The organism is Niallia sp. FSL R7-0271 (assembly GCF_038005785.1).
GTDB lineage: Bacteria > Bacillota > Bacilli > Bacillales > Cytobacillaceae > Niallia.
Map to the genome: position 1 here is coordinate 2,550,783 of NZ_JBBOTZ010000001.1, position 115,343 is coordinate 2,666,125.

123 protein-coding genes, 1 tRNA gene, 1 other RNA gene, 1 pseudogene and 1 riboswitch (2 of these 127 cut by a window edge) are annotated in these 115,343 nt (G+C 39.3%); of the genes and pseudogenes, 30 read left to right on the forward strand and 96 right to left on the reverse strand.

The window, feature by feature from the left end; translation table 11 throughout:
- The 4 genes from gndA to MKX82_RS13100 form a co-directional block, all read right to left on the reverse strand.
- Positions 1–183 carry the 5' portion of an NADP-dependent phosphogluconate dehydrogenase gene (gene gndA, locus MKX82_RS13085; protein WP_341077685.1) on the reverse strand. It extends 1,227 nt beyond the left edge of the window, so the window shows 183 of its 1,410 coding nt (coding positions 1–183); its start codon is at positions 181–183; the stop codon falls past the left edge of the window.
- Between the two features lie 161 nt (positions 184–344).
- Positions 345–1,601: a DNA polymerase IV gene (locus MKX82_RS13090; protein ID WP_341077687.1), complete on the reverse strand. Its 1,257-nt coding sequence runs from the start codon at positions 1,599–1,601 to the stop codon at positions 345–347.
- A 23-nt stretch (positions 1,602–1,624) separates the two neighbouring features.
- A complete protein-coding gene (locus MKX82_RS13095) occupies positions 1,625–2,101 on the reverse strand; it encodes a chemotaxis protein CheW (protein ID WP_245399879.1) in 477 nt (158 codons plus the stop codon).
- A gap of 209 nt (positions 2,102–2,310) precedes the next feature.
- Positions 2,311–3,435: a tripeptidase T gene (locus MKX82_RS13100; RefSeq protein WP_233313244.1), complete on the reverse strand. Its 1,125-nt coding sequence runs from the start codon at positions 3,433–3,435 to the stop codon at positions 2,311–2,313.
- A 163-nt stretch (positions 3,436–3,598) separates the two neighbouring features.
- Here MKX82_RS13100 and prli42 point away from each other — a divergent pair, with 163 nt between their 5' ends.
- Complete coding sequence (gene prli42, locus MKX82_RS13105; RefSeq protein ID WP_233313242.1) at positions 3,599–3,691, forward strand: stressosome-associated protein Prli42; 93 nt, start codon at positions 3,599–3,601, stop codon at positions 3,689–3,691.
- 137 nt (positions 3,692–3,828) lie between these two features.
- On the opposite strand, the gene MKX82_RS13110 is transcribed toward prli42, so the two are convergent.
- The 15 genes from MKX82_RS13110 to MKX82_RS13180 form a co-directional block, all read right to left on the reverse strand.
- Positions 3,829–4,350, reverse strand: coding sequence for a L,D-transpeptidase (locus MKX82_RS13110; RefSeq protein ID WP_233313238.1), 522 nt, complete (start codon positions 4,348–4,350; stop codon positions 3,829–3,831).
- Positions 4,351–4,564: 214 nt separating this feature from the next.
- Positions 4,565–5,287, reverse strand: a complete 723-nt coding sequence (locus MKX82_RS13115; protein WP_233313237.1) for an amino acid ABC transporter ATP-binding protein — start codon at positions 5,285–5,287, stop codon at positions 4,565–4,567.
- The gene (locus MKX82_RS13120) at positions 5,280–5,939 is read right to left on the reverse strand and encodes an amino acid ABC transporter permease (protein ID WP_233313235.1); all 660 of its coding nucleotides are present in this window, start codon (positions 5,937–5,939) and stop codon (positions 5,280–5,282) included. Before MKX82_RS13120 ends, MKX82_RS13115 begins: the two co-directional genes overlap by 8 nt.
- 85 nt (positions 5,940–6,024) lie before the next feature.
- Positions 6,025–6,798 (reverse strand): transporter substrate-binding domain-containing protein, encoded by a 774-nt coding sequence (locus tag MKX82_RS13125; protein ID WP_233313234.1) that lies wholly within the window; start codon positions 6,796–6,798, stop codon positions 6,025–6,027.
- Positions 6,799–7,041: 243 nt separating this feature from the next.
- Positions 7,042–7,479: a BrxA/BrxB family bacilliredoxin gene (locus MKX82_RS13130; RefSeq protein ID WP_341077700.1), complete on the reverse strand. Its 438-nt coding sequence runs from the start codon at positions 7,477–7,479 to the stop codon at positions 7,042–7,044.
- Positions 7,480–7,589: 110 nt separating this feature from the next.
- Positions 7,590–8,861 (reverse strand): dihydrolipoamide acetyltransferase family protein, encoded by a 1,272-nt coding sequence (locus MKX82_RS13135; protein WP_341077702.1) that lies wholly within the window; start codon positions 8,859–8,861, stop codon positions 7,590–7,592.
- 26 nt (positions 8,862–8,887) lie between these two features.
- Positions 8,888–9,871 (reverse strand): alpha-ketoacid dehydrogenase subunit beta, encoded by a 984-nt coding sequence (locus tag MKX82_RS13140; RefSeq protein ID WP_341077705.1) that lies wholly within the window; start codon positions 9,869–9,871, stop codon positions 8,888–8,890.
- 14 nt (positions 9,872–9,885) lie between these two features.
- Complete coding sequence (locus tag MKX82_RS13145) at positions 9,886–10,878, reverse strand: thiamine pyrophosphate-dependent dehydrogenase E1 component subunit alpha (RefSeq protein WP_233314714.1); 993 nt, start codon at positions 10,876–10,878, stop codon at positions 9,886–9,888.
- A gap of 53 nt (positions 10,879–10,931) precedes the next feature.
- Positions 10,932–12,353, reverse strand: coding sequence for a dihydrolipoyl dehydrogenase (lpdA, locus tag MKX82_RS13150; protein WP_233313229.1), 1,422 nt, complete (start codon positions 12,351–12,353; stop codon positions 10,932–10,934).
- 21 nt (positions 12,354–12,374) lie between these two features.
- Complete coding sequence (buk, locus tag MKX82_RS13155; RefSeq protein WP_341079541.1) at positions 12,375–13,448, reverse strand: butyrate kinase; 1,074 nt, start codon at positions 13,446–13,448, stop codon at positions 12,375–12,377.
- A 40-nt stretch (positions 13,449–13,488) separates the two neighbouring features.
- Complete coding sequence (locus tag MKX82_RS13160; protein WP_341077709.1) at positions 13,489–15,123, reverse strand: sigma 54-interacting transcriptional regulator; 1,635 nt, start codon at positions 15,121–15,123, stop codon at positions 13,489–13,491.
- Positions 15,124–15,319: 196 nt separating this feature from the next.
- On the reverse strand, positions 15,320–16,045 hold the full coding sequence (locus tag MKX82_RS13165; RefSeq protein WP_341077711.1) for a glycerophosphodiester phosphodiesterase: 726 nt from the start codon (positions 16,043–16,045) through the stop codon (positions 15,320–15,322).
- Between the two features lie 84 nt (positions 16,046–16,129).
- Positions 16,130–16,330 (reverse strand): cold-shock protein, encoded by a 201-nt coding sequence (locus MKX82_RS13170; RefSeq protein ID WP_127737529.1) that lies wholly within the window; start codon positions 16,328–16,330, stop codon positions 16,130–16,132.
- A 616-nt stretch (positions 16,331–16,946) separates the two neighbouring features.
- The gene (locus MKX82_RS13175; RefSeq protein ID WP_233313226.1) at positions 16,947–17,903 is read right to left on the reverse strand and encodes an AEC family transporter; all 957 of its coding nucleotides are present in this window, start codon (positions 17,901–17,903) and stop codon (positions 16,947–16,949) included.
- Between the two features lie 203 nt (positions 17,904–18,106).
- Positions 18,107–19,804, reverse strand: a complete 1,698-nt coding sequence (locus MKX82_RS13180) for an NAD-dependent malic enzyme (RefSeq protein ID WP_233313225.1) — start codon at positions 19,802–19,804, stop codon at positions 18,107–18,109.
- A 240-nt stretch (positions 19,805–20,044) separates the two neighbouring features.
- Between MKX82_RS13180 and MKX82_RS13185 the strand changes: the two genes are divergently transcribed.
- Both MKX82_RS13185 and MKX82_RS13190 read left to right on the forward strand, forming a co-directional pair.
- Positions 20,045–20,365 carry a winged helix-turn-helix transcriptional regulator gene (locus MKX82_RS13185; protein ID WP_233313224.1) on the forward strand — a complete coding sequence of 107 codons (321 nt, stop codon included), beginning with the start codon at positions 20,045–20,047 and terminating at the stop codon, positions 20,363–20,365.
- A 183-nt stretch (positions 20,366–20,548) separates the two neighbouring features.
- Complete coding sequence (locus MKX82_RS13190) at positions 20,549–21,034, forward strand: hypothetical protein (RefSeq protein ID WP_341077720.1); 486 nt, start codon at positions 20,549–20,551, stop codon at positions 21,032–21,034.
- Positions 21,035–21,149: 115 nt separating this feature from the next.
- Here the strand turns inward: MKX82_RS13190 and spo0A are convergent, their stop codons facing one another.
- On the reverse strand, positions 21,150–21,947 hold the full coding sequence (gene spo0A, locus MKX82_RS13195) for a sporulation transcription factor Spo0A (RefSeq protein WP_233313221.1): 798 nt from the start codon (positions 21,945–21,947) through the stop codon (positions 21,150–21,152).
- 419 nt (positions 21,948–22,366) lie between these two features.
- Here spo0A and MKX82_RS13200 point away from each other — a divergent pair, with 419 nt between their 5' ends.
- Complete coding sequence (locus tag MKX82_RS13200) at positions 22,367–23,284, forward strand: 1,4-dihydroxy-2-naphthoate polyprenyltransferase (protein WP_237941688.1); 918 nt, start codon at positions 22,367–22,369, stop codon at positions 23,282–23,284.
- 35 nt (positions 23,285–23,319) lie between these two features.
- Here the strand turns inward: MKX82_RS13200 and spoIVB are convergent, their stop codons facing one another.
- From spoIVB to spoIIIAA, 20 genes are all read right to left on the reverse strand, one after another.
- Positions 23,320–24,606, reverse strand: a complete 1,287-nt coding sequence (spoIVB, locus tag MKX82_RS13205; protein WP_445738845.1) for a SpoIVB peptidase — start codon at positions 24,604–24,606, stop codon at positions 23,320–23,322.
- 216 nt (positions 24,607–24,822) lie between these two features.
- The gene (recN, locus tag MKX82_RS13210; protein WP_341077728.1) at positions 24,823–26,511 is read right to left on the reverse strand and encodes a DNA repair protein RecN; all 1,689 of its coding nucleotides are present in this window, start codon (positions 26,509–26,511) and stop codon (positions 24,823–24,825) included.
- A gap of 15 nt (positions 26,512–26,526) precedes the next feature.
- A complete protein-coding gene (gene ahrC, locus MKX82_RS13215; RefSeq protein WP_233313215.1) occupies positions 26,527–26,976 on the reverse strand; it encodes a transcriptional regulator AhrC/ArgR in 450 nt (149 codons plus the stop codon).
- Positions 26,977–27,232: 256 nt separating this feature from the next.
- Positions 27,233–28,054, reverse strand: a complete 822-nt coding sequence (locus MKX82_RS13220; protein WP_233313212.1) for a TlyA family RNA methyltransferase — start codon at positions 28,052–28,054, stop codon at positions 27,233–27,235.
- A gap of 7 nt (positions 28,055–28,061) precedes the next feature.
- Entirely contained in the window at positions 28,062–29,954 is a 1,893-nt protein-coding gene (dxs, locus tag MKX82_RS13225; RefSeq protein WP_233313211.1) for a 1-deoxy-D-xylulose-5-phosphate synthase, read from the reverse strand.
- Positions 29,955–30,371: 417 nt separating this feature from the next.
- Positions 30,372–31,259: a polyprenyl synthetase family protein gene (locus MKX82_RS13230; RefSeq protein WP_233313210.1), complete on the reverse strand. Its 888-nt coding sequence runs from the start codon at positions 31,257–31,259 to the stop codon at positions 30,372–30,374.
- Positions 31,260–31,263: 4 nt separating this feature from the next.
- Complete coding sequence (gene xseB / locus MKX82_RS13235; RefSeq protein WP_233313209.1) at positions 31,264–31,497, reverse strand: exodeoxyribonuclease VII small subunit; 234 nt, start codon at positions 31,495–31,497, stop codon at positions 31,264–31,266.
- A gap of 6 nt (positions 31,498–31,503) precedes the next feature.
- A complete protein-coding gene (xseA, locus tag MKX82_RS13240) occupies positions 31,504–32,850 on the reverse strand; it encodes an exodeoxyribonuclease VII large subunit (protein ID WP_341079544.1) in 1,347 nt (448 codons plus the stop codon).
- 113 nt (positions 32,851–32,963) lie between these two features.
- Positions 32,964–33,353, reverse strand: coding sequence for a transcription antitermination factor NusB (gene nusB, locus MKX82_RS13245; protein WP_233313206.1), 390 nt, complete (start codon positions 33,351–33,353; stop codon positions 32,964–32,966).
- A 280-nt stretch (positions 33,354–33,633) separates the two neighbouring features.
- Complete coding sequence (locus MKX82_RS13250) at positions 33,634–34,041, reverse strand: Asp23/Gls24 family envelope stress response protein (protein ID WP_233313205.1); 408 nt, start codon at positions 34,039–34,041, stop codon at positions 33,634–33,636.
- Between the two features lie 14 nt (positions 34,042–34,055).
- A complete protein-coding gene (gene accC, locus MKX82_RS13255; protein WP_233313204.1) occupies positions 34,056–35,414 on the reverse strand; it encodes an acetyl-CoA carboxylase biotin carboxylase subunit in 1,359 nt (452 codons plus the stop codon).
- 18 nt (positions 35,415–35,432) lie between these two features.
- Positions 35,433–35,906, reverse strand: coding sequence for an acetyl-CoA carboxylase biotin carboxyl carrier protein (accB, locus tag MKX82_RS13260; RefSeq protein WP_341077732.1), 474 nt, complete (start codon positions 35,904–35,906; stop codon positions 35,433–35,435).
- 241 nt (positions 35,907–36,147) lie between these two features.
- The gene (locus tag MKX82_RS13265; RefSeq protein WP_233313201.1) at positions 36,148–36,723 is read right to left on the reverse strand and encodes a SpoIIIAH-like family protein; all 576 of its coding nucleotides are present in this window, start codon (positions 36,721–36,723) and stop codon (positions 36,148–36,150) included.
- 13 nt (positions 36,724–36,736) lie between these two features.
- The gene (gene spoIIIAG, locus MKX82_RS13270) at positions 36,737–37,411 is read right to left on the reverse strand and encodes a stage III sporulation protein AG (protein ID WP_233313200.1); all 675 of its coding nucleotides are present in this window, start codon (positions 37,409–37,411) and stop codon (positions 36,737–36,739) included.
- Positions 37,412–37,418: 7 nt separating this feature from the next.
- Positions 37,419–38,045: a stage III sporulation protein AF gene (gene spoIIIAF / locus MKX82_RS13275; RefSeq protein WP_311315886.1), complete on the reverse strand. Its 627-nt coding sequence runs from the start codon at positions 38,043–38,045 to the stop codon at positions 37,419–37,421.
- 9 nt (positions 38,046–38,054) lie between these two features.
- Positions 38,055–39,272: a stage III sporulation protein AE gene (gene spoIIIAE, locus MKX82_RS13280; protein ID WP_341077737.1), complete on the reverse strand. Its 1,218-nt coding sequence runs from the start codon at positions 39,270–39,272 to the stop codon at positions 38,055–38,057.
- 28 nt (positions 39,273–39,300) lie between these two features.
- Positions 39,301–39,693 (reverse strand): stage III sporulation protein AD, encoded by a 393-nt coding sequence (gene spoIIIAD / locus MKX82_RS13285; protein ID WP_233314711.1) that lies wholly within the window; start codon positions 39,691–39,693, stop codon positions 39,301–39,303.
- Between the two features lie 11 nt (positions 39,694–39,704).
- Entirely contained in the window at positions 39,705–39,911 is a 207-nt protein-coding gene (gene spoIIIAC, locus MKX82_RS13290; protein ID WP_127737492.1) for a stage III sporulation protein AC, read from the reverse strand.
- A gap of 18 nt (positions 39,912–39,929) precedes the next feature.
- Complete coding sequence (gene spoIIIAB, locus MKX82_RS13295) at positions 39,930–40,445, reverse strand: stage III sporulation protein SpoIIIAB (RefSeq protein WP_233313198.1); 516 nt, start codon at positions 40,443–40,445, stop codon at positions 39,930–39,932.
- Between the two features lie 3 nt (positions 40,446–40,448).
- Complete coding sequence (spoIIIAA, locus tag MKX82_RS13300) at positions 40,449–41,375, reverse strand: stage III sporulation protein AA (protein ID WP_445738830.1); 927 nt, start codon at positions 41,373–41,375, stop codon at positions 40,449–40,451.
- Between the two features lie 190 nt (positions 41,376–41,565).
- Between spoIIIAA and MKX82_RS13305 the strand changes: the two genes are divergently transcribed.
- A complete protein-coding gene (locus MKX82_RS13305) occupies positions 41,566–42,939 on the forward strand; it encodes an alkaline phosphatase (RefSeq protein ID WP_251644995.1) in 1,374 nt (457 codons plus the stop codon).
- Positions 42,940–43,047: 108 nt separating this feature from the next.
- A pseudogene (locus MKX82_RS13310) lies at positions 43,048–43,446 on the forward strand (M23 family metallopeptidase); the annotation flags it as partial.
- Between the two features lie 239 nt (positions 43,447–43,685).
- On the opposite strand, the gene ssrS reads toward MKX82_RS13310, so the two are convergent.
- The 4 genes from ssrS to MKX82_RS13335 all read right to left on the reverse strand — a co-directional run bounded on the left by ssrS (position 43,686) and on the right by MKX82_RS13335 (position 46,252).
- Positions 43,686–43,878: non-coding RNA, 6S RNA (gene ssrS / locus MKX82_RS13320), on the reverse strand.
- A 57-nt stretch (positions 43,879–43,935) separates the two neighbouring features.
- Positions 43,936–44,493 carry an elongation factor P gene (gene efp, locus MKX82_RS13325; protein ID WP_233313196.1) on the reverse strand — a complete coding sequence of 186 codons (558 nt, stop codon included), beginning with the start codon at positions 44,491–44,493 and terminating at the stop codon, positions 43,936–43,938.
- A 21-nt stretch (positions 44,494–44,514) separates the two neighbouring features.
- Entirely contained in the window at positions 44,515–45,576 is a 1,062-nt protein-coding gene (locus tag MKX82_RS13330) for a M24 family metallopeptidase (protein WP_233313195.1), read from the reverse strand.
- A gap of 127 nt (positions 45,577–45,703) precedes the next feature.
- Positions 45,704–46,252 carry a YqhR family membrane protein gene (locus MKX82_RS13335; protein ID WP_233313194.1) on the reverse strand — a complete coding sequence of 183 codons (549 nt, stop codon included), beginning with the start codon at positions 46,250–46,252 and terminating at the stop codon, positions 45,704–45,706.
- 206 nt (positions 46,253–46,458) lie between these two features.
- On the opposite strand from MKX82_RS13335, the gene MKX82_RS13340 reads away from it, so the two are divergent.
- Together MKX82_RS13340 and MKX82_RS13345 are read left to right on the forward strand one after the other, a co-directional pair.
- On the forward strand, positions 46,459–47,397 hold the full coding sequence (locus MKX82_RS13340; RefSeq protein WP_233313193.1) for a DUF1385 domain-containing protein: 939 nt from the start codon (positions 46,459–46,461) through the stop codon (positions 47,395–47,397).
- Between the two features lie 171 nt (positions 47,398–47,568).
- Positions 47,569–47,943: an SA1362 family protein gene (locus MKX82_RS13345; RefSeq protein ID WP_233313192.1), complete on the forward strand. Its 375-nt coding sequence runs from the start codon at positions 47,569–47,571 to the stop codon at positions 47,941–47,943.
- Between the two features lie 110 nt (positions 47,944–48,053).
- Here MKX82_RS13345 and MKX82_RS13350 read toward each other — a convergent pair whose 3' ends face one another.
- A complete protein-coding gene (locus MKX82_RS13350; protein ID WP_233313190.1) occupies positions 48,054–48,938 on the reverse strand; it encodes a patatin-like phospholipase family protein in 885 nt (294 codons plus the stop codon).
- Between the two features lie 202 nt (positions 48,939–49,140).
- Here MKX82_RS13350 and MKX82_RS13355 point away from each other — a divergent pair, with 202 nt between their 5' ends.
- Complete coding sequence (locus tag MKX82_RS13355) at positions 49,141–49,365, forward strand: spore coat protein (RefSeq protein ID WP_341077750.1); 225 nt, start codon at positions 49,141–49,143, stop codon at positions 49,363–49,365.
- Positions 49,366–49,407: 42 nt separating this feature from the next.
- Here MKX82_RS13355 and splB read toward each other — a convergent pair whose 3' ends face one another.
- Complete coding sequence (gene splB / locus MKX82_RS13360; protein WP_341077752.1) at positions 49,408–50,433, reverse strand: spore photoproduct lyase; 1,026 nt, start codon at positions 50,431–50,433, stop codon at positions 49,408–49,410.
- Positions 50,434–50,552: 119 nt separating this feature from the next.
- Positions 50,553–51,389: a lipoate--protein ligase family protein gene (locus MKX82_RS13365; RefSeq protein ID WP_233313185.1), complete on the reverse strand. Its 837-nt coding sequence runs from the start codon at positions 51,387–51,389 to the stop codon at positions 50,553–50,555.
- Positions 51,390–51,580: 191 nt separating this feature from the next.
- On the opposite strand from MKX82_RS13365, the gene MKX82_RS13370 reads away from it, so the two are divergent.
- The gene (locus MKX82_RS13370) at positions 51,581–51,961 is read left to right on the forward strand and encodes a rhodanese-like domain-containing protein (RefSeq protein WP_233313184.1); all 381 of its coding nucleotides are present in this window, start codon (positions 51,581–51,583) and stop codon (positions 51,959–51,961) included.
- An 84-nt stretch (positions 51,962–52,045) separates the two neighbouring features.
- Here the strand turns inward: MKX82_RS13370 and gcvPB are convergent, their stop codons facing one another.
- From gcvPB to gcvT, 3 genes are read right to left on the reverse strand one after another with little or no spacing between them, the layout of a single operon-like run.
- The gene (gene gcvPB / locus MKX82_RS13375) at positions 52,046–53,500 is read right to left on the reverse strand and encodes an aminomethyl-transferring glycine dehydrogenase subunit GcvPB (protein WP_245399880.1); all 1,455 of its coding nucleotides are present in this window, start codon (positions 53,498–53,500) and stop codon (positions 52,046–52,048) included.
- Positions 53,493–54,839, reverse strand: coding sequence for an aminomethyl-transferring glycine dehydrogenase subunit GcvPA (gcvPA, locus tag MKX82_RS13380; protein ID WP_341077756.1), 1,347 nt, complete (start codon positions 54,837–54,839; stop codon positions 53,493–53,495). Before gcvPA ends, gcvPB begins: the two co-directional genes overlap by 8 nt.
- A gap of 20 nt (positions 54,840–54,859) precedes the next feature.
- Entirely contained in the window at positions 54,860–55,957 is a 1,098-nt protein-coding gene (gene gcvT, locus MKX82_RS13385; protein ID WP_237941695.1) for a glycine cleavage system aminomethyltransferase GcvT, read from the reverse strand.
- A 276-nt stretch (positions 55,958–56,233) separates the two neighbouring features.
- Positions 56,234–56,324: riboswitch (glycine riboswitch) on the reverse strand.
- A gap of 371 nt (positions 56,325–56,695) precedes the next feature.
- Between gcvT and MKX82_RS13390 the strand changes: the two genes are divergently transcribed.
- Both MKX82_RS13390 and MKX82_RS13395 read left to right on the forward strand, forming a co-directional pair.
- Complete coding sequence (locus tag MKX82_RS13390; protein ID WP_341077759.1) at positions 56,696–58,405, forward strand: DEAD/DEAH box helicase; 1,710 nt, start codon at positions 56,696–56,698, stop codon at positions 58,403–58,405.
- A complete protein-coding gene (locus MKX82_RS13395) occupies positions 58,374–59,171 on the forward strand; it encodes a YqhG family protein (protein WP_341077761.1) in 798 nt (265 codons plus the stop codon). Before MKX82_RS13390 ends, MKX82_RS13395 begins: the two co-directional genes overlap by 32 nt.
- Positions 59,172–59,218: 47 nt before the next feature.
- Here the strand turns inward: MKX82_RS13395 and MKX82_RS13400 are convergent, their stop codons facing one another.
- From MKX82_RS13400 to comGA, 8 genes are read right to left on the reverse strand one after another with little or no spacing between them, the layout of a single operon-like run.
- Complete coding sequence (locus MKX82_RS13400; protein WP_233313179.1) at positions 59,219–59,398, reverse strand: YqzE family protein; 180 nt, start codon at positions 59,396–59,398, stop codon at positions 59,219–59,221.
- A 59-nt stretch (positions 59,399–59,457) separates the two neighbouring features.
- Positions 59,458–59,838, reverse strand: a complete 381-nt coding sequence (gene comGG, locus MKX82_RS13405; RefSeq protein ID WP_233313178.1) for a competence type IV pilus minor pilin ComGG — start codon at positions 59,836–59,838, stop codon at positions 59,458–59,460.
- Positions 59,835–60,284 carry a competence type IV pilus minor pilin ComGF gene (gene comGF, locus MKX82_RS13410; protein ID WP_341077765.1) on the reverse strand — a complete coding sequence of 150 codons (450 nt, stop codon included), beginning with the start codon at positions 60,282–60,284 and terminating at the stop codon, positions 59,835–59,837. Before comGF ends, comGG begins: the two co-directional genes overlap by 4 nt.
- Positions 60,271–60,591, reverse strand: coding sequence for a hypothetical protein (locus MKX82_RS13415; protein WP_233313176.1), 321 nt, complete (start codon positions 60,589–60,591; stop codon positions 60,271–60,273). Before MKX82_RS13415 ends, comGF begins: the two co-directional genes overlap by 14 nt.
- Positions 60,575–61,018, reverse strand: coding sequence for a competence type IV pilus minor pilin ComGD (gene comGD, locus MKX82_RS13420; protein WP_341077769.1), 444 nt, complete (start codon positions 61,016–61,018; stop codon positions 60,575–60,577). Before comGD ends, MKX82_RS13415 begins: the two co-directional genes overlap by 17 nt.
- Complete coding sequence (gene comGC, locus MKX82_RS13425) at positions 61,015–61,317, reverse strand: competence type IV pilus major pilin ComGC (protein ID WP_233313173.1); 303 nt, start codon at positions 61,315–61,317, stop codon at positions 61,015–61,017. Before comGC ends, comGD begins: the two co-directional genes overlap by 4 nt.
- Before the next feature lie 11 nt (positions 61,318–61,328).
- Positions 61,329–62,381 carry a competence type IV pilus assembly protein ComGB gene (gene comGB / locus MKX82_RS13430; protein WP_233313171.1) on the reverse strand — a complete coding sequence of 351 codons (1,053 nt, stop codon included), beginning with the start codon at positions 62,379–62,381 and terminating at the stop codon, positions 61,329–61,331.
- Positions 62,356–63,417: a competence type IV pilus ATPase ComGA gene (gene comGA / locus MKX82_RS13435; protein ID WP_233313169.1), complete on the reverse strand. Its 1,062-nt coding sequence runs from the start codon at positions 63,415–63,417 to the stop codon at positions 62,356–62,358. Before comGA ends, comGB begins: the two co-directional genes overlap by 26 nt.
- A 153-nt stretch (positions 63,418–63,570) precedes the next feature.
- Here comGA and MKX82_RS13440 point away from each other — a divergent pair, with 153 nt between their 5' ends.
- The 4 genes from MKX82_RS13440 to MKX82_RS13455 all read left to right on the forward strand — a co-directional run bounded on the left by MKX82_RS13440 (position 63,571) and on the right by MKX82_RS13455 (position 65,014).
- Entirely contained in the window at positions 63,571–63,705 is a 135-nt protein-coding gene (locus MKX82_RS13440) for a hypothetical protein (protein ID WP_282581400.1), read from the forward strand.
- 137 nt (positions 63,706–63,842) lie between these two features.
- A complete protein-coding gene (locus MKX82_RS13445) occupies positions 63,843–63,938 on the forward strand; it encodes a YjcZ family sporulation protein (protein WP_233313168.1) in 96 nt (31 codons plus the stop codon).
- 58 nt (positions 63,939–63,996) lie between these two features.
- Positions 63,997–64,068 (forward strand) — tRNA-Gln (locus MKX82_RS13450).
- 226 nt (positions 64,069–64,294) lie between these two features.
- Entirely contained in the window at positions 64,295–65,014 is a 720-nt protein-coding gene (locus MKX82_RS13455; protein ID WP_233313166.1) for a helix-turn-helix transcriptional regulator, read from the forward strand.
- Positions 65,015–65,048: 34 nt separating this feature from the next.
- Here the strand turns inward: MKX82_RS13455 and MKX82_RS13460 are convergent, their stop codons facing one another.
- The 6 genes from MKX82_RS13460 to MKX82_RS13485 all read right to left on the reverse strand — a co-directional run bounded on the left by MKX82_RS13460 (position 65,049) and on the right by MKX82_RS13485 (position 69,843).
- Entirely contained in the window at positions 65,049–65,684 is a 636-nt protein-coding gene (locus tag MKX82_RS13460) for an MBL fold metallo-hydrolase (RefSeq protein ID WP_233314706.1), read from the reverse strand.
- A gap of 28 nt (positions 65,685–65,712) precedes the next feature.
- Positions 65,713–66,027 (reverse strand): MTH1187 family thiamine-binding protein, encoded by a 315-nt coding sequence (locus MKX82_RS13465; RefSeq protein ID WP_233313165.1) that lies wholly within the window; start codon positions 66,025–66,027, stop codon positions 65,713–65,715.
- 80 nt (positions 66,028–66,107) lie between these two features.
- Complete coding sequence (locus MKX82_RS13470; RefSeq protein ID WP_341077777.1) at positions 66,108–67,220, reverse strand: TolB family protein; 1,113 nt, start codon at positions 67,218–67,220, stop codon at positions 66,108–66,110.
- 108 nt (positions 67,221–67,328) lie between these two features.
- Complete coding sequence (locus MKX82_RS13475; RefSeq protein WP_341077779.1) at positions 67,329–68,516, reverse strand: M14 family metallopeptidase; 1,188 nt, start codon at positions 68,514–68,516, stop codon at positions 67,329–67,331.
- 147 nt (positions 68,517–68,663) lie between these two features.
- Complete coding sequence (locus MKX82_RS13480) at positions 68,664–69,623, reverse strand: ROK family glucokinase (RefSeq protein ID WP_237941702.1); 960 nt, start codon at positions 69,621–69,623, stop codon at positions 68,664–68,666.
- 16 nt (positions 69,624–69,639) lie between these two features.
- A complete protein-coding gene (locus MKX82_RS13485; RefSeq protein ID WP_233313160.1) occupies positions 69,640–69,843 on the reverse strand; it encodes a YqgQ family protein in 204 nt (67 codons plus the stop codon).
- A gap of 241 nt (positions 69,844–70,084) precedes the next feature.
- Between MKX82_RS13485 and MKX82_RS13490 the strand changes: the two genes are divergently transcribed.
- Entirely contained in the window at positions 70,085–70,957 is an 873-nt protein-coding gene (locus MKX82_RS13490) for a hypothetical protein (RefSeq protein WP_233313159.1), read from the forward strand.
- 69 nt (positions 70,958–71,026) lie between these two features.
- Here the strand turns inward: MKX82_RS13490 and MKX82_RS13495 are convergent, their stop codons facing one another.
- The 7 genes from MKX82_RS13495 to MKX82_RS13525 all read right to left on the reverse strand — a co-directional run bounded on the left by MKX82_RS13495 (position 71,027) and on the right by MKX82_RS13525 (position 76,689).
- Positions 71,027–71,221, reverse strand: a complete 195-nt coding sequence (locus MKX82_RS13495; protein WP_233313158.1) for a hypothetical protein — start codon at positions 71,219–71,221, stop codon at positions 71,027–71,029.
- Positions 71,222–71,282: 61 nt separating this feature from the next.
- Complete coding sequence (locus tag MKX82_RS13500) at positions 71,283–72,059, reverse strand: DUF92 domain-containing protein (protein ID WP_233313157.1); 777 nt, start codon at positions 72,057–72,059, stop codon at positions 71,283–71,285.
- Positions 72,043–72,621: a 5-formyltetrahydrofolate cyclo-ligase gene (locus tag MKX82_RS13505; protein WP_233313156.1), complete on the reverse strand. Its 579-nt coding sequence runs from the start codon at positions 72,619–72,621 to the stop codon at positions 72,043–72,045. Before MKX82_RS13505 ends, MKX82_RS13500 begins: the two co-directional genes overlap by 17 nt.
- 94 nt (positions 72,622–72,715) lie before the next feature.
- A complete protein-coding gene (gene rpmG, locus MKX82_RS13510) occupies positions 72,716–72,865 on the reverse strand; it encodes a 50S ribosomal protein L33 (protein ID WP_101175018.1) in 150 nt (49 codons plus the stop codon).
- 68 nt (positions 72,866–72,933) lie between these two features.
- On the reverse strand, positions 72,934–73,560 hold the full coding sequence (locus tag MKX82_RS13515) for a hypothetical protein (RefSeq protein WP_233313155.1): 627 nt from the start codon (positions 73,558–73,560) through the stop codon (positions 72,934–72,936).
- Between the two features lie 28 nt (positions 73,561–73,588).
- The gene (locus MKX82_RS13520; protein ID WP_233313154.1) at positions 73,589–75,997 is read right to left on the reverse strand and encodes a glycosyltransferase; all 2,409 of its coding nucleotides are present in this window, start codon (positions 75,995–75,997) and stop codon (positions 73,589–73,591) included.
- A complete protein-coding gene (locus tag MKX82_RS13525; protein WP_233313153.1) occupies positions 75,994–76,689 on the reverse strand; it encodes a DUF4912 domain-containing protein in 696 nt (231 codons plus the stop codon). The genes MKX82_RS13520 and MKX82_RS13525 overlap by 4 nt, the downstream gene beginning before the upstream one ends.
- A gap of 413 nt (positions 76,690–77,102) precedes the next feature.
- Between MKX82_RS13525 and MKX82_RS13530 the strand changes: the two genes are divergently transcribed.
- Positions 77,103–77,489 carry a hypothetical protein gene (locus MKX82_RS13530; RefSeq protein ID WP_237941705.1) on the forward strand — a complete coding sequence of 129 codons (387 nt, stop codon included), beginning with the start codon at positions 77,103–77,105 and terminating at the stop codon, positions 77,487–77,489.
- Positions 77,482–77,985, forward strand: coding sequence for a hypothetical protein (locus MKX82_RS13535; protein ID WP_341077791.1), 504 nt, complete (start codon positions 77,482–77,484; stop codon positions 77,983–77,985). Before MKX82_RS13530 ends, MKX82_RS13535 begins: the two co-directional genes overlap by 8 nt.
- A 43-nt stretch (positions 77,986–78,028) precedes the next feature.
- Here the strand turns inward: MKX82_RS13535 and MKX82_RS13540 are convergent, their stop codons facing one another.
- The 4 genes from MKX82_RS13540 to MKX82_RS13555 all read right to left on the reverse strand — a co-directional run bounded on the left by MKX82_RS13540 (position 78,029) and on the right by MKX82_RS13555 (position 84,512).
- Positions 78,029–80,110, reverse strand: a complete 2,082-nt coding sequence (locus MKX82_RS13540) for a peptidoglycan D,D-transpeptidase FtsI family protein (protein ID WP_251644967.1) — start codon at positions 80,108–80,110, stop codon at positions 78,029–78,031.
- A gap of 183 nt (positions 80,111–80,293) precedes the next feature.
- The gene (locus tag MKX82_RS13545) at positions 80,294–82,381 is read right to left on the reverse strand and encodes a peptidoglycan D,D-transpeptidase FtsI family protein (protein WP_233313149.1); all 2,088 of its coding nucleotides are present in this window, start codon (positions 82,379–82,381) and stop codon (positions 80,294–80,296) included.
- 142 nt (positions 82,382–82,523) lie between these two features.
- The gene (locus MKX82_RS13550; RefSeq protein ID WP_233313148.1) at positions 82,524–83,759 is read right to left on the reverse strand and encodes an MFS transporter; all 1,236 of its coding nucleotides are present in this window, start codon (positions 83,757–83,759) and stop codon (positions 82,524–82,526) included.
- A gap of 144 nt (positions 83,760–83,903) precedes the next feature.
- Positions 83,904–84,512, reverse strand: a complete 609-nt coding sequence (locus MKX82_RS13555) for a superoxide dismutase (protein WP_233313147.1) — start codon at positions 84,510–84,512, stop codon at positions 83,904–83,906.
- Between the two features lie 427 nt (positions 84,513–84,939).
- Here MKX82_RS13555 and MKX82_RS13560 point away from each other — a divergent pair, with 427 nt between their 5' ends.
- Positions 84,940–85,635, forward strand: coding sequence for a Crp/Fnr family transcriptional regulator (locus MKX82_RS13560; RefSeq protein WP_237941707.1), 696 nt, complete (start codon positions 84,940–84,942; stop codon positions 85,633–85,635).
- A 10-nt stretch (positions 85,636–85,645) separates the two neighbouring features.
- Here MKX82_RS13560 and MKX82_RS13565 read toward each other — a convergent pair whose 3' ends face one another.
- Positions 85,646–86,128 carry a DUF456 domain-containing protein gene (locus MKX82_RS13565; protein ID WP_237941708.1) on the reverse strand — a complete coding sequence of 161 codons (483 nt, stop codon included), beginning with the start codon at positions 86,126–86,128 and terminating at the stop codon, positions 85,646–85,648.
- 133 nt (positions 86,129–86,261) lie between these two features.
- Here MKX82_RS13565 and MKX82_RS13570 point away from each other — a divergent pair, with 133 nt between their 5' ends.
- The 3 genes from MKX82_RS13570 (at position 86,262) to ispG (ending at position 88,942) form a co-directional block, all read left to right on the forward strand.
- Positions 86,262–87,038, forward strand: a complete 777-nt coding sequence (locus tag MKX82_RS13570) for a DUF1189 domain-containing protein (RefSeq protein ID WP_233313144.1) — start codon at positions 86,262–86,264, stop codon at positions 87,036–87,038.
- Between the two features lie 287 nt (positions 87,039–87,325).
- A complete protein-coding gene (locus MKX82_RS13575; RefSeq protein WP_233313143.1) occupies positions 87,326–87,652 on the forward strand; it encodes a hypothetical protein in 327 nt (108 codons plus the stop codon).
- Between the two features lie 153 nt (positions 87,653–87,805).
- Positions 87,806–88,942 carry a flavodoxin-dependent (E)-4-hydroxy-3-methylbut-2-enyl-diphosphate synthase gene (gene ispG / locus MKX82_RS13580; protein ID WP_233313142.1) on the forward strand — a complete coding sequence of 379 codons (1,137 nt, stop codon included), beginning with the start codon at positions 87,806–87,808 and terminating at the stop codon, positions 88,940–88,942.
- Between the two features lie 105 nt (positions 88,943–89,047).
- On the opposite strand, the gene MKX82_RS13585 is transcribed toward ispG, so the two are convergent.
- From MKX82_RS13585 to MKX82_RS13595, 3 genes are all read right to left on the reverse strand, one after another.
- Complete coding sequence (locus tag MKX82_RS13585; RefSeq protein ID WP_445738831.1) at positions 89,048–90,445, reverse strand: glycoside hydrolase family 1 protein; 1,398 nt, start codon at positions 90,443–90,445, stop codon at positions 89,048–89,050.
- 58 nt (positions 90,446–90,503) lie between these two features.
- Positions 90,504–92,387, reverse strand: coding sequence for a beta-glucoside-specific PTS transporter subunit IIABC (locus MKX82_RS13590; protein ID WP_341077804.1), 1,884 nt, complete (start codon positions 92,385–92,387; stop codon positions 90,504–90,506).
- A 375-nt stretch (positions 92,388–92,762) separates the two neighbouring features.
- A complete protein-coding gene (locus MKX82_RS13595) occupies positions 92,763–93,164 on the reverse strand; it encodes a DUF308 domain-containing protein (protein WP_341077806.1) in 402 nt (133 codons plus the stop codon).
- A gap of 190 nt (positions 93,165–93,354) precedes the next feature.
- On the opposite strand from MKX82_RS13595, the gene MKX82_RS13600 reads away from it, so the two are divergent.
- On the forward strand, positions 93,355–93,930 hold the full coding sequence (locus MKX82_RS13600) for a 5' nucleotidase, NT5C type (protein ID WP_233313139.1): 576 nt from the start codon (positions 93,355–93,357) through the stop codon (positions 93,928–93,930).
- A 35-nt stretch (positions 93,931–93,965) separates the two neighbouring features.
- Here the strand turns inward: MKX82_RS13600 and MKX82_RS13605 are convergent, their stop codons facing one another.
- Positions 93,966–94,379: a Fur family transcriptional regulator gene (locus MKX82_RS13605; RefSeq protein WP_233313138.1), complete on the reverse strand. Its 414-nt coding sequence runs from the start codon at positions 94,377–94,379 to the stop codon at positions 93,966–93,968.
- Positions 94,380–94,587: 208 nt separating this feature from the next.
- On the opposite strand from MKX82_RS13605, the gene MKX82_RS13610 reads away from it, so the two are divergent.
- The 4 genes from MKX82_RS13610 (at position 94,588) to MKX82_RS13625 (ending at position 97,178) form a co-directional block, all read left to right on the forward strand.
- Entirely contained in the window at positions 94,588–94,845 is a 258-nt protein-coding gene (locus MKX82_RS13610; protein ID WP_233313137.1) for a DUF2624 domain-containing protein, read from the forward strand.
- A 160-nt stretch (positions 94,846–95,005) separates the two neighbouring features.
- Positions 95,006–95,872 carry a permease gene (locus MKX82_RS13615; RefSeq protein WP_341077811.1) on the forward strand — a complete coding sequence of 289 codons (867 nt, stop codon included), beginning with the start codon at positions 95,006–95,008 and terminating at the stop codon, positions 95,870–95,872.
- A gap of 12 nt (positions 95,873–95,884) precedes the next feature.
- Positions 95,885–96,733, forward strand: a complete 849-nt coding sequence (locus tag MKX82_RS13620; protein ID WP_233313135.1) for a TIGR03943 family putative permease subunit — start codon at positions 95,885–95,887, stop codon at positions 96,731–96,733.
- 112 nt (positions 96,734–96,845) lie between these two features.
- The gene (locus tag MKX82_RS13625) at positions 96,846–97,178 is read left to right on the forward strand and encodes a hypothetical protein (protein ID WP_233313134.1); all 333 of its coding nucleotides are present in this window, start codon (positions 96,846–96,848) and stop codon (positions 97,176–97,178) included.
- Between the two features lie 56 nt (positions 97,179–97,234).
- Here MKX82_RS13625 and MKX82_RS13630 read toward each other — a convergent pair whose 3' ends face one another.
- Complete coding sequence (locus MKX82_RS13630; protein WP_233313133.1) at positions 97,235–98,128, reverse strand: deoxyribonuclease IV; 894 nt, start codon at positions 98,126–98,128, stop codon at positions 97,235–97,237.
- Positions 98,129–98,154: 26 nt separating this feature from the next.
- Positions 98,155–99,465 (reverse strand): DEAD/DEAH box helicase, encoded by a 1,311-nt coding sequence (locus tag MKX82_RS13635; RefSeq protein ID WP_233313132.1) that lies wholly within the window; start codon positions 99,463–99,465, stop codon positions 98,155–98,157.
- Between the two features lie 319 nt (positions 99,466–99,784).
- Here MKX82_RS13635 and MKX82_RS13640 point away from each other — a divergent pair, with 319 nt between their 5' ends.
- Both MKX82_RS13640 and MKX82_RS13645 read left to right on the forward strand, forming a co-directional pair.
- On the forward strand, positions 99,785–100,360 hold the full coding sequence (locus MKX82_RS13640) for a YqfQ family protein (protein ID WP_233313131.1): 576 nt from the start codon (positions 99,785–99,787) through the stop codon (positions 100,358–100,360).
- Positions 100,361–100,589: 229 nt separating this feature from the next.
- Positions 100,590–101,534, forward strand: a complete 945-nt coding sequence (locus MKX82_RS13645) for a 4-hydroxy-3-methylbut-2-enyl diphosphate reductase (RefSeq protein WP_233313130.1) — start codon at positions 100,590–100,592, stop codon at positions 101,532–101,534.
- 41 nt (positions 101,535–101,575) lie between these two features.
- Here MKX82_RS13645 and MKX82_RS13650 read toward each other — a convergent pair whose 3' ends face one another.
- From MKX82_RS13650 to MKX82_RS13715, 14 genes are all read right to left on the reverse strand, one after another.
- A complete protein-coding gene (locus tag MKX82_RS13650; RefSeq protein WP_251644959.1) occupies positions 101,576–102,691 on the reverse strand; it encodes a Nif3-like dinuclear metal center hexameric protein in 1,116 nt (371 codons plus the stop codon).
- Complete coding sequence (locus MKX82_RS13655) at positions 102,678–103,397, reverse strand: tRNA (adenine(22)-N(1))-methyltransferase (protein WP_233313128.1); 720 nt, start codon at positions 103,395–103,397, stop codon at positions 102,678–102,680. The genes MKX82_RS13650 and MKX82_RS13655 overlap by 14 nt, the downstream gene beginning before the upstream one ends.
- 144 nt (positions 103,398–103,541) lie before the next feature.
- Complete coding sequence (locus MKX82_RS13660; protein WP_233313127.1) at positions 103,542–104,075, reverse strand: hypothetical protein; 534 nt, start codon at positions 104,073–104,075, stop codon at positions 103,542–103,544.
- A gap of 111 nt (positions 104,076–104,186) precedes the next feature.
- The gene (rpoD, locus tag MKX82_RS13665) at positions 104,187–105,311 is read right to left on the reverse strand and encodes an RNA polymerase sigma factor RpoD (protein ID WP_127737424.1); all 1,125 of its coding nucleotides are present in this window, start codon (positions 105,309–105,311) and stop codon (positions 104,187–104,189) included.
- A gap of 37 nt (positions 105,312–105,348) precedes the next feature.
- On the reverse strand, positions 105,349–107,157 hold the full coding sequence (gene dnaG / locus MKX82_RS13670) for a DNA primase (protein ID WP_341077825.1): 1,809 nt from the start codon (positions 107,155–107,157) through the stop codon (positions 105,349–105,351).
- Positions 107,158–107,216: 59 nt separating this feature from the next.
- Positions 107,217–107,672, reverse strand: a complete 456-nt coding sequence (locus MKX82_RS13675) for a YaiI/YqxD family protein (protein WP_233313125.1) — start codon at positions 107,670–107,672, stop codon at positions 107,217–107,219.
- A 320-nt stretch (positions 107,673–107,992) separates the two neighbouring features.
- Positions 107,993–108,820, reverse strand: a complete 828-nt coding sequence (locus MKX82_RS13680; RefSeq protein WP_233313124.1) for a pyruvate, water dikinase regulatory protein — start codon at positions 108,818–108,820, stop codon at positions 107,993–107,995.
- A gap of 14 nt (positions 108,821–108,834) precedes the next feature.
- Complete coding sequence (locus tag MKX82_RS13685; RefSeq protein ID WP_233314704.1) at positions 108,835–109,455, reverse strand: helix-turn-helix transcriptional regulator; 621 nt, start codon at positions 109,453–109,455, stop codon at positions 108,835–108,837.
- 92 nt (positions 109,456–109,547) lie between these two features.
- Positions 109,548–111,614, reverse strand: coding sequence for a glycine--tRNA ligase subunit beta (gene glyS, locus MKX82_RS13690; RefSeq protein ID WP_341077828.1), 2,067 nt, complete (start codon positions 111,612–111,614; stop codon positions 109,548–109,550).
- Between the two features lie 5 nt (positions 111,615–111,619).
- Complete coding sequence (gene glyQ, locus MKX82_RS13695) at positions 111,620–112,498, reverse strand: glycine--tRNA ligase subunit alpha (protein ID WP_233313122.1); 879 nt, start codon at positions 112,496–112,498, stop codon at positions 111,620–111,622.
- A 373-nt stretch (positions 112,499–112,871) separates the two neighbouring features.
- A complete protein-coding gene (gene recO, locus MKX82_RS13700) occupies positions 112,872–113,630 on the reverse strand; it encodes a DNA repair protein RecO (protein ID WP_233314703.1) in 759 nt (252 codons plus the stop codon).
- A 31-nt stretch (positions 113,631–113,661) separates the two neighbouring features.
- Positions 113,662–113,805 carry a YqzL family protein gene (locus tag MKX82_RS13705; RefSeq protein ID WP_233313121.1) on the reverse strand — a complete coding sequence of 48 codons (144 nt, stop codon included), beginning with the start codon at positions 113,803–113,805 and terminating at the stop codon, positions 113,662–113,664.
- 131 nt (positions 113,806–113,936) lie between these two features.
- Entirely contained in the window at positions 113,937–114,857 is a 921-nt protein-coding gene (gene era, locus MKX82_RS13710) for a GTPase Era (RefSeq protein WP_237941717.1), read from the reverse strand.
- A gap of 410 nt (positions 114,858–115,267) precedes the next feature.
- Positions 115,268–115,343, reverse strand: partial view of a diacylglycerol kinase family protein gene (locus MKX82_RS13715; protein ID WP_233313119.1) — the end only. The gene runs 326 nt beyond the window's last position; the window shows 76 of its 402 coding nt (coding positions 327–402); its start codon lies beyond the right edge, outside the window — the gene reads right to left on this strand; the stop codon is at positions 115,268–115,270.

A 115,343-nucleotide genomic window follows, 5' to 3' on the forward strand; every position in this document is an offset into this window, starting at 1 on the left:
AACAAATTCCTCCATTGTGTATGTGCCAACAATGTTTTTACCTTCTGTTTCTTGCAGCATTTCTTCCGTTTTTTCTTTTGAACGGTTGAATACTGAAACAGTGTAGCCCCTGCTTTCGATGTTCATAGCAAGGTTTTTACCCATGACTGCTAAACCAATAACCCCAAATTGCTGTTTTGTCATCTTTTAACGTCCCTTCTAAACTATGTATCCTTAGCTTTATAGTAGAATTCACTTTACTTTAGCAAGATTCTACTATTTATACAACTATTCTAGCTCATTCCAAACAAACTTTCATCGAAATTCTGAAAAAAATTTTCTTAAAAAGTAAATTACTTATAAAACTACTTTCCTTGGAGGAAATCTTTGTTAAAACTTGTTTGTGTTCCTACATTTTCATCAGCCTTTGAAACTGCATTTTCTGAGGCCGGTTCAATAATTTTCGAACCGTATTTTGCCTTTAACTGTTCAATAGTTTTCCATAAAGGCTCTTTTTCTGCTTCTTTTTCAAACGAGAATAAATCAAGTTGTTTGGCAACATAGCTATTCTCTACTAAATCAGTTGCAGTTATGCCAAGCAGTCTGACCGCATTGCCGTCCCAGGCTTGAAGAAACAGTTCCTTTGCGATGTAGATTAAGTCACTTTCCGCTTTCACCGGGTTATTAAGCTTTCTGCTTTTTGAAAAGTTCTTCCTATTTCCATACCGGATTGTAACACTTAACCCCTTTGCATGGACTTTCTTGCGCTTCATTCGGGTTGCAACCTTATGGGCCAATTCTGTAATTACTGCAAATAGTTCCTGCTGATTTGCTGTATCCTTCGGCAATGTGGATGAATTGCCGATGCTCTTGAACTCTTTAGCAGCTTCAGGATCAACTTGTCTGTTATCCATTCCATTCGCTCTGTCCTTTAAACGGAGACCGTTTATCCCAAGCACTGCCTTCAGCTGGATTGAATCAGCATGCGCCAAATCCTTTATTGTCGTTATGCCCTGCTTCCTCAGCTTTTCACCTGTTTTTGTGCCAATGCCATGCATTTCCTCGACTTCAAGAGGCCATAAGACGTTTGGCACATCCCTTTTTCTCAGAACAGTAATGCCCATTGGCTTCTTAAAATCGGAAGCGGTTTTCGCGAGAAATTTGTTTGGAGCAATTCCAATACTGCATGGCAAATCCAGGCGGTCGTGTATCCTTTTTTGAATAGACTCCGCAATTTCAAGGGGAGTTCCAAACTCATAGCTTTCTGTTATATCAAGATAGCCTTCATCAATGGATACAGGTTCTACTAAATCGGTGAATTCCCGCAAAATGTCAAACATAGCAGCAGAAGCTGTGCGATACCTGTCAAACTGGGGTTTCATGATAATCAGCTCAGGACACAATCTTTTCGCTTCCCAAAGGGGCATCGTCGTCTTTAGACCGAACTTTCGGGCCTCATAACTGCATGTAATAATAATCCCTTTTCGTTCCTCCACATTGCCTGCAATGGCAAGCGGTTTTCCTTTTAATGAAGGCTCGTATGCCATTTCTACTGATGCATAAAAACTATTCATATCGACATGCAGAATGACTCTGCCCTTTTTCGGATAGAATTCCTTCATTAAAATCACCCATCCTATCTTTACTACACAGGCTGTTTGTTCATATAATCCTTAATTTCTTTGATGCCATCAAGGGAATCAAGCAGAATATGCGGCTCAATCACCATAACGAGGCGATTGTCTTCCAGATTCAAGACACCTGTGAAATAGCTTGTCTTTTGATAGGCAGACAAGCCTGCTTGTTTAATCATCTCTGCTTTTACATCTATTATTTCCTTGGCTGCATGAACTAAGACAGCAAATGACAGTTCTTCTGTTTTAATAACAATCAGCCTGTTGTGCTCATTAGACTGCGTTGCCTTATTATACAATACATTTTGCAGATCAATAACGGGAATAAGCTCATCCCGCACCTTCGTAATTCCAAGCACATAAGAAGGCAGCTGAGCTATATTTGTTATATTTTCCTCTTTTTCGATGGATATAACGTGCTTAATGGAAATAGAGTATTCTCCTGAACCAACTTGAAATATTACCGCTTTATCTAAATCCTGTATCATTTATACTTCTCTCGCTTTCTATTAATTTTTTATGTAAATGGATGTTATTTGAAAGTCACTCTAGTATTATTATACTAATTTTATCTTATATCCTCTACCAAAACGACTAAATCTAGCTGTTTTTATCCGTTAATTGACATTATTTCAGTATATCACTCCTGTTATTTCTCCATAATAAAAAGCTTTCCCTTTTAGGGGAAAGCTTTTTATTATTTTGCTGCTGCAACTTCCTCAATAATTGCCACAACCATCTCTGCCAATTTATTCAGTTCTTCGATTGGCATTCTCTCATTTGTTGTATGTATCTCCTCATAACCGACTGCAAGGTTAACTGTTGGAATACCAAACCCACAAATTACATTTGCATCGCTGCCGCCGCCGCTTTGCTGCAATTCACAGCTTCTGCCGATTTTTGCTGCTGCTTTGCGCGCCACTTCCACAACATGGTCTCCTTCGCCAAACTTGAAACCTGGGTACATTACTTCGACATCAACAATCGCTTGACCGCCCATGTCTTTAGCAGCTGTTTCAAATGCACTCTTCATCTTTTCTACTTGAGCTTCCATTTTTTCAGCTATTAACGAACGCGCTTCTGCAAGGATATCCACATGGTCACAAACGATATTCGTTTGCTGGCCGCCTTCGAAACGTCCGATATTTGCTGTTGTCTCACTGTCAATTCTGCCTAAAGGCATATTGGAAATAGCTCTTGATGCAATCGTAATCGCAGAAATGCCTTTTTCAGGTGCAACACCAGCATGAGCTGTTTTGCCAAGGATGGTCGCTTTAATTTTTGCTTGTGTAGGTGCAGCGACAACAATATTGCCGACTTTTCCATCACTATCAAGTGCATAGCCGTATTTAGCTTTTAAAAGGGACGGATCTAGCGCTTTAGCTCCAACCAATCCAGACTCCTCACCGACTGTGATGACAAATTGAATAGTGCCATGCGGGATAGACTGCTCTTTCAAGACAGTGATAACTTCAAGCATAACTGCAAGACCTGCCTTATCATCAGCACCTAAAATAGTTGTGCCGTCAGTTACGACATAGCCATCTTTAATGGAAGGCTTAATGCCGACACCTGGAACTACAGTATCCATATGAGAAGTAAAGTAAATTGGATCTGCTCCCTCTGCATTTCCTGGCAGTGTACAAATCAAATTTCCGGCACCATGGCCAGTTACAGCTGTTGTGTCATCTTCAAATACATCTAAGCCAAGTGCTTCAAATTTGCTTTTCAGCAATGCACAAATCTCTTTTTCATATTTTGTTTCGGAATCTACTTGCACAAGCTCCAAAAACTGATTTAATAAACGTTCGTTATTTATCATATTTCGTTCCTCCAAATAATTACTCACTTTATTAGTATACACCTAAATCAGCAAATGTTTGAATATATTCGCTTTGATTCATGGAAATTTCTTTATAGTTGTTACTTTATGCTTTTCCTAGTAAAATAGAAGGACAAGAATAAGCAGATAAATGGAGGAATTTATGAACAAAAAATTTCAAAAGATCGTCGTGTATTTGATGATTTTTATCATGTTGCTTTCTACTCTAATGATTGGATTGAGCATGCTGTTCTAAATAAAAAATGGCCTGTTATTAAGTGCTGCACCCCAAAAGTTAGAGTTGAAATCTAACTTTTGAGGTGTTTTTTTATGGCTAAATATAGTGGGAATTTCAAACTGAATATTTTTCAAGAGTATTTGAAAAGTGCTTCTTTACATATTTATGCCTTTATCAATTGCTCCATATTCAACAGCTAACGATTCAGCATCCTTACTGGAATCTGTAATCAGCACCTTTGTACCTAAAGGAACAGATTGAAAGATTGACTCAATTGCCTCATTTTGCATACGCACACAGCCTTGTGACACATAATGGCCAATGGAGGCTGGATTGTTCGTGCCATGAATTCCGTATGTTCTTCCTTCTGTGCCTTCTGCATCAAACCCAATCCATCTTGTGCCTAACGGGTTTTTCGGATCTCCGCCCATAATATCCTTCTTGCGGTAATAAGGATTTATTGCCTTTACAGTCACAGTAAACAGCCCTTCAGGTGTGAGTTCATCCTTTTTTCCTGTCGCCACACTAATAAGTGTCTGCACCCTGTTATCATCCACTAATGCCATTTGATTCGTGCTTTTATTTATAATAACGAACGGGTCGCCCGGCATTGGATTATCGCCAAGCGGCCAAATCGGAGACACAGCCAGCAGCAGACCTGCCAGTAATTTCAGCATCCACACACATCCTTTTTAGTCTAGTATGTGTGAACACTGTATTTTTATACTATAGTTTATTAATAGCTAAATGATAACTAGAATTTATTTGATTCCCCATAACTAGGCCGAGTTAGCGGCTATTACATAGATAGCAAGTCTTTGGGAAAGATTATCATGTCTAATAACCAGTAAAATAAAAAAAGCTGCCTTTTATCAAGACAGCTTTTTACTATTACAGCATTTTTTCTAAAAACTCTTTCGCTCTTGCACTTTTCGGATTTGAAAAGAACTCTGCAGGCGGCGCATCCTCAACGATTGAGCCTTGATCCAAGAACAATACTCTGCTTGCAGCTTCTCTAGCAAAGCCCATTTCGTGTGTAACAATCAGCATCGTAATCCCTGTATTCGCCAATGATTTCATAACTTCAAGTACTTCCTTAACCATTTCCGGATCTAAAGCTGAAGTAGGTTCATCGAACAAAATAACCTCTGGATTCATAGCAAGTGCTCTGGCAATTGCTACCCTTTGCTTTTGTCCGCCAGAAAGACGATTCGGATATTCATTAGCCTTTTCAGCCAAGCCGACTTTCTGCAGCAACTCTTTCCCTTGCTTTTCAGCCTCAGATTTGCTCATACCTTTAACTTTAATTGGTGCATAAGTGACATTTTGCAGGACAGTCTTATGCGGGAAAAGATGAAAGTGCTGGAATACCATTCCGACATTTTCTCTCATTTTTTTAATGTTAGCCTTCTTAGCTGTAACTTCCACATTATCAATGAAAATTTTGCCTTCAGTCGGCACTTCTAATAAATTCAGGCAGCGCAGGAAAGTGGATTTACCAGAACCAGATGGCCCGATAATTGTCACTACCTCACCTTTTTTTATTTCTGTTGAGATTCCTTTCAAAACTTGTAAGGAACCGAATGATTTATGCAATTGTTGAACATTAATCACTTCTTCTCATTCTCCTTTCAAGAACCTTCGCAAGCAATGTCAGCACCATTACCATTACATAATAAATTACCCCTGCAAGCAATAATGGTTCGAAATAGGAAAATTTGTCTCCACCCATTATATAAGCCCTTCTCATTATGTCCGTAACACCAATAACTGTAACGATTGCTGATTCCTTCGTTAAAGAAACCGCTTCGTTTATAAGTGCTGGAAAAATGTTTTTCAGTGCTTGTGGAAGAATTAAATCGAACATTGCTTGTCTGTTGCTAACTCCAAGAGCAAGCGCTGCTTCCTTTTGGCCTTTATCCACAGCCAGAATTCCTGCGCGGATAATCTCAGAAATATAGGCAGCTGAGTTTAACCCGAATGACATGATTGCCGCTGCAGCTGGTTCAATTTGCACACCTGTAATTTGCGGTGTGCCGTAATAGATAATCATTAACTGAAGAACAAGCGGCGTTCCTCTGAAAATAGACGTATACGCATCTGCAATCCAGCTCAATACTGGGAATTTGCTAATTTTTAAGATCGATAGGACAATCCCTAATACAAAGCCTAATATTCCTGCAACAAATACGATTTTTAATGTAACGATAATTCCTTTTAATAGAAAAGGAAGGGATGGAATAAACTGTTGAAAATCCAATTCCATACAATGACTCAATCCTTTCAAAAAATAAGAAAACGTTAAAGAGAGTCTCTTTAAACGTTTTTCTTATTTAAGCTATTTATTTATGTTAGTTATCAAACCATTTAACAATTAACTTATCCAACTCGCCGTTTTCTTTCATTTTATTCAATTCTTCATTAAACTTCGCTGTTAAATCACTGTCTTTTGGAAACGCGATTGCAGAACCAGCATCGTCATTTGCTTCTGTTGCAGTAAAGGAGCTTAAAGTATCATCCTTTTTCAAATACCCTTGTGCTACTACATCTTCAATGATTGCTGCATCAAATCTGCCTGCTTTAATTTCTTCCACCAACTGTGGAATACGGTCACGGTTTTCGACTTTCACATCAACTTTTTTTGCGATCTCATTTGCAGCATCTTCTTGAATGGATGCAAGCTGTACGCCGATTGTTTTGCCTTTCAAATCTTCCACGCTGTTAATATTGCTGTCTTTTTTTGTAATAACTAAATCTTGAGCAGTATAGTAAATATCACTGAAATCAACATTTTCTTTTCTTTCAGGTGTAGGTGACATACCTGACATAACTAAGTCCACTTGGCCTGCTTGGATTGCTGGAATCAAACCGCTGAAATCAAAGTCTTTCACTTTAATTGTATAGCCCAGTTTTTCACCAAGTGCATTCGCTAAATCAATATCGAATCCGATAATATCTTCACTTTTTGCTGAATCAATGTATTCAAACGGTGGATAGTCAGCTGATGTTCCCATAATAAGTTCTTTTTTATCAGAAGAACTTCCGCTGTTGCTGTCATCTGTGCTTGTACCACAACCTGCTAGAATTGCTATCATTAACAGCATAAGTGCCATTAGTTTTTTCATAAAGTTTTCCCCCTATAATCAATATGATGTATTTTGCGCGATGTTTTTTCGTTCTCATGAGAGTTATATTCATACAACTATATGCATTTTAACACAAACTAATAATTATTCAATACACTTTATACAAATTCATTTAAAAAAATAATTTTCCAAAAGGATGAATTGAACTACTTTTCTGAAAAAACTTTATAATAAAAGACAGAGGATAATTTCCTCTGCCTATCTTTTACTTATTTTGAAAGTTTATACTTCCTCACAATATTCTTCAAATGCATTTTGCAGTTTCCCGACAACTTCCATTGGATCATGGCCTTCGATTTCATGACGTTCTACCATCTTCACAATTTGCCCGTCTTTTAATAAGGCAAAGGATGGTGAGGATGGTGCATATCCTGTAAAGTATGATCTTGCTTTTTCTGTTGCTTCTTTATCCTGTCCAGCGAAAACCGTTACGAGATGATCCGGCTTCTTCTTATAATGTAGGGAATATCCTGCAGCTGGACGGGCAATACCTCCTGCACATCCGCACACAGAATTGACCATCACTAATGTAGTTCCTTCTTTAGCAAAAGCCTCATCTACTGCCTCAGGTGTAGTAAGCTCTGTATAGCCAGCTTCTTCCATGTCCTGGCGTGCTTGGCGAACAACATCGTTCATGAATAAATTAAAATCGATATTCATTATTTTGCCCCTCCGATTTATTTGATTAAGACATTATGTCCAGTATTTACTTATCTATCTTATTATTATCAATTGACCCGCAACTTTCAATTAATATGTTTTATCTTCTATTAATAGATTGGCGTATTGTCTTTTGTTGTATTTTCTAATCTTTCTTTCAAACGCTGCATAAATCTTCCACATACCAAACCATCAAGCACACGATGGTCAAGAGACATGCACAAATTAACCATATCGCTAATTGCAATCATGCCATCCTTAATAACAGGACGCTTAACAATCGACTCAACCTGCAGGATTGCCGCTTGCGGGTGATTAATAATACCCATTGACTGAACTGAACCAAAGGAACCTGTGTTATTCACAGTAAAGGTTCCTCCCTCCATTTCATGAAGCTGCAATGTACCGTTTCTTGCTTTTGCAGCAAGTTCCGTAATTTCTCTTGCAATTCCTTTAAGGGATTTCTCATCGGCATTTTTGATAACTGGTACAAATAGTGCATCTTCTGTTGCGACAGCTATAGAAATATTTACATCTTTTTTGCGAATGATTTTATCGCCAGCCCATGTTGAGTTAATTTCCGGGAATTCCTTTAATGTTTGCGCAACTGCTTTAACGAAGAAGGCAAAATACGTAAGGTTATAGCCTTCTGCTTTTTTAAAGGAGTCTTTGACCTCGTTTCGGTATTGAACAAGCTTTGTTGCATCGACCTCGATCATTGTCCAAGCATGAGGAATATCTTGCTTGCTCTTCTTCATATTAGCGGCAATCGCCTTGCGCACACCTGTTACTGGAATCTCGATATCACCAGGAACTGCTTGAGCATCAACAACTTGAGGAGCTGGAGCTGTTTGCTGTACAGCTACGTGTACTTGCTGCTCTTTTTGCACGTCGATTTTTTCTGGTGCAGCAACAGGCTGCTGTATCGATTGGCCACTGTTAATAGCAGCTAAGACATCTTTCCTTGTAATTCGGCCGCCTAATCCACTGCCTGTTATCTGGCTTAGATCAATTCCTGCTTCTTGGGACAGGCGCAGTACTGCAGGTGAATATCTTGCTTTGCCTGCTGCAGGCTTTTCTGTTGTATTGCTTGATGCTGTTTCTTTGACAGCAGGAGCTGCTGCTGTCACTTCTTCTGCTCCTTCTACATCAATGATGCAGATGACTTCACCGACTTGCAGTGTATCTCCTTCTCCTGCAATCAGTTCTTTAACACTGCCTGAAAAAGACGAAGGTATTTCTGCGTTGACTTTATCTGTCATTACCTCAGCCAATGGATCATATTTGTTGACAGTATCTCCAACAGAAACGAGCCATTTGCTGATTGTTCCTTCTGTTACGCTCTCTCCAAGCTTTGGCATGGTAATCTTTTCACTGGACATGTTATCCCTCCTTATCACTCAAATCATTAAAATTCTGCGAGCTTACGCATAGCATTTTCAACTTTTTCCGGGCTGACAATGAAGTGTTTTTCCATCGTCGGTGCATATGGCATAGCAGGAATATCTGGTCCAGCGAGCCTCATGATTGGTGCATCCAAGTCAAAAAGGCAGTTCTCTGCAATAATTGCCACAACCTCACTGATGATGCTGCCTTCTTTGTTGTCTTCTGTTATTAACAGAACCTTCCCTGTTTTAGAAGCTGCCTCAATAATTGCTTCTTGGTCAAGAGGATAAACAGTACGCAAATCCAATACATGTGCAGATATTCCGTCTTGCGCAAGCTTTTCTGCTGCCTGCAGTGCGAAATGTACACATAGTCCGTATGTAATGACTGTAATATCTTCTCCTTCTCTTTTTACATCTGCCTTTCCGATTGGCAGTACATAATCATCCTCAGGCACTTCCCCTTTAATCAGGCGGTATGCACGCTTATGTTCAAAGAAAAGAACAGGATCTGGATCACGAACAGCTGCTTTTAGCAATCCCTTCACATCATACGGTGTGGAAGGCATAACAATTTTCAATCCAGGCGTATTGGCAAACATTGCTTCCACTGATTGCGAATGATAAAGAGCGCCATGAATTCCTCCGCCGTATGGTGCGCGAATAACAATTGGACAAGTCCAGTCATTGTTAGAGCGGTAACGAATCTTTGCTGCCTCTGAAACAATTTGGTTTACAGCAGGCATGATGAAATCAGCAAACTGCATTTCCGCAATCGGCTTCATACCGTACATCGCGGCACCGATACCGACTCCCGCAATCGCAGATTCTGCAAGTGGTGCATCGATGACTCTTTCTTCACCGAATTGTTCATATAAGCCGGTTGTCGCCTTAAATACGCCACCTTTCACACCGACATCTTCTCCTAGGATAAATACCTTTTCATCTCTTTCCATCTCTTCTCTGATGGCCATAGTAACTGCATCAATATATGAAATAACTGCCATTATTTCTTTCCCCCTTAATTCCCGTACACATAATTCATTGAGTCTTCTGGTTTTGCATATGGAGCCTTTTCTGCATATTCAGTTGCTTCATTGATAATTTCCATAATATCAGCATTCAGCTCTTGGTCCATTTCTTCTGTCAGGACACCAACTTCTGTTAAATAATTTTTAAATGTGATAACAGGGTCCTTCGCCTTCGCTTCTGCTACTTCCTCGCGGCCTCTGTAAGTTCTGTCATCATCGTCAGAAGAGTGAGGAGTTAAACGATAAGAGACTGTCTCAATAAGAGTCGGTCCTTCCCCTCTTCTTGCTCTGTCAACTGCTTCTTTAGTGACACGATATACCTCAATTGGATCATTGCCGTCCACTGTATATCCTGGCATGCCATAACCGATGGCTCTGTCTGACACATTTTCGCAAGCTAATTGCTTTTCGATTGGAACAGAGATAGCATATTTGTTATTTTCACAAACGAAAATGACTGGGAGTTTATGTACTCCAGCAAAGTTCGCACCTTCATGGAAATCTCCCTGGTTGGAGGAACCTTCTCCAAAGCTGACATATGTTACAAAGTCTTTCTTCTCAATTTTACCAGCCAAGGCAATGCCCACAGCATGTGGAACTTGTGTAGTTACAGGTGAAGAACCAGTTACGATGCGGTTCTTTTTCTGTCCGAAATGTCCTGGCATTTGTCTGCCGCCTGAGTTAGGATCTTCTGCTTTAGCAAACCCTTGCAGCATAATTTCTCTTGGCGTTTGTCCGAATGCAAGCACAACACCTAAGTCTCTGTAATACGGCAATGAATAATCTTTAGCTCGGTCAAAGGCGAATGCCGTACCTACTTGCGCTGCCTCCTGGCCTTGGCAAGACACAACGAAAGGAATTTTTCCAGAGCGGTTTAAAAGCCACATCCTTTCATCGATACGTCGTGCTAATAGCATATATCTATACATTTCAAGTACTTGCTCATCTGTTAATCCTGCATTTAAATGGCGCTTTTCTACCATTTGATTACCTCCTACATTTCCTTGTCTCACTTTTTTATCTCCAGCTATTTGCGTCATCCGTGTATCTCCTTTCCATCAACTGCTAATGCAGCCTCTCCGATTGCTTCAGATAATGTCGGATGAGGGTGTATCGTTGCTCCTATTTCCCATGGAGCGGCATCCAGTGTGGCAGCTAGCGCTGCTTCTGAAATCATGTCAGTAGCATGAGGTCCGATAATATGAACACCTAATATATCATCTGTTTGCCTGTCAGCAATTATTTTGACAAAGCCTTCCGGTTCTCCGTATACTAGTGCTTTTCCGACTGCCTGGAAGGAGAATTTCCCTTTTTTAATTGTAAAGCCTGCATTTATTGCTTCTTCTTCTGTATATCCAATACTCGCTATTTCTGGACTAGTATAGATACATTTTGCGATTTTTTTGTAATCTAGTCGCTCTGGCTGCAATCCTGCAATATGCTCGACAGCCTTTATCCCTTCATGGGAAGCAACATGGGCCAGCTGAAGTCCTCCAATAACATCGCCAATCGCATAAATATGAGCTTCCTTCGTCTGGAAATTCTCATTTACCTGTATGGTATTATTGTCGAAGATGATTTCTGTATTTTCCAAACCCAATCCTTCCACATTGCCGATTCTGCCGACTGAAACAAGCAGCTTTTCGCCTGAAAAGAACACCTTTTCACCCTTTATTTCTGCTTGAACAGTGACATGCTCATTTTTCTCCAGCGTTTCAGGCAATACTTTAGCACCTATGACAACCTTGACACCTTTTTTCTCCAGCTGCTTCTTCAGTTCAAGGCGAATATCTTTATCCTCTGTTGGCACAATTGTGTCGCTGTATTCTATTAAGGTCACATCTACATCAAAATCAGCAAGCATGGAAGCCCATTCTACACCGATGACACCGCCGCCGACAATAAGGATTGATTTTGGAAGTTTATCCATTTTTAATGCTTCTTCTGAGCTGATAATCAACTCTCCGTCAATCTCGAGTCCGGGCAATGTATTAGGTCTTGAACCAGTAGAGACAATCACGTTTTTAGGAAGTAGCATCTCGTTTTCTTCTCCGTTATTCATCTCAACAGAGATAGTCCCTGGAATGGGAGAGAATATAGATGGACCGAGAATTCTTCCTTTCCCTTCATATACGTCGATTTTCCCTTTCTTCATCAAATACTCGACACCTTTATGCAGCTGGGTGACAATACTATTTTTTCTTGCTTGAACCTTTCCAAAATCAAAGCTCACATCATTCACAAGCACACCGAAGTCCTCGCTTCTTTTAGCCGTTGAATAAACCTCTGCACTTCTCAGTAAGGCTTTGCTTGGGATACAGCCATTATGGAGGCATGTACCGCCGAGTTTGCCTTTTTCGACTATGGCTGTTTTTAAACCTAATTGGGAAGCGCGGATTGCCGCAACATAACCGCCTGTCCCGCCTCCTAAAATAACTAAATCATATTCGTTAGCCACTATATTCACTCTCCTAAAAAATCACTTTATGTTATATGCTTTTGCTTGCTCTTCCCCGCGAAGAACACGTAAACATCCATTTGCTAATGATTGCATATCATTTTCACCCGGGTATGTGAACACATCTGCTATCCATTTAGTCCGTTCGACAATTTCGTCCACAAGCATCGTGCTGTAAGCCATAACCCCTGTCAAGATGATTGCATCAATTCTGCCGGCAAGAACAGTACTTGCACTGCCAATCTCTTTTGCAATCTGATAAGAAAGTGCATCGAAAATGAGCTTATCCTGCGTGCTGCCTTCCTTGATACCGGCTTCTAATTGACGGAGTTCCTTTTTGTGCAAATAGCTGTTTATACCTGCGTGGTACAGCAGCTGCTCTTTCATTTCCTTATAGCTGTATTTGCCGGAATAGCAGAGGTCGACCAAATCACCATGTGGAAGACTTCCAGCTCTTTCAGGGCTGAAGGGCCCTTCTCCGTTCAGACCATTATTAACATCAATGACTTTTCCGCACCTATGTGCTCCGACCGTAATTCCGTCTCCTAAATGGGCTATTATAAAATTACAATCCTCATAGGACCTGCCAAGCTCCATCGCAGCCCTTCTGCCGCTTGCTTTATGATTTAATGCATGAAAGACACTTTTTCTGGAAATAAGGGGATATCCTGATATTCGGGCAATGTCTTCAAGTTCATCAACCACAACTGGATCAGTGATAAAAGCAGGGATATTTAATCCCGCGGCAATCTCCGCTGCTATTAATCCGCCAAGATTGGAAGGATGCTCTCCTCTTTCGCCTGCCTTAAGATCTGCTATCATCGCACTGTCCACCATATATGTTCCGCCTTCAATCGGCTTTAACAAGCCGCCTATTCCGGCAATTGCGTCAAGCCTGGAAAGATTAAATCCTTCAGATAGAAGAAAATCCAGAACCTTCTTCGTCCTTGCAGGCGCCTGGGCAGCGATGTTAGGATAATCTGCTGTATCCTCCTGCATGATAGATTGCTCAAAGATTGGCACTTCATTTTCATATAGGGAAATAACTGTTGATTCGGATTTAGGGTTTATGACTAATATTCGATGTTTTTCCATCATCTTTGATAATCCTCCCTGTCCAGACAGTTTTTATTTGTTAGTTTAAATGATATTTTTCCAATTTATAATATAAATTCCGGACAGATAAGCCTAGCTTCTTCGCTGTTAACGTCTTGTTTCCATCAAGTTTTGCCAATGTACGCTCGATAATAACTTTTTCATATTCCTCAACAAGCTCAGAAAGCGGTTTATCTTCTGGTTCTAGAAGGATTGCATTCTGACTGTTGTCAGCAGTGCTGCTTGAAAAAGCGAGATCAGCTTCTTTAAGGATTGTTTTCTGTCTATCTATTTTTGCAAGTGAATGAAAAACAACAGCCCGCATTTCTCTGAAATGATGTTCAAACGGGAAGCTTTGCAATGCTTCTATTGCAGTCTTGTCAACAGAAGCAACACAGCTGCCATACTCCTTATTGGCTAGTTGTATCCATTCCTTCACCAGTGGAGCTATATCCTCTTTCCTTTCTTTAAGGGAAGGGAGATGAATGCTCGTCTGCAGCAGTTCATAATATAGTTCCTGCAGAAACAAACCTTTCATCATTGCCGTTTCCACATTAACAGAAGCGGAGAGAACTAAACGGTATCCGGCAGTTTCATCTTGATTGGAACAGATGAGATGCAGCTTTTTTTGCTGCTCCATAGAAAGATCTGTAATATTTTCCATATACACCGTACCTGAAGGCTGCAGGGAAGTATCTTCACTTCTAAGCATTTCCAAAAACGCTGAAACTTTTTCCTGCTCTTGCAAACAATCAATAGCAGTAAATGCTTGATATCTTCTCTTCCCCTCATTATGGATGGCATTTGCAAACATTTTCTTGCCAGTACCGGCAAGACCACGCAAAAACACGATATAATCCATATCAGCTGCTATTTTCCCCTGCTGCACAGCCATCTTCATCCGCGGGGACTCTGCTGTAAAGTCTTCAAACCGGCTTTGTGCTTCTAATGTACGAATAATTTTTCTAGATTGCTCAAGCTTCTTCCTTAGTTCCGCCTGCTCTATATCATAATCAATAAACAGAATACAGCCCTTCCATATCCCATCGATCAAGTTAGGAATACATCTAATATTTCCTTCTATTGAAGGTCCTGCCACTTTTTGCACAACAGTCCTTCTAGTCTCCATCGTCTTTTTGCTCACATTACTGAGCTGTTCCTTCCATTCCGCTTCAGCAGAACTGTCTTTTTTTAATAAATACTGAAACTTCTCATATGCAGGATTTTGCAAGATAACTAACAGATTTTCATCCATAATCACAAATGCTTGTGATGCGTTTTGCAGTACTGCCTGCATTCCCTGTTGTATGTATTCATCAACACGCCAATCCTCTTCCAATGCCCTATCCTGCTGAATTATCGCAGCTGCTCCAAGTAATTCTCCATCCTTGTTTAAAAGGGGAAAACGGGACACATGCACGGAAATATGTTCAGACAGACGGAATAACTTTCTGATTTCTGCCTTTTTCGTCTGGAGCACTCTCATCAGCTCTGCTTTAGGAAAGACATCAAGAATATGCGCATCCTTCGCTAACGGCCTTTTGTTCTGATGTGCAGCAAGCGTGCTTGCCTGCTGGTTGTAATAAACAATTCTTCCTTGTTTATCAATGAGCACGACCGCTTCTTTTAAGTCCTGAAAGATCGATTGTTCTGTTGATTGATAGGATAAATCCATTTGCAAAAACCTCACTTTTTGCATAATCATAAAATATTAACCGTGCAATTTATTTCATATCTATACTATAAACATATTTGCAATTCCATGCAAATTTTTTCTCGATTTTTATGTATTCTGATAATTTATTCAATTTAAACGCTTACATTTTTTACATAAAAAAGGTACCTGCATTAGTAGCAGGAACCGCACAGTCCTATTTAGAGGATGCCTGAAGAATTTGCATAGCTTGAACTGGTTCATCCGTAATAATAGCGGACGCTCCGGCTTGGATAAACTCTGTCATTTTCATTGCATCATTAACGGTATAAGGCCTAACACTTATGCCAAACCTTTCAGCCTGCTCCACCATTGGAATGGTGATCCTTTTGTAATTAGGATGAATTCCTTTAGCCTTGATTGCTGTTGCATAAATCCATGGCTGATATATTCTATCTGAAAGCAGTGCGGCTGTTTCTATTTCTGGGGCAATTCGGTGGCTGAGCACCATGCTGTAATGATTAAAGGAAGAAAAGATAATCCGGTCACCTAATCCAAACTCAGAAATAAGATTAATTGTTTTTTCTTCCATGCCATCATATGGGACATTATTGTTTTTAAACTCAATATTGCATAATAAGGAGTTGCCCTGCATCCATTCAAACAGCTCTTTTAATGAAGGTATCTTTTCGTTAACACCAGTAAATTTATAAGAAGCTTGTAATTTCCTTAACTCACTAAAAGTATGTTCTGCAACAAATCCAGTTCCATTTGTCGTGCGGTCCACTGTTTCATCATGAATGATGACTAATTCGCCATCCTTCGTCATTTGCACATCCAGCTCAATTCCGTTCGCTGAAGCCTTCTCTGCTTCCGTGAAAGCTATCATCGTATTTTCAGGAAAACGGGCAGAATAACCTCTGTGAGCAAATATCAATGTCATATACACACACTCCTAAACTAGAAATTGTGTTGATAGTAAAACAGACCCTAACGAAAGTTAGAGTCTGTTTTTGTTGAAAGTTAATTAAGCTTTAGTAACGTTAGCAGCTTGTGGTCCGCGTTGTCCTTCTTCTATGTCAAAAGAAACTTCTTGGCCCTCATCCAAAGTTTTGAAACCTTCAGATTGAATAGCACTGAAATGTACGAATACATCTTGTCCTTCTGAAGTTTCGATGAAACCAAATCCTTTTTCAGCGTTGAACCATTTTACTTTACCTGTAGCCATTTTTGTTTCCTCCTATGTGCTTCACACACTATGTATTACTATCCTTGCTCTTCATAAAAAATAAAGAATGTTCTATCCTAACTATTTACTTCGAACAAAAATAAGTCTCCTTTATAGTAACAGGTTAAACATGGGAAAGCAAATTTTTACAACAAAGTTTACAAAAAGAATGAAAAATTTATGATTTCTTTATACTTTTCGACTGATTGTCATTTTCGTAATCCTTCTAAAAAATAACCTTGCAACGATAAAGATGAGCCAATACAAAATATAACCCATCTAAACACGAATAATAATATTCCATCTAACTTAAACTTAGAAACAATAAAGCTTGGTATTATTCAATACGGCTTTAAAATTAGTTCGTTTCATTGCGCTCTCGGCCACTTTGCTTTCCGCGGGGAGAAAGATGAGCCTCCTCGTCCTCGCCTGCTGGGTCTCATCCTTCCCTCTATTTCCCGCAGGAGTCGAGTGACCTCCGCTCGATTCCACTAAGATTTTTAATTATTGTATATAATCGAAACAAAAAAACCAAACTATTAATCAATAAATGATAAAAATAGTTTGGTTTTGATTCGTATTTTACATACTTGTGTCCCAGCCTGTTAAAATGATCTTACATCAACCAAGACAGGAAGATTGGTAATGTAATTAAGGAAAGGATGGCACTGAGGACAAAGGAGGACGCTGTTTCAGCTTCCAATGTCTCAAACCTTGTTGCAATCATCGCAGCTACTGCTGAGCCTGGGAAAGCAACCAATAAGATTGCATTTGTCATATCTGTTTTAGATAATCCCATCATTAGAGCAATCAATACCATTGCCAACGGATGAATAATCGCTTTTATGAAGGCAATGCTGATAGCAGTTTTACTGAATTTAATATTGCGGATACCAATTGTTACCCCAATAGCAAATAAAGCTGCACCAGAAGTGATAGAACCAATTTCATCTAAGCTGTCTGCTAGTATATCTGGTGAATGGAAGCCGCAAAGTATTAAAACGACACCAAGCAACGGCACGCATGCAAGCGGTTCAGACAATCCATGCAGAATAGATGAAACAGTCACTTTCCATAAGCTTTGTCCCTTTTCCTTCGCATTGGTGCTTGACTGGCCAATAGTTCCGATAATACTAGCCAATGGATCAAGAAGTGCATTAACTACTACACCAGTTATCGCAATAGGGATTGCAACTGCATCCGCCCCAAATATACTTCCTAATACTGGTATACCCATAAATGCAAATGATGGCTGCGTAGAATTTAATGCAAACATAGATGCTGGAGTTGTTGATGTTTTAAATACAAAACGTGAAATCAGTAAAAGAACTACATAGAAACCGATAATACCTATGAACATTGTGACAAAGAAAGGCCATTTATCGATAAGTGTTTGTTTAGAAGTTGTTGTAATTCCGACAAATAAATGTGCTGGCAACGCAAACTTTGTAACAAGTGTGTTCAAGCCTTTAGATGAAGCAGCATCGAACTTTTTAAAATACCCTGCCAAATAACCTAAAATAATGACAAAGAAAATTGGTATTAATATAATAAATATTTGACCTATACCCATAATTTAAATCCCCCAAATGTTATCCAAAGCGTATCAATACGCTCAAAAATTGTGCTACTAAACTCTACTTAACCTATTTATTAAGTAGGTTTTAATTCTTAAAAAAATAAGTGAGACTGCTCTTTAGGGTAAATCCGGCTTTTAATCCGTATTACTAAGATTAAAAGCCTCCCTCTTTAAAGCCTTATTTCTTTCAACAATACTTACATTGCTTCAATATCTTTATATACTGGATACCACATAGCATCCTTCACAGCTTCCTCCACATTTGCAGGAATATCTTGTGCAACTCCATCTTCAATGGCTGCTTTAGCAACAGCAACTGCTACTTCATAGGAAACTTCACGAAGCTGAGAAACACTTGGCAGCAATGAAGCTCCATCTTTGCTAGTATCACAAAGCTTTGCAACTGCATCTGCAGATGCAATGAACATGCTGTCTGTAATTAATTTAGCTTTTACTACAATCGAACCAAGACCAAGGCCTGGGAATACAAAGGCATTGTTTGATTGACCAATTTCATAGCTAATTCCTTTATATTCAACAGGCTCAAATGGGCTTCCAGTAGCGATTAACGCTTTTCCGTCTGTCCATTCAATCAGGTCTGAAGGAACTGCTTCGGCTAGATGCGTTGGGTTTGACATCGGCATGATGATTGGACGCTCAACATGTTTTGCCATTTCTTTAATGATTGCTTCTGTGAAAGCACCTGCAACACCTGAAGTACCAATCAAAATGGTCGGCTTCACTTGTTTAACTGTCTCCATTAATGAAATAATGCCATTTTCTTTTTCCCAGCCTGCAACTTCTGCTTCTGAACGTACATATGGTTTTTGGAAGCTCAAAATACCGTCCATGCCATCTGTCAACAGACCTCTGTGATCAACAGCCCAGAATCTTGCACATGCTTCTTCTTCTGTCAAACCTTCAAGAACCATCGCATCTTTCATTTGGTCTGCGTTACCAATACCGGCAGCTCCTGGTCCAAACACTAATACACGTTGATCCTTTAATGATTCATTTTTGATTTTTAATCCTGAAAGAATACCTGCTAACGTTACTGCTCCAGTACCTTGGATGTCATCATTGAATGTTAAAACTTTATCTTTATACTTCTCAATAATATGGCGTGCGTTCACATTACCGAAATCCTCCCAGTGCAGCAATGCATTCGGGAACATGTCAAGTGCTTTTTCAATATAAGCATCAATGAACTGATTATACTTTTCACCACGAATTCTTTCATGGCGGTTACCGATATATAATGGATCGTTAATTAGCTTTTCATTGTTTGTACCTGCATCAAGCACTACTGGCAATACACGTTTTGGGTGGATACCTGCAGCTGCTGTATATACAGCCAGTTTTCCAATTGCGATATTGATTCCGCCGACACCCCAGTCACCAATACCTAAAATGCTCTCAGAGTCTGTTGCAACGATTAAATCAATATCGTCTGCTGAAGCACCAGTATTCGCAAGTGCTTCCTCAATTCCATCTAAATCATTAACAGACAGGTAAACACCACCTGGACGGTGATATTCGTGGCTGTATTCTTGGATGGATTGACCAACAGTCGGTGTGTAAACAATCGGCAGCATTTCGCTCAAATGATCTGTTAACAATCTGTAATATAAAACCACGTTGCGGTTGAACAAATCATTTAATGAATTGTTTTTCTCCAGATTACTTGATTTGGAAGCAAATTGCTCATATGCTCTTTTTACTTGCTCTTCAAGCGTCAAGACCGCTGGAGGCAAGATACCGTTAAGGCCAAGCTCCTCTCTTTCTTTTTCTGTAAAGGCAACGCCTTTATTTAGCAATGGATTTGCAAGGACATCCTTACCTTTTAATGTTGTATGAATCGAACCGTCTTTTTCTAAGAAAATAACTTTGCTCATCTTCTATTCCTTCTTCCTTTAACTTGGTTACTAAAAGTTAACTGGTTAATTTACGTTACAGATTCTACTCCCCTATTTTTTCTTCGTCAACGGTCACTGCCACACAATTGTCACAAAACCATTTATTGAAAACGTTTTATATGATATTATGTAAGTAAGGCTGATTTTTTTAATTATTTAACTATGTTATTTATAATATATTGGTTATCATTAATAACTAAAAAAATGAGGATGAAGGAAATGAGCGAAGAAAAGACTCCGCGCAACTTAAGCGAAAAGGTGGAGAAGCTGTATCAATTCATCAGCAAAAAGTGGACTGGACTTATTATTCACGCATTAATGGATGAACCGAAGCGATTTAGTGAAATTCACAGCTTTATTCCAGATCTCAGCAAACGCATGCTGAATGAAAGAATTAAGGATCTTGAGCATCACGGCATCGTCATACGCAATGTTATTACAGAGAGACCGATACGAACGGAATATTCTTTGACAAAAAAAGGCCATGAACTAGGCAAAGCATTGGATGCAGTGGAATTATGGGCTAAAAAATGGATGTGAACAGAGACCGGGTTTTCAACACGGTCTCTTTTTTTACTTTTTTTATTTACATAAAGATATTCGGCTGATTTTTTTACAAATTTACTTGCACGAAAAGAACATATGCAGATTTTGAAACAATTCTGAATCATAACCCGTATATAACTTATACTCATTAAATGGTCTGGAGGAAATAAAGATAATATGCAGATTAGAATTGCTGTTTTTTTTGTCTTAAGCTTATTTTTGTTGGCAGGATGTTCACTTGAAGTAAGGCGTTCAGAAGAATTTAACATTACAGATGATGAAGAAAAAAGCAATGCTGATGAAATAAAGGAAATGGATTATATTGACACGACCCATAAAACAATCGATGGCTTGATTGATGAATTAATTGCGTTAAAAAGGAATAATGAAGAAAGTATCCTGTCTAGTGACTTAGAATCTTTGCCAACAATCTATAAGGAAAAAGAAGATTTGCTGACAGATAAACAAAGATTCCAATACAGCAGTACTATGCTCGCAATGGACGGTGCACTAGAAGAGGTCGAAACCATCCATTCATTAACGCAAGAAAGCCTACATACGAAAGATACTAAAAAGCAGGAAGAACTGCTTAACATGCTCGATCAAACCATTTATAATCTTGAGGCAATTATTGAAATATTAGAAAATGAGCGGAATTATTAGAACAAGAAGTATTCTTGTGTCTTACTTGACTATTTTATTTCAGAAAAAAGCACTTCCCATTAATAAATAGGAAGTGCTTTTCTTCATTTACCTATTAGATTAGTGACAATCTTTATTAGGAAGCCTTATGCTCCAATCTCAGCTTATCTGCCACAATCGCGATAAATTCTGAGTTCGTTGGTTTTGCTTTGGACATGCTGACAGTGTAGCCGAACAGGGTGGAGATGGAATCGATGTTGCCTCTGCTCCACGCCACTTCAATCGCATGACGAATTGCCCGCTCTACACGGCTCGCAGTGGTATTATATTTTTTAGCAATATCAGGGTAAAGAACTTTTGTAATCGAGCCTAATAATTCAATATCATTATACACCATTGAAATAGCTTCCCTTAAATAAAGATAGCCTTTAATATGGGCAGGAACACCGATTTCATGGATGATGCTCGTGATGCTTGCATCAAGATTTCTTGGTTTTTGTTCTTGCTGCTGTGATCTGTAAGATGTTGAGGATGTTTGTTTGCGGACAAAACCGTTTGATTTGCCGCTCACCTGGCGGATATGGCTAGCTAAATAATCCATATCGAATGGCTTTAAAATAAAGTAAGATGCTCCAAGGTCAACAGCTTTTTTTGTGACATCCTCTTGACCAAAGGCTGTCAGCATAATGACATTTGGCATGGATGGAATACTCAATTGCTTCATTCTATCGAGAACGGCCAAACCATCTAAATGAGGCATGATTATATCCAATACCATAACATCAGGCTGTATATCCTCCAGAAGATCCAAACACTCCTGACCGTTATGGGCTACACCGACGACTTCCATATCTTCCTGGGAATTTATGTATTCCTCCAGCAATCCAACAAGTTCTCTATTGTCATCAACAACACATACTTGTATTTTCTTCAATGATAGTTTCCTCCTCAATATCCAATATCTCTCTATTTCTACTTTTATTCTAAATGACAATTTCGACAAAGTAACTAAAAATCCTTTGATTTTATAAAAAAATATAGAAAAACTCGTTTTTTCTCATGAATTCTCTTATTTTCGACCAATTTCGCCATTCAACTGCTTTCTGTGCGTGTTTGTCGAATAATCTTTATGTATTTATTATACAACCTTTATTAGGTGAGAATAAAGCTTTTAATGGTTATTAAAGCTGATAATTTTACCCCATTAAAAAAATAAGTATTTTATAACTAAAAAAATATGGCGATTTTATGAATACGCTCTTGTTGCTGACGGGAAATTTAAGTTATTATAAAAGATGGACTTTCGCATATCGTATTATTTTTTAGAATGGTTTTACAGAAAGGATTTTTTTTATGGAAAATGTTGCAAAGAACGATCAGCCTACACATAAAGTATTGTGGCAGCTGACAAGACCACACACGTTAACTGCTTCTTTTGTTCCTGTATTTATCGGAACAGTTTTAGCATTACAATATGAACAGATTCATCCAGGTTTATTTTTGGCGATGCTGTTTGCTTGTTTGTTTATTCAAATAGCTACGAATTTGTTCAATGAATATTATGATTTCATTCGCGGATTGGATACTGCCGATTCTGTTGGGATTGGCGGTGCTATTGTCAGACACGGGATGAAGCCGAAAACAGTTATGAACTTGGCAGTCGGCCTTTATGCTGTTTCGCTCCTTTTAGGTGTTTATATTTGTATGAGCACAAGCTGGTGGATTGCTCTTGTCGGCCTGCTTGGTATGGCAATTGGTTACCTATATACAGGAGGACCGCTTCCTATTGCCTACACTCCATTTGGTGAATTGTTTTCTGGCATTTGCATGGGAACGATTTTCATCCTTATTTCTTTCTATATTCAAACAGGTTTTGTTAATGAACAAAGCATTTTGATTTCTGTGCCAATCGCGATTTTAATCGGCTGCATTAACCTGTCTAACAATATAAGAGATATTGAAGAGGATACTCTCGGGGGCAGAAAAACAATTGCGATTTTAATGGGATTTGAAAGAGCTGTCCAGCTCCTTGCTGCATTATTTGCCATATCGTATATATGGGTTATCGGAATCATCCTATTTGGTGTAAGCAGTCCATGGCTCTTAATTGTATTCTTAAGTATTGCTAAACCAATCCAAGCAATCAAGGGCTTTAAAGGCAGCCGCAGTGAAACACCACTTGCGATGAAATCAACAGCCCAAACAAATACATTCTTCGGATTGTTCCTAGGAATTGGTTTGCTGCTTGAATTTATCTTTTCAAACCTATAAAAAAAAGCGCACCTAATTGGTGCGCTTCTTTTCATTTAGGAAGCCTTCTGCTTGTTTTCCTCATAAATGTCAATTCCAGCTTCATTCAGCATCCATTCAATATGAACACCATATCCACTAGTCGGGTCATTAACAAAAACATGGGTAACTGCTCCGATAAGCTTACCGTCCTGAATGATAGGGCTGCCGCTCATTCCTTGCACAATTCCTCCTGTTTTCTTCAGAAGCTCCTTGTCTGTTACCTTAATAACCATCCCTTTTGTTGCTGGGAATTTCTGCGGCACAGAGCTGACCACTTCTATATCAAACAATTTCACTTCGTCATTATCAACAACAGTAAGAATTTGAGCCGGTCCTTCTTTCACTTGGTCGGATAAGGTAATCGGCATTGCTTTATCCATCACTCCATTGGAGATACCTCTATTTAGTTCACCAAAAATTCCGAATGGGCTGTTTGTTGTAATATTACCAATTACTTCTTTATCAGAAGAAAATCTCGCCAGCTTTTCACCTGGATTGCCATTTTCCCCTTTTTCTATGCTTGTAACAGTCGATCGCAAAATTTCTCCGTCATCAACAACTATTGGCTTTTTCGTATCCATATCAGAAATGACATGGCCTAAAGCTCCATATTTTTTTGATTGCGGATGATAGAACGTCATCGTTCCAATTCCAGCTGCTGAATCTCTAATATATAACCCCAATTTATATGTGCTTGATCCTTTTTCTTTTAAAGGAACCAATTTTGTTTTGATTTTTTCTTTTTCTCTCATTATTGTTAAGTTAAGCGGATCTCCAGTTTCGCCTGCACTTTGGACAAATGGTGCTACGTCCGCCATTTTTTCGATTTGTTTGCCATTGATTTCTGTAATCATATCTCCAACTTTTATGCCAGCCTTTTCACCAGGGGAAGCTTTGCCATTTTCCGTGTTCACCTGATGATGGCCGACGATTAATACGCCAACTGTATTTAATTTTACCCCGATGGATTGTCCGCCTGGGATAACTTTAAAGTCTTTTAAAACATTCACATCAACTTTTTTTATCGGAAAGCCTGCCAGCTCTAAAACCATTTCGTTTTTACCATTCTCTTCACCATGCAGCGAATACTTCCCTTCATCTTGACTTAAGGCAACCACTGAATTGTCCTCTGTCATCATGCTTGATGCAGGTATCGATGAACTGTTTATCACTGTATTTTGGCCTTCAAAGATAGTGACGCTATTTGGGATATGAAGATATTGTTGAAAGGGTTTATTGAAACTTAAAGATATTAATGAAACAAGGAGAATTCCACCAATTATTTTTCTAAGGAAATCCATTTTCAAATCATTCACTCTCCTCGCTTCTTGTCACCAAACTTGTGGCTTATATATAAGTTTGCCTGCATGGCGGTCATTTATTACTGTAAAAACTATAAAAAACCTGCACACTTTGGTTAGTAATAGTAATTTTGTAAAACTTGAATAGCTAAAAGCATACTCAAAAGTTCCTTAGTAAAAATAGAAAACCCCTGTTAAACAGAGGTTTTCCTTGTTCTATCCATTATTCTTGACCTTTTGGGCTAATTTTAACAGCTCTTTTGCATGTTTTTTTGTCAAATCGGTAATTTCTGTTCCGGATATCATTCGGGCAATTTCTTTTACTTTATCTTGTTTTGCCAATGGAGTGACAGTCGTCGAAGTTCTTCCATCATGAATGGCTTTAGCAATATAAAGATGGGTATCTGCCATGGCGGCCACTTGCGGCATATGGGATATGCAAAGCACCTGTGAACCTGCTGCAACTTTGGATATCTTTTCAGCAATCGCTTGTGCAACTCTACCGCTGACACCTGTATCCACTTCGTCAAAGATAATCGACGTCACGCCTTGATGCTTAGAAAAAATACTCTTTAATGCAAGCATCATTCTCGACAATTCACCGCCTGAAACAATTTTAGACAATGGCTTAAGCGGCTCGCCCGGATTTGTTGAAATATAAAACTCCACATCATCCATACCAGATTTAGTTACATTATCATCATCCGCATTAATTCTGACTTCAAACACTGTCTTTTCCATATACAGCTGTTTCAGTTCTTGATGAATGTCTTCTGTCAATCGGAGTGCAGCTTTTTTGCGAAGAGAACTAAGCTCATTTGCTTCTACTAACAAATCCTTTTTGATGCTTAATAATTCTTTTTCAAGCATATCAATATGTGTTTCTTTATTTTGGAGTGTTTCGAGCTCCTCTTCAATTTTAGCGGCATATTCCAATATTTCGTCAACGGATTTTCCATATTTACGTTTTAGTGAATTTATCTCATTCAGTCTGGATTCTATACTATTGAGCCGTTCAGGGTCATATTCAAGATAATCAAGACTGTTTCGAAGCCTGCTTGCAACATCCTCCAGTATGTAAAAACTGTTAGATACAGAATCTGCAATCTCTTTATACTCTGGATCAAGGCTTGCTGCTTCTTCCATATGCCCCATCACTTCACCAAGCCAGTCTAACCCCTTTTGTTCTCCCTTTAAGGCAGTATAGCTTGTTTGAATGCTTTCGAAGATTCTCTCAAAATTGCCGAGCTTTTTTCTTTCCTCCAGCAATTCTTCATCTTCATTCTTTTGCAGATTGGCATTAATAATTTCCTGATGCTGAAAGGTTAATAAATCCAAACGATGAGCCATCTGCTGTTCATTTTCAGTCAAGTTCATAAGCTTTTTTTGTGTTTGAGTATACGAACGGTATAATGCTTCATATTCCTTTAGCACAGGGGCGAGTTCTGTATGAGCATACGTATCCAGAAGCATGAGATGTTTCGTTTCATCCATCAATTCCTGATGCTCATGCTGGCCATGGATATCGATAAGGCTTGAGCCGATTTCCCTCAATGTGGATATCGTTATAAGCTTTCCGTTTATTCGGCAAATACTTTTGCCTGAAACGGAGATATCTCTTCTCAAGATAATGGTTCCTTCCTCGATATCTATTCCGAACTCTTCCATTTTCTGAAAGCAAGGATGGCCATTTTCAATATAAAAAAGCCCTTCTATTTCTGCCTTTTCTTCCCCATGGCGAACAAATTCAGCAGAACCCCTGCCGCCTACAAGCAAATTTATCGCATCAATAATAATGGATTTCCCAGCACCTGTTTCCCCTGTTAGAACGGTCAATCCTTTTTGAAAGGAGACGGATAAGGATTCTATTATGGCAAAATTTTTAATTGATAATTCATTAAGCAAAATATGTCACCTCTTTTACAACATATCAAGAAAGCGGTCTGTAATCGTTTGTCCGTCTTCTGCAGTACGGCAAATAATAAGACATGTGTCATCTCCACAAATGGTCCCTAAAATCTCATCCCAATCAAGGTTATCGATCAGCGCACCGATTGCTTGTGCATTGCCAGGAAGTGATTTCAATACGAGCAAATTTCCTGCAGAATCAATTTTTACGAATGCATCCATTAGCGTTCTTTTTAGTTTCTGCAGCGGATTAAAGCGCTGGTCTGCCGGCAAGCTGTATTTGTAGCGGCCGTCCTGCAACGGCACCTTTACAAGATGAAGCTCCTTAATATCTCTTGAAACAGTTGCTTGTGTCACATTATACCCAGCATTCTTCAGCTCATCTACAAGATCATCCTGTGTTTCTATTTCATTATTGGCAATAATATCTCTTATTTTTATATGCCTTTGGCCTTTATTCATATCTATCATTCCTTTATGGACAATTTGTCCACTTTTTTTAGAGTTGTGATTTAAAAAGTTTTTAGTTAAGTACATTTTTTTGTCTGCATTATGCAGACTTTAAAGTCTATACTCCTATATTTCGCCATCGTTTGACAAAAACCTTCTTAATCCTTGTATTCTCATTGTATCTTTATTCTATAATTTGTATGTATTCTTTTGCAATCCAAAAAGGAATAAGTGTGAACTTATTCCTTTCAGAAGAGTCCCTATTAACTTACTGCTTTGCTTTTTTCAGTTCCTCATGTGCAGAATCTACGACTTCTTTTATGTGGATTTGTGCATCTGTTCCGTCTTGATTTTCAGACCAATATAAATGGAGAAGGAATTCAATGTTCCCATCTCCGCCTGTTATCGGTGAAAAGGACAGGTTTTTGATTTGATAGCCTTCCTTCTTCGAAAACTCAATAATCGTTTCGAGTACATCCATATGAACCTTTTTATCGCGGACAATTCCCTTTTTGCCGACTTGCTCTCTGCCTGCCTCAAACTGCGGCTTAACTAATGCAATAATATCACTGCCAGAAACCAGCAAGGTTTTCAACACAGGAAGAATCAGCTTTAAAGAAATGAAAGAAACATCGATGGATGCAAAATTCGGCATTTCTCCTTCTAAATCTGCAGGAGTAACATAACGGAAGTTAGTGCGCTCCATTACAACTACTCTTTCATCTTGTCTAAGCTTCCAGGCAAGCTGGTTATAGCCCACATCAAGTGCATAGGACATTTTCGCACCATTTTGTAAGGCGCAATCTGTAAAACCACCTGTTGACGCGCCTATATCGAGCAAAACTTTGTCTTGAGCTGTTAAATCAAAGACTTCCAGTGCTTTTTCCAGCTTCAAGCCGCCGCGGCTCACATATTTCAGCGTTTTTCCTTTGACAGTAAGCTTGGATTCTGCCGGGATTTTTTCGCCCGGCTTATCCAGTCTCTCCTCATCACAATACACAATTCCTGCCATGATGGCTCTCTTTGCTTTTTCTCTCGTTTCAAATAATCCTTGCTCGACTAATAAAACATCAATGCGTTCTTTCTTCATCTATTATCTAAGCCCTTTTTTGTTTTTTTCTCGCAATCGAGTTAATTCTTTTAACCGCTTCTTCTGTTGTTAAGTGAATTTCTGCCAACAAGGAATCAACATCTCCATGCTCTATAAATTGATCAGGAATTCCCATTCTGTCAATAACAGTAGACCCAAAGCCAGCTCCTTGTGCATATTCAAGAACATAGCTGCCAAAACCGCCTTGCAATACTGCTTCTTCTATTGTTAATATTGGCATTTGGAGTTTGAACAATTCATTTAGCATCTGCTCATCCAATGGCTTGATAAATCTTGCATTAATGACTTTAACAGATGTTCCTTGCTTTTCAAGAATTTCAGCAGCTTTCATCGCCATTCCGATTGTTGTACCGAATGTCAAAATAGCTGCATCTGTGCCTTCTCTCAGCACTTCCCAAGTTCCAATTGGAATTGACTGTAATGTTTCGTCCATCGGAACACCAAGCCCGTTGCCTCGAGGGAATCTCATTGCAATCGGTCCATCATTGTAGCTAAGCGCTGTATGAACCATATGCTGACCTTCGTTCTCGTCTTTCGGCATCATTATTACTAAATTCGGCATATGGCGAAGGAAGGAAATGTCATACACACCTTGATGTGTCTCTCCGTCTGCACCTACAAGTCCTGAGCGGTCAATACCAATAAAGACGTTCAGATTTTGTCTGCATACATCGTGAAGCATCTGGTCATATGCTCTTTGCAGAAAAGTAGAATAAATCGCCAAAAACGGCTTCATGTTTTGGGTTGCAAGCCCTGCTGCAAGTGTAACTGCATGCTGTTCTGCAATTCCCACATCCAGCATTCTGTCCGGAAACTCTTGCGCAAAGGCTTCAAGTTTAGACCCAACAGGCATGGCAGGCGTAATGGCGACAATTCTTTCATCTTGTCTAGCAAGCTTAAGCACCGTATCACTGACAAGTTTGCTCCATGCTGGGGCAGTATTGGCAGGCTTCACTAGAGCACCTGTCTCAATTTTATATGGACCTGTTCCATGCCATGTGCCGACCTTATCCTTCTCAGCAGGTGAAAAGCCTTTGCCTTTTTTCGTCAATACATGCAAAAGGACCGGGCCTTCCGTTTTCTTTGCATAATTCAAATGTTCCATTAAATCTTCATAGTTATGGCCGTCGACCGGACCTAGGTATGTGAAGCCAAGCTCTTCAAAGAACACACCAGAAACAAGCAGATATTTTAGACTGTCTTTAATTCTTTCTGCTGTCGCTGCCAGCTTCCCGCCAACTGCGGGGATTTTTTTCATGAGCATTTCCAGTTCATCTTTCGCCCATTGATATTTACCGGCTGTCCGCAGTCTTCCAAGCACATGATGCAATGCTCCAACATTTGGTGCAATGCTCATTTCATTGTCGTTAAGAATCACAATCATATTAGTTTTCTCATCGCCAATATGGTTTAAAGCTTCTAACGCCATTCCGCCTGTTAAAGCACCATCACCAATGATTGGCACAACATAAGAGTCTTCCTTCTTCAAATCACGAGCAACTGCCATACCCATTGCCGCTGATAAAGAGGTAGAGCTGTGACCAGTTTCCCAAACATCATGCTCGCTTTCATTCATTTTTGGAAATCCTGATAACCCTTTATATTGTCTGAGCGTATCAAAATCCTTCGCTCTGCCTGTCAAGATTTTATGCACATATGCTTGATGTCCTACATCCCAAATAAACTTGTCTTTCGGGCTATCAAAACATTTATGCAATGCGATTGTCAACTCGACTACACCTAAATTCGGACCGAGATGTCCGCCCTTATCCGACAGTTTATTTATTAAAAAATGACGAACCTCTTCACTCAACTTCTCAAGTTCTTCGATCGATAGGTCTTTGAGAAAGGCTGGATTCTTTATTGACGATAAATCCATCGTTAACAACTCTCTTTCCTTCAATTTAAACCTTATATAAAAAACCGTGTTTATTTCCTTTTTTATAAATAAATTAAAATTATGTATGCTTTATTATCATCTAACCTTTATTATTAGCTATACATATTAAATATGTATTATACCATTCAAACATCCTTAATAGGAAGTAATTCTATATAGTTCTTACTAAGTGGTAAATATATATTAAAAAAGAAAACTTAAATCCGAACACCTTTTTCACATAAAAAGTACCATTCATGTTTATTTTAACATAAAGCTCCTAAAAATAACCGCTAACACAAAGTGATAACGGTCGTATTTACGTATATTCTTTACGTAGCAGGGTTAACTTGTCCTTAAAAAAAGAAGTGTCTTCTCCCAAATATACCCTAATTCAATTATTAGTTAAACATGTTTTTAGCTGTTACGATTACCGACTAAATCTGTCATTTCCTCCAACAGTTTAGTTTCCAGCGATAAACCGGCGAGCTTTTCCTTAGCGGCAGCAATATGATAAGCGAGCTCTTTTTTTGCCCCGTCCATTGTCAGGAGAGCGGGATATGTACTCTTATGATTATCTTCATCACTTCCAAGAGGCTTGCCGATCAGTTCTTCATCGCCCTCTACATCTAAAATATCATCTCTGATTTGGAAGGCTAGACCTAAGTGATAAGCAAAAGCTGTTAAAAGCTCAATCTGCTCGCTTTTTGCGTCTGCAAGATGAGCGCCGACTAAGACACTTGCCTCGAGCATTTTGCCTGTTTTATGGACATGGATATATTCAAGATCTTGTTTAGAAAGCTGTTTTCCTTCCCCTTCAATATCGCCGACTTGACCGCCGACCATACCTTCAGCACCTGCAGCCTTCGCAATAATTTCCAGCACTTTAATTTTTTTATCTGCGTCAGTGTCTTTCATGCTTGTTACAAGCTGAAAGCTGTATGTAAGCAAGGCGTCTCCTGCAAGAATGGCAATAGCTTCACCATAGACTTTATGGTTAGTAGGAATACCTCTTCGCAAATCATCATCATCCATGCTTGGCAGATCATCATGAATCAATGAATATGTATGTATCATTTCAATTGCCGCAGCGGGTATAAGTCCAGATTCGGGATCTTTCCCAAAAGCCGCCATTGTGGCGAAAGTGAGCAACGGGCGGATGCGCTTGCCGCCGGCAGAAAGAGAATAGTGCATGGAATCTAGAATAACTTCCGGGGCTGCCAGTTGTGAAACGCTGTCTTTTAATTGCTGTTCAACTAGTTTTTTATATTTTTCTGTAAAAGCTGCTAAAGAAAGTCCGGACAAGCGCTTATTCCTCCTCGCCTATGGAAAATGCTTCTTTTTGTCCATTATCGAGGACAACTTCTGCAAGCTGTTCTTCCACATTTTTTAGTTTATCATGACAAAACTTCGATAGTTCCATCCCTCTTTTGTAAGTATTGATTGCTTCCTCAAGAGGCACATCGCCTTCCTCAAGCTTTTCCACAATCTTTTCTAGCTCTTCCATCGCTTCTTCAAAGGATAAGCCGGTTATTTTAGACATATTTATTCACTCCTTAATAGATGTCACTTGAGCTTTTACTGTTCCATCCGAAAGCCGCAGTTCTATTTTTTCATTTTCGGTTACTTGTTTTATGCTGGAAATTAATTTCCCTTCAGCTGAATAAGCAAGATTATAGCCTCTTTCCATGATTTTCAATGGACTCAATGCATCCATTTTGCCAATGATGGAATGAAACATCTGTGCTTTGTTCTGGTATATTAAACTCATATTTCGAACAAGGTTTTTTTCTAGGCTGATTCGGTCCTTTTCTGCAAGACTCAGCAGCTCTTGTGGATGACGTCTGAGAAGGCGGCGTGCCAGAACTTCCTGCTTCTCTTCATTTGATGCAAGCAGCTTTTTAATATTGCGCTGCAATAATTCATTTTGCCTATCCAATTGTTCCATCTTTTGGTCAAGGAGTAACTTTGGATAACGAAAGGCATATGATTTTTCCATCTTTCCGAGTCTGTGCTTTTCCTTGTCGACCCTTTCTTTCATTCCGCGAATGAGCCTTGCCTTACGGGTCAGCACTCTTTCCATAAGCTCTTCCATATGCGGTGCTGCCATTTCGGCTGCTCCAGTTGGCGTTGGAGCTCTCAAATCTGCAACAAAGTCAGCGATCGTGAAGTCTGTTTCATGCCCTACAGCAGATATAATCGGAACTTTCGATGCAAATATAGCATTAGCAACAGCTTCTTCATTAAATGCCCAAAGCTCCTCAATCGAACCGCCGCCTCTTCCGACAATCAATACATCAATGGATGGGCCCGTTAGATTGTTAGCTTTTTCAATTGCTTTTACAATAGAAGGTGCTGCTGCCTCTCCTTGAACTAGTGCAGGAAAAATGATGATTTTAGCGATTGGATAACGCCTTTTGATGGTGATGAGTATATCTCTGATGGCTGCACCTGTAGGAGAAGTGATAATCCCGATTGTATCAGGATATTTTGGGATTGCTTGTTTATATGTAGGAGAAAACAGTCCACTTGCCTCCAATTTTTTCTTTAGCTGTTCATATGCCAAATACAAGTCGCCGACACCGTCTGGCCTCATTTCTTGCACATACATTTGGTATTGACCGCTTTGCTCATATACGGTAACAGATGCCTTTACAAGTACCTTCATGCCGTTTTCAGGCTTGAATTTCATGCCTTGTGCGTTTCTTGAAAACATAACGGCAAGAATTCTTGCTTTATCATCCTTTAATGTAAAGTACATATGCCCGCTGCTATGCTGTTTAAAATTGGATATTTCTCCTTTGACATGGACATGTTGCAAATGGGGATCTGCATCAAATTTTCTTTTTATGTATTTTGTTAATGCTTGTATTGTTAAATATCTATTTTCCATTATATAACGCTCCTATACAGGATAAAAGGGAATGGCAGAAGAAGTCCTGCTTTTCCCTTTCGAATGACGAGTAAGCCCTATTTGGCATGCACTCTTTTATTCCCTTTAGTCAAGCCTTACAAACTGTTTTTAATTTTAGAAAGGATGCCATTAACAAACTTGCTTGATTTATCATCACCATATGCTTTTGCAATTTCTACCGCTTCATCAATTACTACATTTTGCGGCACTTCCTCTGTATTGTAAACAAGTTCATAAACAGCTATGCGAAGCAGATTTCTGTCGACATTGGCAATTCTTTCAATCGTCCAGTTTTCCAAGTGCTTCTTAATATGCTCGTCAATAGATAACTGGTTGTCCAGCACACCATTCACCAGTGCAGACAAATAGGCATCCGGCTTTTCTCCGTCTAATGCATGGATGATTGCCTCATTTTTGTCTATATCGCTCAGGTCAATTTGAAATAATGCTTGAAGCGCCTTTTCTCTTGCCGTTCTTCTTTTCATTTCCTTTATGCTCCTTTAAACACTTGCATGTAATTTGCATGCTTGTCATGTTTTTCTCTAAAAAATCCTGTCATGGACTCTTATTTTTATACTATTTGATCTCATTCATGCTATTTTTGCAAACATTGCTAAAAAGATAATAGCATATATAGCTTGAAACTGCTATTCACGAATGAATCAGACAAAGAAAAAAGCTGCCATGGATAGCTACTTCTCTACACATAGTTTGGAACGCTAAATGTATAGAAAGTTAAGCATATCCTAATAGCAGCTTATTTTTTTACATCTCTTGCTGTGTTTCTGTATCTTGCTTAGCATTCTCAAACTGAACGCCAACCACATGTATATTTATTTCTTCAGCCACTAACGCCGTCATATTGATCAGTGTTTGGCGAATATTATCTTGTATTTGCTGTGCCACTTGCGGGATGGAAACGCCAAAATTCATGACACAATAAACATCCACCTTGATACCTTCATCTGCAAGTTCTACCTTAACTCCTTTGTTGTGCAGCTTTTTCCCAAGCTTTTCTACAACACCAGAGGCAAAGTTTCCTCTCATTTGGGCTACGCCCTCCACTTCAGATGCGGCAATTCCAGCGATTACTTCTATGACTTCAGGGGCAATTTCAACTTTTCCTAAGCCGTTAAATTCCTGGTTCATATCTAAAATAGTTGATTCGCTCATATTGGTTCCTCCCTTTAATCTTCAGATTTCATCAAATCATACATCTCTAAAAATTTTGTGTTGAAGTTTCCTTCCACAAATTTTTCATGATTAAGGAGTTTCAAGTGAAATGGGATTGTCGTATGAACACCCTCAATGACGAATTCACTAAGAGCACGCTTCATACGTGATATTGCTTCTTCTCTTGTTGCGCCATATGTAATAACTTTAGCAATCATGCTGTCATAATACGGCGGGATCGTATAACCAGGATACGCTGCTGAATCAACACGAACACCTAAACCGCCCGGCGGAAGGTACATATTGATTTTCCCGGCAGAAGGCATAAAGTTCTTAGCTGGATTTTCAGCATTGATGCGGCATTCGATTGCCCATCCGTTAAATTCTACATCCTTTTGCGTAATAGCCAATGGTTTTCCAGATGCTACTAGTATTTGCTCTTTTATCAAATCAATACCTGTGACCATTTCTGTAACCGGATGTTCCACTTGAATACGTGTATTCATTTCCATGAAATAGAATTGTTCGTTTTGATAATCATAAATGAACTCAACTGTACCTGCACCAGAATATTGTACTGCCTCTGCCGCTTTAACTGCTGCAGCTCCCATTTTATTGCGAATTTCTTCTGTCAAAACAGGAGAAGGCGTCTCTTCCAGCAACTTTTGCAGTCTTCTTTGGATAGAGCAGTCTCTTTCACCTAAGTGAATAACATGGCCATAGTTATCAGCAAGTACCTGCAGCTCTACATGGCGGAAGTCTTCAATAAACTTCTCCAAGTATACACCAGCATTACCGAAAGCTGTCAAAGCTTCCTGCTGAGTAATGTTGATTCCACTAATCAGCTCTTCTTTTGTTCTGGCAACACGGATACCTTTACCCCCGCCGCCTGCAGTTGCTTTAATAATAACAGGATAGCCGATTTTCTCTGCTAAGCTGATACCATCTTCTAAATCTTTAATGATACCTTGTGAGCCTGGTACAATCGGCACACCAGCTTCACGCATTGTTTCTCTGGCAATGTCTTTTGTTCCCATCTTATTGATCGCCTCTGGACTTGGTCCAACGAAGGTGATATTGCAGTCACGGCAAAGCTCCGCAAAGTCAGCATTTTCTGCCAAAAATCCGTAGCCTGGATGGATGGCATCACTGCCAGTCAGCATTGCTGCACTGATGATGTTTGTAAAGTTTAGATAGCTTTCCTTTGAAGAAGTCGGCCCAATGCAGATAGCTTCGTCTGCAAGCTGGACATGAAGCGCTTCTCTGTCTGCTTCTGAGTAGACTGCTACTGTTTCAATATTCATTTCACGGCACGCTCTAATAATGCGAACCGCAATTTCTCCTCTGTTTGCGATTAACAGTTTCTTAATCATATGTTAAACCCTCTCTTCTTACAGTGCCTTCACTAAGAATAAAGGTTCACCATATTCTACTAGCTCGCCGTCTTTAACAAGAATCTCGACAATTTCCCCTTCAACCTCAGCCGTGATTTCATTGAATAGCTTCATTGCTTCCACAATACATACTACTGTATCTTTTGACACTTTATCTCCAACTGAAACATATGCAGCAGCATCTGGTGTTGCTGATTGATAAAATGTCCCTACCATCGGAGAAGTTACCTTATGTAGGTTCTCTGCTGCTACATCTGCTTGCTTAGCTTCTGGAGCAGCTTGCACAGCTTGAGGCTGAACTGCTTGAACTTGAGGTACTGGTGCTGGTGCACTTACAGCTGATACTGCTTGCACTTCAGGGCGATTTTTTTTGATTTCTACCTTTGCTCCTTCGTTCTCATATACAAAGTCGCTGATGTTTGAATCATTGATTAGGTTGATTAAATCCTTAATTTCTTCTATTTTCAACATGCTATTCTTGCACTCCTTTAATTACATTTCTTTATGACTAGCTACTAATATCATACGATAAGACCTTCTAATAGTTCAACCACTTCTATCATTCAGTATCATTTTTCTTGCAGTTTTTTATTCCTTCTGCTGAATTATCATACCATTTTCTGCTGAAAATAACTATTCACAGCATATTTTCTGTTTTGACATAAAAAGAGCAAAAAGGAAAAGTCGCCTTTTCCTTTTTGCCGGCAATTTCTTATTTTGGATCGAATGTAACTGCTACAAATGCGTTCGGCTGATTTAAGTTTTCTCTTACTAACTGAACAATATCATTTGCAGCTTCTGCAGAAAGCTCTTCTGCTTTTACAGTGACATTAACTTTGCCGTCAACAGTGCGGACAAGTACATCCTCATAATTTTCTGCTTTAATCAGTGTTTCCACCATTTTTTCATTATCGGAAAGTGTTCTTATTTCATCAATTTTGTCTTGAGCTGCACTTTTCTCTTCTGCTGTTTTTGCCTCTGAAATTGTCTCTGTCAGCTGTTCTTCTTCCTTGCTGCGCTGTTCATCAAGTTGCAGGCGCATTTCTTCAAACACTTCATCTGAAGCGACTGTAGATACAGAGCTGCCATCCTCTGCTCCTTTTGTTTCTGCACTTTGCTCAGCATTTTCAGTTCCAGCTGCATTTTCCTTGGCTGTATCTTCTGTTTGCTTACTTTCTGTAGCAGCAAATTCATTTGTCTGTTCTGGTGATGTTGTGTAGTACACAGTCAATACAACCACTAAGCTTAACATTGTCAATAACCATACAGTTTGTTTTTTCAATAACATTTATGAATCCCCCTTAGTTTTGTTTTGCTTGAACAGATACCCGATGGCTTGGGACATCTAAAGCCCTTGTTACAGCCTCGACTATCATGCTTTTTACTTTTATATTTTCAGCTCCTTTTGCGATGACGAGAACACCTCTAATAGTCGGCTTCTTTGTTTCCACCACAATCGGAACTTGTTTATCTCCATTTGGTACAGTAACGAGCGTCTCTTCTGAAGAGTTTTCCTCCACAGTTCGTTTCCCGCCCTGCGGGTCTTCCTCTTCAGTTGTTTGACTTGAAGTTGTCTGATTTTTCTCATATACCTTTTTCTCAGAGCCATCAATGTTCACATAAACAACGGCGTCTTTCACGCCAGCCATTGAATTGACTGCCTCTTTGATCTTTTCTGTATATAGTTTCTCGTAATCAGTAATATCAGATGAACCGCTTGATTTCTGTCCGAAAACTTCTTCAGCCTGCTCGGACGTGTTTTCCGCATTCTGGCTGAATGCAGATACATCGGAGTTGTCGTTTTTAAAGAACATATTGCTTAAAAGCATGATTCCCGCTCCAAACAGGACGACTATTATCAAGTATTGAGCCTTGTTTTGCTTCTTGTTGTTATTGCCAGACATCAGCTTTTTCAAAAAGGTGATCGGGCCTTGCGTCTTGTCCTTTTCGTGGTCATTTTCATTGTCTTTTCCCATATCTGCACTATTCCCCTCCTTTAGCTAGGATGTCAATGCTATCTTGTGGTACATCCCATTTTCCCGATAGAAATGAAACAATATCTGCATTATCTACTTGTTCCTTGTCACTGCTTGCAAGAAGGGGTTGCTGTGTGTCAATAGATACTGGGCTGACTGCTTCCACTGCCCCCTGATTGTTTTCGTCTGCCTCTTTCAAGACGAGGACAAGTTTGTCTAAATTCTCTGGAAAGCTTTGCTCTGTTTGGTCATTCAGCGATAGTTTAATCGAATCGATTTCGACACCGTAATCTGCTATCAACTCCTTGTTGGCATCCTCCTTCAGTTGGACAGCCATTTTTTCTAATGTATATTCATCAAGTGATGCTTGTATTTCTTTTTTTTGCGATTCTATCGAATTTTCTATATTTTTTTCTTCTGGAAGATTGATAGTAGCTGCTTTGAGCACTTGTTCAAAGTCACCGGAAACAAGCTTGAACACAGGTGTTAAGATAACCGTGATCAACAGCAGACCGCAAACGAGCTTCGCATATTTCTGAAATGTTGAATTCGGCAGCAGCATATCGATGACTGTTGCAAGCAGTACAAAAAGAATTATATTGGTGACCCATTCTGTTATATAACTGATATTCACTCACCTACCTTATTTCATCATCATCGTCACATTGCTTGCAGCGATAATGACTGTAAGACTTAAAAAGAACATGAAGGAAACGATCGCCAAGGCAGCAAATACATACAGAACACTTTTGCTGATAATATCTAGACAGTTGATGACAGGACCTCCGCCAAGTGGCTGAAGAAGCGCTGCGGCAAATTTATAAATGATGGAAATCACTAGAATTTTCAATGCAGGAAAAGCAACGATTAACAGCAGAATGGCAACACCTGCAATCCCAACTGTGTTTTTAAGCAAAAGGGATGCGCTAATAACTGTATCTGCTGTGTCTGTGAACATTCTGCCGATGACTGGAATGAAATTGCCTGCCACAAATTTCGCTGTTCGCAATGTAACCCCGTCCGTAACAGCAGTTGATATCCCTTGAACAGATATAACACCTAAGAATATTGTTAGGAATAACCCAAGAATTCCGATAGAGATATTGCGCAACAAATTACCTAGCTGTGTGACTTTATACTGCTCTGACAAACTGCTGACAATATGCAGCAAGGTAGCTAAAAACAGCAAGGGCAGCACAATATAGGAGATCAGCATACCGCTTGTATTCATAAGAAACAGAATTACCGGATGAAAAAACGCCGCTGAAATTACTCCTCCAGATGCTGCCATCAATCCCAGCAGGAGCGGAACCAAAGCAAGGATAAAGCTTGTCATCGTGCCAATCGCCTCATTGGCATATGTTATAGCTACATGAAAGCTGTTCAATGCTAGTATGATAATCACCATAAATACAATCGCATAAGCAACCTTGCTGATGGAGCTCTTTTCAAATGAATTTTGGAGCATTTGCAACAGCATGCTGAAAACAGTTAATAGAATAAGAGAACCAAGGAGCTTGCCATTCACGACAACTTCATGAAAAATAAACTTAACTAATCCAGAGAAAAACATGCTGTAATCAAAATCTTTTTCTCCTTTAAGAAAATCATATAGACTCCCTTTCTGAATCTCTGGCAAATACCCTCCATACTCGGATGTGATACTTTCCCAGAAACCTTTTAATTCGGATAAGTCCAAGCTATCTATTTGAGTTTGAACGACCTCTTCCGCGCTTAATGCTGCATTTTGCTCAGTTGATTCTTCTTCTGTAGCTTCTTGAGGTGCTGCTTGTACAACTGGATTAAATACAAAAAAGAATGTGAATAGGAATAGTAGCGCAACTTTTAGTTTCGTTTTCATCAGTCCACCTCGAGATTAAAGCGTCTTACTAATTAGGAATCATATTAATAATTGTTTCTACAAGAACAGTTAAAATCGGCACGGCCATGGCGAGAATCAATATTTTTCCGGCAAGTTCTATCTTAGAGGCAATCGCACCTTGACCAGCATCCTTTGTTATTTGCACGGCAAATTCAGCAATATAGGCGATGCCGATTATTTTTAAAATCGTTTCCACATAAACGGTATTCACCTTTGCGTTCAAGGCAATTCTTTCTACCATTTCAATGATGGATGCGATTTGATCCACAAGAAACAGAAAAATCACACAGCCGACAAATACAACTAACAAAAAGGCGATATTAGGTTTTTGCTCTTTTATAATTAGGGCTAAGAATGTCGAGATTAAGGCTACTCCGACTATTTGAAGTATTTCAATGATCGTATCCCCCTTTATCCCTGGAATAAGAATACCGATTTAATTTTTTGAAATAAGTCATCTACGATGTTGGCAACCATGAATAAAATATAGATAAAGCCAAATAATGTAACCCATTGTGCATACTCTTTCTTACCTACCTGGTCCAGTATCGTGTGCAAAAAGGCGACTACGATGCCGACACCTGCAATCTTGAAGATAATATCCACCTCTAAACCCATGTATGTCTCCTCCTAAACCTACATCAATAAAATGACAATTAATAACCCTGAGAGCACGCCTAAGCTTTTTATCATCTTTTCATATTTCAGTTGAATATCTCTTGCCTCTTGTTCTTCTCTGTCGATATGCGTTAATGTGAGCAGGATTTGTTTTTGCTGTGAGATTCTGTCATGTCTGCCCAGTGTTTCACCGAATTGCTTCATGATTTCCAGTTCAGGCTTTTTCATCGCTGTTCTTTTCCAAATATCATCAAGACAGGTTGTCCAAGCATCCTTTACTGTTGTATCTTCCGTCATCAGCTTTTCGGAAAAGCTCGCAAAGAAATGACTTAAAGGCTGCTGAAGCTGCTCAGATAACCGGCGTGCTGCTTCATGTAACGGTGTATGGCCGTACATAATTTCTGCCTCCAATGACTGCAATGCCGATTTAAGCTGTCTTAGCTGCTTTGGCCGCTCGCTAAATGTCTTGGCTAGTTCCATGCCGCCAAAGCTTGTGGAGGCAAGAATAATAATTGCTCCAACTATTTTCATCATCTATTACATCACCTTCATTTCCTGCACAAGAGCCCTACCTTGTCCATCCTTTATTGCACTGACCGTCCCTGGACCGTTTGCTCTGCTCAGCTCAATATATCGTTCAAAAATTCCTGTTTCGATAATCGGCTTTAATGTTGGTCTGTTTTTAATTTCATCAAATGAAGTTCCATGTGTTGACATCATCAGCTGGATACCTGCATTCACCGCTTCCAGAATCGCCTCTCCATCCTCTTTGCGCCCAACCTCGTCAACGATTAGCACATCAGGGCTCATCGAGCGAATCATCATCATCATTCCTTCCGCCTTTGGGCAGGAATCAAGCACATCTAGTCTCGTCCCGAAGGTCATCTGCGGGATTCCATCCATGCACCCGGCGATTTCCGATCTCTCGTCGACAATCCCGACCTTTAGCGGTCCGATACCAGCCTTGCTGTTCCCTGTTGAAATGATTCTGGCAATATCGCGTAATACTGTTGTTTTTCCAGTTTGCGGGGGTCCGATAATCATCGTATGCAGCCAACGAGAGCCGTTATATAAAAACGGAGCAAAAGGCTCAGCCGCACCGATTTTTTCCTTTGCGATCCGAATATTAAAGGAAGCGACATCCCGAATCGCCTTGACTGCACTGTCTTCGAGGATAACCTTGCCTGCAAGCCCAACGCGATGACCGCCTTCTATAGTGATATAACCTCTCTTAAGCTCTTCTTCTAGTGTATAAACCGAATAATGGCTTAGTTTATGGAGAAGCTGGAGGGCATCCTCACGCGTCATATCCATATCAATAAACCGTACGCCGTCATGGAAGGAAACCTCCAAAGGCCTTCCAATACGGATTCTGATTTCTTCTAGTTGCTCTCGTTCAGCAGGAGTAAGTGTGAGTATAGAATCGGCAATTTTTTTAGGCAAAAATGAAGAGAGTGTTTTCACAGCGCTTTTCTCCTTTATAAAGGTTGTCCATCAATCCTAAATCATTAAAACGGATGGCTTACTATGCCACTTACTAGAATGTATGAAAACAAAAACCATAATATGCCTGCCTATTCTTTTAACTGGCGACTAAAATGAAGATTGATTCCAAAAGATATAAGAAACAATTCTTATAAAAGGGGACTAAACGATGAAAAACACAATAATTCGCTGCATTTGTATCGTGATTGCCATATGTACCATTTCCGGGAGCGTTGCTTGTTCAGCAGAGCCAGCAAACGGCGGCCCTAAAAATGTGATTCTTCTGATTGGAGACGGAATGGGAATGGGTCAAATGGAGATTGCCAGTGTTTTTGAGCATGGGAAAAGTGGCGGTTTGTTTTTACAATCCCTGCCATACACAGCTTTAGTTAAAACATATTCTGCCAACAATAATGTGACCGATTCTGCTGCAGGAGGAACAGCAATCGCCATTGGCAAAAAAACAAACAACGGAATGATCGGTCTCACCCCAGACGGTAAAGAACACCCAAGCATACTGGATGTTTTTAAGGAAAATGGGAGCAAGACAGGAATTGTTACGACTAATAGTGTGACAGATGCAACTCCTGCCAGCTTTACAGCTAGTGTTAAAGACAGGTGGGCAGATCAAGAGGAAATTGCCAAACAACAGTTAAAAAATCAGATTGACGTAATTATGGGCGGCGGTTCTATGTATTTTGGAAAAGACGAAGCGCTCGTAAGAAAATATAAAGACCTCGGATATTCTATTGCCACTACGAATGAGGAGCTTGCCAAAATGAAAGGAAGTAAGCTATTAGGTCTATTTGCCAGCAAACATCTCTCCTATAAACAAGATCGGGAAGAACTAAAAAGCAAAGAACCTACTTTATCAGAAATGACGAACAAGACGCTAGAAACTCTCGCAAAGGGAGATAAAGGCTTTTTTGCAGTAATTGAAGGTGCAAGAATTGACCATGCCGCTCACTCCGCCGATTTAACTGGCATTTGGAAGGAAACGGTTGAATTTGATGAAGCTGTTAAATATTGTGTGGAGTGGGCGCAAAAAAGAAACGATACATTAGTACTTGTCGCTGCAGATCACGAAACGATGGGTTTATCGTTGACAGAGCCGTTAGACATAAAAGGGTTGAAGAACATTTCTATAAGTCCTGAATTAATGGCCCAAAAATTACAAAAAGACGAAAAAACGGGCACCTACACGAAAGAAAGCATTCTTTTTGTATTCCAAACATATGCACACATCACGCTAACAGAGGAACAATTAGCTGACTTTAATAAAAAAATTAAAAAGGACAATGGCAAACTCTACCCTGAACAAAAGGTCGGCAGAGAAATCGGGAGAATGATCGCCTCTCATTTTCACGCCGGCTTAATGGATAGACCAACGCAGCAGCTCAGCAGCACAACAGGCGGTCATACAGGCAATATGATTGCTTTGTTCGCAGTTGGCAAAGGTGCAGAGGAATTTCATGGTGTGATTGAAAATACAGATATTCCAAAGATTATAGCCAAATTAAAAGGCTATGATTTTGTTAAGTAAATAAGGAAAAAGGCAGAGCTTCTTTAGTTGCTCTGCCTTTTTCCTTGAAAATGGACAATACTTGTCCAAACTTTTACTTTCTGTTTTGAATATCCTATCATGGAGGTGATATCCATGTTTAGGCGGCCAACATCCGTTACCAATGTGAGCAATCCTTTTCGCTACTCTGGATCAAACAAGCATTTCGGGGTAGACTTTGCGAAATCCGGGACAAATCCAATTGCAGCTGCTGCTGACGGAACTGTTTCCCGCTCTTATGTTTCTTCAAGCTATGGGGAGTGCATTATGATTGTCCATCAGCTCGGCGGGCAAATTTGGGAAACTGTTTATGCACATTTGCGCGCAGGTTCCAGAAGAGTATCTGTCGGTGAGCGAGTGAAAGCTGGACAAACAATTGGCATTATGGGCAGTACAGGGCAATCTACTGGGCAACATCTGCATTTTGAACTTCACAAAGGCAGATGGAACAGTGCCAAGTCCAATGCTGTCAATCCCCTTCCTTACTTGGAGGAAAACCAGCAAACAACTACCGCTCCTGCCACGCCTGCTAAATCTTATACTGTTGTTGCCGGTGATACGCTTTCTGAAATCAGCCAGAAGTATGGCGTGTCTGTCGGAGCCATTGCAGAGGCCAACAATATCGGAAACATCAATCAAATCTATGTAGGTCAAAAGCTTGTCATTCCAAGTAATTCTTAATTTTGTCCCTGCAGATACAAAAAAAAGAAGAGAACAAAGTTCTCTTCTTTTTTGCCGCATTTGCCGCTTAGGTGTATGGAGTTTCAAAACCTGCTCCACCAGGTGGGTGTTCGCAAAAGATTTCTTCATATGTCCTTTAGGAACATGTCATAAAGGCATGCTGATCCTTCTTTAATATAGAACTCCCTAATTAACGATAAAGGTTGAAACTTCATACGATAACGTACAACGCAGCGTTTATATTTATATAATACAGCATCCCATCCTGAAACGCAAATGGTAAAAACCGTAAACTAATTACGCGCGGGAAACATAGCTCGCTTCAGCTGTATTGATAATCAATCTGTCGCCTTGGTTAATAAAGAAAGGAACTTGCACAGAAAGACCTGTTTCTAAGATTGCAGGCTTTGTACCGCCAGAAGCTGTGTCCCCTTTAATGCCAGGCTCTGTTTCTGTTACTTCAAGCTCAACTGTATTTGGAAGCTCTACGCCAAGTGTTTCGCTTTGGTACATCATGATATGAACTTCCATGTTTTCTTTCAAGAACTTTAATTCATATTCAATCGCATCAGCAGATAGCTCGATTTGATCATATGATTCTTGGTCCATGAATACATGCTGATCGCCGCTTGCATACAAGTATTGCATTTTACGGTTGTCGATTTGTGCTTTTCCAACCTTTTCGCCAGCTCTGAATGTTTTTTCTTGAACTGCTCCTGTACGTAAGTTCTTTAATTTAGAACGCACGAATGCAGCGCCTTTTCCTGGTTTAACATGTTGGAAATCCAAGACACGCCAAATTCCGTTATCCACTTCAATTGTTAAACCTGTTTTAAAATCGTTTACTGAAATCATAAAAGATCCTCCTGTTAAGTCCTATAAAATAATCAATTCTTTTGGTGAATGGGTTAAAGCTTCATTATGATCATCTGTTATGATGGTATCATCCTCTATGCGAACCCCACCCAGACCTGGAATATAGATGCCTGGTTCAACTGTTACAACCATGCCGGGCTCAAGGACTGTTTCCGATTTATAGGATAGTCCAGGACCTTCATGGACCTCTAAACCGATTCCATGACCTGTAGAGTGGCCAAAATATTCACCATACCCATGTGCACTTATGTAATCACGAGTCAGCGCATCTGCCTGAATGCCAGTAAGACCCGGCTTGATTCCTTCCATTCCTTTAAGCTGAGCTTGGAGGACAATATCATATATTTCCTTTAGCTTATCGTCTGGTTTGCCAACAGCAATTGTTCTCGTAATATCAGAAACATACCCTTTATAATATGCTCCGAAATCCATTGTCACAAAATCACCGGCTTCAATCACTTTTTCTGATGCCACACCGTGAGGCAATGCAGATCTTGTTCCAGAAGCGACAATTGTATCAAAGGATGATGATACTGCACCTGCTTTTCTCATAAAAAACTCTAATTCATTCGAAACTTCCAATTCTGTTTTCCCAACCGTAATAAATTTAAGGATATGGGCAAAAGCGGCATCTGCAATCTCCGCTGCTTCCTTTAATATCTTAATCTCTTCACTACTCTTAATCAAGCGTAACTTTTCTACAATGCCTGAAACTGGTACAAGTTCTCCTTTAAACGTTGTTTCATACAGCCTGTATTCTGTAAAAGTCATATAGTCCTGTTCAAAAGCTAATTTTTTTATACCAAGCTTTTCTGCTTGTTCTGCCACTTCCTTTTGAATTGGGCCTGTATGTTTAACAATGTCAAAACCAACACATTGGCTGGCTGCTTGTTCTGTATAACGGAAGTCTGTAATGAACTTAGCTTCTTCCCCGCTGATTAACACAACACCTGCTGAGCCTGTAAAGTTAGAGATGTAACGGCGGTTAAAATTGCTTGCTATTACAATTCCGTCAACACCTGCAGCTGCCAAAGCTTCTCGTAATTTTTTTAATTTCTCCATTAAGGTTCTCTCCCCGATTACTAGTTTCGTTTTTTTCCGAATGTGCAAACTCATTGATAAATAATTTAAAAATTTTGACTGCTATAAAAAAAAGAATGCTCATGTAGAACATTCTATCATATATTAATTATCCTTCACTACCCGAAATGTTCGCCTCACTCTTCTTTTCTTTTTGTTTTTTTGTCCGTATTTCGCTTTCCTCATAAGAAATCGTATAACCGACAAATACCCCCCACAGCATGTACAGACAAACTGACGTAATAATGGTATTCAGACTGAGCTGCAAAAATGGCTTTATACTCGGAAAAATAGGATTTAAGATAATAAAGACCACACCAAAAACCATTATGCCAAATCCTAAACCTATATAGAAGGACTTGAATCTTCTCAGCAAAAGATAATAGCCGAAAGCAGCCATTAAAGAAAAAAATCCGATAGCACAAATGCTGATAATGGTTCCAAGCCAGCTAGTCTTCCAGCTTCCTAATGCCCATGGCTCCAAGATGACATTCGGCCTTATTTCTGTCATATGAAAATAATAAGCGATGAATCCGATGAACGCCCAAAAAATTCCGCCAAATAATCCTGTCCAGACAACAAGGCTGATGAAATGCATGGATGGCTCCTTTGAAATTCCGCTGATATTTTCCGCTTCTCTTTCATTTTCATTATTCATTTCCTATGCCTCCTGCAAAAGATTCTTCCATACCTTCCTTTTTGCAAATGCTCCTAATTCATCAGGCTAGTTGTTTCTCTAAATTTTTAGTAATATGTAATTAGGGGTTTTACAGTGATTTGAGACAACCTCTCACATCCAACAGAGAAAACAATTACGCATTTGCTTTTCCACCCTAATTTAACCTGAGGTTGGTGTAAATATTCATGTCAAATAAGCAAAAACCAGTATTCGGAGGACAGGCAGTTGTAGAAGGTGTTATGTTTGGCGGAAAACATCATTATGTGACTGCTATAAGACGTAAAGATCAATCGATTGATTACTTCCATTTGCCGAGAAAACATAATCCGAAGCTGGCTAAATTAAAAAAAATCCCCTTTATCAGAGGGATTGTAGCCATCATTGAATCAAGCGGAAATGGTACAAAGCATTTAAATTTCTCCACAGATCGCTATGACGTAGACCCTGCCGACGATAATGTAATTGAAGAAAAGGAACCTTCTAAAATGACAATGATTTTAGGGGTAGCAGCAATCGGTATACTTTCCTTTCTGTTCGGCAAATTTATCTTCACGTTAGTTCCTGCCTTTTTGGCTGAGTTTTTCAAGCCTGTTATAAGCGGACATGTTGCTCAAATTTTGCTTGAAAGCTTCATTAAACTGCTGCTTTTGCTTGGCTATATTTACTTTGTTTCCTTAACCCCTCTTATAAAGCGGGTCTTTCAATACCACGGTGCGGAGCATAAAGTGATCAATGCTTTTGAAAATGGCAAAGAAATAACCGTAGAAAATGTTCAAGCTCAATCAAGGCTCCATTATCGATGCGGCAGCAGCTTTATTTTGTTTACCGTATTTGTTGGTCTTTTTCTATATTTGCTGTTCCCGACAGATTCATTTGTTGAACGGATAGTAAGCAGAATTGCTTTAATTCCTGTCGTGCTTGGAATTTCATTTGAGGTGCTGCAATTTACAAATAAATTGAGAAATATCCCGGTTTTAAAATACTTAGGATTGCCAGGTCTTTGGCTGCAGCTTTTGACAACAAAAGAGCCGACAGACGATCAAGTAGAAGTAGCCATTTATTCCTTTAAGGAATTAAAGCGCAGAGAAGAAGAAACAGAAAATACAATTTTAGTTAGCAGCTGATTAATATTCTTATATTTAGGGGATATTGCATATTATAGGACACCAAAAAAAATTATTTTGTACAGCGCTTCACCAAAGCAACAATTTTCGTAGCTGTGAATAAACTTTTTTTAATACGAGTTTAAAAGTTGTAAAAAATGCTCATCATGCTTTTAGGGAGGTGGCTTTTTCTTGAAGAATCGAATTCCTTTTTTTGTTATTGGAATCGTCTGCTTACTTGCTTTAATAGGTTTGGTATCGTCTGTTGTTTCCAATCCTGTTGGGTTTATGCAAAACATACTCTCTTTAGTTGTTGTTGGACTTCTCATCTGGTTTATCGTGCGACGTTTTTCCAAAGCTAGCCCTGAAAGAAAAGAGCAGAAGGCTTTTGTCAAAGCAGCAAAAAGATCGAAAAAAAGACAACATACAAAAGGGAAAACCTTGCCAAAGCAAGGCGTCCAAGCAAAACCTGCATCCTTCAAAGGCAAGAAGAGAAGCGCGAGCAGTGCACACTTGACTGTCATTGAAGGAAAAAAAAGCAAAAAGAAAAATCGGGCAACTTTTTGACCTGTTTTTAAAGAAGGCAAATTCCCTGCCTCCTTTTTGCCATTTATAAATATTTTTGTTTTATGTAAAAAAAGTCGAACTTATCCTAAAGGCAGGTTCGACTTTTTTTATTAATAAGTCCATGAGCGTAGGAATTTATTGGCATAGTCTCGGCCCATCTGAATTATTTCAACTTGTTTTTCTTTCGTTAAGGTGAATTCAGTAGACATCACTCCTTCAGAGGGAATGAATATGATATTCTTTTCATGCTTGCGCGAAATATACCTGGAATCATGGGCATCCTTCATTGTCTCAAACATCGCACCAAACAAATGAAAAGCGTTTTTTATCATATGTTTTGGATGCTCTGACTGTTTATGACTTAGCTTTAGCCCAATAACCGGTCTGATTTTTTTTACATTTTCTTTATCAAAAAGCCACATCGGAAAATTGCTGAGAACGCCACCATCTACAATAATGCTTTTATTTTGTTTTGTTCCAAGGGTTGCTGGTTCAAAAAAGAAAGGAAGACTGCAGCTCATTCTAATGGCCTTTGCAACAGAGAAACTGCCTGGATCAATTCCATACTTAGGCAAGTCATCTGGAAGAACAACCATCACACCATTTGTAATATCAGATGCAATCACCCGCAGTGAGTTTGGAGGCAAATCTGCAAATGTCCTAATCCCTTTATAAGCAAGCTTCTCCTCCAGCCACCTTTCTAATGCATTGCCTTTATATAAGCCAAGTCGCCAATAAAGAAACAGCCATTTCGCAAATGGAAATGGAACGAGAAGCTTGCGTTCATCCAGAAGTGTGGACAAGTCGAGTTCTTCCAGCATTTTCGCAATGTCTTTACTCGTATACTTCGCAGCAACAAACGCGGCAATAATAGAACCAGCACTTGTCCCTGCCACTCTAACAAACTCAAATCCCTTTTCTTCCAGCACTTCACATGCCCCGATCAAGGCAAGACCCTTTATGCCACCGCCTGAAAACACTCCATCTATGTGCATAATGCCTTCTCCCCTTTTATTGCAGCATTGTTACACTTTAATATCGAAAACAGAAAAATAGTACAGCAGGCAAGCCATTTATTTACGTAAATCCACAATTCCCTATTGATTTATTTACATGCTGGGACATTAATCCAATCTTTTATAGGTAGCTGCACATAAAATAAAAGCGTATAGATAAAAAAAATGGAGGTATTTCATCATGAAGCATCACGATGTTCGCAGACCTTATGGATTTGGCAGACCTGGATTTGGTTATGGAAGACCTGGATTTGGTTATGGAAGACCTGGATTTGGAGGAGCAGGATTTGGTCTTGGTGTTTTAGGCGGACTTGCGACAGGAGCTCTGCTTGGCCCTGCCCTTTATGGAGGATACGGTTATCCTTATGGCGGCTTCGGCTACCCTTACGGAGGATATTATTATTAATATAATGACAAATGCGCATAACTCTTGTTATGCGCATCATCTTTATGTGAAGTAAGCAACTTCTGCTTCAGGAAAGAACTGAGATACATAGCCTCTGATTGTATCCTCCATATCTTTTGCTTCATCGTTTTGATAAACATACTTTCCTATGCCGTATCTGCCCCATTTATATTTTCTTTTTTCCTCATCCATCTCAAGCTTAGTTTTCGGGTATCTTTTTGCAATGACTCTTTTAGCTGGCTTTGTGAAGCGATGCTGAATAAGCTCGAATGTCAGATTAGAGAGATTGACGCCCTGCAGACTTTCGGACAACCTTTCAAACAGCTCGTAATAGCCTTCCTTCCAATCTTCATGCAAATAAATAGGCGCGACAATAAAGCCAAGTGGATAGCCTGCATTAGCTACCTTTCTGGCAGCCTCTAGCCGTTCATCAAAGGTAGAAGTCCCAGGCTCGAAATTTTTTATTACATAACGGGAATTCACACTGAACCGGAATCTTGTTCTGCCGTTATGCTCTGCATCAAGCAAATGGTCGACATGGTGATATTTTGTTACGAAACGCAGACGGCCTCTGTCTTGCTGTCCGAAATATTCAATTGTTTTTTTCAAAGAATGCGTTAAATGATCAAGTCCTACAATATCTGATGTACATGCAGCCTCAAATCTTGTAATTTGGTCGCCTCGTTCGTCCATGTATTGTTGCGCTTGATCAAATATTTCCTCCAGATTGACATATGTCCGTATATACGGTTTGCTTCCAAGCGTCGTCTGCAAATAACAATAATGACAATGCCCCATACAGCCAGTCGCAAGCGGAATGGCATATTCTGCTGATGGTTTTGACGTATCAAACTTTAATGTTTTCCTGATGCCTACAACAAGAGTAGATTTAGCATTTCTGTACTGCTGAAGCTCTGTTTCACCTGGAATGCCTCTCACCTGGTTATGCGAGGTTGTTTCTCTTATTTCAAGACCCATCTTTTCAAATTTTTCCTTTAGTTCTCTTCCTAACTGGTATTCTAATGCTTTCGGTTCTATATAAACTAATTGGGGAACAAACGGCTTCATAGTAAAATTTCGCCCTTTCGTAATTTATTATGGCTATATGTTTAATGTTTGCCAAAACAAAAAAAAGAGGACAGGGAATTATCCCCATCCTCAATCGATATAAGCCGTTTAGCTTGTTTTTATCTTTTAAAGTTCCATTCATTGTTTTCATATCTTTCTTTAGCGAGCTTTTCTACATAGTCCAGCTGCTGTTGGTTAAGCTCATATTCCTGCAAGTCAATATTGAGACCTCGCTCAAATCCTTCTTTAAATGCTTTTTTTGCCATCTCAATTGTAATTTTCTTGTCTGTCAAATTATTGATTGCTACTGCCTTTTCCTTAAAAGCCGCCTGCATCCTCTCTTTAATTCGTTCACTCGAATATTTAAACAGACGGAACAGCTTGTCTTCATCAAGATCAAGCAAAATAGAGCCATGCTGTAAGATTACGCCTTTTTGTCTAGTTTGAGCACTGCCTGCAACCTTTCTGCCTTCCACTACAAGCTCATACCAGCTTGGCGCATCAAAGCATACGGCAGAGCGCGGATTCTTTAGTGAAGCTTTTTGCTCTTCTGTTTTCGGAACGGAAAAATACGCATCAAGGCCGAGAAGCTGGAAGCCTTGCAGAATACCTTCTGAAATAACCCGATATGCTTCTGTTACTGTTTTCGGCATATCCGGATGCTCCTCAGACACAATAACACTATATGTTAACTCATGCTCATGAAGCACGCCTCTTCCCCCTGTAGGCCTTCTCACAAACCCTAAGTTCAATTCCTTTACAGCGTCCATGTCAATTTCTTTTTCTACTCTTTGAAAATAGCCGATAGATAATGTTGCCGGATTCCATCCATAAAAGCGAATAACAGGAGGAAAATCTCCAGCAGAATGCCAATCTAGCAGCGCCTCATCTAATGCCATGTTAAAAGAAGGGGAACAGTTGCCAGAATCAATAAATCTCCATGTTTCTTTCATCATAAGTAAACCCTCTTTTACGTTAAAATATGTATTATGCACGTGATTAAGTCTATCAAAAACATCAATAGTTGAAAAGAAACAAGCTGTAAAAAAACTTGCCAGCATTCCCTGTAAACTATTGCTTTACTACAATAAGGTTTCACTTATATAATAGAAGTAGAGCAACATGTATTCGAAAGGAGAAATGAGAATTGCAAGCAGTATATACTCTTTTAATTGCGATAGCAATTTTTGCTATCTATTCTATAATCGTATACCTCTATCAACGCAAGATAGTTAAAACGATTTCAGAAGAGGAGTTCCGCCAAGGGTACAGAAAAGCCCAGCTGATTGATGTCAGAGAACCAAATGAATTTAATGCTGGACACGTACTTGGGGCAAGAAACATTCCTCTATCTCAATTAAAGATGAGAAAAGGGGAAATTCGTTCGGACAAGCCTGTTTACTTATATTGCCAAAACGGGATGAGAAGCGGAAGAGCCGCTCAATTTTTACACCGTAAAGGCTACAGACAGCTTACACAGCTGCAAGGCGGCTTTAAAAAATGGTCTGGAAAAGTAAAAACAAAATGAAGAAAGGACACTTTTTAGTGTCCTTTTTTATGTACATAAATTCCCCCCATTGCTTCTATGACAACGGGGGGAATCCTACTTTATTTATTTTTGATAGCGAAGAACTGGCTTTCTCGCAGCAAGCGTCTCATCAAGACGTCCGATTACTGTGGTATGCGGTGCTTCCTGAACAACCTCTGGTGTCTCTTCTGCTTCTTTAGCAATTTGAATCATTGCATCAATGAATTGATCCAATGTTTCCTTTGATTCTGTCTCTGTTGGCTCAATCATAATACATTCCTCTACATTAAGCGGGAAATAAATTGTCGGCGGATGGTAGCCGAAATCAAGCAGTCTTTTCGCAATATCCAATGTACGAACACCGAGTTTCTTTTGACGGCGCCCGCTTAATACAAACTCATGCTTACAGTGTTTGTCAAATGGCAGATCATAAAATTCCGCTAATCTTCTCATCATATAGTTCGCATTAAGAACTGCGTTTTCCGTAACTGCTTTTAAGCCGTCTGGTCCCATGGAGCGGATATATGTGTATGCACGGACATTAATTCCGAAGTTCCCGTAAAAAGGCTTAACCCTTCCAATAGATAATGGACGATCATAGTCAAATACATATTCCTCTCCAACCTTTTGAATGACTGGCTTTGGAAGAAATGGAATCAAATCAGACTTTACTCCAACTGGACCTGAACCTGGACCGCCGCCGCCATGAGGTCCTGTAAATGTTTTGTGAAGATTTAAATGAACAACATCAAATCCCATATCGCCAGGTCTTGCTTTAGAAAGAACAGCATTCAAGTTTGCCCCGTCATAGTATAATTTGCCGCCTGCGTCATGGACAATTTGGGCCATTTCGAGAATATTTTCTTCAAATAGCCCTAGTGTGTTTGGATTTGTCAGCATAAGTGCTGCTGTATCCTCACCGACCACTCTCCGCAAATCCTCCAAATCAACAAGACCATTTTCATCCGATTTTACTGTGATTGTTTCCAAGCCGGCAACTGTCGCAGATGCAGGATTTGTTCCGTGTGCAGAATCTGGGACGATTACCTTTGTGCGAGATGTATCTCCATTTGCTTCATGGTATGCACGAATCATCATTAATCCTGTCCATTCTCCATGAGCACCTGCCGCAGGCTGAAGTGTCACTTCATCCATACCTGTAATCTCCATTAAATGCTCCTTGAGATCATACATCAGCTCCAGTGCACCTTGAACAGAGCTTTCATCCTGCAATGGATGGATATGAGCAAATCCGCTGAACCTTGCTACATTTTCATTGATTTTCGGATTATACTTCATCGTGCATGAACCTAGTGGATAGAATCCGGAATCAAGCCCATGATTTCGTTTAGAAAGAGCGGTGTAATGACGCATAATATCCAGCTCTGAAACCTCTGGAAGTTCTGGCGGTGCCGTGCGAATATACTCTGCTGGAATCAGCTCGTTTACGTCTAGTTCTGGGATATCCATTTCTGGCAGGCTGTAACCGATTCGCCCGGGTGTGCTGTTTTCAAAAATGAGGGGTTGATGTTTATCCATGATAATCCTCCAATTCCTTGACAAATTCGTTGATTTCTTCTTTTGTACGCAGCTCTGTTACAGCAACCAGCATGCAATGATCCATTCCCTCATAGTCCCTGCCGAGGTCATAGCCGCCAATTATATCTTTTTTCAGCAATGCTCTGTTAATAGCAGCAACCGGAGACTTGCAATCTACTACAAATTCATTAAAAGAAGGTCCCTCAAAGCGAATCTCAAAGCCAGCTGCCTTCAATTTCATCTTTGCATAATGAGCTTTTTGAATGTTGGCCAATGCCATCTCCTTAACCCCAAGTTTTCCAAGTGCAGTCATTGCCACAGACGCAGCTAAAGCATTCAGCGCCTGGTTGGAGCATATATTGGACGTCGCTTTATCACGGCGAATATGCTGCTCACGAGCCTGAAGTGTCAAAACAAAACCGACAGCTCCGTTCTCATCAACCGTTTGTCCGACAAGTCTTCCTGGCACCTTTCTCATCAATTTAGAAGTAACAGCGAAATATCCACAGTGCGGTCCGCCGAATGCTTGTGGGATTCCAAAAGGCTGGGCATCACCAACGACGATGTCTGCCTTAAACGCTCCAGGTGGTGTTAATGCTCCAAGAGCTAGCGGATTGCTTGATACAACAAACATTGCTTTATTGGCATGGATGACTTCTTCGAGCTCCTTCAAAGGCTCGATTCTGCCAAAGAAGTTAGGATATTGAATCATAACTGCTGCTACATCATCACCCATATGAGTTTTCAGCACTTCCACATCTGTAATTCCATCCTTATGCGGCACTTCAACCACTTCAATATACTGGCCTTTTGCATAAGTTTTTACGACTTCTTTTGCTTCAGGATGAACACAGCTTGACAGGAGAATTTTCTTTCTTTTTGTTGCACCGGCGCTGAGCATTCCAGCTTCTGCAAGTGAAGTTGCACCATCATACATGGAGGAATTGGCAACATCCATGCCTGTCAACTCACAAATCATTGTCTGGAACTCAAAGATTGCCTGTAATTCCCCTTGGGAAATTTCTGGCTGATACGGCGTATATGCTGTGTAAAATTCCGATCTTGAAATAACATGATCGACAATAACAGGAGCATAATGATCGTAAACTCCTGCACCTAAAAAGGAGACATATGACTTGCTGTCTGCATTTTTTGAAGCCAGCTTGCTTAGTTCCTTTAATAGTGCAGATTCGCTTTTCGCATTTTTAATATTGTATTCCCCTTTAAACCGTACACTTTCAGGGATATCAGAAAACAGCTCATCAACAGAATCTGCCCCAATTGCTTTAAGCATGGCATTTCTGTCTTCTTCAGTCATTGGCAAATAGCGGTGTTTCATTCTTATTCCTCCTGTCATTGTCACTTGTTCCTTTTATAAAATGGAGTAGCTGTCACTTGTGCTTTTACAAGCTTCCCTCTTATTTCCACTTCCACTTCCTTACCGACTTCTGCATAATTGCTGGAAATCAGTGCAAGACCGATGTTTTTCTTTAATGTCGGTGATTGTGTTCCTGTTGTTACTTCACCGATAGCAGCACCGTTTGCATAGACTTTATAGCCATGTCGTGGAATCCCTCTATCTATCATTTCAATCCCAACAAGCTTTCTTTGCAATCCAGATTCTTTCTGTTCTTTCAAGGCAGCTTTGCCGATAAAGTCAGCTTCTTTATTCAGCTTTACGGCAAATCCAATCCCTGCTTCCAATGGAGAAATATCCTTGCTAAGCTCCTGGCCGTATAAAGCTAAAGTCGCTTCAAAGCGAAGCGTATCTCTTGAACCTAGACCGCATGGAATAACACCGGAATCCTTCCCAGCATCTAAAATCTCTCTCCACAGATGGGCAGCATCCTCTTTGTTGCAGTATAGTTCAAAACCATCCTCGCCTGTATAGCCTGTTCTTGACAACAGTACCTCCTTGCCGCTGACAGTTGTATGCTGAAATTGAAAATAACCGAGTTCAGCTATATTAGCGCTGCTGATTTTCTTAAGCGTCTCTTCTGCCAACGGGCCTTGCAGAGCCAATTGAGCATAATCGCTTGATAGATTTGACAGCTCTACTTCTCCCTCTACATGGCTTGCAAGCCATGCGAAGTCCTTATCGATATTGGATGCATTAACCACGAGCAAATAGTGGTTTTCGCCAAGCTTGTATGTGAGAAGATCATCGACTGTTCCGCCGTTTTCATAGCACATCGCTGAATATTGCGCTTTGCCGATTTGGATTTTAGAGACATCGTTTGTCAGCATTTTTTGCAGATAATCTAAGCTGTTTTTACCTTTTACCTCAATCTCTCCCATATGAGAAACATCGAATAATCCAGCTTTTGTGCGAACTGCTTCATGCTCTTCTTTAATACTGGAAAACTGAACAGGCAAATCCCATCCGCCGAAATCAATCGTTTTGCCTCCATACTCCTTGTACAGTTCATACAAAGGGGTCTGTTTTAATTCATTCATCCTCTCATCCCCATTCCACTATTTATCTTCCTATTGCATGATAAGATCCACTGCTTAACCGGATTTTACGTTTATCCTATCTTAGGGGGGACTGTAAAAGCACGCAAAAAAGGACAGAACCTCCCCTAATATCCTTTTGGATAAAGAAAGGTCTCTGTCCTTGCACCTGAAAGTTTACCGAAATGAATCGGGTGTCCCCTTTGGTGGCTGTCAAAAAGTAGATTTACTTTTTAGCTGATTCCAATATTTCTGAAATCTCAGCACTCTCCAGAGCTGCGTCAAAATAGAGTTCTTTTGCCTGAGAGATTCACAAGGATTTGCTTGCTCCTTCGGCGCTACATAATGTAGTCTCTCCCCTATTTATCATCCGCTATGTATATATAAAATTTAAATAATAAAACTTCTAAGGTTTTATTGGTTTTTTTAGCAATGCTCTCCTGTTCAAATGGATAGATTGCCTCAATATGGCCATACTAATAGATAACTATGAAAAATTCTTAAAAATCGTTCTTTTGAGTAAAGACGATTATTTTTATATAATAACGCTAAATTCGTTCATGTTTTACCGACAAAATATCCAAAAATACGACAAAACAGAAAACTTTTTACACCACTATCCTAACATTTACAATCATATCAAGGCAATAACTTTTTTATGATTTTTGAATATTTTTTGATAATTCAAGATGTTCTATATCGTTCATACGTACCAGTAAATAACAGAAAGGATGGCAGCATATGACAATTAACATCAACTTCGACCAAACCTGGAAGGAAGAATTGCTGAAAAAAATGAATGATGATGGTCCATGGTCTAATTGGGAGCTGTTCCAATTAGCTTTGGAAGTAGAACAGCATACAATCATTCCTGAATTTGAAGGCTTGCAGGCACCAAAGCATTTGTCTGATTTGACACCGTTGCCCCATCAGTTGGAGGTTGCCAAAAAAGTAATCGAGGATATGAACGGGAAAGCAATCCTGGCTGATGAGGTCGGGTTAGGAAAAACCATTGAGGCTGGGCTTATTCTAAAGGAATATATGATTCGAGGGTTAGTAAAAAAAGTGCTGATACTTGTTCCTGCCTCCCTTGTCACACAATGGTCAATTGAGTTAAACAGCAAATTTTTCATTCCGGCTGTGTCGCAAAGGAAAAGCTATGTTTGGGAACAGTGTGATATTGTCGTTTCTTCTATTGATACAGCTAAAAGAGAACCACATAGAAGTATCATCAACAATTTGGACTATGACCTTGTCATCATTGATGAGGCTCATAAATTAAAAAACAATAAAACAAAAAACTATGAATTTGTCCAAAATCTTAAAAAGAAATTCTGTTTATTACTGACAGCAACCCCTATTCAAAACAGGGTGAGTGAAATTTTCAATCTTGTTTCCTTATTGAAGCCTGGACATTTAGGCAGTGAAACCGCCTTTTACGAAAAATATAAAAAGGATTCACGCTCTGTTAATGATGATGAGCATTTAAAAGAACTTGTTAATAAGGTAATGATTCGAAATCGCAGGAGCGATACGGGAATTGAGTGGACAAAACGGGTTGTTGAAGCCGTTACGATTGATTTTACAGAGGAAGAAAGAGAACTTTATAACACTATCGAATCTCTCAAAGGCTATGAGGCTGACGATGAGAAAGCGGGCACAAGAAGTCCATTCTCGATGATAACATTACAGAGAGAAGCCTGCAGCAGCAGAGAAGCTGTGTATTATACATTGCAGAACATGATGAAAAAAACCGAAAATCCCACTCAGGAGTTTCAAGATAAAATCCAGCTGCTCGGCAGCAAAATCATGGCAATCACGAAAAACTCCAAGGCAGAAAAAGCGCTCGAGCTCATAAAAAATGTCGATGATAAGGTGATTATCTTTACAGAATACAGAGCAACTCAGTTATATCTTCAATGGTACTTAAAGCAGCATGGCATCACTTCCGTTCCTTTTAGAGGCGGATTTAAAAGAGGGAAAAAGGACTGGATGCGTGACTTGTTCCAAAACCATGCTCAAGTGTTGATTGCCACTGAAGCAGGCGGAGAAGGCATTAACTTGCAATTTTGCAACCATATCATCAATTTTGATCTTCCTTGGAATCCAATGAGACTTGAACAGCGGATTGGCCGGATTCATAGACTCGGTCAGAAAAAGGATGTGATGATTTACAACTTTGCTATAAGAGATACTGTTGAAGACCATATTCTTAAATTATTGTATGAAAAAATTCATCTTTTTGAAAAAGTTATCGGCGATTTGGACGATATTCTCACAAAACTGGACTTTGGCAATATGGAAGAATATATGGATGATATATTCACCAATTCAAATTCAGAGGGAGAGATGCGCATTAAGATGGATAACCTCACAAGTATGATAGAATTTGCGCAAAATCTAAAGGATGGTGACAACTATGAAGCAGCAAGAAATTCATCAATTTCTTAAACAGTTTTTTCAGGCAAATGATTGTGAGCTGATAGAAGAAAATGAGGGATATATGATTGTACAATTGACAATTGATTTAGATAAAGAGCTGATGAACCGCCCCTTTTATTGGCACTATGTAGAAAAAACTGGCGGTGTCCCTAACCCCGCCAGACTTACATTAATAACAGATCCAAATAAAGTACCACAGGATTTAAAAGGAGAGCTGATTCATTTTGGATCTCCAAGATTGCATCAATTGTTTTCCTGCGCCAAAAGACTATCTGGATATATTCGTTTATATGAGAATATTCCAGGACAAAAAAATATGCACACACCACTGCGTCCTTGGCTGTCTATGAACGTGAAAATTTCTTACCAATGCGACCGCAAAAGGGATGTGTTTCGCTCTATTGGACTGCAGCTTATTAACGGTCAGCTAGTCGATAACTTTCATCAAACGGTGAATAAGCTTAATCTTTCTGCCAAAATACCAGACTATGCCTTCACACTTTCACCGTTAATAATGCCTAAAAGCGGGATGATAAGGATTGAGAACACAATTAAACAAACTATCCTCCAAGAGGATCATCAATGGGCGGAAGAAGCGAAAGGAAGATGGTCGAAGGACTTAAAGCTGCTGGAGCATTTTTATGAAGACGCAGAAGAAGACCGGATGGAAAGCTTGGAGATTGAACGGCTGGCATTAAAAGAACAATATGAACCAAAAATCAATGTTTCTATCATAAATGGCGGACTGTTTTATTTAGCTTCTGATGCCGTATAAATAAAAAGGATGAATCCCAAACATCTTAGGATTCATCCTTTTGCCTATTAATATTTTTTCCTGAAAAAATAAACGAACACATACGGAAGTATTCCAAACCATCTCAGCATAAACGGCTCTTTTTCCCCACGCTTTGCCGCCTTTATTTTTTGACGTTCCTCTTTCGGTTGGTCCATGTACTGTACAAATGTCTGCGTTAAATATTTTACATAATCATTTGTTTTCATAACTCACCTTAATCTTTTTACCGATTAGTTTAACCAACCTATCTTTACTCTATACCTTTTTATTTAACCTCTACCCACTTTGTCATGCGGTTTTCTCCCCTGTCAAAATAGCTGTAGGCTTTCATTGGTTCCATTTTGTCTGCAAACAAACGGTATTCCACCTTTAATACATCGTCCGATACTTGCTCAACTGTATAAGCAACCTCTCCTGTTCGATAATGAAACTCTCCCGTTAACATATGTCGATCTGCCCTTAGCTCTTCCTCCAATTGCTTTACTGTACTCATAAAATAATATTCTTGAATAAGAAGCAGCTTCGAGTCGTTGTAAATTCTTTTCTCATTGATATAGATACCTGTTATGACTAGAAAAAAACAGATCACTAGCAGATAAACAGATAAGGTAACAGGATATATAAAGCCATTTTCTGTCTTAATCATAATGGGCTTTCCTCTGCCAGCCGTAGAAAAGAGTAGACCGCAGCCTCCCGTTTAATCTGAAGGCTGTCTGTCACAGCTATCATGACACCATTTTGGATTGCTTCAAATTTAACTGCCTTTACTTCCTGCAGGCATACTTCATGTCCTGTTCCATTAACTCTTCTTCTGATTTTATTTCCATATAACTCATAGTGGATATTCTCTTCCTCAACAGTTAGATGGAGCTTTTGCTCTGTTACGCGGACAGATTCAGCTAATCGCACCTCTTTTTTTAACTGATGCAAAAACACATCCCATTCAAGACTGCGAAGACTGCTGGAAATGATTGCTCCATCTGTTGTTAATTTGATAGCGAAGGGAAAAAAAGCACAAAATACTAAAAACAAAGACAAGGCAACAAGCATTTCTGTTAGCAGAAATCCTTTCTCCCCTTTAACTATCTTCACAGATTGCCTGTGTTTTCTTAAATACATCCACATATTCAATACACGCCTCCTTTCCGTCTTTCCAGCTGATCTTATAAACGATATTTTCCTTCTCGATTGTCTGCGTTAAGGGGCGGACAGACTCCTCAGCCCTCCATTTCAACAAGCATTCATATAATAGCTGGTGTGCTGTTAAATCCTGTTCGATTGCTTTCATTTGCTGAAGCAAATGAATGTATGCAGGTATAAAAAAGCAGGCAATAATTAGCCATGTACCAATAGCCAGAAAAAACTCAGGAAGGAGAAATCCCCTATTGTTTTTTAACATAAAACCTCCCTCTCCCAATTTGAATGGTAAAAAGGTATTTCTTGCTGCCAATACTAATCCGATAGGACGCAAATTTAGAAACATTGCCGCTTGGTGTTATCGTAAAATAAATGGGAACAGCATCCTCGTTTATCTTAATGCTGTCATGATAAATCCTGTCTACAATTCTCCCTGTCTTCAAATCTCCGCGAATATAGTATCTTTTATCGGCCGGGTTAATTTGGATGTAAACAGTTTTCTGGTGAGCTAACGCATAGTTTTGTGCGTAGAACAGGTCTGTTTGCAATTGAGTAAAGAAGGTTCTTTCCTGAAGCAATTCAGATTGAGGCTTTAATAAAATAGGAGTAACTGCGAGGAGGACAAGTACTATAGATAGAACAGCAAGCATTTCCAGCAAAGTAAAACCGCTTTGAGAATTTATTTTCATCTCTGCACTTCTACTTCACCATTCTCGATGGACAGCTCTTTTCCATTCGGACAAGTCGTCTGCCCTTCCTTTAAATAACCCTCATCCACCAAGGCATTCATGCTTTGCGGATAACTGTTTTTATCCATATAATAGGCCTGCACCTCTGCTTCAACCATTTTCACAAAGGCCTCACAGCCAGTCGAATTGATTTTTGAGTTATGCTTCGTAATATTAGGCAGTGTGATAATCAATAATATCGAGATGATTAAAAGGACTATCATCATTTCTATTAGCGTAAATCCGCTTTCGTTTTTCATCTTTTCTCCTTTCATAATCCATTTAATAATTCGAACATTGGCAGCAGCACAGCAAGATAGATGGAAATAACTAGGATTCCAATAAAACCATAAATGATTGGCTGAATTTTCTTTAAAAGTCCAGCAACCCTGTCTTGAAGGTTTTCCATACAGAAACGGCTGAGAAAGAGAAGCTCCCGGTCAAGCTTGCCGTTCTCTTGTCCATGCTGTAATATACGGCAAAACTCCTTCTCCATAAAGGTTAGCACAACAAATGCATGCTCCATTCTTTCCCCTTTCTTCAGTTGTTCGATGACCTTCTTTCCAGCCAAAGAAAAATAGGCATGCTGATTATTATTTTGAAAAAATGTTAATGCTTCGTAAATAGAAAAACCGCCCGCTAACAGGTGACTAAGCTGCAGAGAAAACACATGGGTGTAATAAAGGGAAAAACATTTGCCCGCAATTGGAATGGCTGTAAACAGGCGCAGTTTTTCGAGTGCATCTTTCTTCCGAAAGAACTTGAAATAATAAAACACTAAAGTCAATGCAAAACAAACAGCTGACAACATCAGAATAGGCATTGCTTTTCCTGCACCGATAATGAATACCATAAACAGATTTGTTTCCAGTTTCATTGTTAAAAAGAGAGAAGAAAATTGGGGAAGCAGCACTTGGTGGACAAAATAGAATAAAACTAGGGTAAAAACAATGAGGAAAAGAGGATAATAGAGGATTTTCTGCAATTGCTGAATTGTTCGCAGCCGGTTTTCCATAATAGTGCTCGCATCCATAAACGCACCTGCAAAGCCGCCATGCTTTTCTGCAAAATATACATAACTGATCGTCTGCTGATTAAATTTAAGTCTTGCCAGGTTATCGCAAAAGGAGTTTCCCCCTTTTAAAGATCCGAGCACAGACATAATATCCTCTTTTTTGTTGGCAGGCAAATAGTAAACACTTGAGCGAACCCCTTCGGAAAGGGAATATCCTTGTGTCAGCAGCTCTCCGATAACTTTCAAAAACATCGATTGCTCCTGTAAGCTCCAGCTGTCTTTATTAATCTTCATAAATCCAGCGACCATACTCTGTCTCCTTTACAAACCCCAGGGCAACTCCTTTATTAATAGCCTCTCTTAAATCAGGACGAGGATTAAGCTTTTCAGCAAAGGTTTCAGCGAGAATGGACTGAATGGTCCTCCCTGTCATTATTTCAAAAACACTGGCTCTGTTTATGCGGTTTTGAAGCTGAAAGCAAAAGGGCAGACAAACAGGACCGCAAAAAGGACAAACAAGCTCGACTAGCCTTTGCGCTGTAACAGCAATTAAAGTTTGCTGCACCTCACACTTGCTGATGCCGAATTCCATGAGTCGATAGATTGCCCCTTTCGCATCTCTTGTGTGCATCGTCGCAAGCACTAGATGCCCTGTTAACGAGGCTCTGACAGCAATTCGAGCTGTTTCTGCATCCCTTATTTCGCCAACCATAATTACATCTGGATCATGGCGCAATATTGCCTTTAGCCCCGCTGAATACGTAATGCCTGCTTTTTCATTAACCTGCACTTGAAGCACGTTATCCTGCGGCTTTTCAACTGGGTCCTCGAGACTAATGATTTTTCGTTTGTACAGATAGGAGCTGCTGCTGAGAAGAGAATAAAGGGTTGTTGTTTTGCCTGACCCAGTCGGCCCTGTGAAAATAACAAGCCCATGGGCATGTTTAAGCAGTGACAGAAGCTTTTTAGTGGTGTTTGGGAAAAGAGATATACGGGTGAGCGGTATACTATTCTTGTCTGGCAGCAGACGGATGACGAGGCTTTCATGGGGACTTGCAGGCAAGGTGGACAGTCGGAGGCTGATGTTTTCCCCGTTTGCACTTGTACGGATAGCACCGTTTTGCGGGCGCCGCCTTTCGCCAATATCCATAGAGGCGGTAAACTTAAAATGGGAAATAAGTCTGTCGCATTGATTCACAGGGAGTGTCATTCTGGGGTATAAAGAGTGGGAAATTCGAAATTGCAAATGCGATTCTTTTCCTTTCGGAACAATGTGAATATCTGTGGCATTCGCTTCTACAGCTTCCCGAATAATACGGTTCGCTAAAGCTTCAATAGAAATCAAAAGTCTGCACATCCTTTCTTTTTGGTTCATTCTATATTTCGACAGACTTTTTTTATTCCCTCTATTATTCGTCAATTCTTCTAGCTTTTTTTCAAGCAATATATGCATTACCTTTCTGCTAGCTGACCATTCTAAGAAAAGGGGGTGGTACTTGTGGAAAGAAGAGATCCAGTTGAATTTTCAGGAAGAGTTCTTGATAAGCGAAATACACTTACTGGGCCGGATGCAGGAAAAGCAACATATCCAAAGCGGCCTGATCATGTAAAAATTAAAAAAGAGGATAAATAATAAGGCAGACCTTTGAAAGTTGAACAGCAGTCTTGCTTGGGCTGCTGTCCATTTTGAAGGGAGATAAGCCTATTTAAAAAACAATTATCCTGTAAGGGCATACGATACATTATGTTTAAAGTTGGAGGTGCTCACAAATGGGAGAAGCAGGTTTTGAATTTGGCGGCGGTTTTGCATTGCTTGTTGTGTTGTTTATCCTTTTGATCATTATCGGTTCTGCATATGTTTATTAATTAAAAAGTGTATATTTTGAGTTATAGTATCCATAATAGTATTATAAGATTATATTTTTGGGCTATAGCCAAGCGGTAAGGCAACGGACTTTGACTCCGTCACTCGTTGGTTCGAATCCAGCTAGCCCAGTTTTAGCGTGAAAAGCATCCCCTTTTCACGCTTTTTTTCTGTATTCATCATGTTTTAGCTAAGTTAACAATATGAAAATCGTGATTATGCTGTAAAAATGTATATTTTGTGAATTTTCCTGTCGAAAAGATGTGAACATTTTCTAAACAAATAGTTCTTACCGTGGTTATGGTGGATTGCTATATTATAATGAACAAAAATACTGAAAAAACGGAGGTAAGAACTTATGGAACAGACACTAAAAATCACTAATGTATTATCCGACCCAACTCGGTTTTATATTTATCAATATATAACAAACCGCCACCGCGATGTAACTGTTCAGGAGATTGCTGATCAATTCTCCATCCACCCAAATGTCGCAAGACTTCATCTTTCCAAACTTGAAGATGTTCGTATGCTTCATTCTGAGACGAAAAAAACCGGCAGAGGCGGCCGGCCAAGTAAATTATACCGTCTCTCATCTGAAGTTATTCAATTGAGTTTTCCTTTCCGCAACTATCAGCTGCTGAGCAGCATCCTTTTAAAATCTTTAGAAAAGCTCGGAGCAGATGGAAGCAAAGCATTGTATGAAACTGGATTCGCCTTTGGTAAAGAGATGATGGAGCAGGAAATTGCCCGCAGTCCCCTAAATTCAGGAGCTCTTTCTAAGCAAGATAAGCTGCACCTTTTAAAGCAAGCTGCCCTCATATCCGGGTTAAAACCAGAATTGGAATGGGATGACGACGAACAAAGCATATATTTTGAAATCTTCAACTGTCCCTTTAAGGAAGCGGCAAACGAGCATAAGGATAAGGTGTGTATGATGCACCAGCAGTTTTTTATTGGCATGTTTGAAGCTGTTTTCCCTGATGTATTGCTGTCAGAGCGGCGAAATATGATTACAGGCTGCCAACAATGCGCCTATAAGGCGTATGTATGTGAACCAGCTCACATAACTAAGTAAAAATAAGCGGAAAGATACCCTTTCCGCTTATTTATTAAAATCCATTAATATAAGGATTATGATCCATTTCGTGGGCAATGGTTGTACTTCTGCCATGCCCAGACAAAATAACGGTTTCCTCTGGCAGTGTAAGAAGTTTATCGTGAATGCTTGCAAGCAAGGTGCGATGATTACCTCCTGCCAAATCTGTTCTGCCAATGCTTTCATAAAATAAAGCATCTCCTGAAAATGCTACTCCGCTTTCCGGGAAATAAAAAGTAACACTGCCAGGGGAATGGCCCGGTGTCTCCAGTACGGCAAAAGTAAAACCGCCAATAGTCATCGCTGGATTTTCGTCAAGAAAATGATCTGCAGGCTGTGCGACCACAGGTGTTGGCAGTCTGAATGCAGAACTACCGTTTAGCTTTGGATCACTCAGCCACTTATCTTCTTTGCTATGTATAAAGACAGGGATGTTATATTCATTGCGAACTGTTTCCACAGCACCGATATGATCGAAATGAGCATGTGTCAGCAAAATCGCAATTGGCTGAAGCCCCATTTCCCTGATTGTGCTCGTAATTTTGCCCCCATTCTCGCCTGGGTCTACTATCAAGCATTCCTTTTTATCATTCCAGATTAAATAACAATTTGTCTGAATTGGCCCCAATGGCATCTGTTTATATTGAATCATCATGTCACCACTTTTCTTTTAATGATTAGTCTTTAAGATGGCTAAGCACTCTGTCGACTTTCTCTTCCATCTTCCTTTTTACATCCCGTCTGTCATCTATCCGTATATTTGTAGCAACACGAACTAGCCCTTTAGAGAAAGGCACCTCATGCATTGCTTGGATTACCTCAAACAAAACAGGTAATTCTCCTTCAATTATCGTATTCATCGGCGTCAGCTGAAATCTGATTGCCCCTTTTTCTTCGTATGTCTTTAATACTTTCTGGATATCTGCCACATAGGCACTGACACTTGGTGTCTCCGTCCCAATTGGGATAACTGTTACATCTACTATTGCCACTGTAAGTCCTCCTTAAAGCTTTCCATATTCTTTTATGATGTCATAATTTATTGGGAATCTCAAGCATCTGCTTCATTTAGTTAAGACAGGGGAATAACTTCCCCTGTCTCAAGATTAATCAGTTTCTCCAGATAAAAACCATACAATGCCCACTTGCCGTCAGGTGATATACTGATTGGTTCGTTCTCCAATCCTTCCTTTATCACTTTAGGCTTTTCTCCACTTCCCGTGTCTATGGAGACAAATGAGTAACCTTCTGTATAATTTGTCGCATCACCGGAACTCTCTGGATAAAATGTAAACAGCTGATCGTCTGCTGCATCATTATATGGGATAAGCCAATCCGAGTAGTTGGACAAGCGGGGCAGAGAAATAGCAGCTTTGGCATTAAGCTTGTCATAGAATGTATATTGAGCCATCTGCATATCTTGCGAGTCATCGGAAATTGTAAAAATCTCTTGGCCATTACTGCCTATAGAGTAGGCGTTATTTTCGCTAATTACTGTTTGTTCACCAGTTTTTATATTTTTAGTTGTTACAGGAGACGACAAAGAAGTCTCTTCCTTCCAGCCTAAATAGGCGACTGTTTCCTTGTCTGCCCAAACGATAAACGGATTGCCAAGCTTGACTTCCTGGAGCTTCTCATTCTTTATAGATAAGAGATAGGAGGTGCTGGCCCATTCCTTTGTAAAAGAGGAAACAAGCACTTGATCTTCGTCATATGGATTCCAGACAAACTCAGCATCATAGCTTTGCAGCTGTTTAGAAAATAGCTGTTTTCCCTCTTTATTCATTAACACTATGTTGCCTTGAAAGTCCTCTTCATTTGTAAATACGAGCAATTTGGATAAGTCAGGGCTTATTTTCACTGCTGTTATAGCAGAATCACTCGTATATAAAAGTTTATGCTGTCCTGAATAAATATCAAATGTATAAACATAATAGCTGTTACCCTTGCTTGTGATATAGCATATTGTATGGGTATCAAGCCATCCAGACACTTCCACAAATTCCCCATTATCCACTTCCATCGGCAATGCCAATGCTTGGATTTTCTCTTTTTTTTGATTATCTTTCTCTTCCTCTTTACTCGTTGTTTCCTTCTGTTTATGGGAGCATCCAGATAAAACAAGTGTGAAAATGAGCAAGAGAAGAAAAAACCCATGCGCATTTCTCTTTGAAAGGTCTGTCATCCTTTTCACACCCTTTTATTATGTTTTTTGGTGTTTACTATATTGAATATTAACATAAAAAAGCCGAATTAAATCGGCTAAACCATTAATTTTCTTGAACATTATTTTTTACAAATATAACGATGCCACAAATATTCCTAAAACATCTTTGTAAATATCATCAAACTGTGATAATGGCAGAGGATTTATTCCTTTCCCCAACTCGAGAGTAAAACCTGGCTGTCTAAATTCCTGAATAAACCAATCTTTATAGCCGGCATGGCTGTCAACATTTTGAACCGCTTTATATCCGCTTAATCGGGAAAACTCGTTTGCAATTAGTGCTGATTCAGATGGTTCAAAATTTTCATACCCCCAATAAAATTCCTTGCCTTGAGTATGGAATGCTATCATTCTGTTGAATTTCTCCTGGTTTGCAAGCTGTGCCATTATTACTGCTTCTGGCTCTGTAAGTGGTGCATCTCCAGGATAATCACGAGGAGCAGGGGTTTTTGGCTCCTTCCTCTCTTTCTCAATCTCCCAAAATGCAGGAAATTGATTATTTAAATCAACACCATTTATATTCGCCTTCCAGCCTGTAAAATCTGTGCTGCCTTCATTAATAGCAATCACTTTCGACCGCATATGCTCTGGAGGTCCATTCAGCACTAAATCCACGCCATCAGGATTTACCATTGGCACAAGAGATAGGTCTACATTTCTATAAATAGGCAATGTGTCAATATTGTTTATCTTTCCGCCATTTGTAATGGCCAGCAGAAAATCATTTACATACGACATCAGGATTGCACTTGTAATCCATTCATTAGCATGAAAGCTTCCGTTCATATGTACTTTTTTGCTGCCGCGGCCGATTCGAATTTCTTGAATTTCATTGCCAAGAACACTTTTTCCCAATGTATTAATTTGAATAAAAGGATAATTTTCTTTTAGAATTTCCAGATCATTTTGCAATGACTGAGAATCATATTTTTTGCGTGCATTCACTAATCTTTCCATAATTCGTTTCGGAGCAATCATTTCATCGCCTGTTTGGAGCTCATTTATATTCGTGTTTTGATTCAGTAAAAGAAGACAGTCGACAGAGATATTTCTGCTTCCGGCTATTTTCCATAAAGCATCGCCCGTCTTCAGTTGAAGTGTTTCTGATTGAAAGCCTGGAATATGAATGCAATCGCCTTTTTTAAGAGCATCCTTAGCACTTTGCTGATTGCTGTCAGCAAGAAGCTGGAGCGGGATCATAAACAATCTGCTGTAGTACGATAGAGTGTCACCGTTTCTTGCTATAACCTCCATAAATATACACTCCTTTCATCACTCTATATTTATGATGAAAAGGAGAAAACGATTCATCTTCATGAAACATCCGCTTCCTAACAACACCCAATTTATACCAACTGTAACATAAAAAAGATCTGTTCATATGAACAGATCAAAATAATATTATTTATTTGCAAGCCATGCTGCGCCGATGACACCTGCAGCATTCCCCAATGTAGCTACATCGATAAGTGTTGACTGGGCAACAGCTTTGAAAGAATATTTCTGGAAGTACTCGTTAACAGGCTTTAATAAAATATCTCCTGCTTTTGACACTCCGCCGCCAAGCACAATTCTCTCCGGATTTAATGTGTTTGCAATATTAGCAAGGGCTAAACCTAGATGTGAAGCTACAAAGGAAACTACCTCATTTGCAAGTTCATCTCCGGCATTTGCTTGATCAAATACATCCTTTGCAGAGATTGTACCGTTATTTGTTAGGATTTGGTGCAGACTGCTATCAGGATTTTCATTCAATCGCTCTCTGGCAATCCGAACAATTCCTGTTGCAGACGAGATCGTTTCAAGACAGCCTGTTTTTCCACAGTTGCAAGGTGCACCATTTTCGATGATGGAAGTAATGTGGCCGATTTCACCAGCAGCTCCCTTGGCCCCTTGAACAATCTTTCCATCAACGATAATACCGCCGCCAACTCCAGTGCCTAATGTGACGCAAACAAGATTCTTATAACCTTCACCTGCACCCTTCCACATCTCACCAAGGGCTGCACAGTTTGCGTCATTATCAAGGATGACAGGCAAGCCAAGATCTCTCTCTAAATTAGCCTTCAGCGGAAAATTATCCGGCCAGCTAAGATTCACTGTATTATAGATGATACCTGTTTTATAATCAAACGGACCTGGTGCTCCCATACCCGCACCAAGCACATCTTCCTTGTTATGATTCCATTCAGCAAGCTTCTCATGAACAGATTTAGCAATATCACTAGTGATGTTCGCACCCTCATTTGAATTATCTGTAGGGATCTCCCAGTTATCAATCATATTGCCATCTGTTGTCAAGAAAGCAATTTTCACAGTCGTACCGCCAAGATCGATTCCAACCACCCATTTTTCCTGCATCTGCATTCTCCCCATTCTATTTCTGTTTCTCTTTTAATTGTTGTATTCCTTGATTTAGTAGTAGAACAGCCATATCAAAATCTTGTTTCTCTATGATTTCTGTATGACGGAGCTCTTCTAATTCTGCTTTCATCAGCTCCAAATCACCTAATCTGTCTCCTACGTATATTATGGTACCGAACCTTTTCAAAAATTGCTGCACATCGTATATCGTCTTCATTTCTATCCCTAAAAACCTCCCTAAACATCAGGGAATATCCTTCCTAATTAAATCGTTTTCATTTTTTAGTATAATTCAAATATCGCTTTTACTCAAGAACGAGATATTAATCATTTTCATTTATGTCTGCTAGGGAAATCTGCAAAAATAACGAATTTCTGCACCTGATTCTTCATATATTGGAACAAGAGTATAAGGTTGTCCTGAAAATGTTTATCTAACAGGAAAAGTGGTGCTGCTATTGAAAAAAGATTTTATCGTTTTAAGCATTTGCCTTGTTATCATTATAAGTTCCGTTTATTTTTTTCAGCAAAACCAAATTGCAAAAGAGAGCATTACATATTTTCCAATTGACCCGAGCGTATCCTTTCCGACAGCAGTTACGAATTTACAGCTTGGAAAGCAAAGATATGATGAATATAGTGTCGAATGGGAGACAAAAAGCATTGTAAATAAAAAGGCCTATTTAAGACAAAACATGGGGTTGTTATATGCAAACGGCCGACTTATAAACACGATGGGAGCGTGGAAGCAAAATACAATGGAGCTGACAGAGCATAAGACGGTCGTCGAACGAGACAGCCGCCTGTTCCAGGCAGTCGCCTTTCATTATGCCGAAATTCATGATGAAAATGACAATATCTTCAGCTCTCAAAAACTTTCCGCTAATCATTTGTATGTCATCAATTCAAAATTCGACCAAACCCCTCTCGGCTTTACAGCACCGCGGACAGAGGCAGAAAAACAATGGAAAAATACTTTAGATGACGAAACAGCAGATGTGATTGAGTATCAATTAAATGAGGCTGTAAAACATTATTCTATACCTTTGGCAGAATATCCAAACAGAATACTGTTAACAGAGCTTGCAGACTATAATGACAAACCTATTCCAGGTTTTACACAAGAACAAACGGCAAAGATTATCGGTCAGCTTACAGAAGGTTTATATAAAAATTATTTCCTGGGAATTACAAAAGAGGATGGAACTGTGACAAAACCTGTTGGGAGTACTGTTCCAGTTATTCTGTTAGCAAAAGATCATCTGCTTGTAGTGTTTACAACGGGAGATAATCAGCCTGTCCTATTAAGACAGCAAATTTCCACATTATAGTCCTCAGCCCCCTGGTGATGGGGGTTTTCTTGTTGAACTAAGCAAGTAAAAAAGACCTAAATAGGTCTTTTATTGATAAACAGTTGGTTTTGAGAAAACATTGCTCATCATTTTGTTGCGTAAGCCTGGGAGATTCATGACAATTTTGATTAAATATTGTCTAATCATCGGACTTTTTAACACCGTGTTAATAATTCGGTATCTTCTAGTTAACAAAAAATAACCGCCAATACCAATCAATAAAATGGATAAAATTTTCGGCATTTTCATCCCTCCTATTGATTAGTTTAGGAAAAGCCGCTCTTTTTTATCCAAACTTTTTTGCTTAAAGAACAAATAAAGCAGCAAGGCAGGCTGCAAGCACACCTGACAAAATATTGACAGCATCATTGTTAAGAAAAGAAAAACCCTTTATCTGTTTTGCTTCTCTAGCATGATGCACTCGTTTTTCTACTTTTGCTCCGCAAACTGTACATTGATATTCTGCTTGAACATAAGCCCCCAGTAAGGTGTCAATAATATTGCCGATAAATCCAAATAAAGAAATCAGCAGAAATTCATTTACACTTATAGGGAATAGCAAATAAGCGCAAAAACCAATCAACAAGGAACCAAAAAAACCTGCTATTGTACCGAGTAAACTCATTGCCCCAGATGTGCCAGCTTTTGCTCTGCTAAAGGTTCTAAGCGAAAATGGTTTACTTTTGCTTAGAGGACCAATTTCTGATGCCCAAGTGTCAGAATTGGCTGCGGCAAGCAGGACAGCGAAAAGAATAATCAGCTCATGACTTCCGCTCCAGCCGTAAAAAAGACTGACTAGTGCTGCTGCACCACCGTTTGCAAGTACTTGCATATAGTCTCTTGTAGAGCCTTTTTCATGCATTTCTTCCACTCTTGCTTTTTTGTCTTTTTTATATTTTGACAAAAGACTGGAGGTAAGAAAAAAAACACCTAGGAGGATAAATCCTTGATAGTGGAAACCTAATTGGATACCTAGACCGACAAAAAAGGCTGCAATACTGCCGCTTTTGTTAAGAAACCCTTCCTTCCATGCTAGGTATACAGCAATAAGGATAATGAGAATGCTAATTATTTGTCCCAATAGCAATTACTCCTTTATTTGTAATCAAATGCTGTACAGGAATATCATGAGCTTCTGCCGGGATAGAATCTTCCAATTGGCAATCCATCGCTAATGAAATCGTATTTCCATGATAATTTAGGAGATAGCGGTCATAGTAGCCTCCACCAAACCCAATTCGATAACCGTTTGCTGCATAAGCAACTCCTGGTACAAGCACCAGATCCATTTCATCGCCTTCTGTTAAAGCTGTTTCTGATTCAATTGGTTCATAAAGCCCGCTGTATACAGTTTCAAGCTGGTCAAAACGGTCTAACTGCCGAAATACCATTTCTTTCGTGCTCGGCAGACATTTTGGCACACTGACTTTTTTCCCTTCGGCCCAGGCTGTGCGGATTATTTGCAGTGTATCCACTTCTGGTGATTTGGAAATGGTTAAACCAATATGACGAGCATTTTGAAACAATGGATGCTTGTATAAATTTTGGGCAATTTCGTAGGATAGCTGCTCATATACAGGCTTAGATAAAGACTGCAATTCTTTGAGTATTCTTGTTCTTATCTCTTTTTTTGTCTCCGTCATCTTGATTTCACTCCTTGGTTATGCTTTTTTCATATGTAATGCTTTAGGATTTTTTTTATATACAAAAAAAACAGAAGGGATACCCCCCTCTGTCTTATTTTGTTTCGCGATGTGTTGTTGTGCGTTTTTCTCTTGAGCAATATTTTTTAAGCTCAAGACGGTCTGGGTTATTTCGTTTATTTTTTTTAGAAATGTAGTTACGATCTCCACATTCTGTGCAAGCTAACGTAATGTTGACACGCATGGTTATTTCCCTCCAAACTATTGCTATACTAGTTCGTGCATACGACTTTTATATGATAACATTTTTTTTCACGAAATGCTAGTACTGTTTTTCAATAGAATGTGATTTAAATCCATAAGCTCTTCTTTATCTTTCCCATATATAGTCCATGCTCTGCTCGTACTCGAGGTTTGAGCTGCTAGATTCATGTTAAGGGAACAGATGCTGACATATCCACCTTTACCCATTGGTAAGTATTTTAAGCTGCCTTTTTGCTGATTCTTCCAAATTAGATCTGTATGAACGTTCCATAGTGGCTGAACGGTTCTCTGTTCCAAGCTCTTCCCATTAAACTCGCCATTTACTAGTATTAGCTGGTCATCGACAGAATGGAAGACAACATTGTCTGTCGGTGAAACGAAGGCGAGGTGGTCCTGATTTGATTGGGAGTAATAACTTAGCAGCAGAACCTTCACATCTATAGCCTCTTTCGAATGATTTCTTACAAATATCTCATTATATTGGACTTTAGAATGTTTTTGAACGCTCTTTACATGAACAGAGACTGCGTATTCTGGCAGTAATTTCTCATAACCGTTCTGAAGCCAGCAGATTTTGCCGTTAATCCAAATGCCTGGAGTATTGACCAATTTTCCTCTTGTCATTTCTTTGCCGAAATTCTGATAATCAGACTGTAAAGAAATCTCCGTTTTCATCCTTCTTCACCTTTTTTTCCTATTTTTTTTATTCCATAGTAGCTGCCGTTTCTGCCATCCTCTTATTTAGGATTGCTTCTTCAAACACCCTTGAGGTTTCATCGCCGACTCTGTTCCAGCCAAACAGCTTTTCTACAATCGCCCTGCCATTTTTTCCAATCTCCAATGCCATAAGTGGGTCATCGATTAAGGATTGCAATTGTTCTAACATACTTTCAGTATTCCCTGGTTCCATAAGCATCCCTGTCTTACCATGCTCTACTATCCCTTTTAAGCCGCCCGTGTTGGATACGATTGTCGGTTTCTCAAAACACAGCGATTCTAAAGCAACAATGCCGAAAGGTTCATAATGGCTTGGAATGACAACAATGTCTGCTACTTGGAAGAAACCATTTTTTCTGTCTTCCGGTAAGTAGCCAATCAAGTGAACCTTGTCCGATAAACCATTTGCAGCAATATATTGTTTATATTCATTAAACATTGGACCAGCACCCGCAAGAACAAATTGAATATCCTTGATTTTAAGACGTGTAGCTGCTTCAAGCAATGTTTCAAATCCTTTTTCCTTCACCATTCTTCCTAGCGCAAAAACCGTCTTCTTATTTGGATCCAATCCCAATTCTTCTGCTGAATTTAAGGCTGGCTGATTATTTTCCAACTTAATTCCGTTTGGAATAACATTAAGTTTGTTTTCACTTACAGCAAATAACGAAGACACTTCTGTTTTCATGTACTCACTGCAGACAATTACTGAATCGGACGCATTGATTAGCTGCTGTTCCTTTTCATGAATAAATTTTTGCATTTCTGTATAGATGCCCCCGTTTCTTCCATGCTCTGTTGCGTGCATAGTTGTAACTAACGGAATGCCTAGTTCTGTCTTTATTGCTGTAGCTGCTGCTCCGATGAGCCAATCATGGCCTTGAATTAGCTCAAAATGATGGTTAGCTGCTAAGTCTAAGGCTTTTTCCCACATGCTTATATTTAAGCCGCCAATCCAAGTTATAAAGTTCTTTTCCCGCTGATGCAGCGGCTTCACTCGATACACATACAAGGAAGGACTTACCTGTTCATCAACTAATTCTTGATTCATGTCTTGTGACGTGATTACATGAACTTCATATTGTTTGGCTAATGTTTCTGCTAACCCAGCTACATGTGTTCCAAGTCCTCCAATAATATTGGGTGGGTATTCCCATGAAAGAATCAGAATTTTTTTCTTGCTTCCTCCTTGTGCAAAGGGGTTATTCATTTCCTTTTGGTAAGCAGGAACTGCACGGAAGATAGCGTGTTTACTTTCTCGTTCTTCTAACCATGCTTTTTCTATACTGTCTTTCAAAAAGACACTCAGCTTATCAGCTGCTTCCCAATGATTGTGCTGCAGGTTATCTGGATAATCCAGTTGATTAACAATAGCATGAAGCATGAGCCATTCCTTTTCCAGCTGTTTAACGACCCTGTCAGCACAGTCAGAAAGCTTCTGCTCCCGCCAGGCTGTAACCTCTTTTTCAAGGAAGGACAGTCTAGCATAGCTCTTTCCATCTTCGTGTATTCTATTTAACTTCTTCTGATTAAAAAAGGAGGAACTAATATGAACCTTCTCTAAATTCCCGCTAAATTGACGAATATATGCTTCTGGTGATAACGGCATAATCGAATCATTTTCCACGAAGTCCTTCGTTAATTCTTGTGAAAACTCATTAATCTCGGCTACACTCACAGCAATTGCTGTCATCGCAGGAATATCTTTTGTTTTCGGCAAACCTGTAAATAAACTTCCCGTCTCCTTAACGTCAGACCATTGTCTTAATGGTATCATGCATATATCATGAGGTGATTTCACTGGCAAACCTTCTGCTTTAGGAACAGGATCTGTGATGGCTAAAGTTTTGTCATACACAAAGCTATATCCAATCCCCGCCTTTTTAAGATGCAAATCAATGCCTGGTGAAAAGGCGCCATTTGGAAGCCAAAATCCATTTGGACGAATATTTAAATGGTCTTCTATAATGGAAATTCCTGTTTCAATTTGGAGTTTCACACCATTTACCGTTGACAGAGCTGTAAGAGAGGAATAGGACGCAGATGTGGCCAATATCTCTATTTTATGGTCATGTACCAATTTCTTAATGGTTGCTGTTATATTCCTGTCAATCTTGAGCCAGTAGGAGTATTCTTCTTCCCATTTCCATTTATTTTTTTCTAAAAATTCAGTTATTTCTTTTTGGTAATCTTCTGTTTCTGCCAATTCTAAATAAATCGGTGGCAATGCAAGGGAAACGCTGTATGGCACTGCCTTCTTTTCCATGTTCTTTAAAAAAGTAAGCAAAGCTATCGAAGCTATATGAAAAGACTGTCTGTCTTCTTTATTGCTGGAATAATAATTCATGACAGGAAGCTCTGCATGAACGATTAGCTGAAAATAGGATACGTTCATTGCTTCTTCACACTCTCCTTTACCGCTGTCTCATAATAACTGTATGTGCTAACATGCTCAATCCAATTAGGAAGTGGAGTTTTTCCTTCGCTCCATGCTATTACATCCTTTGCATTTTCACCTGCTTGGTCTGCACTTGTTCTTGGTGTATGAATAGGATTAGACTGCAGAATTGGCATGAGAGCTCCGCTACCATCCTGTATCCCGACTTCAAAACAGTAACTTCTATTTGGCTGTAATCCTTCCAAAACGAGTTGATTCTTGTCACGATCAAGCTGAATTTCATCGGTAGCATGTGCATTGCTGCCATCGAAATATATGCTCGTGATATCATAGACACGCAGCTTTAGCGATAAGTCATCATTAAGAAAGCCGCAGTAGGAAGAAATTAAGTTCCACTTTGATGCTGGTATGCTCCAGAAAATTAGTGCTCTGTTTTCTCCTGCAAGCCATGCTTCCATGCCATTACTCTTTTTTAATGTTTGAATGCTTGTCCATAAAAAAGGGGACATAACAGCACTGTTATCGGCATATTCTTTAGGAGAAGCGCCTTCTGTCTGCTCTGCCTTTTCCGCTTCTTTCAAATACTTCCCCCACTGATATTGCACCTTTCCAAGGCTCATATCCAGTTCTTTCGCAATTTTTCGGAAAGACAAGCCTTCCTTCCTTAAATTAACTATTTGTTCTAACAATGGAATCAGCACCTTTCATTTAATACTGTATTATGTTTTAGCTATTATCGTATTGGTTGATTTATCAGGATTCCTTTTGTGTCGATTTACTGATTCTTCCTTCTTCCTATATGTTATCACCGAATGATAGAAGCCACAATAAACGGAATTTGTCGTATCATGCTAATGTTTATCCCTATTACCTTGAAGCAGCATAAAAAATTTTGTCTGTTGAATAAAAAACAGCAATTCGACAATGACTATTAATAAAATTAGTTTGTATCCGACATTTTTTGCTGCCGCTTATAAACTTGTCTGCCGCACACTTGCTTGCTTGAAATTACTGTTGGGAAATGTTGAAAGGTAGTGGTAGAATGAAAAAGTCTTGTAAATTACAAATTTTTTAGCAGAGGTGTCTCATTTTGTTCATTTTAATGTTTAGTTTATTGGGGATATCTGTTCTTCTTTTTATTGTATCTTTATTTATGAAGGACCCCTATAAAAAGCTGCAAGAGGATATAGACCAGCTGTCCATCCAACAAGTACAAGAAATATATAAAATAAAAAAGAAGCTGAAGGTGCTTGAGGAAGAGCTGTTGATAGACGATATGGATATGAGTCCTGCCATCCCTGTTACAGACAAGCAGCCAAATATAGAAATGGGTGCAAATCCCATTCATGCTATTATTAAAAACCAGGTTTGGTCTCTTGCGTCACAAGGAGTTTCCATTGAAAAAATTGCTTCTCAATCTTCCTTATCAACTAGTCAAGTACAGCAAATTATCACAGAGGGTGTAAAGCGAGGATTTGCGAATGAATAAACGAAGCTTGCGTTCCTTTGCATTCGGTCTGTTCGCAGCCTCCAGCATCATTGGTGCATACACCGTATACACTGGCAGCCAAAAGGCTGATACAGACAAACAAATTACAACAGAGCAAGCAGAGAAAGTTCTCTCTGCAAAAGGCTTTACTACAGTTGCCAATGAGGACTATGAAGAGCTCGTTGCTGCTAAAGAACAGGCCGAGAAAGCGGCCCAGCAGGCAAAAGCTGATAAAAAAGCAGCTGAAACAGAGGAAGCAAAACAAGCAGAAACAGAGAAAGCTGATGAGCCAATCTCATATAAGCTCAAAATTAAAAGTGGTATGAGTCCTGGCGAAATTGCTGATACATTAACAAAAGAGAAAATTATTAAAGATAAAGATGAGTTTGAAGCTTTCTTAATTGACAATGACTATCATACAAAAGTGCAGGTTGGCTCTTTCCGTGTATACAGCGATATGAGCTTTAGAGAAATTGCTGAAAAGATAACAAAATAAAGATAATGAGGGGCAGTCCAATTGGACTGCCCCTCATTATCGTTTATTTTTCTTTTTGTCGTTCTTTTTTCATATCAAAATAAGCATCTAATACTTCTTCACCTATTTTTAAGTTTGCTTTATTGTCAACACTGCCGTTATATGCCCATGGAACTAGGACTGCCATTGCCACTTCCGGATTTTCAGAAGGTGCATAGCTTACTAAGCTCAAGTTCATTACTTCCTGCAATGTCTTATAGTTGCTCTTTTGCGGTCCATCATAGAAAGCCTCTGCCGTACCAGTCTTAGCTGAAGGAGAGTATGATTTGCCGCTTAAATACGTGTATGCCGTTCCTTTTGGACTTTGGGCAACCATCTTAAAGCCTGTCTGCACCCTTTTTATCCACTCTGGTTTTGCATCAATCGTATTTAAAACCTTTGGCTCAACAGAGTCAACTACTGCCCCAAGCTCGCCTTCTTCAGATACAGGGCTTCTAATTTCCTTGACGATATGCGGTTCCATTCTGTTCCCGCCATTTGCGATTGTAGAAATATATTGGGCAAGCTGCATATTTGTGTACGTATCATACTGACCGATGGAAAGATCGAGAAGCTTACCAGGTACTGACGTTTCTGTTCCTTTAAAGCCTGTCTGCTCATTCGGCAAGTCGATGCCTGTGCGAATTCCCAACCCGTATTGAGCGTACGCATTTCTCATTATTGTGAAGTCCTCTGCATCAACAGACAGAGGCTGGCCGTAAACATATCTAGCACCTGCTATTTTCATAACAGTCTGGAACATGTAGACGTTTGATGAACGCATCAAGGCTGTTAAGTCATTGATTGGCCCCATTGTTGTCCATGATCTCTTAATAGTATCGCCTATTCTTACAGGTGTATCATTAATAACTGTTCCCGGACTGATTGCTCCAGTATTATAGCCTGTCAGAACAGTAGCACCCTTAACGACAGATCCGACGTTGTAGGATGTCGTAATATTGCCGAGAGCATCATCGTTCACCTTTGTTTTTCCATCTTCTGTTACAAGTCTTTTCCCTGCCATTGTCAGCACATCGCCTGTGTTTGGATCCATCAGAACAACATAAGCACGGTCAAGGAATTTTGTTCCTGACATTTGTTTAGCTGCCTTCAGCTGCTTTTCAATGATGTCTTCGACTTTTTGCTGCAGCTCCATGTCAATTGCAAGCACAAGGTCATTTCCGCGTTTTCCTTCTGTAATCACTTCTGTGTCTGTAATTTCTCCATCACTGTTTGTCTCATTGCGGACTTTTTCTTTCTGTCCTTTCAAAACATCTTCATACTGAAGTTCCAGATAACTTTTGCCGACACGATCATTGCGGCTGTAGCCTTTTGAAAGATAATAATCCAACGACTCAGCTGGTAGGCCTTCCTCTGACGAGCTCACACTGCCGAGAACAGAAGCAAGTGTCTTGCCGAATGGGTAATCTCTATCCCAGTCTGTTGTTGTATCGACACCTTTTAAAGACGTTAAGTTTTCACTTACAACTGCCATTTCTTTGTTCGTCACTTTATCGTTTTTGACGATATGTGGTGTCAGTTTATAGCCGCTTGAAAACTCTCGGTAAATTGCTATAACTTCTAAATCATCATTAGTCAAAGACTTTAGTTTATCCTCCGTGATCCTTTTAAGCTGCAGCTTATATACTTGAGAGTTATATTCATCTGAATCGGTGTACTTTTCCGCAAGAGCAGTTTTTTCCTCTTTCGTAACAAGTGCTTCCGCTTCTTCCGGATGCTTTAATATCCAGTAATCCTGTTTGTCACGTTCGGTAACTTTTTTGGTATCCTTTTTTATATATTTCGCAAGCGCCTCGGCAGTCTCCATCATTTTTTCGGTAGAGACACCGGTATTTGTGTACGTTATCGCATTTTTCGCGAGATTATCAACAATAACCTTTCCTGTCGAATCATAGATTTTCCCGCGGGGCACAGATGTATCTACTGTTACATCCTCTGTTTTTTCCAGTTCCCGCTTATACTCATCTCCATAAACAATCTGCACGAAACCTAGTCTCAGGATCAATGCAGAAAAGAGCAAAAAGACAGCAAAAAAGATAATGTTAAGGCGAATCGGAATCGTCTTTTTTTTCTTCTTGTTTCCCAATGTAATACCACACTTTCTACAATCATTTCTCACTCTATTGTAATAGAAACTCTTCAATATTTCTATTAATAACCTGCTGGGATATCCTGCAAAGTCGATATTTGTCTTCTAAATACCTTTCTATATTGTGAAAAAACAGCGATTATTACACAAAAAACAAGGAATTTGCGAGGCAAATTCCTGTTATTTTTTCATATCAAAATATTTATCCATTACCTTCTTGCCGATTGTTAAGTTAGGTGATGGTCCGTTGTCTGTTGTATAGACCCAAGGCACCATTACCGCCATTGCCACCTCTGGGTTTTCATAGGGAGCATAGGCAACAAGGCTGACATTCATTACTTGGGGCGGTTCTTCATAATTTTCTCGCAATGGTCCGTCATAAAAGGCTTGTGCAGTTCCTGTTTTGCCTGCAGGAGTATAAGAACTTCCCGCAAAAACACTGCCAGTTCCGCCAGGCTGCATCACCATGCGGAAGCCCTTCTGCACTTGATTCATCCACTCTTCTTTCATATTTAGCTTATTTAACACCTTCGGCTTGATTTCATGCTCCATCACACCATATTTCTCTTTGCCTTTTCCAGAACTTCTGATTTCCTTCACGATATGTGGTTCAATTCGGTAACCACCATTGGCAATTGTCGAGATATATTGGGCAAGCTGCATATTTGTGTACGTGTCATATTGACCGATTGATAAGAACATTAAATCCCCAGGCTGATTTGGTTTTACTGGTCCTTTAAATCCAGCCATCTCATTAGGCAGATCAATTCCTGTCCTAACTCCTAAGCCCATTTCTCCAAAAGAATTACGAATAGTCGTATATGCTTGTGTTTCCACACTAAGAGGCTGCCCTTTAGCATAATGGCCTTTTCCGATTGCAATGGCGGTTTTGGCCATGTATACATTGGAGGATTGCTGCAATGCTTGAAGGTCATTGATAGTATTCATCACCTTCCAAGATTTAAAATCAGGGGAGTCCTTGATGCTCATCACTTCATCAAGCATCATAGAGTAAGGACGAATAACTCCTTCTTTATATCCAGTAAGCACCATTGCTCCCTTTACTGCTGAACCAACATTATAGGAAGTGGTAATATTGCCTAATGCAAAATCCTGTACTTCCTGCAAACCTGTCTTGTCGTTTTTAACAAGCTGCTTGCCCGCCATTGTTAATACTTCCCCTGTATGTGGGTCCATCAGCACGACAAATGCTCTGTCTAAAAACTGTGTGCCTGCATAGCCTGCCTTTGTCTTCCGTAATTCTTCTTCAATAATTTTTTCAACCTCAAGCTGGAGGTTCATATCAATTGACAGGAATAAATCACTGCCCGCTTTACCTTCTGAAATAACATTAGATGAGACAATTTGATCTTTTTTATCTTTCACATATTCAACTGCTTGCTTTTTCCCTCTTAAAACATCTTCGTATTGTTTTTCAATATAGCTTAAACCAACACGGTCGTTCATGTTATAGCCTTTTGCGAGATATTCATCCTTTTGCTCTGCTGGTATCCCTTTTTGCGTGGAGCTGACTTTCCCAAGAACTGTTTTCAGCGTATCTCCATACCCATATGTTCGGTCCCAGTCTTTTGCTGTATCGACACCAGGCATCGAGGACAGATTCTCACTGACCTTAGCTAGCTCCTCTTCTGTTACACCATCATTTTTGATGACAATCGGCGTATAATAATAGCCGCTCGTCATCAGCCTGTAAATGGCTAAGGATTCTAAGTCATGTGCAGATAAGCTTGCTACTTCTGATGCCGTTACCTTGCTTCGAAGCAGCTCATTAAATTGCTTTTGATAGTCCTTTTCGCTGAATTTTTCCTTTAGCTTATTATCTTCTTCAATAGTTACTTTTTCTTTTGCTTCTTTTGGATGCAATAAGAGCCAATAATCTTTTTTATCTATATCAGTGATCTTGTCAATCTCCTTCTTTGAATCCATAGCAATTAAGTCTGCAAGCTTTTCTGCCGTTTTATTCAACTCATCCGGCTTATACTTCCAGTTTGTAAAAAGAATGGCATTTTTCCCTTTATTGCTTACAATGCTGTTCCCGTTCCTGTCATATATTTCTCCTCTTGGAACAGTTGTACTGATAACAATGTCCTCTGTTTTATCTACTTTCCGCTTGTATTCGTCACCGTAAACAATCTGGACAAATCCTAAGCGAAGGATCAGTGTTGAAAACAGTAGAAATATCAGCAAAAATAATAGATTCAACCGTAAAGACAGCTGAAATCTCCTTTTTCTCTTTTTTTCCCCCATAAAATTAACCCTTTCTTTTTAGACATTCTCACTCCTTTTATTTTAAAGTAAAAATCTGGTTCTATCTATCAGAATTTAACAAAATTCACAAAAATAACAAAGGTTCCTTATAAATAAGGAACCTTTGTTAAATAGTGTCCTGCTATTCTTGCCCATTTAATCTAGGTGCAGGCGAAAGCTTAATTTTTCGCGTAAAGAAATAGATGATTGAATGTCCGCTTCCAAGAATAAACAGCATCACTGGGATGGATTTTTCCGGATTAAACATAGTTACGCCTGCAATGAAGATTAGAACAGACAATAGCCGTCCAAAATTCAAGAACATTTCACGGACGACAATATATTCTATCCGCATTTCCCCTGCATTCCAGCCGCGGCCGATTACATCGTATGTCAGACTTGTATATGGGACTAGGATTAATGGATAAGCAATGGCAATAATACCTGAATAAATAAGAAGACGAATGAATGAAAAGTCAAATACTATGATAAATATTGACAAGAATAACAGAATTCCGCCTACCAGGATGGACTTATTTCGCTTTTCACTTTTGATGCTTCGTGACACGATATAATAGGCGATGAACGAAATGCCTGAATTAATGAGCCCAAATGTGCCTAGCGCCATTTCACTTCCTGTTGCGATAAACACAAACACAGTAATAACAAAAGCATACGTTCCTTCTCTGATTCCTTGGAAAAAATGAGCATAGGTAATACTTTTCCAATTATCATCATTCTTTCGTTCTTCGATAATTCGTTTTAATAAATATTGGCCGCTTGCCGGTCTTCGTTTTAGAAAGAAGCTCAATACCACTGCTAATGAAAATAATCCGAGCGAAATTCCGAACACAATCATATAGCCAGTTGTTTTATTCAAGGTTGAAATAATAAACCCTGCCAGCATAGGACCTACCATCCCTCCAACAGAGCCGAGAATGCCAAGAAAGCCGTTAAAAAAATCTCTCGTATCTGGTTCTGTAACTTCAAATGTCAGAACATTAAAGGCAAGCCAATAAAACCCATAGCCAATGCCAAGCAGACAGCCTAACAGCAGCAAATAAGTAGATGCCTTATCACCGATAAGCAGTACAGACAAATAAAACAACGCCAGGAAAATGACACCAATTCTAAATACGATGACCCTGTCAATTTTTTTTGCCCATCTGCCTGCAATGGTGAAGGTAATCAGCTGCAGAATAATTGTAGCCATATTATACAGCCCTAAATCTTTAAATTCTCCAGATTGTTTCCACAAGAAAATATTAACAAAGGTATTAGAAAGAGCTATGCTTAATGCATAAAGTCCACCGATTGTCAGCAGCAGTCCCAGTTCCTTTGTCAGTTTGATATTGCCAATCAAATTCCCTAATTTCATGATAAAAACTCCCCTTTGTCTCGCTAGTTTTTAACAAAAGGGTGTTCCTTATACAACATTTATTAAGGATGATGCAGATATAGGAGGATTTTCGCGAAAAACAAAAAACCTTGCTGACCAAATTGGCCAGCAAGGTTTTTTGTTTTATTTTGCTGCAGTGTAGCGCTTAGTAACTTCTTCCCAGTTAATTACATTGAAGAATGCATTAATATACTCTGGACGGCGGTTTTGGTAGTTAAGGTAGTAAGCATGCTCCCATACATCCAAGCCTAGGATTGGAGTTTTTCCTTCCATAAGCGGGCTGTCTTGGTTTGGTGTGCTTGTTACTTCCAACTCACCGTTGTTTACTACAAGCCATGCCCAGCCTGAACCGAAACGAGTTGTAGCAGCTTTAGCAAACTCTTCTTTGAAGTTTTCATAGCTTCCGAATTTGCTGTCGATAGCAGATGCTAAATCACCTGAAGGCTGTCCGCCGCCATTTGGAGAAATAACTTCCCAGAATAGAGAGTGGTTAGCATGTCCGCCGCCGTTGTTACGAACAGCTGTACGTGCTGCTTCTGGAACTGCATCAAGGTTTGACACGATCTCTTCAACCGTTTTAGAAAGAAGTTCTGCATTTCCTTCTAGAGCGTTGTTTAAGTTTGTTACATATGTGTTATGGTGTTTTGTGTGGTGAATATTCATTGTTTCTTTGTCAATATGCGGTTCTAATGCATCGTAAGCGTATGGTAATTGCGGTAATGAAAAAGCCATTTGTTTTTTCCTCCTATGTATAGGTAAATTTTTTTCTTCCCATATAATTTATCACTATTTTGACAATATTTACATGAGAAGGTTCTTCTAATAAAACAGTACCAAATTAAGCCATTCCTTTCAATTATTTTGCTTTATTTACAAGGAATTTTTTAAAAGAAAAACTGACTTTTGTGTTTTTGCAGTCATTCCCCAATTTAGTATATAAAGGAACTCTTCTTTTATACCAACATTGTTGCAAAAACAAACATCCCTTCTTTCAAAAGATTCGCTAAATAGACACATTATTCCTTTTCGTTGGTATATATAGGTTTTAACTTAAAAACGACAGGCTCACCTTCCAATATATTACAAAATCCATTTGACAATAAATACTCGATATTTTTTAATCGAAGCATAAAGAGAAACAACAAAGGGAGTGCGACAGATGAAGGAAGGAACTCTATCGCTTTACAGTCTGCTATTGCAGCATTATTTTTCGATTAATAATGTCCAATTCATTAAAAAGGGAAGCTTGCTGTTTCAAGAGGGTGACCCTGTTTCCAATATTTATCTCCTGTTAGAGGGGACACTATCAGTAGGCAGAATTCATGAAAACGGCAAAGAATTTATCATGAAGATTCTCCATGAGGAGGATTTGCTGCTAGAATACTTATTATTTAAGCAGTCACCGAAATACTATCATTTTGCGAGAACTATAACAGACTGTGAGCTTCTTATCATTGATAGAGCAGACTTTGAAGACTTTGCTCTGCATGACCATAAAATGCTTGCCTCTCTTACCGCATGGCTGAGTACAGGCTACTTAAAAGCAAATATTAAATGCCAAGATTTAATCATGCATGGTAAAAAAGGAAGCTTGTACAGCATTCTTATCCGGCTATGTCACTCTTTTGGAAAAAGAACTGCAAATGGTATACTAATTGATTTCCCCCTTACCCATCAGGAATTGGCAAATTTAACATTTGGGACAAGGGAAGTTATTCAAAGAGCCATGAAGGAACTTAGAGATGGCGGCATCATCTCTATCTCCTCTCAAAAAATTACTGTTAAGGACCTTGCTTTCCTAAAAAAAGCGGTAGACTGTCAAAACTGCCCTATTGAGATTTGCGGTCTAAACTAGTCCTGTTTCTTTAATTAACTGCGATAAGGAAATAGACAATCATAACGGTCTGAATCAGCCCTTTTGCTGCGACGCTTCCTAAAAAACCGACAAGAGAGCCGACGCCTGCTCTAAGGGCTGCTTGCCAATTTGATTTATTTACAAGCAATTCGGCGATAACCGCTCCTAAGAACGGACCAATTAATATTCCGGCAACAGGAATAACAAATGGACCTGCTATCAGACCAATCGTACTACCCCAAATACCAGCCTTTGAACCACCATATTTCTTTACACTGAAAAGGTTCGTTAAATAATCAGCAATAAATAATAAAATAACGAACATCCCTTGAATAATCCAGAACAAGACAGAGAATTCTTGGAAGGTAAAGAAAAGACCATACAACAAAAAACCTCCAATTATAAATACAACACTTGGAATAATTGGATAAATCAGACCTATATACGCAACTACAAATAAAGCTCCTATAATAACCCAATATATGACATTCATGTTAATAGCCTCCATTATCTTTTAGTTTCCTATGTTTATCATAGTTTTTTTCGCCAATCAACGGCTTACGCTTGTATATGTATTTGTGCAAAGATAAAATAGTAATGAATCTTTATAAGGGTGTGTCAAATGAATGAATATTTTTAAGCAGTTTTACCGGAGCATCTATTCACCAAAAGATATAGCTAGCTTCCGTTCACAGGGTATTTGGAAAACAATCGCTTTTCTTCTGATCCTCTCGATTGTCGCCTCTATCCCTACCATCTATTATTTAAGTAAAAGCATGAATGAAGGAATACATACACTAGCTTCCACATTGGAAGAAGATGTTCCCGACTTCCGAATTGAAGACAACACGCTTCATTCTGATATGAAGGAGCCGAGCGTAACCAATACAGAAGACTTAACAATTATCGTTGATTCTACAGGCACCTATAACGAAAAGAACATCAGCTCTTCAGGCAATACTGTTGCTCTCCTTCCAAAAGAGTTCGTTATTGTCACAGCAGGACAATCTCAGTCGTTTGAGTACTCCTATTTCGGAAATATCCAAGCATCTAAAAGCGATTTAGCAGCATTAGCGAAATCCTTTGATTCAATGGTGCCACTGTTTACGAGTATAATGGCCGTGATTTTCTTTATCTTCCTTGCAGCTTCTAAAGCAATTGAAGCATTCATTCTTGCGATTTTCGGAACTGTCTTTGCAAGAATTTTAGGAAGAGAATTAACATATGGCCAAACATGGAGGATTACTGTCTACAGTATGACCATTCCGACTATCTTCTTTTTCATCATGGATAGCTTGGAAACAAATGTACCTAACGGCAGTATGCTTAATTGGTTCATCTCCCTGTTCATCGTATTCCTTTCTATTAAAGAAATAGAAACGAAAAAACCGATAAAAGAATAAGCATTAGAATTATACCCGTTTTTGTTTGCTCTAAATCTATATTGGCCACTAAGACTGTAGACAAGCTTTCTAAACAGCTGTTGACAGTCTTTTTATTTAATCTTTCTCGCCCTCCAGCACCTTCTATTTTGCGTCCTGACCTGCTCTAAATTAGTAGAGCAGGTTTTTTTATGGATTATAATCTATTATTTTTAGAAATAATGATAGATAAAATACTAGAAAAAGGTTCTATTAAAAATTCCTTGTACATACATTTAACTATCCATAAAAAGCAGGAGGAATCATGTATGAAAAAGCTCTTCATTACTTTTATCTGTCTGTTGACCATCTATGTTATCTATTTTGATTTGAATCACGGCACATTGAATGTAGATAAAGAGCCAGCGATTGAGGTACAGGCATCATCTGGATCTGACAGCCCCGGCTATTTTGAGCATGAGGTAAAAGCAGGCGAAACGGTCCTGTCAATCATCGAGAATGAAACGTCTGTAGCCCTTCCTGTCAGCATTGATACTTTAATAGCAGACTTCAAAAAATGGAATGACGGCGTTTCTCCTGAGGATATCCAAGTCGGAAAAGTTTATACCTTTCCTCATTACATCAATGGGCAATAAACGATTCCCGGCAAATTTTCCATTTGTTAATGTCAGCAAGTTTCTTGTCAATATAAGTATTTCATTGTTACAATAGGAATGTACTTTTGAATTTATTTGAGACCCTTCTTAAGTTTTTAAGGGTTCTCCAATTATTAAAGGAGCGAATCACCATTGAGTGAAATTATACATCGTACTAAAACCCGACCAATAAAAGTTGGCAATTTGACCATTGGCGGAAACAATGAGGTTGTTATCCAAAGTATGACAACAACAAAAACACATGATGTCGAAGCTACAGTTGCAGAAATTAATCGACTTGAAGAAGCTGGATGCCAAGTTGTCCGCGTTGCTTGTCCTGATGAACGTGCAGCCGATGCTATTGCAGAAATTAAGAAGAGAATCAACATCCCGCTTGTAGTCGATATCCATTTTGATTATCGTCTTGCATTGAAAGCTATTGAAGGCGGAGCAGACAAAATCAGAATTAACCCAGGTAATATCGGTAAACGGGAAAAGGTGGAAGCAGTTGTTAAAGCAGCTAAAGCTAAAGGAATTCCGATCCGTATTGGTGTAAACGCAGGTTCACTTGAAAAGAGAATCCTCGAAAAATACGGCTATCCAACAGCTGATGGCATGGTTGAAAGCGCATTGCACCATATCAAAATACTCGAAGATCTTGACTTTCATGATATTATCGTATCCATGAAAGCATCTGATGTAAATCTTGCGATTGAAGCGTATGAAAAAGCGGCAAAAGCTTTTGATTATCCTCTTCATCTTGGGATTACGGAATCAGGCACATTGTTTGCAGGAACTGTAAAAAGTGCGGCTGGATTAGGTGCGATTCTTAGCAAAGGAATCGGAAACACGGTTCGTATTTCTTTAAGTGCAGACCCTGTTGAAGAAGTAAAAGTTGCACGTGAGCTATTGAAATCTTTCGGATTGTCGGCAAATGCAGCTACATTAATTTCTTGTCCGACATGCGGACGTATTGAAATTGACCTTATTTCGATTGCTAATGAGGTGGAAGAGTATATATCCACCATTAAAGCACCGATTAAAGTGGCCGTGCTTGGCTGTGCTGTTAACGGTCCTGGAGAGGCGAGAGAGGCTGATATCGGGATCGCAGGTGCTAGAGGCGAAGGTCTATTGTTCCGCAAAGGGAAAATAGTCCGTAAGGTGCCAGAAGAAACAATGGTAGACGAATTGAAAAAAGAAATAGATGCTATCGCTGAAGAATATTTTGCCAAAAAAGCGGCTGAAGAAGCTGAAGATAAACAGAAGAAGCAGGATATGCTTACACAATAAGCTATAATGAGTGACCCCCCATTGATTTGATGGGGGGTGACCCATTTTTAGAAGCTTATAGACAAAACAAAACCCTTAAGCAATATGCTTAAGGGTTTTGTTTTGTTACAGTGATTCTCCGTTTGTTTCAATTACTTCTTTATACCAATGGAAGCTCTTCTTCTTAATACGGTCATTTGTTCCTTTACCTTCACTGTCTCTGTCAACATAAATATAGCCATAGCGTTTTCTAAGCTCTGCTGTAGATGCGCTCACAAGGTCGATTGGTCCCCATGAAGTATAACCGATTAGTTCGACTCCATCTTCAATCGCTTCTCGCACTTCTTCAAGATGGCTTTGCAGATAGTCAATCCGATAATCATCTTGGACAGTTCCATCCTCATTAAGTGTATCAACTGCACCAAGTCCATTCTCTACGATAAACAGTGGTTTTTGATATCTGTCATGAAGCTGATTCAAGACAATTCGCAAGCCTTTAGGGTCAATTTGCCAGCCCCATTCAGACGAAGCCAAATATGGGTTTTTGACACCTTCTAGCAGGTTTCCACTCGTTTTCTGATGCTCTGGGTCTGTGCTAGCAACAAACGACATATAATAGCTGAAGCCAATATAATCTACCGTGCCTTCTTTTAGAAGCTGCTCATCGCCTTCTTCCATGACAATTTCAATATTGTTGTCACGGAAATAGCGCTTCATGTATCCAGGATAGCTTCCTCTTGCCTGAACATCAGAGAAGAATAGCGTCTGACGGTCTTGCTGCATTGCTGCGAACATATCCTCCGGTTTGGATGTATATGGATATGTGACCATAGAAGCGATCATACAGCCAATTTGTGATCCTGGGATAATTTCATGACCGGCTTTTACGGCAAGTGCACTTGCAATAAATTGGTGATGTGCGCCTTGATACTGGGAATTCTTCTTGTTTTCCCCTTCATCAAACAGCAGTCCGCCACCTGTAAATGGTGCATGGAGAATAACATTGATTTCGTTAAAAGTCATCCAGTATTTCACTTTATCTTTATAACGTGTGAAAACCGTTCTTGCAAAGTGTTCATAGAACTCGACAACTTTGCGGTTTTTCCAGCCGCCATAGTTTTTTACTAAAGCCAGAGGCATTTCATAGTGAGAAATTGTTACTACAGGCTCGATATTATATTTCTTCAGTTCATCAAATACGTTGTCATAAAACGCTAAACCTTTTTCATTAGGCTCTGTTTCATCACCATTTGGGAATATTCTAGTCCAAGCAATAGATAGACGGAAGGCTTTAAAGCCCATTTCGGCAAAAAGTGCGATATCTTCGTTATATTTATGGTAAAAATCAATTCCATCATGATATAAATTATAAGCTGTCATGGACTCATCCGGCGGGCTCATAATTCCATGCGGAGATACGTCTGCTGTGGACAGTCCTTTTCCATCTTCTTTATATGCACCTTCAAGCTGGTTAGCAGCTACTGCGCCGCCCCACAAAAAACCTTCTGGAAATCTTTTCCCCATTCTATTCACCTCTTCATGTTATTAGAAAGGGACTGAATAACCAGTCCCCCTACATTTCTTAAACTGCAGATAAGTCAAGCACTACATCGTTTGCGCTTGTATGACCAGTTTTAAGTGGTGTTACATCTTTATATTCCATCGTGTTTGTAATAACAACAGGAGTAATTGTGTCAAATCCTGCTTTCTTTAATGCATCAATATCAAATGAAGTGATTTTGTCTCCAACCTTGACAGCGTCTCCTTCTTTCATATGTGCTGTAAAATGCTCACCGTCAAGCTGAACTGTATCTAATCCGACATGGATAAGGATTTCTGCTCCTTTATCACTTGTAATACCGATAGCATGCTTTGTTTTGAAAAGTGTTGTAATAACTCCATTTACTGGAGAGAGCACTTCCCCTTTTTCTGGGATGATAGCAATCCCTTTCCCCATAATTTCTTGGGAGAATGTTGGATCATTCACTTCGCTTAATGAAACAGCTTTTCCTACGATAGGGCTTAAAATTTGTTCGGATACAATCCCTGCTTCTTTCGTCGCAGCAGCTTCTGCTTCTGCATCTTTGTTTTTAGCTGGTTCTTCTGCGTTTTCAGCAGGTACATCTTCAAATCCGATTAGATATGCCGCAACTGCTGCAGCAACAAACGCAATCGCCATACCAATTAGAGCGTTTACAAAGTTAAGTCCTGGTCCAATGAATGATGTAACACCTGGAATACCTGCACTACCACCCATGATATATGCTGCAACCTTCGTGATTCCTAGATAAGCACCACCGACTGCTCCACCAATTAGTGCCGCGATAAATGGCTTTTTAAGACGAACGTTAACACCATACATTGCTGGTTCTGTTACACCCATTAATCCTGTAACACTGACAGAATAAGAAAGTGATTTGAATTTTTTGTTTTTCGTTTTCATTGCAACTGCAAATGCTGCTCCAGCTTGCCCCATATTTGCCAAGAACATTGCTGGCATTAAATAGTCAAAGCCGTTTACTGTAACATTGTTAATCATGATTGGCACTAATGCGTAATGCATTCCAGTCATGATGATTAGCGAGAATGAACCTGCAAGAAGGATCATCGCAAATAGTCCTGCATTGTCGAATAAGAAGTTGATTCCTCCAGATAGATATTCACCTAGAATAGCACCAAGCGGACCAACTGTGATCAATGTAACCGGAACAACTACTAATAACGTAACACTTGGTACTACAATAAGTTTTAAGGACGCATGTGTAACTTTATCTATCCATCTTTCCACATAAGAAGCAATCCAGATTGCTAACAGAATCGGTATAACGGTTGATGAATAAGTAGCAATCGTAACAGGCAGCCCGATAAAGGAAATTGGTTCACCTGCCGTAAATAATGCTGTTAAGTCAGGATGCAGGATGGCTGCACCGATTGCTGCAGCAACAAACATGTTGCTTCCAAATTTTCTTGCAGCACTTACAGCTAATATGATTGGCAAGAAGTAAAAGGCACCGTCACCAACAGCTGTTAAGATGATATATGTTTGACTCGTATTAGAAAGCCAGCCTAACGCAACTAGAATCGCTAGAATACCTTTGATCATACCTGCTCCAGCAATTGCTGGCAGGATAGGAGTGAACACACCAGAAATGACATCAAATACAGCACTTATCGGATTTTTCTTTTCTCCCGAAGATCCGCCGCTTGTCTTTTCTCCGCTTAATTTACTGTTATCTATAATTCCTTTATAAACCTTCGGAACATCATTCCCAATAATAATTTGGAATTGACCTCCGCTGATGTTTGTTCCCATGACACCTTCAAGCGCCTCTATTTGTGGGCGATTTGCTTTACTGTTGTCTTTTAAGTTAAAGCGCAATCTTGTCATACAGTGAATGACATTATCTACGTTCTCTTCACCGCCAACTTGTTGCAATATTTCTTTTGATAATTTATTATAATCCATGACAGTACCTCCTATTTGTAGGGGAATAATATTGTTATACTTTGATTTAGCTGTATGAGGGTGGCAGCCCATATACAGCTTTTTTTTCTTGCTTATTTATGTTTTTACATCCCTCCGTTTTTACTCCATAAAAAAAACCTAAACTACGCCCATAATAAAGGATATAAAAATCCTCCTATCGAACGAAGTTTAGGTTTTGCCTGCATAATCAGTAACAATCCTAAAGCGGTTTCATTAAATTTTACAACCTAAATTTATCATGCCCTAAAATATTTGTCAACGCTTTCGATATTATTTTATAAAAAATATTTTTTCAATAAAAAAAAACGGCAGCTTCTAACAGAAGCTGCCGACCAAACAAGTCAAAGGTTTGTGCTAAAAGAACGGGGCAATAAAAATGCCGATGATAATAGACAATGCTCCAAGAGCGATCGCCCATGATCCAAGCGTTACTGCTCCGCGTCTGCGGGCTACAAACCCTACAATAATCCCAACGATGCCTAATACAATCGGCATCACAAACAGAGAAATAATAGAAATAATCAGCGCTGTTATCCCAATTCCTCTGCCATTGCTCTCTGTACGTTCCTTGCGCTGTGTGTCCATTTTTGCTTCTTCGTTCGTCGTCTCCACTCTCTGACGAACTGGGACACTTGTGTTAAAAGGCATTGGATTGACAATCTCTGCAGATGTCTCCTCCATATAATCTGTTGTGCGTGAATCGTCTTGCTCTCTATCGGTGCGATTCTTTTCTTCATTGCTATTGTAGTCTGCCATGATCATTCCCTCGCTTTCTATAATAGGAGCATTTATTATCATGGCCAATTTAGCTACCCTTATTAGTGTAAAAGCTTGGAAACATACTTTTTTACGTAAATCCTTTCTCTCTCCCATGTCTTTTGATAAGCTAAAGAAGGATAAGTTTTAGTAAAAAATTTAGAAGAAACAACAGTAAAAGGAGTACATAATGAAAAAATTGCGTTTTGGAATAGATATTGACGGGACAGTCACAAGACCGGATACCTTCGTTCCTTATTTAAATGAGAGCTTCCAACTAAATATAACATTAGAAGATATTAAAGAATATGATCTATATCCCCTTGTTTCTGTTTCACACGAGGAATTCGATAAATGGTTTATAGATAATGAACCACGCATTTATACTGCTTCTCCTCTTGCAGAGGGAGCAAGCGTTGCTTTGAGCAGCTGGGCGGACAAACACGAGCTATACTTCATCAGTGCAAGAGGACAGCATCTCCTTGACATTACGAAAGAATGGTTTGTAAATAACGGCATTGCTTATAATCATATTGACTTAATTGGCACACACCATAAAATTGCAGCAGTTAAAAAGTATGAAGTGGACATCTTTTTTGAGGATAAGCATGATAATGCAGTAATGATCCATCATGAATGCGGAATTCCTGTTATTTTATTTGATACTCCGTACAATAGAGAGCCAATTCCTGATGGAGTAATCCGGGTGACAAGCTGGCAGGAAGCTTCCAAATGGGTGGACAACTGGATTAAAACGAAGCAATAATAAAAAAAATCTACTGTTTGCTAACAGTAGATTTTTTATTGAATACATTCAGGACATTTTCCATAAATCTCAAATTTATGGCCTGAAACATCATATCCTTTTAAGTTGTCTGTCAGTTCTGCCATCGGACATGTAATAATTTCTTTCGTTTTTCCGCATTCCAGACAGATAAAATGATGATGATGGTGATGATGTGAGCATGTAAACCGGAAATGCTTCTCTCCGTTCAGCTCTGTCATCTCAAATATATTGAGCTCCACAAAAAGAGAAAGATTACGGTATATAGTATCAAAGCTTAAACCAGGATAATCATTTTTCAATGCATCCAGTACATCTTTAGCCGTAATATACTTATTTTTAGCTGCAAACAGCTCTAATATATCTTCTCGTTTTCCGGTATGCTTATAGCCCTCTTCTTTTAGTATGTCTAATGCTTGATCTACATTCAATGGTGACACCTCCCAATTTTCTGGAATATATATAGTAACCGTTACGATTTATTCAACTAATGGAAGTCATCCTTTATCTAAATTAGTATACAAGAATGCCCTGATAATGTAAAGATACGGCGACTTTCGAATAAATCATTCAGATTTTTTGCATTTTTCATGACACATTTTCGCCTAACCCTCATATGTTAGAATGGGGAGTGATGACATGAAAATTTTTGAGAATATAATCAACCATAAAATCCATACGATTACTGCAACAGAGCTGCTGAAATACAGCAAACAATTCAAAATTCCTATTAATGATGGAGAAGCTGAGACACTGGCAAAGCATTTAAACAGCAAAAAAATCAACATTTTCAATCCAAATGAAAGAGCTCAGTTAATCAGAGAGCTTGCGACAATTACCAGCCCAGCCACAGCAAAGGAAGTCAATAACTTGTTTAATCTATTTGCAAACCAATAAGCTTTATGACTGCCTCTTTTTCCTTCTATGGGAAGAAGAGGCTTTTTTTATTTAATAAAAACATTTATTATTCTCATCTTTTTTTCATGTGCCTATGCTAAAGTGTTTGCTTGGACAAGATTATCTTATTTTTTGGAAGCTAAAAGGAGCAATAAAAATAATGAGTATGGATACATTACTGCAATTAAACACCATTTTTATAAGTATCATTATTGAGGCACTGCCATTTATTTTGATTGGTGTTATCGTCTCCGGAATCATCCAAGTCTTTATTTCAGAAGAAATGATTGCAAGAATTATGCCGAAAAATAATATTCTCGCTATTTTGGTTGGTTCCGTAATGGGTGCTATTATCCCTGCCTGTGAATGCGGTATTATTCCGATAACAAGAAGGCTTATTTTAAAAGGAGTATCAATCCCTGCAGCTGTAGCGTTTATGATCACAGGGCCAATTATTAATCCGATTGTTCTTTTCTCCACCTATATTGCTTTTGGCAACAGCTGGAGCATGGTGTTACATCGTGGATTATTGGCAATACTTGCGGCAATTATCATTGGTATTGTTCTTAAATTCACCGTTAAAGAGGCACCGTTAAAATCAACAGAAAGCCATTCGGCTCATTATCATTCCTTTATAGAAAAAATTTCTGCTATGCTGAAACACTCTATCGACGAATTCTTTTCAGTCGGGAAATATTTAGTGGCAGGTTCATTTATTGCGGCACTTGTGCAGACGACTATTAAAACATCAACACTTGTTTCCATTGGGAACGGAACCATTTCCTCCCATGTTGTGATGATGGGGCTAGCTTATGTATTAAGCCTATGCTCACAAGCTGATGCCTTTATTGCTGCAAGCTTTCGCGGCAGCTTTTCCACAAGCTCGATTCTCGCTTTTTTGCTGTTTGGCCCTATGCTCGACATCAAAAATACAATGATGCTGCTCAGTACATTTAAAGCGAAATTTGTCGCTCTCTTATGCACCGTTATTACCATCACTGTTTTACTTGTGACATTAGTTTTTTAAGGAGGCATGTATATGTTTCGGATATTTGTTCTAATCGGGTTCACATACCTTTTTTTCCATCTGCATGCATCTGGCGATATTTCTAAATATATTAACATGAAGTATTCCTATATATCTGAGTCTGCCATATATATCTTTATTTTGTTTACGCTTATCTCCATCTATTTTTATATAAAAGGAGATAAACACGATCATGAACATGAGCATGATTGTGATCATTGCGGACATAATCATGCAGCAGAGGAAAACCGTTGGTGGAAAAGAGCCATTGCTTTTCTCATTATGATTGCGCCTGTATTGACAGGACTATTCCTGCCTGTTGCCACACTTGATTCGAATATAGTAGAAAAGAAAGGGCTCTCCTTTCCCGTCTATGCGGAAGGAGATGAATACAGCCAGCATCAGTTTCTACAACCAGATACAAGCAGCTATTACGGAAAAGAAGGCTATTCTGAAATGATGGATAAGGGTCTGAAGAAATTAAGTAAAGTAGACTCCATTAAGCTGGAGGGAGATACTTTCCTCAACGATCTGGAAACTATCTACAATTACCCAGGTCAATTTATCGGGGAAGAAATAACACTGACAGGTTTTGCTTATAAAGATAAAGAGCTGGCAGCCAACCAAGCCTTTTTGCTGAGATTCGGAATTATCCATTGTATTGCTGATTCAGGTGTTTACGGAATTCTTCTGGACCTGCCTGATGATTTGAAAGCAAGCAATGATGATTGGCTGCAAATAACAGGAACTCTTGATAATATTTATTACCAGCCTTTCAAAAAAACCATTCCAGTTCTCAAAGTAACAAAATGGACAAAGGTTACCGAGCCTAATGATCCGTATGTTTATCGTCAAAATTAACATAAAAGCAAAGACTGCCGTTCGACGGCAGTCTTTGCTTTTATTTTTTTGAAAAATCAATAAATTTTGTATTATAATAAATTTATAAGAATTTAACAAAGGAGGGCATTCAATGAAATATGGGAAATTTGTGATTGCTACAATGGTTGTTATATTATTGGAATTTGGCATTTCTTATTTAGTTGCACAAAAATTGAATATTTTTTATTTAGATGCCATGTTTTATGTAGGTTTGAGTCTTACCTTAATTTTTGTCTTTTTCTCCAGCACAGGAGGCTTATTTACTAATTACAGTGAGATGACTACTGCAAAAAGTTATCTTGGTTTTAAAAACAATTATAAATTAACAAGAAAACTTGGCAGCTTAAGCATAAATTGTTTAAATGTTGGCTCTCTATTATTTTTTCTTATCGGCCTTGCTACAGCCTTCATCACAAGTAACTAATCTTTTTTAAGCAAATAAAAGACCACTTCACATGATGTGAAATGGCCTAATTTACTTTAACCTTTTAAAATATCGTCAAGTAAGCTTTCATTAAATTGCTGAGTTTTCAGCATATCAATTTCATGTTTATATGGAGCTTTTTTGTTAGTCTTATCTTCCCCGACATAAGGTGTTTCCAAGATTTTCGGAATATCAATAAGCTGAGGATGATGAACAATTTTGCTTAATGCGTCAAAGCCGATATGACCATAGCCAATATTCTCATGACGGTCTTTTCTCATCCCTACTGCATTTTTACTGTCATTGATATGAAGTACTTTCAGCTTGTCTATCCCGACAATACGGTCAAACTCATCAAGCACTCCGTCAAAGTCCTCGACAATATTATAGCCGGCATCATGAGTATGACATGTATCGAAGCATACAGACAGCTTGTCATTATAGGTGACACCATCCATAATCATTGCTAGCTCCTCGAAGGTTTTACCGCATTCGGAACCTTTACCAGCCATTGTTTCCAGTGCAATTTGCAGATTTTCTTTGCCTGTCAGCACTTCGTTTAAGCCTTCGATAATTTTTTTTATGCCTATATCTGTACCAGCACCAACATGTGCGCCTGGATGCAAAACAATTTGTTTAGCACCAAGCGCTTCTGTCCGTTCAATTTCTGTTCGTAGGAAATTAACACCTAGTTCAAATGTTGCCGGATTTGTAGTGTTGGCAATATTAATGATGTAAGGAGCGTGGACAACGATATCTGCTATCCCGTTTTCCTGCATATGTCTCATTCCTGCTTCTATATTTAAATCTTCAATTTTTTTGCGTCTTGTATTTTGAGGAGCACCTGTATATATCATGAAGGTATTTGCTCCATAAGATACTGCTTCTTCACTTGCTGCTAGAAGCATTTTTTTTCCGCTCATGGATACATGGGAACCTAGTTTCACCATTCATCCTCTCTCCTCTCAGCTTTTACTTATTTATTTCTGCTTTTCAAACGTCTTTCCCGTTTTTTAATGCCTTCTACTTCTCGCTGCATCTTCTTTTTGTAGCCAGGTTTCACTTTCTTCGGCTTTTTCACAAGAGATTTTGCTTTCACATCAATTTCATCTGCAGTACGTTGACGTTTTTTTCGGCGGTTTCTGTCTTCAATTTCGACCCACTCACCGTTTTTCAAGTCCATATTTTTAAACTCGATGCCAAGCTTTTCAAGCTGGTTTAGCTTATCCTCATCCGATTGCTCGTAAATAGTCAATGCAATTCCTGATGAACCGGCTCTTGCTGTTCTGCCGACACGGTGAACATAGAAATCAAGATCTGCTGGCAATTCAAAATTGATGACATGACTGATCCCTTTAATATCAATTCCTCGTGCAGCTAAGTCTGTTGCAATAATATATTGAAACTCCAAATCAAGGACTTGCTTCATCACTTTCTTTCTTTCACGAGGTGTAAGCCCGCCATGAATTCTAGCAACCTTCAGCCCTTTTTCCGAAAGCCCTGCAGCTACTTCATCACACATTTGCTTTGTGTTTGTGAACACGATTGCCAAAAATGGGTTGAAAGCTGTCAATGCTTCATATACTGTCGTAATTTTATCTCTGTGTCTGGAAGGTAGAAGCACATGTTCAATCTTAGCAGCAGTCAGCTGCTTTGGCTCCACATGTACATATTTAGGATTTTCTAAATATTTCTTTAAGAACGGCTTCAGTTTTTCCGGTATTGTTGCGGAGAATACAAAGATACTTAAATCTTTTGGCATTCTTGCAGCAATTTGGTCCACATCTTCAATGAACCCCATATCAAGCATAAGATCTGCTTCATCGACAATCAGCATATTAGCTGTATGGACATGCAGAGCCTGCTCCTTTACAAGGTCATTAATTCTTCCTGGTGTGCCGACAACAATATGCGGCTGGCTTTTAAGCTTTTCAATTGCACGCTGTTTATCCGTCCCGCCAATGAACAGGCGGCTTGAGATCGCTTCTGGTGAATGCTTTGCCACTTTAACAATTTCATTATGAATCTGCGTTGCAAGCTCTCTTGTCGGTGCAGTTATTACAGCTTGTACCGTGTTACTCTCAGGATTAATTCTTTCCATAATTGGCAGTACATAAGAATGGGTTTTCCCTGTTCCCGTTTGTGACTGTCCAATAGCACTTTCCCCTTTTAACATCAATGGGATAACTTTTTGCTGTATTTCTGTTGGTTCATAAAAGCCCAGTTCATCGACTGCTTTCAAAATGAACGGCTTTAAATTATAACGGTTGAATGTATTTTGACTCATTTTTAAAACTCCTTTATATTCAGACAATAAAAAACTTGCCGCGGCTTCACTAGTCCATCATATTATTATAATCAAAATCTGCTGAAAAGACCACTAATTCTCAGGTAATTAACGCGAAACCTGTTGATTACTCCCGAAACTTTGATTCCTTTTTCCTAAATATACTTGCTTCACCTTTTATTTTTCCCATATTTTCTATTTTTTAATTAAGACAATTCACTCAGATTTTATGCACTATCCGCTTAAACCCTAAACAAGTGACAACTATACAGCATACGCTAATAAGGAATACAGGTTATTATAGAAAGGAGGCAGCAGCATGCCACCAAGACCGCGTATGCCGCAGCCAAGAGGCATGGGGGGAAGAATGATGCAAGGCCCTGCTCCATATCAAAGACAGATGATGGGCAGAGGCGGCGCTCAAACCAGTAATGGTGGAGGCATTCTTTCTAAATTGCTTGGAGGGGGAAAAGGCGGAGATACAAATGTGCAAAGAGGTGCTGCAATGCTAGGCAGCTCAAGTTCAAGAAATGCCGCGACTGGCGGAGGGATATTGAAGACATTAACGAATCCTGCTTCCATCAACGGATTACTTGCCAATTCGCAAAAATTCCTGCAAACAGCAAGCCAGGTTGGTCCGATGATCAGCCAGTATGGACCAATGGTGCGAAATATCCCGGCAATGTGGAAGCTTTACAGGGGCTTAACAAGCAGCAGCGATTCCAGCACAGACAAGTCTGCTGATACGAATAAGGTGAAGAATACAAAGACGACACAAGAAGCTACTGGAACTTCCAATGAAACAGCGGAGCCAACTGCTGTTCCGGGAGTAGAAGAAACACCGGCTAGAGGGCCGCAGGACAGTGGAGTTTCTGTTCCTAGAATGTATATATAAATAAGTTAGACCCAATTTCTATTTTTCAGCTGATCTAAATTTACAGCCCAAACAAGTAGAAAATGGGTCTTTTATTTTTGCCATCCTCCATCACTATCTCAATATTTTTGTCTTCTTTTAAGAAGTTTTATATAATAATATATGTTAAGATATACTCTGAGTCCTAATACTTATCCGTACGTTGATGTATTTTGGACGGATAAAGAGGTTCCTAGTGGGAGGATTACAAATGAAAGTGATAAAAATTGCCCCTAGAGGTTATTGCTATGGCGTAGTTGATGCTATGGTAATCGCCCGTAATGCGGCTTTAGATAAAACATTGCCACGCCCGATTTACATCCTTGGTATGATTGTGCACAATAAACATGTGACGGACGCTTTTGAAGAGGATGGCATTATTACATTAGATGGTAAAAATCGCAAGGATATTATTGAACAAGTTGATACAGGTACTGTTATTTTCACCGCCCATGGCGTTTCTCCTGAAATTAGGGAAATAGCGAAAAGAAAAGGCCTTGTGACTCTTGATGCAACATGTCCTGATGTTACAAAAACACATGACTTAATTCGTGAGAAAGAAAAAGAAGGTTATTATATTATCTACATTGGTAAAAAAGGGCATCCAGAGCCAGAGGGTGCTGTTGGCGTTGCTCCGCATGCCGTATCATTAGTTGAAACAGTTCAGGATATCGAGAACCTCGATATTAAGCAAGAAAAGATTCTTGTCACAAACCAGACAACGATGAGCCAATGGGATGTTGCAGATTTGATGGAGAGCATCAATTCGAAATTTCCTCATGCTGAATTCCATAAGGAAATTTGCTTAGCCACACAAGTTAGACAAGAAGCTGTAGCCCAGCAGGCTGGCGAAGCAGATGTCTTGATTGTGGTAGGAGACCCAATGAGCAATAACTCAAATCGTCTTGCACAGGTTTCTGAGGAAATTGCCGGTACACCTGCTTACCGTATTGCTGACGTGTCTGAACTGAAACTAGAATGGATTAAAAATGCTAAATCTGTTGCAGTGACAGCTGGCGCTTCAACCCCGACACCGATAACTAAAGAAGTGATTAACTTCCTTGAGCAATATGATTCAGAAAAGGAAGAAACATGGGAAAGAGAAAAGAAAGTCCCATTAAACAAGATTCTTCCTAAGGTGAAGACAAAACAATAAACAAAAGCGGTAAAGAACTTAGGTTCTTTACCGCTTTTTCCTTATACAAACTGAAATGGGTCTGTATGAAGACTGGATGGGAAAATATTTACCTTATAGCCTGATTCCTCACAAAGAGAAACGAGCTTATAAGCAACTCCTTTTTTCATCACCTTTTCGACATTATGGCCTGGGTCGATTATATTCAAGCCAAGCTCACTGGCGTCAATCGCAACATGATAATACATATCGCCAGTTACATAGACATCCGCGCCTTTTCTGATGGCATGGGAATAATATTTATTGCCGTCTCCGCCCAATACAGCCACTTTTTTTACTTTTGCTTTCATATCACCGACCACTCTTACCCCTTGTACGTCGAGGCGCTTTTTAACGTGTTCAGCAAATTCTGCAAGTGTCATTTCTTCTATTTTACCGACTCTTCCAAGACCAAGCTGCTCACCTTGCTGCTGGACATCAAAGATATCAAATGCCGGTTCTTCGTATGGATGTGCTTTTTGGAGCGCCTTGATGACTGTTTTTTCAATGGAATGAGGATAGATAGTTTCTATTTTCATCTCGTCCACGGTCTCCAGTTTGCCAGGCTCTCCCTTAAATGGATTTGTATCCTGACCTGGTTTAAATTCACCTTTTCCTTGTGCAGTAAAGCTGCAATGACTGTAATTGCCGATAGCACCTGCACCTGCATTCCCTAATGCTGCCTTCACTTGCTCAGCGTAGTCAGCCGGAACATAAACAGCCAGTTTTTTAAGCTTATCCTCATATGTAGGAACTAGTACTTCACAATCTGTTAAGCCTAATGCATCGCTCAACAAATCATTAACACCGCCTTTAGCTACATCTAAATTAGTATGGGCAGCATATACAGAAATATCATGCTTAATCAGCTTTTGCATCAGCCTGCCTGCAGGGTTATCTGCCGTTATTTTCGATAAGGGACGGAAAATCGGAGGATGGTGAGCAATAATTAAATCTGTTTTCAAAGAGATTGCTTCATCTACTACTTTTTCGGTTACATCAAGGGCAATCATTACATTATGTACTGGTCTGCTCAAATCTCCGACTTGAAGACCGATTTTATCCCCTTCCATTGCATAAGCCTTTGGCGAAAACTGTTCGAACAATGATATTAATTCAAATCCATTAATTGTTTTCATTTCCGAGCACCTCCTGTACAAGTGCGATTTTCCAATTAAGCTCCTGTAGTTTAGCAACCGTCTCTTGTGTTTCTGTTGCTGTTTGCATACGCTCAATTATTCTCTGCCAATTTTGTCTTTCTAACGTCCATTTCTTTTGGAAGGCTTGGTTTTTTTCTCTGCTTAAAAAAGGTCCAAGCAAAAGCTCTGCATCTATTTGCTCTGTATAAGGCTCCTTTCCTACTCCTTGTTCAGCAACGAGCACTTCATAAATCTTATCATCTTCTTCTATTATCTCTTCGCTCACGAGCTTCCAGCCATTCTCTATAAGCCAAAGCCTGATAGAATAGGCGCTTACGTTCGGCTGCAGAACAAGTCTTTTGACAGTTTGTAGCTTTTGTTTGCCATCATCAAGAATAGCAGCGATTAAAGCTCCGCCCATTCCGGCAATCGTAATACAATCGACTTCACCTACTCCTACTACCTCTAGTCCATTCCCTTTTCTTACAGATATAACATCTGTAAGTCCCTCTTGCTGGACCTGTCTGCGGGCAGATTGAAATGGTCCATCCACCACTTCTCCTGCAATTGCAAATGACGCTTTCTGCTTTTTCAGCATATAGCAGGGCAAATAGGCATGATCTGAACCAATATCTGCGAATGATGCTCCTGCTGGTATGTATTTTGCTACTGTTTCAAGACGATTAGATAATCTGTCTGTATTCATTCTAAACACCACATTTCATTGCTATTTCTTATACTAAGTTGATTATTCTATTACCTATTTGTAACATATTTGCTAACGGAATGCCACAAGACAACTGATTTTTCAGCAGGCTTGTCCCTATATAGAACATAGTAATTTTTCCCATTAAGCGCGGAATGACATAAAAACGAGAACTGCAAGCAAGAGGAAGCCAATATAGGAAGAAATCGTAAAATAAACTAGCTTAAACTTTCTTCCTCCTATAAACCAGAGTAAACAATTTATCGTTAAAATAATATATAAGAATATTATTTTTTCTGGAAAAAAATGAAGAACAGCTTTAACGCTAAACAACAGAACGATAAACGCTGCTACTGTAACAGGGATATCATTTCCCAGCCCTTTTACTTGATAATAGAAAATGCCCGCTGCAGTTATTATCAGAAAAATTAGTGAAATAGCCATTTGCAAAATGAAAGACAATTCAGTAAAATATAAGAAACCTACTGTTATCGGAATAAACAATAAAAAGATTGCACTGGAGATAATATGCTTTTGCTTTGGCAATTCTTCTTCCTTCATTCTATTGCCTTCTGTGTAAAGGGTAAGCAAATAATCGCAATAATGCTCCGGAAGCATTTTATTTTTTTTCCAATAAAGTATTTCTTGGATAATCACTGTTTTCCTATTATCCTTCATGGGCAGCACATCCTTCATGTATTTACGGTTAAAAAAAAAGAAACAGCCACTTCTATTGTAAGAAGTAAACTATTTCTTGGCAATGATAACTTTGATATATCAGTTCATGCTTTATTCTAAGAAATCTTTTAGTCTTTTGCTGCGGCTCGGATGTCTAAGCTTTCTTAGTGCTTTTGCTTCGATTTGGCGAATACGCTCACGCGTTACACCAAATACTTTGCCGACTTCTTCAAGTGTTCTTGTACGTCCGTCATCTAAACCGAAACGAAGTCTTAAAACATTTTCTTCACGGTCTGTCAAAGTATCCAGAACATCTTCAAGCTGCTCTTTTAGAAGCTCATAAGCTGCATGTTCAGAAGGAGATGTTGCATCCTGATCTTCAATGAAATCACCTAAATGGGAATCATCTTCTTCCCCAATCGGCGTTTCCAAGGAAACAGGCTCTTGCGCAATCTTTAAGATTTCTCTTACTTTATCCGGAGTCAGATCCATGTCTTCTCCAATTTCTTCAGGAGTCGGTTCGCGGCCTAAATCCTGCAGTAACTGACGCTGAACGCGAATCAATTTATTGATTGTTTCAACCATATGAACAGGAATACGGATTGTGCGGGCTTGGTCCGCAATTGCTCTCGTAATAGCCTGGCGAATCCACCATGTCGCATACGTACTGAATTTAAATCCTTTTTCATAGTCGAATTTCTCAACCGCTTTAATAAGACCCATATTTCCTTCCTGAATTAAATCAAGGAACATCATTCCACGGCCAACATAACGTTTTGCAATGGAGACTACAAGTCTTAAGTTCGCTTCAGCAAGACGGCGTTTTGCCTCTTCGTCGCCTTCCATAATGCGCTTTGCCAATACAATCTCTTCTTTAGCGGAAAGCAGGTCCACACGACCAATTTCCTTTAAGTACATACGTACAGGGTCATTTATTTTAACGCCAGGAGGCACACTTAAATCATTAAGATCGAACTCTTCCTCGCCTTTTGCAAGCTCTTGAACATTCGGTGGCTCATCCTCGCCATCTCCTACAAGCTCTATACCTTGATCTCCTAATACCTCATAGAACTCATCCATTTGATGGGAGTCTAATTCAAAACTGGCTAGTTTTTCTGCAATATCATCATATGCAAGTACCCCAGTTTTCTTTCCAACTTCTGTTAATTGTTCCTTTACCTGATCAAGGGTCAATTCCGTTTCAACCTCTTTTGAACGGGCTGACTTTTCAGCCATATGTCCCCCTCCTTCCAAAAAATCAAGACAATCAAATTTATTTTAATGATTTTACTAACAACATGACTTCCATTCCTATTTCTGCTGCCTTTAGAAAATCATTTTGTCGCTCTGCTTCTTTTTGCAATGCTTTTTTTTCATTAATCTCAAGCATTTTTTCATAATTCAACAGCTGTTTTAAATAATCGGCAAGCTCTTGGTCATTTACTTCTTCATTGACTTCCATCATGTCAATGTCAGCTACAATCCGCTGCAGCTCACCGTCACGAATAAAGTTTAGAAAGGCGCTCGAATCTGAGCTTTGTCCTGTTTCATAAAAAGCCAGCAAGTATGTGAAGATTGCCTGATGTTCATCAATATTAAACGTCCGGTCCTGCAATGCTTCCCGCACCTTTAACGCGACATCTTCATTTTTGAGCATATGTGCTATCAGCCTTCTTTCGGCAGTATGATATGCCGGCAGCAAATTGTTAGATCTTTTTTTAACACTATATTGCTTAACTGGTGCATTAATGCTTTTATTTGGCTTATTTATTATACGCCTGCCGGCCAGCTCTTCCTCCTGCATTTTTAATGCTTCAAGAGAAATCGCAAACTCAGAAGACAGCTGTCTTAAATAGAGATCTTTTTCAACTGCATTTTCAAGCTGAGCAATTTCTCCCAATACTTGTTCTATATAGGCGAGCTTATCTCCTTCATTTTGCAGATTTTTTCCTCTGCGGTGATACACGAGCTTAAAGCTCATGAAAGGAACACTCGCCTGCATGATTTCATGCTGCAGTTTTTCTTCCCCGTATTTGTTAAGATAATCATCCGGATCCAGACCATCTGGAAGCATGACGACCTTAACAGTACATTTGGCGGCAACAAGCATTTTTCCTGCCCGATAAGCCGCTTCAATCCCTGCAGAGTCTGAATCATAACAGATCGTTATCGTCCGGGAGTTCCGCTTCAAAATAGCGATATGCTCTTCTGTAAGGGATGTTCCCATTGTCCCGACACTGTTTTCCACACCTGCACGGCTTGCAGCAATGACATCGGCAAATCCTTCGAACAGGACAGCATGCTGTGTTTTCCGCATGCCAGGCCTTGCCAAATGAAAATTATAAAGGGTGCTGCTTTTATTAAAAATTGGTGTTTCCGGACTGTTTAAGTATTTAGGAGTTGAATCCCCTAATGTACGCCCGGAAAATGCAATAGTATTGCCATTACGGTCAAAGATGGGAAACATGATTCGATCGCGGAAACGGTCAAAATATCTATCCCCTTTTTCACTTTTAATGATCAAACCTGCTTTTACCAGTAAAGAAACATCATATTTCTTTAAATACTTCACTGCGAAATCCCATTGATTCGGCGCATAGCCTATTTGGAATTTCTCAATTACTTCTTTAGTGAAGCCTCTGTTAAGCAAATACTGTAAAGCATGCTCACCATCCGTTGTGTTTAGAAGCAAATGATGGTAAAATTTAGCTAGTAAATCATGCGCATCCATCATTTGCTGCAAATCTTTGGAAATGACAGGCTTATCACCTGACTCTTGCAATTCCACACCTAAGTCGACATTAGCTCTTTCCGCCAAATGGAATGCGGCTTCCTGGAAGGAATAACCGTGTATATCCATCAGGAAAGTAAAGACATTTCCACCCGCATGACAGCCGAAGCAATGAAATATCTGCTTTTCGGGTGATACGGAAAATGACGGGGTTTTTTCGCCATGAAATGGACACAACCCTAAATAATTGCGTCCTTGCTTTGTTAAAGCTACATGCTCCCCAATGACGTCAACTATGTCAATTGCCTGTTTGACCTCGTTTACCTTTTCATCAGGAATGCGCTCAACCATTTTTAACACATCTCCCTACTACTAACTTTCCTATAAATAAGACATTCGACACAATCAGCTCATTCTCCTGCAACTTTCGACAAAACGATTGCCAAACTTTTTTTGAACTTTTGCCGATCCTTTTCTTCGAATGGCCTTGGTCCTTTACCGTATATACCTCTTCTTCTTGCCTTTGCAGAAAGATAACGCATATCCAGCGCTGTGGCAATATCCTTTTCCTCGAGGATAATCCCTCTTGGGGTTAAGACTTGCACAGCTTTTGGCAGCAAGGTTGCCGCCAGTCCGATATCCTGTGTTACCACAACATCATTTGCCTTCACGGCATTCATAATAAACATATCTACTGCTTCCTTGCTACTGTCAACATATTTCCAGTTTGTTCCGTCTTGATGCAGTTTCATGTGAGCATAGGAAGCGATAAAAATTACCTCTATAGATTTGCTTGTAGCCATTTCGACAATTTCTTCTTTCACAGGACAAGAATCAGCGTCAACATATATGATGCAATTATCCATTGTACTAATAATTCTACATCACTCCACATATTCCTTCTTTCACGAATACTTTTTCGTTGAAAGAGATGTTGTCGAAAATTATTTTTTTCTTCCACTTGACTTCTCACAGTAAATAGTTTATTCGTTATGAGCCAAGTCTAAACCTATTTACAATACTTTTTTATCACAATTTTCTATTATAGTACATAAATTAGGTAAATACCATAAGTTTTCCGAAAAAAACAACAACAATTTCTCCTGCTCAAATAAAAATTTTCCGTAAAATAAATGATCCTGCCAATAAACGCCAACAGGATCCTTCTTTGCTTTGTTTTAGAATATCAAAACTGCGTGTTTTTGGCACGATAATATAAGTTGAAAATAATATTGGCCGTTTCTTCGACTGCTTTGTTCGTCACATCGATTACCGGACATTTAATTTGGTCCACAATGCTTTCAAAGTATTCTAGTTCCTGTTCGATCCGCTCAATTTGCGCATAGCTCGCACTGTCACTTAGACCTAAAGAGATCAGCCTTTCCTTGCGGATATTATTCAGTTTTTTCGGGCTGATTTTTAGACCAAAGCATTTATGTGCTGGCACTTCAAATAATTCCTTCGGAGGATCCACTTCAGGCACGATTGGCACATTGGCTACTTTCACCCGCTTATGGGCTAAAAATTGGGACAAAGGCGTCTTGGAGGTTCTTGATACACCAAGCAAAATAATATCTGCTTTTTCCAAGCCTCGCGGATCTCTGCCATCATCATATTTGACTGCAAATTCAATCGCTTCTACTTTTTTAAAGTAGTCTTCATCAAGCTTTCTGACAAGACCTGGCTCAAACAACGGAGTTTTGCCCCAGAGCATCTGAAACTGATCGATAATAGGCCCGATAATGTCAGCAGCGTATACACCTTCTTCAACTGCCAGCTCTTGCATATATTTGCGCATTTCTGGCTTTACAAGCGTATAAGCAATCATGCCGTGCTCTTGGCGCGCCTGGCGAATTACATCGCGTATATTGGACTTGTCTTCGACAAATGGAAACCTCTTAATGGAAACATTCACATTATGGCCGGAAAACTGGCTGATTGCTGCTTTCGTCACAAGCTCTGCTGTCTCTCCGACAGAATCAGAAACTACATAAATGATTTGCCTTTCCGTCATGATTCACCCTCCTCTTAAATTTGTTCATTGGATAAGTCTACAAGTGCTTTTGTTATATTTGTTTTCGTTACTCTGCCAATTACCTTTAGGCCATCAAGCTCTTCCTTCACAACTGGCAAAGAATCTATTTCCCGTTCTATCAGTTTTTTACCAACATCCACAAGCTTATCATCCAAATAACAGTAAGTGATATTTGGCATTCTCGTCATGATGATGGTAACAGGCAATGACGACAATTCCTGTTTTCCGATGCTTGCCCGAAGCATGTCCTTCCTCGAAACCACACCAGCAAGCATTTCGTTTGCATCGACGATAAAAATAGTGCCTACATCCATCGTAAACATTGTAACGATTGCATCATAAACAGATGTTGTATCACTTGCTACAACAGGACTGGAATAATAATCCTTAACTAGCAGATTATTAATGTTTTCTGTCTGCTCTGACGTCTTGCCAGTATAAAAATAACCGACGCGAGGCCTTGCATCAAGAAAACCTGCCATCGTTAGAATAGCGAGATCAGGGCGTAATGTGGCTCTTGTCAAATGTAAGGATTCTGCAATTTGCTCTCCAGTTATAGGTCCATTCTCTTTCACAATTTCCACAATTTGCTGTTGGCGTCTATTCAGTTTTATCGTTCATTCACCACCTTTGAAATAAAGCTTTAGAAAGCAATTTAAAAATAAAGCAGGTGGAGAAACCTCCACCACAGCTGCTTTATTTTTGCTTATTTAACCAAAATTTCCGAAACATATGCAAATCTTGTAATCATATCAGCAAGCTCTGACATTTGGTTTAATCTGTTTTCTTTCAAAGCTGGATTATCTGTCATTACCATCGTATTGTCGAAGTACAATGCAATCGTTCCTTCAAGAGAAGTTAGAAGTTGGAAATATGCTTCCTCATCTGTATTGTCTGTCAGTTTTTCTTTTACTGATTGCACAGCACTGTAAAGATTGCGTTCCTCTTCATTTTCGAACAGAGATGGATTTACCTGTCCTTTACTTTCCGCTTTTTTAGATATATTTATAACACGCGCTAATGCTTCTATTCCGTTTTTAAAGCCAGCATCGTTTTTATGACTGTTTAACACATTAGCTTTTCTCAGCAGGCTTGCAGGGCTTCCTAATTGATCAAAAAGAACAGCATCAATTAAATCATAGCGGATGCCTTCTTCCTGAAGGATATGCTTAATGCGCGCCTTAAAGAAGTCCATGATATTCTTTTGCAGCTCTTGCTCTGGCGTTTTTGCAATATCCTTAACATTATTCATTGCCAATTCGACAAGCTCTTCCACTGTCAAATTCCAATCTTTATCCATTAAAGTTTGCACGACTCCTGTAGCCTGTCTTCGCAATGCATACGGATCTTGTGATCCAGTTGGAATCATACCAATTGCAAAGAAGGAAACAATAGTATCAAGTTTTTCAGCAATCGCTAGTGCTGCTCCTTCATTGCTTGAAGCTGTATTATCGTCTGCGTGACGAGGCATATAATGCTCATTAATTGCCTTAGCCACAGCAGGAGCTTCTCCTTTTTGACTTGCATATTTTTCTCCCATTAGTCCTTGAAGCTCAGGGAACTCATAGACCATATTTGTTACAAGGTCAAATTTTGAAATCTGCGCAGCACGATCCGCATTTGTCTTTTCTTCAGCAGAAAAGGACAGCTTTTCAGCAATTTTGTTTGTTAGGCCTTGAACTCTTGCCACCTTCTCTGAAAGTGTGCCGATTTCTTCATGATAAACAATTGATTGAAGCTTCGTTAACAGCTTTTCAATATCCTGCTTCTGATCTTCCTTATAGAAGAAGGCAGCATCTGCAAGACGCGCTCTCAGCACTTTTTCATTCCCTTTTGCCACTTTGTCCAAATGATTATGATCTCCATTGCGGACAGTAATAAAGAAAGGCAGCAGCTTATCATCTTTTGACTTAACCGGGAAATAGCGCTGATGCTCCTTCATGCTTGTAATTAATACTTCAGTCGGAAGCTCTAGGAATGATTCTTCAAACTTTCCGTACAAAGCAGTCGGATATTCTACTAGATTATTTACTTCCTCCAGCAAATCTGCATCAATAGGAATAACCCAATCATTTTCTTCTTCAATTTTTTTAATTTGTGAAAGGATAGCCGCTTTTCTCTCTTCTGGGTTTACGATGACAAATTGGCCAAGCAGTGCTTCTTTATATTCTTTCGGAGCTGCAAAGCTGATTTCTTCACCAAGGAAGCGATGACCAGTTGATTTGCGGTCTGCCTCCACACCAGTGATGGAGAACGGAATTACTTCGTTGCCAAATAATGCAGCAATCCACTTAATCGGACGAATATAGCGAAGATCATTATTTGCCCAACGCATATTTTTAGGGAATGACAAGCTTAAGATAATGTCCTTTAATGCAGGCAGCAAATCAACAGTTGCTTGCCCTTTTATAAATTTCTTCACATGGACATATTCAACACCGTTGATTTCTTTGAAATAGATATCCTCAACAGAAGCATTTTGCCCTCTTGTAAAGCCTATCGCCGCTTTTGACCATTCCCCTTTTTCATCAAGGGCAATCTTCTTAGCTGGTCCTTTTGCTTCTTCCTCGATATCTTTTTGTGCTTCGTCAAGCTCACTTACAAGAACAGCAAGACGTCTTGGCGTAGAAAATGCTTCAACAGTGGAATATTGCAATTGCTTTTCATTCAGCCATGCTTCCACCTTCTCTTTTAAGCTGTTCATGCTGCTTGTTACAAAGCGGGCAGGCATTTCCTCTAAACCTATCTCTAGCAATAAATCTTTTTGACTCATACTAATCAAACCTCCTTGCCTTTTAAAATAGGGAATCCTAATTTCTCACGCTCTTCATAGAATGTTTTGGCCACTTTACGTGCTAAAGTTCGGCATCTTCCAATATAGCCGGTACGCTCTGTTACAGAAATCGCACCTCTAGCATCAAGCAAGTTAAATACGTGGGAACATTTTAAAACATAATCGTATGCTGGATGAACTAAGCCTTCATCCATTTGGCGATGTGCTTCTTTCTCGTAGACACTAAACAGGTTAAACAGCATATCTACATCTGAAGTTTCAAAAGTGTATTTGCTGTGCTCAAATTCAGGCTGATAGAAAATATCTCTGATAGTAAAGCCGTCTGTCCACTCTAAATCAAACACATTTTCTTTATCTTGGATATAAGAAGCCAATCTTTCAATACCGTATGTTATTTCAACAGAAACTGGCTTACACTCTAAACCGCCAACTTGCTGGAAGTAAGTGAACTGAGTAATCTCCATGCCGTCAAGCCATACTTCCCAGCCTAAACCAGCACAGCCTAATGACGGGTTCTCCCAGTTATCCTCAACGAAGCGGATATCATGCTCTAAAGGATTGATGCCAAGTGCTTTAAGCGAATCCAAGTAAAGTTCTTGAATATTATCAGGTGATGGCTTCATAATCACCTGGAATTGATGATGCTGATACAGACGGTTCGGGTTTTCCCCATAACGTCCATCTGCCGGTCTTCTGGACGGTTCTACATAAGCCACATTCCAAGGCTCAGGACCGATTGCTCTTAAGAAAGTGTAAGGGCTCATTGTTCCAGCCCCTTTTTCTACATCATATGCCTGCATTAAAATACAACCATAATCTGACCAATGCTTTTGCAATGTTAAAATCATGTTTTGAATATTCATGTCAGCTTCAGCCTCCAAAAAATTTATTTTTCTTGTCAATTGATAGAAGTCAAAAGAATTTATGTAATCATTTTTTTGCCTAAAGACAACAAAAAAACTCCCGCCCCTATGCCAATTATTGACATAGGGACGAGAGTTTACCCGCGGTTCCACCCTATTTGCTGCAGACTTGTGCAGCCACCTTCATGTAAATGTCGCTCCATGAACGCCTTCCTTAAAGCTCTTGCACCTAGCTTTCACTATCCTAGGCTCGCTGGATCAAGAGGAGTTTAAGTACTACTTTCTTTTCAACGCAACTGTTTATTTACAAAAAATATTATCTAAAAAAATTTCAATTGTCAACCTTCATCTTCATTTAAATCCTATATACTACTCACTTCGTGAAGTCACTGCCAAAGCTTTTAATCGACTGCAGAAATTTTTTTGATTTTAAATACAAACCTGAGTATTCATCATAATAGGCTGAAATAATCGTATTAAGCTCTTCTTTCGTTGCGTCTTTGACTGAAATATTACCAAGCCTTGCTAAGTCAAAATAATAAAAGACTCGCAGCAGCTTTACAGCAGCCTGGGACATTTTGTAGTGATATGGATCATGTTCGAGACAGCGATGACATAATAGGCCGCCCTCTCTTATGGAAAAGGCAAACTGACCGTCTGTTGCACCACAATTTGTGCATTTATCAAGAACTGGATATAGTCCTAGTACGTTCAGCATCTTCATTTCATAAATATTAGACAAAATCTGGGCATCATAGCCTTCATTCATATAATTTAATGTTTGCTGCAATAACTCAAAATGAAATGGATTAGGCTTCTTATCTTCTGTACAGCGGTCTGTCAGCTCAACAACATAACTTGCATAAGCTGTCAGCATGATATCTTCTTTAATGGCACGAAAACTCGTAATCATTTCCCCTTGCTGCACAAGCCCGAGACCACTTGAACGCTGCACCAAGTAGTAAGCATATGTAAAAGGCTGGGTAACAGCAGAGAGCCTGCTGTTCGTCTTCTTTGCACCTCTTGCCATTACACCAACCTTACCCCATTCACGGGTATATAATGTTGTAATCTTATTTGTCTCTCCATAATCTGTCGTTCTAATGACGATGCCTTCACATTTTTCAAGCATCACCCTCACCATCCCTATCTATGGGACAGGACTATGAGATAGGAAAATCAATATCGGCTAGTTCCTCTTCTTGTGCATTCGGTATCTCATGGTTAGCCTTTTCTAACTCCTTAAAAAGTAGATACGTATCTATGCTACCTGTTTGCGAAAAAACCTTCCAGGTAAAGTCTAACATGATAAACCCCCACCTTTTTTGATTTAATCTAGCTTAATCATTGCCTTAACCTTATCATAGCCTGTCTTTATAAAAACATGAGACGAAAATTTTGCTAATTTTATTTCTGTATATTCTATTTACGCTTTAAATTAATACTCGTCTTCTCTAAAGCCAAAGTCTCTTAATTGGGACATCTTGTTTCTCCAGTCCTTTTGCACTTTAACCCAAAGCTCGAGGAACACTTTATTTCCAAGCAGATTTTCGATATCTGTTCTTGCTCTTTTTCCAATTTCCTTCAGCATGCCGCCTTGCTTGCCGATAATGATTCCTTTTTGTGAATCCCTTTCAACAACAATTGTCGCCATTACATGCACAACATCATTTTGTTTTCTTTCCATTTTTTCAATAACTACCGCTAAAGAATGAGGGATTTCCTCTCTCGTTAAGTGCAGAGCCTTTTCCCTGATTAATTCTGAAACGATGAAACGTTCTGGATGGTCTGTTACTTGATCTGCCGGATAGAACTGTGGACCTTCTGGCATATATTTTTTAATTTGGGTTAGCAATGTTTCCACATTGTTACCTTCTAAAGCAGAAATAGGAATTATTTCTTTAAACGGGTATTTTTCCTTGTATGAGTCAATCACCGTCAGCAGTTTATCTGGGTGAATGGTATCAATCTTATTGACCACTAAGAAAATAGGCGTTTTGATATTCTCAAATTTCTCCAGAATGAATTCTTCCCCTTTTCCGAATCCTTCCTCTGCATTAACCATAAACAAGATAAGATCTACTTCTTTTAAGGTGTTTTGTGCAACCTTCATCATAAAATCGCCAAGTCTATGTTTCGGCTTATGAATTCCTGGTGTATCAATAAAGATCAGCTGAGAGTCATCTGTCGTCAGCACACCTTGCACTTTATTTCTAGTTGTTTGCGGCTTATCGCTCATAATAGCGATTTTCTGGCCGATTACACGGTTCAAAAAGGTTGATTTTCCGACGTTTGGCCGTCCGATAATAGAGATAAATCCTGATTTATGTTCCTTGTTGCTGTTATTATTTAAGTCCATTTAATGCCTCCGATAAAATTGCTCTTTAAGCAGCATTTTCGCCGCTGTAAATTTTTTTGAATGTCTGCTGATTCCTGTTTGATTGCCGGTGATGCTCTAAGGCCGAAAGACAACCGCCCATGCGCTTATTCAACTATGTTTAGTACTACAAGGAAGTAGTTAGCGCATCTGCTTCATATATTCGCCTCTTTTTGTTTTTTTACTCCAAAAGACTTTGGCTGTTCCCTATTTTATAAAAAGAAAAGAACGTTTTCAAATAAGCAGATGTAATTTCTGTATTTGCACACATATGTATATCCTTTTATAGCCCTATTAAAATTATATACTATCTTCTCTGCTGATGAAAGCTTATTAGCCAGCAAGCCTGCTAGGTAATTCTATTCAACAACCAAAAAAAGAGCAAGGGAGTTTTAAATCCCAATGCTCATGAGTTGCATTATTTCCGGTACAAAAACGAACATTCCGATTATAAGGGCAATGATGGCT

Coding starts and splice junctions, on each gene's coding strand:
- MKX82_RS13090 (WP_341077687.1), bottom strand. CDS start 1,601: ATGAAGGAATTCTATCCGAAAAAGGGCAGAGTCATTCTGCATGTCGAT.
- MKX82_RS13095 (WP_245399879.1), bottom strand. CDS start 2,101: ATGATACAGGATTTAGATAAAGCGGTAATATTTCAAGTTGGTTCAGGA.
- MKX82_RS13100 (WP_233313244.1), bottom strand. CDS start 3,435: ATGATAAATAACGAACGTTTATTAAATCAGTTTTTGGAGCTTGTGCAA.
- prli42 (WP_233313242.1), top strand. CDS start 3,599: ATGAACAAAAAATTTCAAAAGATCGTCGTGTATTTGATGATTTTTATC.
- MKX82_RS13110 (WP_233313238.1), bottom strand. CDS start 4,350: ATGCTGAAATTACTGGCAGGTCTGCTGCTGGCTGTGTCTCCGATTTGG.
- MKX82_RS13120 (WP_233313235.1), bottom strand. CDS start 5,939: ATGGAATTGGATTTTCAACAGTTTATTCCATCCCTTCCTTTTCTATTA.
- MKX82_RS13125 (WP_233313234.1), bottom strand. CDS start 6,798: ATGAAAAAACTAATGGCACTTATGCTGTTAATGATAGCAATTCTAGCA.
- MKX82_RS13130 (WP_341077700.1), bottom strand. CDS start 7,479: ATGAATATCGATTTTAATTTATTCATGAACGATGTTGTTCGCCAAGCA.
- MKX82_RS13135 (WP_341077702.1), bottom strand. CDS start 8,861: ATGTCCAGTGAAAAGATTACCATGCCAAAGCTTGGAGAGAGCGTAACA.
- MKX82_RS13140 (WP_341077705.1), bottom strand. CDS start 9,871: ATGGCAGTTATTTCATATATTGATGCAGTTACTATGGCCATCAGAGAA.
- MKX82_RS13145 (WP_233314714.1), bottom strand. CDS start 10,878: ATGGTAGAAAAGCGCCATTTAAATGCAGGATTAACAGATGAGCAAGTA.
- buk (WP_341079541.1), bottom strand. CDS start 13,448: ATGGAAAAACATCGAATATTAGTCATAAACCCTAAATCCGAATCAACA.
- MKX82_RS13160 (WP_341077709.1), bottom strand. CDS start 15,123: ATGGATTTATCCTATCAATCAACAGAACAATCGATCTTTCAGGACTTA.
- MKX82_RS13165 (WP_341077711.1), bottom strand. CDS start 16,045: ATGACATTGATATTTGCTCACAGAGGTTATTCTGCCCGTTTTCCTGAA.
- MKX82_RS13170 (WP_127737529.1), bottom strand. CDS start 16,330: ATGGCTACAGGTAAAGTAAAATGGTTCAACGCTGAAAAAGGATTTGGT.
- MKX82_RS13175 (WP_233313226.1), bottom strand. CDS start 17,903: ATGGGTATAGGTCAAATATTTATTATATTAATACCAATTTTCTTTGTC.
- MKX82_RS13180 (WP_233313225.1), bottom strand. CDS start 19,804: ATGAGCAAAGTTATTTTCTTAGAAAAAGACGGTTCGATTCATACAACA.
- MKX82_RS13185 (WP_233313224.1), top strand. CDS start 20,045: ATGAGCGAAGAAAAGACTCCGCGCAACTTAAGCGAAAAGGTGGAGAAG.
- MKX82_RS13190 (WP_341077720.1), top strand. CDS start 20,549: ATGCAGATTAGAATTGCTGTTTTTTTTGTCTTAAGCTTATTTTTGTTG.
- MKX82_RS13200 (WP_237941688.1), top strand. CDS start 22,367: ATGGAAAATGTTGCAAAGAACGATCAGCCTACACATAAAGTATTGTGG.
- spoIVB (WP_445738845.1), bottom strand. CDS start 24,606: ATGGATTTCCTTAGAAAAATAATTGGTGGAATTCTCCTTGTTTCATTA.
- ahrC (WP_233313215.1), bottom strand. CDS start 26,976: ATGAATAAAGGCCAAAGGCATATAAAAATAAGAGATATTATTGCCAAT.
- MKX82_RS13220 (WP_233313212.1), bottom strand. CDS start 28,054: ATGAAGAAAGAACGCATTGATGTTTTATTAGTCGAGCAAGGATTATTT.
- dxs (WP_233313211.1), bottom strand. CDS start 29,954: ATGGATTTATCGTCAATAAAGAATCCAGCCTTTCTCAAAGACCTATCG.
- xseB (WP_233313209.1), bottom strand. CDS start 31,497: ATGTCTAAAATAACCGGCTTATCCTTTGAAGAAGCGATGGAAGAGCTA.
- nusB (WP_233313206.1), bottom strand. CDS start 33,353: ATGAAAAGAAGAACGGCAAGAGAAAAGGCGCTTCAAGCATTATTTCAA.
- MKX82_RS13250 (WP_233313205.1), bottom strand. CDS start 34,041: ATGAGCGAATCAACTATTTTAGATATGAACCAGGAATTTAACGGCTTA.
- accC (WP_233313204.1), bottom strand. CDS start 35,414: ATGATTAAGAAACTGTTAATCGCAAACAGAGGAGAAATTGCGGTTCGC.
- accB (WP_341077732.1), bottom strand. CDS start 35,906: ATGTTGAAAATAGAAGAAATTAAGGATTTAATCAACCTAATCAATGAT.
- MKX82_RS13265 (WP_233313201.1), bottom strand. CDS start 36,723: ATGTTATTGAAAAAACAAACTGTATGGTTATTGACAATGTTAAGCTTA.
- spoIIIAG (WP_233313200.1), bottom strand. CDS start 37,411: ATGGGAAAAGACAATGAAAATGACCACGAAAAGGACAAGACGCAAGGC.
- spoIIIAE (WP_341077737.1), bottom strand. CDS start 39,272: ATGAAAACGAAACTAAAAGTTGCGCTACTATTCCTATTCACATTCTTT.
- spoIIIAC (WP_127737492.1), bottom strand. CDS start 39,911: ATGGGTTTAGAGGTGGATATTATCTTCAAGATTGCAGGTGTCGGCATC.
- spoIIIAB (WP_233313198.1), bottom strand. CDS start 40,445: ATGATGAAAATAGTTGGAGCAATTATTATTCTTGCCTCCACAAGCTTT.
- MKX82_RS13305 (WP_251644995.1), top strand. CDS start 41,566: ATGAAAAACACAATAATTCGCTGCATTTGTATCGTGATTGCCATATGT.
- efp (WP_233313196.1), bottom strand. CDS start 44,493: ATGATTTCAGTAAACGATTTTAAAACAGGTTTAACAATTGAAGTGGAT.
- MKX82_RS13330 (WP_233313195.1), bottom strand. CDS start 45,576: ATGGAGAAATTAAAAAAATTACGAGAAGCTTTGGCAGCTGCAGGTGTT.
- MKX82_RS13335 (WP_233313194.1), bottom strand. CDS start 46,252: ATGAATAATGAAAATGAAAGAGAAGCGGAAAATATCAGCGGAATTTCA.
- MKX82_RS13340 (WP_233313193.1), top strand. CDS start 46,459: ATGTCAAATAAGCAAAAACCAGTATTCGGAGGACAGGCAGTTGTAGAA.
- MKX82_RS13350 (WP_233313190.1), bottom strand. CDS start 48,938: ATGCACATAGATGGAGTGTTTTCAGGCGGTGGCATAAAGGGTCTTGCC.
- MKX82_RS13355 (WP_341077750.1), top strand. CDS start 49,141: ATGAAGCATCACGATGTTCGCAGACCTTATGGATTTGGCAGACCTGGA.
- splB (WP_341077752.1), bottom strand. CDS start 50,433: ATGAAGCCGTTTGTTCCCCAATTAGTTTATATAGAACCGAAAGCATTA.
- MKX82_RS13365 (WP_233313185.1), bottom strand. CDS start 51,389: ATGATGAAAGAAACATGGAGATTTATTGATTCTGGCAACTGTTCCCCT.
- gcvPB (WP_245399880.1), bottom strand. CDS start 53,500: ATGGATAAACATCAACCCCTCATTTTTGAAAACAGCACACCCGGGCGA.
- gcvPA (WP_341077756.1), bottom strand. CDS start 54,839: ATGAAACACCGCTATTTGCCAATGACTGAAGAAGACAGAAATGCCATG.
- gcvT (WP_237941695.1), bottom strand. CDS start 55,957: ATGAATGAATTAAAACAGACCCCTTTGTATGAACTGTACAAGGAGTAT.
- MKX82_RS13390 (WP_341077759.1), top strand. CDS start 56,696: ATGACAATTAACATCAACTTCGACCAAACCTGGAAGGAAGAATTGCTG.
- MKX82_RS13395 (WP_341077761.1), top strand. CDS start 58,374: ATGAAGCAGCAAGAAATTCATCAATTTCTTAAACAGTTTTTTCAGGCA.
- MKX82_RS13400 (WP_233313179.1), bottom strand. CDS start 59,398: ATGAAAACAAATGATTATGTAAAATATTTAACGCAGACATTTGTACAG.
- comGG (WP_233313178.1), bottom strand. CDS start 59,838: ATGATTAAGACAGAAAATGGCTTTATATATCCTGTTACCTTATCTGTT.
- MKX82_RS13415 (WP_233313176.1), bottom strand. CDS start 60,591: ATGTTAAAAAACAATAGGGGATTTCTCCTTCCTGAGTTTTTTCTGGCT.
- comGD (WP_341077769.1), bottom strand. CDS start 61,018: ATGAAAATAAATTCTCAAAGCGGTTTTACTTTGCTGGAAATGCTTGCT.
- comGC (WP_233313173.1), bottom strand. CDS start 61,317: ATGAAAAACGAAAGCGGATTTACGCTAATAGAAATGATGATAGTCCTT.
- comGB (WP_233313171.1), bottom strand. CDS start 62,381: ATGGTCGCTGGATTTATGAAGATTAATAAAGACAGCTGGAGCTTACAG.
- MKX82_RS13445 (WP_233313168.1), top strand. CDS start 63,843: ATGGGAGAAGCAGGTTTTGAATTTGGCGGCGGTTTTGCATTGCTTGTT.
- MKX82_RS13455 (WP_233313166.1), top strand. CDS start 64,295: ATGGAACAGACACTAAAAATCACTAATGTATTATCCGACCCAACTCGG.
- MKX82_RS13470 (WP_341077777.1), bottom strand. CDS start 67,220: ATGACAGACCTTTCAAAGAGAAATGCGCATGGGTTTTTTCTTCTCTTG.
- MKX82_RS13475 (WP_341077779.1), bottom strand. CDS start 68,516: ATGGAGGTTATAGCAAGAAACGGTGACACTCTATCGTACTACAGCAGA.
- MKX82_RS13480 (WP_237941702.1), bottom strand. CDS start 69,623: ATGCAGGAAAAATGGGTGGTTGGAATCGATCTTGGCGGTACGACTGTG.
- MKX82_RS13485 (WP_233313160.1), bottom strand. CDS start 69,843: ATGAAGACGATATACGATGTGCAGCAATTTTTGAAAAGGTTCGGTACC.
- MKX82_RS13495 (WP_233313158.1), bottom strand. CDS start 71,221: ATGCCGAAAATTTTATCCATTTTATTGATTGGTATTGGCGGTTATTTT.
- MKX82_RS13505 (WP_233313156.1), bottom strand. CDS start 72,621: ATGACGGAGACAAAAAAAGAGATAAGAACAAGAATACTCAAAGAATTG.
- rpmG (WP_101175018.1), bottom strand. CDS start 72,865: ATGCGTGTCAACATTACGTTAGCTTGCACAGAATGTGGAGATCGTAAC.
- MKX82_RS13515 (WP_233313155.1), bottom strand. CDS start 73,560: ATGAAAACGGAGATTTCTTTACAGTCTGATTATCAGAATTTCGGCAAA.
- MKX82_RS13520 (WP_233313154.1), bottom strand. CDS start 75,997: ATGAACGTATCCTATTTTCAGCTAATCGTTCATGCAGAGCTTCCTGTC.
- MKX82_RS13530 (WP_237941705.1), top strand. CDS start 77,103: ATGTTTAGTTTATTGGGGATATCTGTTCTTCTTTTTATTGTATCTTTA.
- MKX82_RS13535 (WP_341077791.1), top strand. CDS start 77,482: ATGAATAAACGAAGCTTGCGTTCCTTTGCATTCGGTCTGTTCGCAGCC.
- MKX82_RS13545 (WP_233313149.1), bottom strand. CDS start 82,381: ATGGGGGAAAAAAAGAGAAAAAGGAGATTTCAGCTGTCTTTACGGTTG.
- MKX82_RS13550 (WP_233313148.1), bottom strand. CDS start 83,759: ATGAAATTAGGGAATTTGATTGGCAATATCAAACTGACAAAGGAACTG.
- MKX82_RS13555 (WP_233313147.1), bottom strand. CDS start 84,512: ATGGCTTTTTCATTACCGCAATTACCATACGCTTACGATGCATTAGAA.
- MKX82_RS13560 (WP_237941707.1), top strand. CDS start 84,940: ATGAAGGAAGGAACTCTATCGCTTTACAGTCTGCTATTGCAGCATTAT.
- MKX82_RS13565 (WP_237941708.1), bottom strand. CDS start 86,128: ATGAATGTCATATATTGGGTTATTATAGGAGCTTTATTTGTAGTTGCG.
- MKX82_RS13570 (WP_233313144.1), top strand. CDS start 86,262: ATGAATATTTTTAAGCAGTTTTACCGGAGCATCTATTCACCAAAAGAT.
- MKX82_RS13575 (WP_233313143.1), top strand. CDS start 87,326: ATGAAAAAGCTCTTCATTACTTTTATCTGTCTGTTGACCATCTATGTT.
- MKX82_RS13585 (WP_445738831.1), bottom strand. CDS start 90,445: ATGGGGAAAAGATTTCCAGAAGGTTTTTTGTGGGGCGGCGCAGTAGCT.
- MKX82_RS13590 (WP_341077804.1), bottom strand. CDS start 92,387: ATGGATTATAATAAATTATCAAAAGAAATATTGCAACAAGTTGGCGGT.
- MKX82_RS13595 (WP_341077806.1), bottom strand. CDS start 93,164: ATGGCAGACTACAATAGCAATGAAGAAAAGAATCGCACCGATAGAGAG.
- MKX82_RS13600 (WP_233313139.1), top strand. CDS start 93,355: ATGAAAAAATTGCGTTTTGGAATAGATATTGACGGGACAGTCACAAGA.
- MKX82_RS13610 (WP_233313137.1), top strand. CDS start 94,588: ATGAAAATTTTTGAGAATATAATCAACCATAAAATCCATACGATTACT.
- MKX82_RS13615 (WP_341077811.1), top strand. CDS start 95,006: ATGAGTATGGATACATTACTGCAATTAAACACCATTTTTATAAGTATC.
- MKX82_RS13620 (WP_233313135.1), top strand. CDS start 95,885: ATGTTTCGGATATTTGTTCTAATCGGGTTCACATACCTTTTTTTCCAT.
- MKX82_RS13625 (WP_233313134.1), top strand. CDS start 96,846: ATGAAATATGGGAAATTTGTGATTGCTACAATGGTTGTTATATTATTG.
- MKX82_RS13630 (WP_233313133.1), bottom strand. CDS start 98,128: ATGGTGAAACTAGGTTCCCATGTATCCATGAGCGGAAAAAAAATGCTT.
- MKX82_RS13635 (WP_233313132.1), bottom strand. CDS start 99,465: ATGAGTCAAAATACATTCAACCGTTATAATTTAAAGCCGTTCATTTTG.
- MKX82_RS13640 (WP_233313131.1), top strand. CDS start 99,785: ATGCCACCAAGACCGCGTATGCCGCAGCCAAGAGGCATGGGGGGAAGA.
- MKX82_RS13645 (WP_233313130.1), top strand. CDS start 100,590: ATGAAAGTGATAAAAATTGCCCCTAGAGGTTATTGCTATGGCGTAGTT.
- MKX82_RS13650 (WP_251644959.1), bottom strand. CDS start 102,691: ATGAAAACAATTAATGGATTTGAATTAATATCATTGTTCGAACAGTTT.
- MKX82_RS13655 (WP_233313128.1), bottom strand. CDS start 103,397: ATGAATACAGACAGATTATCTAATCGTCTTGAAACAGTAGCAAAATAC.
- MKX82_RS13660 (WP_233313127.1), bottom strand. CDS start 104,075: ATGAAGGATAATAGGAAAACAGTGATTATCCAAGAAATACTTTATTGG.
- rpoD (WP_127737424.1), bottom strand. CDS start 105,311: ATGGCTGAAAAGTCAGCCCGTTCAAAAGAGGTTGAAACGGAATTGACC.
- dnaG (WP_341077825.1), bottom strand. CDS start 107,157: ATGGTTGAGCGCATTCCTGATGAAAAGGTAAACGAGGTCAAACAGGCA.
- MKX82_RS13675 (WP_233313125.1), bottom strand. CDS start 107,672: ATGGATAATTGCATCATATATGTTGACGCTGATTCTTGTCCTGTGAAA.
- MKX82_RS13680 (WP_233313124.1), bottom strand. CDS start 108,820: ATGACGGAAAGGCAAATCATTTATGTAGTTTCTGATTCTGTCGGAGAG.
- glyS (WP_341077828.1), bottom strand. CDS start 111,614: ATGAGTCAAAAAGATTTATTGCTAGAGATAGGTTTAGAGGAAATGCCT.
- glyQ (WP_233313122.1), bottom strand. CDS start 112,498: ATGAATATTCAAAACATGATTTTAACATTGCAAAAGCATTGGTCAGAT.
- recO (WP_233314703.1), bottom strand. CDS start 113,630: ATGCTTGAAAAATGTGAAGGCATCGTCATTAGAACGACAGATTATGGA.
- MKX82_RS13705 (WP_233313121.1), bottom strand. CDS start 113,805: ATGTTAGACTTTACCTGGAAGGTTTTTTCGCAAACAGGTAGCATAGAT.
- era (WP_237941717.1), bottom strand. CDS start 114,857: ATGGACTTAAATAATAACAGCAACAAGGAACATAAATCAGGATTTATC.